Consider the following 112,629-nt stretch of genomic DNA (forward strand, 5'->3'; position numbering starts at 1 on the left):
GCCATCACCAACCTCACGAGCGAGACGCCAAGCTGGCACCGTTTGGCGCGACCGAGCCGGGCATCAGCAGCGTGGAGTTGTTGCTGCCATTGGCGATGACGCTGGTGGAAGACGGCTTGCTGGACTTGCCGACACTACTGTCGCGCCTGAGCGCCGGCCCGGCCGAGGCCCTGCGCTTGCCAGCGGGCCAGTTGGCGGTGGGTTCACCGGCGGACCTGGTGCTGTTCGACCTGGCAAGCTCGACGGTGGCTGGTGAGCGTTGGTTGTCCAAGGGCGAAAACTGCCCGTTCATCGGCCACAGCCTGCCGGCGACGGTGCGGTACACCTTGATGGATGGGCGGATCAGCTACCAGGCTTGACGCGCAAGCTCGTTCCCACGCTCTGCGTGGGAACGATCAGTGCTCAGCGCCCGCTGTTGCGCTCGGCATTGCGGATCGAGATCTGCGTGTTCAGCGTCCAGAAGTCATAGAGCACCCCGATCAGGAACAAACCGCCGGTCAGCAGGTAGATCAGGCCGGTGATCCATTTGCCCTGATACATACGGTGCACACCAAACACCCCCAGGAACGCCAACAGAATCCAGGCCACGTTGTATTCAATGGGCCCAGCGGTAAAACGCAGGTCGGCTTCACGGTCCATGGCCGGGATCAGGAACAAGTCGATCAGCCAGCCAATACCCAGCAAGCCGAAGGTGAAAAACCAGATCGTACCGGTCACCGGCTTGCCGTAATAGAAGCGATGAGCCCCGGTAAAACCGAAAATCCACAGTAGGTAACCAATCGCCTTACTGTGGGTGTCGTGCTGCTGACCAACCTGTTGATAGGTGTTCATGAAGGACCTCTTTTGCGTCGATAGATAAATTTTTTCATTTTCTTTGTGACTTTTTTACGGGCGCCCGACGTACGGTAAATGGTATCTTCCTGCCCTCAAAGCCTTGTACCGCCTGCCTTGTGTAGGACAATTGCGGCGAATCGTCGCGTTTTTCCTGAATTTGACCCCAAGGTTCAGTCGACAAACGGCCTGAGAACAGCACAAAAAGCTGTTATAAAGTTGCGCGCAAACCCATAAGAGCCACGCCTAATGCGACCATTTTTCAAGACATGGCTAACCATTTGCCTATTAATGCCACTGGCCGCCCACGCCACCAATCGTGAGCAACGACTTCCGAACGTTAACGGTTTCACCCCTAAAGTCCATAGCACGCCCAGCACTGCCAAAGCGGCAAAGCCGACCGTCAGCCGCCCGACTCAACTGAGCAAGGCCCACGGCAAAGTGCTTTCCACCCAGCTGGCCGTGAACACCAAGCAAAGCAGCAACGTCTTGAGCCGTGCCGTCAACGTGCTCGGTACACCTTATCGTTGGGGCGGCAGCAGCCCAAGTAAAGGGTTCGACTGCAGCGGGCTGGTGAAATATGCATTTAACGATGTAAAAGCGGTGGACCTGCCACGCACCTCCAACGCCATGGCGGCCGGCCATGGGTTGAAGGTTGACCGCAAAGACCTGAAGCCGGGCGATCTGTTGTTCTTCAAGTTGAAGAGCCGCCAGGTGAACCACGTTGCCATCTACCTAGGCAATGACCGCTTTATTCACGCACCGCGCCGTGGCAAGTCGGTGAGCATCGACACGCTGAAAAAGCCGTTCTGGGACAAGAACTACGTGATTGCCAAGCGGGTACTGCCTAAAGAGCAGAACAGCAACCTGCGGATCGTGCAGCGCTAAGCCAGGCACCACTGAAGCTCCCCCTTTGAAATGCAATCAAATGTGGGAGCTGGCTTGCCTGCGATGACGGTGTGTCAGTTGGCAGACAGAGTGCCTGACAGTCCGCTATCGCAGGCAAGCCAGCTCCCACATTGTGTATCTGTGCGTTTTAGATATCTGCCGGCACCCTCGCCTTCTCCCGCGCCTCTTCCCGACTGACCAGGCCCGCGCCCACCAACGCCTTCAAACTCATATCCAGGGTCTTCATCCCCAACGCCCCACCGGTCTGAATTGCCGAAACCATCTGCGCCACCTTGTCCTCACGGATCAAGTTACGAATCGCCGGCGTACCCAGCATGATTTCATGGGCGGCCACACGCCCACCGCCCACCTTCTTCACCAACACCTGAGAGACCACCGCCTGCAACGACTCCGACAGCATCGAGCGGACCATGGCCTTTTCCCCGGCCGGGAAGACGTCCACCAGCCGGTCTATCGTCTTTGCCGCCGACGAGGTGTGCAGAGTGCCGAACACCAGGTGCCCGGTCTCTGCCGCCGTCAGCGCAAGGCGGATGGTTTCCAGATCGCGCAATTCACCCACCAGGATCACATCCGGGTCTTCTCGCAGGGCTGAACGCAGGGCCACCGAGAAACTGTGGGTGTCACGATGCACCTGGCGCTGGTTGACCAGCGCCAGTTTCGGCCTGTGGATAAACTCGATGGGGTCTTCCAGCGTAAGGATATGCTGGCGTCGATGCCGGTTGAGGTCGTCGATCATCGCCGCCAGGGTCGTAGACTTGCCCGAGCCGGTGGGCCCGGTCACCAGCACCAGGCCGCGAGGAAGGCGGGCGATACGCTGGAACACCTCGCCCAATCCCAGCGCCTCCAGGCTCTGGACCTCAGTCGCAATAGCCCGGAACACTGCACCCACGCCGCGATCCTGGCGGAACACGTTCGCCCGGAACCGGGCGACGCCTGGCAATTCGAAGGCAAAATCCGTTTCAAGAGATGTTTCGAAATCCTTTTGTTGATGTTTATTCAGCAACGGGCTCAATAAGTCGACCACTTGGGTAGCGTTCAGCGCTGGCCCATCCAGCGGCCAAACCTCGCCATCAATGCGCAGCATCGGTGCCAGGCCAGCTGACAGATGCAGGTCTGAGGCGCCTCGGCTTACGCTGGCCGTCAGCAATTGCGTGATATCCATAGGGCTTTCCATTTCCAGTAGAATGCCGCGGACTCCATATCCACGGGCGCATCTTGAATGTCGACGATAGCAGACAACATCGGCCTGGTTAGCCAGCGCATCCGCGCCGCAGCCGACGCCGTGCAACGTGACGCAAGCAGCATCCACCTGCTGGCCGTGAGCAAGACCAAACCCGCGCAGGCAGTGCGCGAAGCCTATGCCGCCGGGCTGGGCGACTTTGGCGAAAACTACCTGCAGGAAGCCCTGGGCAAACAGGCGGATTTAACCGACCTGCCCTTGAGTTGGCACTTCATCGGCCCCATTCAATCGAACAAGACTCGCGCTATCGCCGAGCACTTCGCTTGGGTGCATTCCGTGGACCGCCTGAAAATCGCACAACGCCTGTCCGAACAACGCCCGGCCGACCTGCCGCCGCTCAATATCTGCATTCAGGTCAATGTCAGTGGCGAAGCCAGCAAGTCCGGCTGCACACCCGCCGACCTGCCGGCCCTGGCCACGGCGATCAGCGCCCTGCCGCGCTTGAAGCTGCGGGGCTTGATGGCGATTCCCGAGCCGACTGAAGATCGGGCAGAGCAGGATGCGGCGTTTGCCACGGTGCGCGACCTGCAAGCCAGCTTGAACCTGGCGCTGGACACACTTTCCATGGGCATGAGCCACGACCTTGAGTCGGCCATTGCCCAAGGCGCCACCTGGGTGCGGATCGGTACCGCGCTGTTTGGCGCCCGCGACTACGGCCAGCCGTGAAATGGCTGACATCCCTCGAAAATAAGGACCTGTCATGAGCAACACGCGTATTGCCTTTATCGGCGCCGGTAACATGGCGGCCAGCCTGATCGGTGGCCTGCGGGCCAAGGGCCTGGACGCCGAGCAGATCCGCGCCAGCGACCCGGGCGCCGAGACCCGCGAGCGCGTCAGCGCCGAACACGGCATCCAGACCTTCGCTGATAATGCCGAGGCCATCCACGGCGTCGATGTGATCGTGCTGGCGGTCAAGCCCCAGGCCATGAAGGCTGTGTGCGAGAGCCTGCGCCCGAGTCTGCAACCTCACCAATTGGTGGTGTCGATTGCCGCTGGCATCACCTGCGCCAGCATGACCAACTGGCTCGGCGCCCAGCCCATCGTGCGCTGCATGCCCAACACCCCGGCGCTGCTGCGCCAGGGCGTCAGCGGTTTGTATGCCACCGGCGAAGTCACCGCGCAGCAACGTGACCAGGCCCAGGAACTGCTGTCTGCGGTGGGCATCGCCGTGTGGCTGGAGCAGGAACAGCAACTGGATGCGGTTACCGCCGTTTCCGGTAGTGGCCCGGCCTACTTCTTCCTGCTGATCGAGGCCATGACCGCCGCCGGTGTCAAGCTGGGCCTGCCCCACGACGTGGCCGAGCAACTGGCGGAGCAAACCGCCCTGGGCGCCGCGAAAATGGCGGTCGGCAGCGAGGTGGATGCCGCCGAACTGCGCCGTCGCGTCACCTCGCCCGGTGGCACCACACAAGCGGCTATCGAGTCGTTCCAGGCCGGGGGCTTTGAAGCCCTGGTGGAAACAGCACTGGGTGCCGCCGCACATCGTTCAGCCGAGATGGCTGAGCAACTGGGCAAATAGTCGTCCCTTACCAAGGTAATCAAACATGCTCGGAATCAATGACGCTGCCATTTTCATCATCCAGACCCTGGGCAGCTTGTACATGCTGATCGTGCTGATGCGCTTTATCCTGCAACTGGTGCGTGCAAACTTCTACAACCCGCTGTGCCAGTTCGTGGTGAAGGCCACCCAACCACTGCTCAAGCCGCTGCGCCGAGTGATCCCGAGCCTGTTCGGCCTGGACATGTCGTCGCTGGTGCTGGCGTTGCTGCTGCAAATCCTGCTGTTCGTGGTGATCCTGATGCTCAATGGCTACCAGGCCTTCACCGTCCTGCTGTTGCCATGGGGCCTGATCGGGATTTTCTCGCTGTTCCTGAAGATCATTTTCTGGTCGATGATCATCAGCGTGATCCTCTCCTGGGTCGCACCGGGCAGCCGTAGCCCAGGTGCCGAATTGGTGGCTCAGATCACCGAGCCCGTGCTGGCACCCTTCCGTCGCCTGATTCCGAACCTGGGTGGCCTGGATATCTCGCCGATCTTCGCGTTTATCGTGATTCAGTTGCTGCAAAGCTGGGTGATTCCGCGCCTGGCCTACTTTGCTTACATGCCAAAAGAGTTGTTTGGCCTGATCTGAATGCCGTAGCCCCTATGGGAGTTGGCTTGTGTGGGAGCTGGCTTGTCTGCGATAGCATGGCTTGTGCTGATCATTCCCACGCTCTGCGTGGGAATGCAGCCCGTGACGCTCCGCGTCACCAGGGCAGGACGCAGAACGTCCCAAGAGGCATTCCCACGCGGAGCGTGGGAACGATCACGCTAACCCCCGACCATTGCTTGCCGCTAGGGTCCCCGCTCTTTAGACTTACGCCTCATTTAAACGAGAGCAGGGTCGATGCCAGCTGCCTTCCCCCCCGATTCTGTTGGACTGGTCGTGCCACAAGTGGCGCATTTCAGCGAACCCCTGGCCCTGGCCTGCGGCCGTTCGTTGCCAGCCTACGACCTGATCTACGAAACCTATGGCCAACTGAACGCCACGGCGAGCAACGCCGTGCTGATCTGCCATGCCTTATCCGGCCATCATCACGCCGCCGGCTTCCATAGCGTTGACGACCGCAAGCCCGGCTGGTGGGACAGTTGCATCGGCCCCGGCAAGCCCATCGACACCAATAAGTTCTTTGTGGTCAGCCTGAACAACCTCGGCGGCTGCAACGGCTCCACCGGCCCCAGCAGCCTCAACCCGGAAACCGGCAAACCGTTCGGCGCCGACTTCCCAGTGCTGACGGTAGAGGACTGGGTGCACAGCCAGGCACGCCTCGCCGACCTGCTGGGCATCAGCCAGTGGGCCGCCGTGATTGGTGGCAGCCTGGGCGGCATGCAGGCCCTGCAATGGACCATCACTTACCCAGACCGCGTGCGTCATTGCCTGGCCATCGCCTCGGCGCCCAAGTTGTCGGCGCAGAACATCGCCTTCAACGAAGTGGCGCGCCAGGCGATCCTCACCGACCCCGAGTTCCACGGCGGTTCGTTCCAGGAAGCGGGCGTGATCCCCAAGCGCGGCTTGATGCTGGCGCGGATGGTCGGCCACATCACCTACCTGTCCGACGATTCCATGGGCGAGAAATTCGGCCGTGGCCTCAAGAGCGAGAAGCTCAACTACGACTTCCACAGCGTCGAGTTCCAGGTGGAAAGCTACCTGCGTTATCAGGGCGAGGAATTCTCGGGGCGCTTTGACGCCAACACCTACCTACTGATGACCAAGGCTCTGGACTACTTCGACCCGGCCGCCAACCACGATGACGACCTGGCAAAAACCTTCGAGCACGCCACGGCCCAGTTCTGCGTGATGTCGTTCACCACCGACTGGCGCTTTTCGCCGGCACGCTCCCGTGAGCTGGTGGATGCCCTGATGGCCGCCAAGAAAGACGTCTGCTACCTGGAGATCGATGCACCGCAAGGCCACGACGCCTTCCTGATTCCGATCCCGCGTTACCTGCAGGCCTTTAGCAACTACATGAACCGAATCGCACTGTGAGAACGCCATGAGAGCCGACCTGGAAATCATCCAAGACTGGATCCCCGCCGGCAGCCGCGTGCTCGACCTGGGCTGCGGCGATGGCGAATTGCTGAGCTGGCTGCGTGACCACAAGCAAGTCACCGGCTACGGCCTGGAAAACGACCCGGATAACATCGCCCAGTGCGTGGCCAAGGGCATCAACGTGATCGAGCAGGACCTGGACAAGGGCCTGGGCAACTTTGCCAGCAACAGCTTCGATATCGTGGTGATGACCCAAGCCCTGCAAGCGGTGCACTACCCGGACCGCATCCTCGACGAAATGCTGCGCGTGGGCCGCCAATGCATCATCACCTTTCCCAACTTTGGCCACTGGCGCTGCCGCTGGTACCTGGCCACCAAGGGGCGCATGCCGGTCTCCGACTTCCTGCCGTACACCTGGTACAACACGCCGAACATCCACTTCTGCACCTTCGAAGACTTCGAAGCCCTGTGTGGCGAGCGTGAAGCCAAGGTGATCAACCGCCTTGCCGTCGATCAACAGCACCGCCACGGCTGGGCGAGTAAGCTATGGCCCAACCTGTTGGGCGAAATTGGTATCTACCGGGTCAGCAGCCCTGGCCTGACCGACCACAAAGTTGCCGTCTAATCATCTTCAAGAGGGACGTTCATGAGTCGTTTGGCTATTTTTCTATTGACCGCATGCCTGGGCGCCAGCGCCATGGCCGCCGACGCTATCGACGCTAATCGCAAAAAAGACTTCGGCGATATCACCGTTCATTACAACACCTTCACTTCAAGCTTCCTGCCCGCTGAGACCGCCCAAAAAGTCGGTGTGGTGCGCAGCAAGGAGAAGGGGTTGATCAACGTGACCGTGATCAAGGGCGTAAGCCCGGTGGCCGCGCAAGTCACTGGCACGGTCAAGGATTTGGGCGGCAAGAGCGAGATCCTGACGTTCAAGCAGATCGAAGAGAAAAGCGGCATCAGCTACCTCGCGCCCTACTCGGTGACCCAGCGGGAATACAAGACGTTTACCATCAACGTTGAAACCGGCGGCAAGGCCCACGGTTTCCAATTCAACCAAGAACTGTTCCCGGCCGAATGATGAACCTTACCCAACTCGTACTCGCCAGCCACAACGCCGGCAAACTCAAAGAACTGCAAGCCATGCTCGGTGAGTCTGTGCACCTGCGTTCGATTGGCGAGTTCAGCCAGGTCGAACCGGAAGAGACCGGCCTGTCGTTCGTCGAGAATGCCATCCTCAAGGCCCGCAATGCTGCGCGTATCTCTGGCCTGCCGGCCCTAGCGGATGATTCGGGCCTGGCCGTGGACTTCCTCGGCGGCGCCCCTGGCATCTACTCCGCCCGTTACGCCGACGGCAAGGGCGACGCAGCCAACAACGCCAAGCTGCTCGACGCCCTCAAGGACGTGCCGGAGGCCGAGCGTGGTGCGCAGTTCGTCTGCGTGCTGGCCCTGGTGCGGCATGCCGATGACCCGTTGCCGATTCTGTGTGAAGGCCTGTGGCAAGGGCGCATCCTGCAAGCCGCCAGCGGTGAGCATGGGTTTGGCTATGACCCGCTGTTCTGGGTGCCGGAGCGCAATGTCTCCAGCGCCGAACTGAGCCCGGCCGACAAGAACCAGATCAGCCACCGCGCCCGCGCCATGGCGTTGCTGCGCCAGCGCCTGGGCTTGAAATGACCCAGAACACCTCTGCGCAGCCGCTGATCCACGGTGGCGCGCAAACACCACGGGCGGCCCTGCCCCATCTGCCGCCCCTGGCGCTGTACATCCATATCCCGTGGTGCGTGCGCAAATGCCCGTATTGCGACTTCAACTCCCACACCGCCAGCAAAGTGCTGCCGGAAGAAGAGTACGTGGACGCCCTGCTGGCCGACCTGGACCAAGACCTGCACGCCGTGTATGGCCGTAAACTGAGTTCGATCTTCTTTGGCGGCGGCACGCCCAGCCTGTTCAGCGCTGCTGCACTGGGCCGCCTGCTCAAGGGCGTTCAAACGCGTATCCCGTTTACCGACGATATCGAGATCACCCTGGAAGCCAACCCCGGGACGTTCGAACAAGAGAAGTTCGTGGCGTACCGCAAGCTGGGGATCAATCGCCTGTCCATCGGCATCCAGAGCTTCCAGCAAGAGAAGCTTGAAGCTCTGGGCCGCATCCACAATGGCGATGAAGCCGTGCGCGCAGCCGGTATGGCGCGTCAGGCTGGGTTCGATAATTTCAACCTGGATTTGATGCACGGCTTGCCCAACCAGTCCCTGGAGGACGCCTTGGGCGACCTGCGCCAGGCCATTGCACTCAAGCCCACGCACCTGTCCTGGTACCAACTGACCCTGGAACCCAATACCGTGTTCTGGAACCAGCCACCCGCGCTGCCGGAAGACGACACGCTGTGGGATATCCAGGAAGCCGGCCAGGCACTGCTCGCCGAACACGGTTACGCACAATATGAAGTCTCGGCCTACGCCCAACCGGGGCGGCCGGCGCGGCATAACCTCAATTACTGGAGCTTTGGCGACTTTATCGGCATAGGCGCCGGCGCCCACGGCAAGCTCAGCCACCCGGACGGGCGCATCATCCGCACCTGGAAAACCCGTGCACCAAAGGACTACCTCAACCCGGCCAAAAGCTTCCAGGCCGGCGCGAAAGAACTGACCAACGATGAACTGCCGTTCGAGTTCCTGATGAACGCGCTGCGCCTCACCGAAGGGGTTGATGCCAAGCTCTACGCCGAGCGCACCGGCCTCGATCTGGCGAGCCTCGATGAAGGCCGCCGCGACGCAGAACAAAGTGGATTAATGCAGGTCGAACCGTCACGCCTGGCGGCCACCGACCGCGGGCAACTCTTTCTCAATGACCTGTTGCAGAAGTTTTTGAGCTGATAGCTCTTAAGGAAATCGAATGGATCTGGTACTCGACCTGCTCGCCACCGTATCCCGCTGGAGCCGTAGCAACCTGTCGGAAATCTCGTTGGCCCTTGTGGGCTGTTTGCTGGTGCTGTTCGGCGCCGACATCAAGGGCTGGGTCGAAGCACGCCTGGGCAGCATCGCCGGCGCCTTGCGCGTACCCTTGATGGCCCTGCTGTGCCTGATCGGCAGTGGTGCGGCGTTGATCTACGCTACGCCGTGGATTGTGCGGGGATTGAGCCAGTTCAATAACTACAGCCTGGCGCCGGTGTTGATCGTGGTGCTGGTGTTGATTGGCGTGGTAGCAGACCGCCGCTGACCCAGCAGGCACTACAAAACACATGTGGGAGCTGGCTTGCCTGCGATACAGACACCTCGGTGTATCAGTGATACCGAGGTGATGTTATCGCAGGCAAGCCAGCTCCCACATTTGATTGCGTTTCAAGCTGATGACTGTTTAAGCCAGCTTCTCGAACTTCAAATCCCACACCCCATGCCCCAACCGCTCGCCACGGCGTTCGAACTTGGTGATCGGCCGCTCGGCCGGGCGTGGCACGCATTTGCCGTCTTCGGCCAGGTTGCGGTAGCCGGGGGCGACGTTCATCACTTCCAGCATGTATTCCGCGTACGGTTCCCAGTCGGTGGCCATGTGCAGGATGCCGCCCACTTTCAGCTTGCTGCGCACCAGCTCTGCGAAAGACGCCTGGACGATACGGCGCTTGTGGTGACGAGCCTTGTGCCATGGGTCGGGGAAGAACAGCATCAGGCGGTCGAGGCTGTTGTCGGCGATGCAGCGGTTGAGCACTTCAATCGCGTCGCAGTCGTAGACCCGCAGGTTTTTCAGGCCTTGGGTCAGCACACCGTTGAGCAGTGCGCCGACGCCTGGGCGGTGCACTTCCACACCGATGAAATCCTGCTCCGGCGCGGCTGCGGCCATTTCCAGCAGGGAATGGCCCATGCCGAAACCGATTTCCAGGGAGCGCGGGGCCGAACGGCCGAACACTTGGTCATAGTCCACCGGCGCATCGGCCAGGGGCAGTACGAACAGCGGCGTGCCCTGTTCCAGGCCCTTTTGCTGGCCTTCGGTCATGCGGCCGGCGCGCATCACAAAACTCTTGATGCGGCGGTGCTTGGACTCGTCGCCCTCTTCCACGGTGTTCGGCGTTTCGTTTGATTCAGTCATCAATAGCTCTTACTTGATCAGACCATCCAGCGGCGAAGAGGCGCTGGCATAGAGTTTTTTCGGCATGCGCCCGGCGAGGTAGGCCAGGCGGCCCGCGACGATGGCGTGGTTCATGGCTTGGGCCATCATGATTGGTTGCTGGGCATGGGCAATGGCCGAGTTCATCAGCACCGCGTCGCAGCCCAGTTCCATGGCGATGGTCGCATCGGAGGCAGTGCCCACACCCGCATCCACCAATACCGGGATCTTGGCTTCTTCGAGGATGATCTGCAGGTTATACGGATTGCAGATGCCCAGGCCGGAACCGATCAGACCAGCCAGCGGCATCACCGCGATGCAGCCGATTTCTGCCAACTGACGGGCGATGATCGGGTCATCGCTGGTGTAGACCATCACGTCGAAGCCTTCCTTGACCAAGGTCTCGGCGGCCTTGAGGGTTTCGATCACATTGGGGAACAGGGTTTTCTGGTCGGCCAGCACTTCCAGCTTCACCAGGTTGTGGCCGTCGAGCAGCTCACGGGCCAGGCGGCAGGTGCGCACGGCTTCGATGGCGTCGTAGCAGCCAGCAGTGTTTGGCAAAAAGGTGTAGCGCTCCGGCGACAGCACTTCGAGCAAGTTCGGCTCGCCCTCGATCTGGCCGAGGTTGGTGCGGCGTACGGCGAAGGTGACGATCTCGGCACCCGAGGCTTCGATGGCCAGGCGGGTTTCTTCCATGTCGCGGTACTTGCCGGTGCCGACCAGCAGACGGGACTGGTAGGTACGACCGGCCAGGACGAAAGGCTTGTCGCTACGAACGATGCTCATGGGAAATCCTCTGGTTGGATGAGGTTCTGCAGAATGCGTTGCGGCCGTGGCGGGCTAGCCGCCGCCGATGGCGTGGACCACTTCGATCTGGTCACCTTCGGTGAGCACAGTCTCGGCGTGCTGGCTACGCGGGACGATATCCAGGTTGAGCTCCACTGCGACGCGACGCCCGGTCAGGTCCAGACGGGTCAGCAGGGCCGCAACGGTTTCGCCGTCGGGCAGTTCAAAGGGTTCGCCGTTCAACTGAATGCGCATGCCACGGGCCGCCATCGTTTTTAGGGGCCCGCATTCTAGCGCGATTGGAACCTGAAGGTCAGCTCCAAGCGTCAAGCGGTCAAAGCTGCAAACGCCACGCCGCCAGGCCCAGGAAGAACCAGCCGAGCAGGAACGCCAGCCCGCCAAACGGCGTGATGATCCCCAGTTTACTGATGCCGGTCATCGTCAGCACATACAGGCTGCCCGAGAACAGCAGGATACCGACGGTAAACGAAATACCCGCCCAGGTGACCAACCGGCCCGGAATATGCGCCGCCAGCAAGGCCACGCCGAACAGTGCCAGGGCATGCACCAACTGGTAGGTCACGCCGGTATGGAAGATCGCCAGGTAGTCGGCGCTCAGGCGGTTTTTCAGGCCGTGGGCGGCGAAAGCGCCCAGCGCAACGCCGGTAAAGCCGAAAAAGGCAGCCAGCATCAGAAAGCTACGCAGCATGGGGAACTCCAGTCAGACTCATCGGGCAGGGTCTGTATAATGGCCCGCTCAACGGGTTCGGCCAAGCCATCTCTATGCTGCGTGTCCTCTTCAAACGCTTTCTCAACGTCGTGAAATGGTTTGCCATCGGCAGTGTGTTGCTGGTGCTGCTGTTTCGTGTGGTGCCGCCACCGTTCACTGCGCTGATGGTGGAGCGCAAGGTCGAGTCCTGGGTTGACGGTGAGCCTATCGACCTGCAACGCAGCTGGGTGCCGTGGGATGAAATCTCCGACGACCTTAAAGTGGCGGTGATGGCCGGTGAAGACCAGCGCTTCCCGCAACATTGGGGTTTTGATTTCGGCGCGATCCAGGCGGCGATTCTGCACAACGAACGCGGCGGCTCGATTCGCGGTGCCAGCACCTTGAGCCAACAGGTGTCGAAAAACCTGTTCCTGTGGGCCGGGCGCAGCTATTTGCGCAAAGGCCTGGAGGCGTGGTTTACCGGTTTGATCGAAGTGTTATGGCCCAAGCAGCGGATTCTTGAGGTGTACCTCAACAGCGTGGAATGGGATGAAGGTGTGTTTGGCGCAGAGGCGGCGGCGCGGCACCATTTTGGCGTAAGTGCCAAGGGGCTTTCGCGGCAGCAGGCCAGTTACCTGGCGGCGGTGTTGCCCAATCCACGGGTGTGGAGTGCCAGTCATCCGACCGCCTATGTGGCACGGCGAGCGGCGTGGATTCGCCAGCAGATGAGCCAGTTGGGTGGGGAGGGTTACCTGGTGGAGCTGAACAACTCTCGAAAGGCACCCTGGTCCGACTGACACAATACGAGACCTGTGGGAGCTGGCTTGCCTGCGATAGCGGTGGGTCAGTAACCCATGCTTCATCTGACACGGCCTCATCGCAGGCAAGCCAGCTCCCACATTAAACCGAGTTGTACTTGAGACTTTTCGAACACATACAAAAATGCCCCGATCTTTCGACCGGGGCATTTTTTGTTCGCTGCGTTTTAAGCGGCGATCGACAACTTCAGCTTGTTCATCGCGCTTTTCTCAAGCTGACGAATCCGCTCTGCCGACACGTTGTACTTCTGCGCCAGGTCGTGCAGCGTGGCTTTTTCTTCTGCCAGCCAACGCTGGTAGAGAATGTCACGGCTGCGGTCGTCCAGCACTTCCAGCGCTTCGTGCAGGTTGTGGTTGGAGTTGTCGCTCCAGTCGGCGTCCTCCAGTTGACGCGCCGGATCGTACCGGTGGTCTTCCAGATAGTTGGCCGGCGATTGGAAGGCGCTGTCGTCATCCGCTTCGGCGGCTGGGTCGAAGGCCATGTCATGGCCGGTCAGGCGGCTTTCCATCTCGCGCACTTCACGGGGCTCCACACCGAGGCTTTCGGCCACGCGGTGGACTTCTTCGTTGTTCAGCCACGCCAGGCGTTTTTTCTGGCTGCGCAGGTTGAAGAACAGCTTGCGCTGGGCCTTGGTGGTGGCCACTTTCACGATGCGCCAGTTGCGCAGGATGAACTCGTGGATTTCCGCCTTGATCCAGTGCACGGCAAACGACACCAGGCGCACGCCCATTTCAGGGTTGAAGCGCTTCACAGCCTTCATCAGGCCTACGTTGCCTTCCTGAATCAGGTCGGCCTGGGCCAGACCGTAACCGCTATAGCTACGGGCGATATGTACGACAAAACGCAGGTGGGCGAGCACCATCTGCCGAGCCGCCCCCAAATCCTGCTCATAGTAGAGACTCTCGGCCAGTTCACGCTCCTGCTCGGGCGTCAGCAATGGAATGCTGTTGACCGTGTGCACATAGGCTTCCAGGTTCGCACCCGGGACCAAGGCATAAGCAGGTTGCAAAGAAGTGGTCATACGAAAAAACCTCCGACTCACATAACTCGTGCAGTTCAGCACTGCGAAAATTGACCTGGGAACCGTAGGACAAGTTCCCTAAACCGCTGATACGGTCAATACAAACGAAACCACATTAATCTGGCATTAACTACTTCGGCGCCAGCTCACGTAAATGCCGTGCCACCGCAATCCACGCACCGATATACCCCAACAACACCGCGCCAAGCAAGAGACTCAGACCATCGGCTACCGGCACACCGGCCAACGCGAAATCACTGCCGTAGAGCCCCGCCAGGCCGACAACCGCGTCGTTCAACCAATCCAGGCCAAACGCCAGTACGCCCCAGGACAAGACCCCCGCACCCAGGCCATACAGCGCGCCCATGTACAGGAAAGGCCGACGCACATAGCTGTCTGTGCCGCCCACCAGTTTAATCACTTCTATCTCGGTGCGACGGTTTTCAATATGAAGACGAATGGTATTACCTATCACCAAAAGTAATGCAGACACTAATAACACCGTCAGGCCGAACACAAAGCGGTCGCCCAGCTTGAGGATCGCGGCCAGGCGCTCTACCCAGACTAGATCAAGTTGGGCCTGTTGCACCTTCGGCATCCCTGCGAGTTTTTGTCGCAGGGCTTCCAGCGCCGGCTTGTCGACCTCGTTCGGCGTTACCAGCACCACGCCCGGCAGCGGGTTCTGCGGCAGCTCCTTGAGCGCCTCGCCCAGGCCCGATTGCTGCTGGAACTCTTCGAGAGCCTGGTCGCGGCTGATGTACTCGGCCTCGGCTACCCCCGGGATGTTCTTGATGTCGTCACGCAGCGCTTCGCCCTCCTTGCTGCTGGTGTCCAGGTTCAGGTACAGCGAAATCTGCGCCGCCCGCTGCCAGGAACCGCCCAGGCGCTCCACGTTATTAAGCAACAGCGACAAGCCCATCGGCAGGCTCAAGGCCACGGCCATGACCAGGCAGGTGAAAAAGCTGCCGATCGGCTGCTTGCCCAGGCGACGCAGGCTGTCCAGCAGGCTGGCGCGGTGGCTTTCGATCCAGGCGTGCACCAGGGTGCCGAAGTCCGGGCCGTCGTCTTCGTCGTGTTTTTTCTTTTTCGGTTGCGGGTCGGCCGGCTTCGGAGCCACCCGTTCGGATACTTTAGGGCTGCGTGTAGCACTCATACGCCAGCCTCCCCATCGCCGATCAGGCGGCCGCGTTGCAGGGTGAGCATGCGATGGCGCATGCGGGCAATCAGGGCCAGGTCGTGGCTGGCGATCAAGACGCTGGTGCCCAGGCGGTTGATGTCTTCGAACACCCCCATAATCTCGGCCGCCAGGCGCGGGTCGAGGTTACCGGTGGGCTCGTCCGCCAGCAGCAAAGCCGGGCGATGGACGATGGCGCGGGCGATACCGACACGCTGTTGCTGGCCGGTGGACAGGTCGCCGGGGAAGAGGTCGGTCTTGTCCGACAAGGCCACGCGTTCCAGGGCCGAGTCCACGCGTTTGACGATCTCGGCCTTGGACAGCCCGAGGATCTGCAACGGCAGGGCCACGTTGTTGAACACCGTACGGTCGAACAGCAACTGGTGGTTCTGGAACACCACGCCGATCTGGCGGCGCAGGAATGGAATTTGCGCATTGCTGATAGTGGCCAGGTCCTGGCCCGCCAGCAGCAACTTGCCGGTAGTCGGGCGTTCCATGGCCAGCAGCAGGCGCAACAGCGTACTTTTGCCTGCGCCCGAATGGCCGGTGACAAACAAGAATTCGCCGCGACGCACTCGAAAGCTCAGCTCATGCAAGCCCACATGCCCGTTGGCATAGCGTTTACCGACCTGTTCGAATCGAATCATGAACGCTCCCGCTCGGCAAACAGTGCCTGTACAAAGGGTTCGGCTTCAAAGGTGCGCAGGTCGTCGATGCCTTCACCGACGCCGATATAACGAATCGGCAACCCGAACTGTTTGGCCAGGGCGAAAATCACACCGCCCTTGGCCGTGCCGTCGAGCTTAGTCAATGCCAGGCCGGTCAGCTGCACCGTCTGGTTGAATTGCTTGGCCTGGCTGATGGCGTTCTGGCCAGTACCGGCGTCGAGCACCAGCAGGACTTCATGGGGTGCATCGGCGTCGAGCTTGCCGATCACGCGGCGCACTTTCTTCAGCTCTTCCATCAAGTTGTCTTTGGTGTGCAGGCGACCGGCGGTGTCGGCGATCAGCACGTCAATGTTACGGGCCTTGGCGGCCTGCACGGCATCGAAGATCACCGAAGCCGAGTCGGCGCCGGTGTGCTGGGCGATCACCGGGATCTTGTTGCGCTCGCCCCACACCTGCAACTGCTCGACGGCGGCGGCACGGAAGGTGTCACCGGCGGCGAGCATGACTTTCTTGCCTTCACCTTGCAGCTTCTTGGCCAGCTTGCCGATGGTGGTGGTCTTGCCAGCGCCATTAACCCCTACAACGAGGATGACGAACGGCTTTTTCGGCGTGATCACCAGCGGCGCTTCAACCGGTTTGAGCATGGCGGCCAGCTCAGCCTGCAGGGATTTGTACAGCGCATCGGCGTCGGTCAACTGCTTGCGCGCGACCTTCTGCGTCAGGCTCTGGATGATCACGGCGGTGGCTTCGACGCCCACGTCGGCGGTGAGCAGGCGGGTCTCGATGTCTTCGAGCAACTCGTCATCAATGACTTTCTTGCCCAGGAACAGGCTGGCCATGCCTTCGCCAATACTGGCGCTGGTCTTGCTCAGGCCCTGCTTGAGGCGTGCAAAGAATCCGGTTTTGCTGGTTTCGGTGGTGGCGACGACAGGCTCTGGCTCGATAGCGGCAGGTGCAGCGACAACCGGTGCGGACACTTCAACGACGGGCGGTATTTCAGCCACAACCTCTACCGGCGCCGGCTCAACCACTGCAGGAATCGGCGGCACGACGTGCTCGGCCTGAACATCCTCAACCAATGCCACGGGTTCTTCGGCCACGGGCAGCTCTAACCAGGGCTTGTGCTCAGGCTCAGGCTCAGGTTCCGGCTCGGCCTCGACGACCGGCTGCAACACCGGCTCAGCCATCGGTAACACCACCGGAACTGGCGTCTCGGCAACCGGTTCGGCTTCTATTACGGGTTCAGGGGTCGGTTCAGCGTGAACCTGCGGCTGTTCGACGACGGGTTCCTGCGGCTTTTTGCGCAGCCATCCGAACAGGCCTTTCTTCTCGCCAGCCGCAGCTGGGGTCTTCTTGTCGTCGTTGGAACCAAACATGGAGACGGCTATCTCAAGGTAGCGACGCGCCACAGGGTGCGCCGGTAAATAAAATTCGATGCGTAACAGACTGTTTTTTAGCCAGCTCGTTCATGCGCAACATTTTGTAAGGCCTAAATAGGGCCTTCACAAGACAGCCGCAGTGGCCGTCCTTAAGTCGGACCAGTATCCTAGCACCTCCTCGCCCGCCGACGCTAAGACCAAGCGGGCAGCCCAACAGGTTTAAAAACGAATGAATGCTCTAGCCCGCCGCGCCGCAGGCCTGCTGTTCAGCACAGTTTGTCTGCCTCTCTCAGCTTTGGCTGCCGATCCACAACCCACCCATGAATTCACCCTCGATAACGGCCTTAAAGTGGTCGTGCGCGAAGATCATCGCGCGCCGGTGGTGGTTTCCCAGGTCTGGTACAAGGTTGGCTCAAGCTACGAAACCCCGGGCCAGACCGGTTTGTCCCACGCCCTGGAACACATGATGTTCAAGGGCAGCGCCAAGGTCGGCCCCGGCGAAGCCTCGCTGATCCTGCGCGACCTGGGCGCCGAAGAAAATGCGTTCACCAGCGACGACTACACCGCGTATTACCAGGTATTGGCCCGTGACCGCCTGGGCGTAGCCTTTGAGCTGGAAGCCGACCGCATGGCCAGCCTGCGCCTGCCGGCCGACGAGTTCAGCCGTGAAATCGAGGTAATCAAAGAAGAACGCCGCCTGCGCACCGACGATAACCCCATGTCCAAGGCGTTCGAGCGCTTCAAGGCCATGGCGTTCCCGGCCAGTGGCTACCACACGCCGACCATTGGCTGGATGGCCGACCTGGACCGCATGAAGGTCGAGGAACTGCGCCACTGGTACCAATCCTGGTACGTGCCGAACAACGCCACTCTGGTGGTGGTCGGCGACGTGACCCCGGACGAGGTGAAAAACCTCGCCCAACGTTACTTCGGCCCGATCCCCAAGCGTGACGTGCCGCCGGCAAAAATCCCGATGGAACTGGCCGAGCCCGGCGAGCGCCTGCTGACCCTGCACGTGCAGACCCAACTTCCGAGTGTGATCCTGGGCTTCAACGTGCCCGGCCTGGCCACCGCTGAAGACAAACGTTCGGTGCAGGCCCTGCGCCTGATCTCGGCCCTGCTGGACGGCGGCTACAGTGCACGGATCTCCGAGCAACTGGAACGCGGTGAGGAACTGGTGTCCGCGGCTTCCACCAACTACGACGCCTACACCCGTGGCGACAGCCTGTTTACCCTCTCGGCCACGCCGAACCAGCAGAAGAAGAAAACCGTGGCCCAGGCCGAAGCCGGCCTGTGGCGCCTGCTCGATGAGTTGAAGGCCAAGCCGCCGACCGCCGAAGAACTGGAGCGCATCCGTGCCCAGGTGATTGCCGGCCTGGTGTACCAGCGTGATTCCATCACCAGCCAGGCCACGGCCATCGGCTCCCTGGAAACGGTCGGCCTGTCCTGGAAACTCATGGACACCGAGCTTGCCGACCTGCAAAGCGTGACCCCGGAAGACATCCAGAAGGCCGCACGCACTTATTTCACCCGCGAACGTCTGAGCGTCGCCCATGTTTTGCCTGAGGAGACCGCTCATGAGTGATCGCAAAAACAGCCGCCTGATCCTGCCCGGCCTGATCGCCGTCACCCTGATGGCGGCCAGCGCCGTTTACTTCTTGCGCCCCAGCGAGTCGGTCGCCAGCCAGGCCCTGGACAAGGCTCAAACGGCCAGCACCCTGCAATCCCTGGCGGAACTGGATGGCAAGGCACCGACCAACCGCAAGCTCGACGTACAAACCTGGACCACCACCGAAGGCGCCAAGGTGCTGTTCGTCGAAGCCCATGAACTGCCGATGTTCGACATGCGCCTGCTGTTCGCCGCCGGCAGCAGCCAGGATGGCGACGTGCCAGGCCTGGCACTGATGACCAACGCCATGCTCAACGAAGGCGTGCCGGGCAAGGATGTCAGCCAGATCGCCAGCGGGTTCGAAGGCCTGGGGGCCGACTTTGGCAACGGCGCCTACCGCGACATGGCGCTGGTGACCCTGCGCAGCCTGAGCGACAGCGCCAAGCGCGACGCCGCCCTGTCACTGTTCAACCAGGTGATCGGCCAGCCGACATTCCCGGCAGACTCGCTGGCACGCATCAAGAACCAGATCCTGGCCGGTTTCGAGTACCAGAAGCAGAACCCCGGCAAACTGGCGAGCATCGAGCTGTTCAAGCGCCTGTACGGCGACCACCCTTACGCGCACCCGAGCGAAGGCACCCCCGAGAGCGTGCCGAAGATTACCCTGGCGCAGTTGCAGGCGTTCCACGCCAAGGCCTATGCGGCGGGTAACGCGGTAATTGCAGTAGTGGGCGACCTGACCCGCGCCGAAGCCGAAGCCATGACGGCCAAGGTCTCCGCCTCGCTGCCCAAGGGGCCGGCGATGGCCAAGATCGCCCAGCCGACCGAGCCAAAAGCCGGCCTGAGCCGTATCGAGTTCCCGTCCAAGCAAACCCACCTGCTGTTTGCGCAGTTGGGCATCGACCGTGCCGACCCGGATTACGCAGCCTTGTCCCTGGGTAACCAGATCCTCGGCGGCGGTGGCTTCGGCACTCGCTTGATGAGCGAAGTGCGTGAAAAGCGCGGCCTGACCTACGGCGTGTATTCCGGTTTCTCACCGATGCAGGTGCGCGGCCCGTTCATGATCAACCTGCAGACCCGCGCCGAAATGAGCGGTGGCACCTTGCGCCTGGTGGAGGACGTATTGGCTGACTACCTCAAGACCGGCCCGACGCAAAAGGAACTGGATGACGCCAAGCGCGAGCTGGCCGGCAGCTTCCCGCTGTCCACCGCCAGCAACGCCGATATCGTCGGGCAGTTGGGTGCCATGGGTTTCTACAACCTGCCGCTGAGCTATCTGGAAGATTTCATGAAACAATCCCAGGCCCTGACCGTCGATCAGGTCAAGGCTGCAATGAACAAACACTTGAGCGCCGACAAGATGGTCATCGTGACCGCCGGCCCGACGATTGCGCAAAAGCCACTACCGCCCCCCACTGATAAACCTGCCGAGCAGCCGCTCGGGGTTCCGGAGCATTAATGGCCAGTTCATCTCGCCCGAAAAAACCTGTCCACAACGTGCATAACGGTGTGGGCCAACTGCGCATCATTGGCGGTGAATGGGGCAGCCGCAAGCTGAGCTTCCCCGACGTTGTGGGCCTGCGCCCGACGCCTGATCGCGTGCGTGAAACCCTGTTCAACTGGCTCGCGCCGTACATAGGCGGGGCCAAAGTGCTGGACCCGTTCGCCGGCAGCGGCGCGCTGTTCCTGGAGGCGCTGTCCCGTGGCGCGGCCCAGGGCCAGGCGCTGGACGCCAGCAATGTGGCGGTGTCCAGCCTCAAGGAGCACCTGGGCACGCTGCGTTGCACCACCGGCCAGGTGCAGACGGCCGACGCGCTGCGCTACCTGGAAACCCAGGCGGCGACTGAATACGATGTAGTGTTCCTCGACCCACCGTTCAACCAGAACCTGCTACCGGCCGTCTGCACTCTGCTGGAAGAACGCCAGTGGCTGGCACCGGATGCCTGGATCTACACTGAGAGCGAGACCGCGCCCTCCACGCTCGGCCTGCCAAGTGGCTGGCGCCTGCACCGGGAGCAGAAGTCCGGGCGGGTGTATTACGCGTTGTGGCATCGTTTGGTCGAAAACGCCGCCTGATCGTGTGGCTAGAGATTGCTCCCGCTGGGCTGCGAAGCGGCCCTGAAACCTGCCAAGGTGTTCCGACTGAATAAACGCAGTGTTCTTGATGGGGCCGCTACGCGGCCCAGCGCGAGCAAGCTCGCTCGCCACAGTGAGTTCACTTGCCACCGAGAGCGTCATGACCCCTTCTTGCGACCTGTTCAAACCCGCCTTCGGCCTCGGCAACCCCCACTTGCAGACACTGTGGGGGCCGCTGTGGCGGCCGACCACCCACATCGAGCGTCAGCGTGAGCGCCTGTGGCTGGAGGATGGCGACTTCCTCGATCTCGACTGGCATGGCCCCCATGACGTGCAAGCGCCCTTGGTGCTGGTGCTGCATGGGCTGACCGGTTCGTCCAATTCACCCTATGTGGCCGGCCTGCAAAAAGTCCTCGCGACCCAAGGCTGGGCCAGTGCCGCGTTGAACTGGCGCGGCTGCTCGGGCGAGCCCAACCTGCTGGCTCGCAGTTATCACTCCGGCGCCAGCGAAGACCTGGCGGCAGCGATTGCTCATCTGCGCGCCAAGCGGCCGTTGGCGCCCTTGTATGCGGTGGGTTATTCCCTGGGTGGCAATGTGTTGCTCAAGCATCTGGGGGAAACCGGCAAGGCCTCGGGTCTGCAGGGCGCGGCGGCGGTATCGGTGCCGTTTCGCCTGGATCAATGCGCCGATCGCATCGGCCTGGGGTTCTCGCGGGTATATCAGAAGCACTTCATGCGCGAGATGCTGACGTACATCCGCGTCAAGCAACGCCAGTTCCTGCAGGACGGTCGTGAGGATGGGCTCAAAACCCTGGAGGCCCTTGGTTCCCTGGAAAAGATGCGCACATTCTGGGACTTCGACGGGCGGGTAACCGCGCCGCTGCATGGTTTCATCAGTGCTGAAGACTATTATCGCCGCGCATCGAGCCGCTATTACCTGGGCAATATCCGTACGCCTACGTTGATTATCCAGGCGGCCGATGACCCTTTTGTGTTTGCGCACAGCTTGCCTGATGCGCGTGAACTGTCGGACTGTACTGAGTTCGAGTTGCTGGCCAAGGGCGGGCATGTGGGGTTTGTGGAGGGTTCGCTGAAGCGCCCTGGTTACTATTTGGAGCGCCGGATCCCGCAATGGCTCCAGACCCAATACGGTCAATAGTGTGGGAGCTGGCTTGCCTGCGATAGCGGTGGGCCAGCCAACGTTGAGGTGGCTGACACTCTGCTATCGCAGGCAAGCCAGCTCCCACACTTTGATGAAGTGCTCACACCTATCGTTTAATCGCCCTGCGCAATTTCCCGGGCTGGATCGGTAATCCACTCACTCCACGACCCCGCATACAACTTGCCCAACGGGTACCCCGCCAGGCTCAACGCAAACAGGTTATGGCACGCCGTCACCCCAGACCCGCAATACGCCACCAGCTCCTGAGCCGGGCGCCCTTGCAACTGCGCGGCAAAGCGTTGCTTGAGCTGATCAGCCGGCAAGAAACGACCATCACTGCCCAGGTTTTCACTGAACGCCGCACATTGCGCACCAGGGATATGCCCGGCAATCGGATCGATGGGCTCCACTTCGCCACGAAAGCGCGGCTGGGCGCGGGCGTCGATCAAGGTCAGGCCAGGTTGGCCCAGGCGTTTTTGCAGGTGTTCGGCATCCAGCAACAGACGATTATCCGGCGTACCGTCGAAGGTACCTGGCGCAACCACAGGCGCGTCCAGGCTCAAGGGGAAACCGGCGGCATGCCAGGCCTTGAGGCCACCATCCAGAATAAACACGCCATCACGCTTGCCCAGCCAGGCCAGCAGCCACCAGGCACGGGCGGCGTAGGCACCGGGGCCGTCGTCATACAGCACCACATCGGTGTCGGCACTGATGCCCCAGGCCCGCAGTTGCCTGGCGAACGTGTCCGCCGCCGGCAAAGGATGACGACCGGTCACGCCCTTGGTCACCGGGCCGCTCAGGTGGCGCTCAAGGTCGGCGTATTGCGCGCCCTCGATATGCCCTTCGGCGTAACTGCACAAGCCGTAGTCCGGGTCTTCCAGGGCAAAGCGGCAATCCAGGATCACCCACCCGCTCGACTGTTGGCGCTCGGCCAATTGCGGGGGGCTGATCAGTTGGGCAAGCGGCATGACTGACTCCTGTGCATACAAAGGGGAAAGGTCTTACTTCACTTCTTCCAGTGCCTGATTCAACGGCACGTAAAACTCTTTGAACAAGGCATCCACCGCCTCTTTAGCCTGTGGCGTAACGAACCCCGCCTCCAGCACCAGCACCTGGTACACCCCGCGCTTGATCGCCTCGGCGCTCAGGTGGGTGGATTTTTCATTGGTGGTACACAAAAAACGCACCCACGAGGTAAGGATGATCCACGCATTCAGGGTCAGGGCTTCGGTTTGCACCGGGTCCATATTGAGAATGCCGGCATCGACAAAGCCTTGGTAGATCGCGCCGCCCTGGATCAGGCAACGCTGGGAAAAACGCCGGTAGCCGGTCGCCAGTTCCGGGTCGCTCTCCAGCAGGTGTTCGAGGTCGCGATGCAGGAAGCGATAACGCCACATGCCGGCCAATACGGCTTGCAGGTAAAAGCGTTTATCCTCCACCACCATCGTGCGTCCCTGGGGTGGGCGCAGGAAACTGTCTACCAACGCTTCATATTCGCGGAACAGCACGGCGATGATCGCCTGCTTGTTAGGGAAGTGGTAGTACAGGTTGCCCGGGGAAATTTCCATGTGGGCGGCAATGTGGTTGGTACTGACACTGCGCTCGCCCTGCTGGTTAAAAAGCTCCAGGCTGGTTTGCACAATGCGCTCGCTGGTCTTTACTCGTGGTGCCATAGGGGATCAGCTTCTATACACGGGATGGGGCATCTTACGGCCTAACCCGGCCAGGATAAATCTGGATGTTACTGCAATGTTATTTGACAATTTAGAGCAATGACTCTAAAAATCCAGGCAGACCAATAACAATCGGTGCCGCGCCATGTCTGCCAACGTTGCCTACCTGCAAGATTCCCAGGCGCTGGATCAGCTCCAGAACCTGTTCAACGCCCAACGCCGCGCCTTCGTCGCCAACCCGATGCCGCCGGCCGGGCAGCGCCAGCAATGGCTCAAGGCTTTGCGGGATCTGCTGAGCGACGAACGCCAGGCGCTGATCTATGCGATCAGCCAGGACTTCAGCCATCGCAGCGCCGACGAAACCCTGTTTGCCGAATTGATGCCTAGCCTGCATGGCATTCACTACGCGAGCAAACACCTCAAGGGCTGGATGAAACCTTCCCGCCGCGCTGTAGGCATTGCCTTCCAGCCCGCCTCAGCCAAAGTCATTTACCAGCCATTGGGCGTCGTCGGCGTCATCGTGCCGTGGAACTACCCGCTATACCTGGCCATCGGCCCGTTGGTGGGGGCATTGGCGGCCGGTAACCGAGTGATGCTCAAGCTCAGCGAGTCCACGCCGGCCACCGGTGAGCTGCTCAAGGCGTTGCTGGCCAAGATCTTCCCCGAGGACCTGGTGTGCGTCGTGCTGGGCGAAGCTGACGTGGGCATGGCGTTTTCCAAGTTGCGCTTCGATCACCTGCTGTTCACCGGCGCTACCAGCATAGGCAAGCACGTGATGCGTGCGGCGGCCGAAAACCTCACGCCGGTGACTCTGGAGCTAGGCGGCAAATCGCCAGCCATTGTCTCGGCCGATGTGCCACTCAAGGACGCCGCCGAACGCATCGCCTTCGGCAAAACCTTGAACGCCGGGCAAACCTGCGTGGCGCCAGATTATGTGCTAGTACCGGAAGATCGCGTGGAAGGCTTTGTCGAGGCCTATTCCAAAGCCGTGCGCGGGTTTTATCCGACGCTGGTCGACAACCCGGACTACACCGCCATCATCAACGAACGCCAACTGGCCCGGCTCAATGCCTACGCCAAGGACGCCACCGACAAAGGCGCCACCTTGATCCCGCTGTACGAGCAGGGCCAGGCGCGGCGAATGGTCCACAGCCTGCTGTTGAATGTCAGCGACGACATGACCGTGATGCAGGACGAAATCTTCGGCCCGCTCCTGCCCATCGTGCCGTATCGCGGCCTTGACCAAGCCTTTGCCTACATCAACCAGCGACCTCGACCACTGGCCTTGTATTACTTCGGCTACAACAAAGGCGAACAAGCGCGGGTGCTCCACGAAACCCACTCCGGTGGCGTGTGCCTGAACGACACCTTGCTGCACGTCGCTCAGGACGATATGCCGTTCGGTGGCATCGGCCCGTCAGGCATGGGCCATTACCACGGTCACGAAGGTTTCCTGACGTTCAGCAAGGCCAAGGGTGTGCTGGTCAAACAGCGCCTGAACGCAGCGAAGTTGATCTACCCGCCTTATGGCAAGTCGATCCAGAAGCTGATCCAGAAGCTGTTTATCCGCTGATAACCGCCACCTTCGGGACTATAAAAACAATGAACCCCAGCCTGACTGATTCACCCGCGCTGTCACGGCGCGGCGTCTTGAAAATCGGCCTGTGTGCCAGCGCCTTCCTCGCCACCGCCGGGTTGGGCGCCAGCCTCAGCGGTTGCTCCAGCAGTACGCCGGCCAGCGGCTTTGCGATGTTGCGCGCCAGCGACTTGCCGTTCTTGCGGGCGGTAATCCCGGTGCTGCTAGAAGGCGCGGCCAGTGCTGAACAAGTGCTTGCCGGTATTGAGGGCACCCTGAAAAAGCTCGATTACAGCCTGCAGCACTTGTCCCCCGAGATGTTCAAGCTCACCCAGCAATTATTCGACGTACTGGGCATGGGCATCACCCGTGGCCCGCTGACCGGTATCTGGGGCAGTTGGGAAAATGCCAGCAGCGAACAGATCCGCAATTTCCTGCACCGCTGGGAAAACAGCTACCTGAACCTTTTGCGCATGGGCCAGGGCTCGCTGCTCAAGCTAGTGATCATGGCCTGGTACTTCCGGCCCGAGTCCTGGGCCCATTGCGGCTACCCCGGCCCGCCCAAGATCTAGCCTGGGCCATCCCCCAAGATTGCATCTTCCTACAAGAATAAGAGAGCACACCTATGCCCGTACCCGATCTGTTCCGCGACGGCCTGGCCCGTGGCTGGAAAACCCACAATGGCGCCGCCCTGGATAACGACCTGACCCTGGAAGCGGATGTCGCCATCATCGGCAGCGGCGCCGGGGGCGGTACCACGGCTGAAATCCTCAGCGCCGCCGGCTACAAAGTGTTGCTGATCGAAGAAGGCCCGCTCAAGACCAGTAGTGATTTCAAACTGCTGGAAGACGAAGCCTACGCCAGCCTTTACCAGGAAGGCATCGGGCGGATGAGTAAGGACGGCGCTATCACCATCCTGCAGGGCCGGGCCGTGGGCGGTACCACCTTGATCAACTGGACCTCCAGCTTTCGCACCCCTGACGCTACCCTCGCGCATTGGGCCAGCGAATATGCGGTCAAAGGCCACAGCAGCGCCGAAATGGCGCCCTGGTTCGAAAAAATGGAGCAGCGCCTGGGCATCGCGCCGTGGGCGCTGCCGCCGAATGCCAACAACGATGTGATCCGCAAAGGCTGCGAAAAGCTCGGCTACAGCTGGCATGTGATCCCGCGCAATGTGCGCGGTTGCTTCAACCTGGGGTATTGCGGCATGGGCTGCCCGGTCAACGCCAAGCAGTCAATGCTGGTGACCACCATCCCGTCCACTCTGGAAAAAGGTGGCGAACTGCTTTACCTGGCCCGCGCCGAACGGCTGAAATACAGCGGCGACACCATCAGCAGCCTCGAATGCGTGGCCATGGACGAACGCTGCGTAGCGCCCACCGGGCGCAAGATCAGCGTGAAAGCCAAGCACTATGTGCTGGCGGGCGGCGGCATCAACAGCCCGGCCCTGATGATGCGCTCCGACGCGCCCGACCCACACTCGCGGCTGGGCAAGCGCACCTTCCTGCACCTGGTCAACTTCTCCGCCGGGCTGTTCGACGAGGTGATCAACCCCTTCTACGGTGCGCCGCAATCCATCTACTCCGACCACTTCCAATGGCAGGACGGCACTACCGGCAAAATGTCCTACAAACTGGAAGCACCGCCCCTGCATCCAGGCCTGGCGAGCACCCTGTTTGGTGGCTATGGCAACCAGAACGCCCTGGACATGAACCAATTACCCCACACTCACGCCATGCTCGCCCTGCTGCGCGACGGCTTTCACCCCGACAGCCCAGGCGGCACGGTGGAGTTACGCGGTGACGGCACCCCAGTGCTCGACTATCAGGTCTCGCCCTACGCCTGGGACGGCCTGCGCCGGGCCTTCCACAGCATGGCCGAGATTCAGTTCGCGGCGGGGGCCAAATCGGTCAAGCCCCTGCATCACGACGCGCGCTTTGTGAACAACTTGGCCGAAGCCCGCAGCGTGATCGACGGTCTGAACCTGGAACTGCATCGCACCACCCTGGGCAGCGCCCACGTGATGGGCGGTTGCGCCATGGGTGAAGACCCAAAAAATGCCGTTGCCGACAGCCTGGGTCGCCATCATCAGTTGCGCAACCTGTCGATCCACGATGGCTCGCTGTTCCCCACCAGCATTGGCGCCAACCCGCAATTGTCGGTGTACGGACTGACCGCGCAACTGGCGAGCGCATTGGCCGAACGTCTGAAAACGGCATGAAAAGACAGGGTATTCACGGTATCTATCTACATAAGTCGACTTGGCCCACCGGTAATGCTGCGATACCATCCGGTTCCCCAACGGACTCCGCCAGGACGACGCGATGAACCGAGTGTTGTACCCAGGTACCTTCGACCCGATTACCAAAGGCCATGGCGATCTGGTCGAACGCGCCTCTCGCCTGTTCGACCATGTGATCATCGCGGTCGCGGCCAGCCCCAAGAAAAACCCGCTGTTTCCCCTGGAACAACGTGTGGAGCTGGCGCAAGAGGTCACCAAGCACCTGCCGAATGTGGAAGTAGTGGGCTTTTCGACATTGCTGGCGCATTTCGCCAAGGAGCAGAACGCCAATGTGTTCCTGCGTGGCCTGCGTGCGGTGTCGGACTTCGAATACGAATTCCAGCTGGCCAACATGAACCGCCAATTGGCGCCGGACGTGGAAAGCCTGTTCCTGACGCCGTCGGAGCGTTATTCGTTCATTTCCTCGACGTTGGTTCGTGAAATCGCCGCTTTGGGCGGAGATATCACCAAATTCGTGCATCCAGCCGTGGCCGATGCGCTGACGCTGCGCTTCAAGAAGTAAGGCTGCTCGGTCGGTGCCTGCTCGCACTGCGGGCGCCAATGCGGCACAATTGCGCGCATTAGTTTTCAGATGCCTTGGCAGAGTGCCCTGGCAGGAGTTTCCATGTCCCTGATCATCACCGACGATTGCATCAACTGCGACGTCTGCGAACCCGAGTGCCCGAACGCCGCCATTTCCCAGGGCGAAGAGATCTACGTGATCGACCCTAACCTGTGCACCCAGTGCGTCGGTCACTACGACGAACCGCAGTGCCAGCAGGTATGCCCGGTGGATTGCATTCCGCTGGACGAGGCACACCCTGAGACGGAAGAGCAGTTGATGGAGAAGTACCGCAAGATTACCGGTAAGGCCTAAACCTCTTCATTGCCCCTAAGGGCCTCATCGCAGGCAAGCCAGCTCCCACACTTGGATATATGAATACATTCAAATGTCGGAGCTGGCTTGCCTGCGATAGCAATATCAGCCTTCACCCAGCAATCAGCTCTGACACCTGGGGCAAAACACACTCGCCCGCTGCCCCAGCACCACATTGCGCAGCTCAGTGCCGCAGACCTTGCATGCCTCGCCGCCCCGGCCATACACGAACAGTTCCTGCTGGAAATACCCCGGCTGCCCATCGCCGCCGATAAAGTCCCGCAACGTGGTGCCGCCCCGCTCGATGGCAGCAGCCAGCACCCGCTTGATTTCAATCGCCAGCTTCAGATAACGCCCGCGTGAAATACCCCCGGCGGCGCGGCGTGGGTCAATCCCAGCTGCAAACAGCGCCTCGGTCGCATAGATATTGCCCACGCCCACCACCACCGCGTTGTCCATGATGAACGGCTTCACCGCCATGGACTTACCGCGAGACAGCTGGAACAAGCGCTCGCCATCAAACAGGTCGGTCAACGGCTCCGGCCCCAGCCGCATCAGCAGCTCATGGTTGTGCGGGTCGTGGCTCCAGAGCATCGCACCGAAGCGCCGCGGGTCGGTGTAGCGCAGGGCCATGCCCGATTCCAGCTCGATATCCACGTGCTCATGCTTGGCCGCGGGCATGCCGACTTCCACCAGGCGCAAGTTGCCCGACATGCCCAGGTGGCTGATCAAGGTGCCCACTTCGGCATTGATCAACAGGTATTTGGCCCGGCGCTCCACCAGCACGATGCGCTGCCCTGACAGGCGCACATCCAGGTCTTCCGGAATCGGCCAGCGCAGGCGCCGCTCACGCACCACCACGCGGCTGACGCGCTGGCCTTCCAGATGCGGGGCAATGCCGCGTCGGGTGGTTTCGACTTCTGGTAACTCGGGCATATGTACCTCTTGAATGACGGGTCAGTGCGCGCCCAGTTCGCGGATCGACAACTTCAGGCTCTCGAAGTCGTAGTCCGACAGGCCCACGTAATCCAGCACCAGATGGCCGATGGCGTTCCACTCATGATCCACTGGCTGATTGCCCAGTACGCGATAGGACGAACAGATATGCTCGGCCATCTTCAAAATGGCCAGCAGGTTCTTGAGCTGTGGGTTGCGCGACGTCTCATCGCTGAAAATCGCCAGGGCGTTATGGTGATTGGCGATGGCGTCGGTGACATGCTCCGGCAGGCGCCAGGACTTGGCGGTGTAGTAGCCGACTACCGCATGGTTGGTGTGGAACGCTTTGTTTTCGGTGTCGACCACGCGGCAATCCGGGGCGGCATTGGCGTATGCATCTTCCAGCACCGCCATGTAATTGGGGAAGCGCTTGAGCATCAGCGGCACGCCACAATCATGGAACAGGCCCAAGGCATAGGCTTCGTCCACGGCCTGGGAACCGGTGCGCTTGGCCAGGGTGAGGCAGGTCATGGCCACATCCTGGGCGGTGTCCCAGAAGCGGTTGAGGGTGACGATGGTGTCGTCGCACATCTCACCCTTGATCGACTGCGCGTTGATCAAATTGATGATCGAACGGCTGCCCAGCAGGTTCACCGCACGCTGGATCGAAGCGATTTTGTTGCTCAGGCCGTAATACGGCGAATTGACGATCTTGAGCAGTGCACCGGACAAGCCCGGGTCCTGGGAGATCAGCCGCGCAATCACTTCCAGGTCCGGATCGGGCATGTACTGCTCCATCTGCAAATCCACCATGATTTGCGGTTGAGGCGGCACGCTGATGCCTTGCAGGGCCTGTTGGATCTGCTCGGGGGAAAGCTCTTGGGACATAAGTACACACTCTGGGCTAGGCGCGAATTCTACCCCTTATGCCGATGTGGCCGACACCCAAAAACCCAAGTGAAACCCGATCGAATGTGGGAGCTGGCTTGCCTGCGATAGCATCACCACCGTACGTCTGATACACCGCGCCGCCCGCATCGCAGGCAAGCCAGCTCCCACATGAAAGAGTGCGCAAAGGGTATACTCCCGCTCTTTTTTCCGGAGCGACGTCATGTCCCTGCCAAGCCTGCGTCTCAAAGCCAACGCCGATCGTCGTTTGCGCAACGGCCACCTGTGGGTCTACAGCAACGAAATCGACGTGGCCGCCACCCCACTCCACGGCTTCCAGACAGGCGACCAGGCTATCCTGGAAGCGGCCGGCGGCAAGACCCTGGGCATCGTGGCCATGAGCCCGAACAACCTGATCTGCGCCCGCCTGCTGTCGCGCGACATCAAGTTGCCGCTGGACAAGTCGCTGCTGGTGCACCGCCTCAACGTCGCGCTGTCCCTGCGTGACCGCCTGTTCGACAAGCCGTTCTACCGCCTGGTCTACGGTGATTCCGACCTGCTGCCGGGCCTGGTGGTCGACCGTTTCGGCGACATCCTGGTGGTACAGATCGCCTCGGCGACCATGGAAGCGCATAAAGAAGATGTGATCGCCGCGCTGACCCAAGTGCTCAAGCCCAGCGGCATCCTGTTCAAGAACGACTCCGCCGCGCGCGACGCCGAAGGCCTCAACCGCTACGTCGAAACCGTATTCGGCCTGGTGCCGGAGTGGGTGGCGCTGGAAGAGAACGGCGTCAAGTTCGAAGCCCCGGTGATCCAGGGCCAGAAAACCGGCTGGTTCTACGACCACCGCATGAACCGCGCCCGCCTGGCCCCGTATGCCAAGGGCAAGCGTGTACTGGACCTGTACAGCTACATCGGCGGCTGGGGCGTGCAAGCTGCAGCCTTTGGCGCCAGTGAAGTGTTCTGCGTCGACGCTTCGGCCTTCGCCCTCGACGGCGTAGAGCGCAACGCCGCGCTGAACGGCTTTGCCGAGAAGATGACCTGCATCGAAGGCGACGTCTTTGAGGCGTTGAAAGAACTGAAAGCCAGCGAAGAGCGCTTCGACGTGATCGTCGCCGACCCACCGGCCTTCATCAAGCGCAAAAAAGACATGAAAAACGGCGAAGGCGCCTACCGCCGCCTCAACGAGCAAGCCATGCGCCTGCTCAGCAAAGACGGCATCCTCGTCAGCGCCTCGTGCTCCATGCACCTGCCGGAAGACGACCTGCAAAACATCCTGCTCACCAGCGCCCGCCATCTGGACCGCAACATCCAGATGCTCGAACGCGGCGGCCAAGGCCCGGACCACCCGGTGCACCCGGCGATTGTCGAGACGCGCTACATCAAGAGCACTACCTGCCGGTTGCTACCCAATAGCTGATGCTGTTCCCCTGTAGGGACTTGCGGGTTCCTACAGGCTTTTAGGAAATGTCGTACTGCCCCAGGCTTTGACTTTCCGTAGCGCAGACTCGATCCTCGCCCCTCTCATGGAACCGAGGCTCGCGCATGTCGAAGGCAATTACACAGGCTGAAAAACCGCTCTTGGTTTTCTGGCTGATGACCATGACTTTGCTGGGCGTCTTCCCCCTTGACGTCGTACTGCCCTCCTTTCCCGCCCTGGCTGAACACTTCCATACCTCGACCACCCATATCGCTCGATCCGTCAGCCTGTTCGCCATTGGATTTTCCTGCTCAATGCTGCTGATCGGCCCGCTGTCCGACAGAATCGGTCGCAAGAAGCTACTCCTGGCCAGTATGGTAGTAGCCATCCTGGGTGCAGTCGGGTGTCTGGCCGCCAGAAACACGCCCCAATTCCTGTTCTTTCGAGTCATTCAGGCCATAGGCTGCGGTGGTTTCATACTGTCCCAAGCGCTGGTGCAGGACCTTTTTTTCGGCAGGGAACAGGAGCGGTTGCGCATAGCAATGGCCACGGCCGGAGGCATTTTCATCTCGATTTCCCCAGTGCTGGGCGCATGGCTGCAATTGCACTGGGGATGGAAAGCCAGCTTCTACGCGTTTATCGCCCTCTGTGCTGCAACGTGGATTATGGCTCACCGATTACTGCATGGCGGCTTCCCTCCAACCGCGCCAAGCGAGCGGGGTATTTTCAGGGCCTACGCCAAGGTTTTCGCCAACAGACATTTCGCCAGCTACGCCACGATCTCCGCGATCACCTTCGCCTGTCATTTCTCATTCATCGTTGTGTCACCGCTCATTTTCATGGACCAGTTAAAGCTGTCACCCCATGAGTACTCATTGACCTTGCTTCTCTACGGCGCCGCCTACGTAGTGGGAGGCCTCTGTGCCGGCGTCCTGCACAAACGGCTGGCGGCGGCTACCCAGATGGCAGTCGGGTTGGTTCTGATCGCTATCTCTGGCGTGGTCATGCTGCTGTTGGCCTACCTGTTCGGCTTATCAACCCCGACAGTGTTGGTGCCCATGCTGCTCTGCACGGCGGGCACCACCATCACCCGGCCCATTTCCAACTCCAAGGCCATGAGCCTGTTTCCAGACAATGCGGGAGCCGCAGCTTCCGCCGTTGCGGCAGTGCTGTTCATTGCTGGCGGCTGTATCAGTGCGTTTATCAGCACCTTTACCCACCAGTTGAGTACTGCGCTTGGCTTGTGTTTTCTGATCCTGAGCCTTGCCGCCCTTGCGTTGAACTCATGGGCACGGCGGCACCCGCACGTCCTGTAGCGGCTAACTTCAAGGTTGCGCCCATTCCCTCCAGCCGCCAGCGGTGTAGAATCGGCCCTATTCATCGCCAGTCATCCCCGGCGGGTTTATGAGCTCGAGGCCCAAGCACGCGGCGATCCCGCGACGCGAGTGGCAACTTCCGGACACACGGCCATTTTCTGAGTGTTCCAGTCGTCAATTAGAAGCTCACTCCCCTTTAGTACTTGATTAGCCGCCCGGAGTGCTCCAATGCCTGATTACCGCTCGAAAACATCCACCCACGGCCGCAACATGGCCGGCGCGCGCGCGCTGTGGCGTGCCACGGGGATGAAAGATGACGACTTCAAGAAGCCGATCATCGCGATTGCCAACTCGTTCACCCAGTTCGTGCCGGGCCATGTCCATCTCAAGGACCTGGGCCAACTGGTCGCCCGCGAGATCGAACGCGCCGGTGGCGTGGCTAAAGAATTCAACACCATCGCCGTGGACGACGGCATCGCCATGGGCCATGACGGCATGCTGTATTCCCTGCCGAGCCGCGAGATCATCGCTGACTCCGTGGAGTACATGGTCAACGCCCACTGCGCCGACGCCATTGTGTGCATCTCCAACTGCGACAAGATCACCCCCGGCATGTTGATGGCTGCCTTGCGCCTGAACATCCCGGTGATCTTCGTCTCCGGCGGGCCGATGGAAGCCGGCAAGACCAAACTCGCCTCCCACGGCCTCGACCTCGTCGACGCCATGGTGATCGCCGCCGATTCCAGCGCTTCTGACGAGAAGGTCGCCGAATACGAGCGCAGCGCCTGCCCGACCTGCGGTTCGTGCTCCGGCATGTTCACCGCCAACTCGATGAACTGCCTGGTGGAAGCCCTGGGCCTCGCCTTGCCGGGCAACGGTTCCACACTGGCCACTCACAGCGACCGCGAGCAGTTGTTCCTGCAGGCCGGCCGCACCATCGTCGAGCTGTGCAAGCGTTACTACGGCGAGAACGATGAGTCGGTGTTGCCGCGCAATATCGCCAACTTCAAGGCGTTCGAAAACGCCATGACCCTGGACATCGCCATGGGCGGTTCCACCAACACCATTCTGCATTTGCTGGCTGCCGCCCAGGAAGCCGAGATCGACTTCGACCTGCGCGACATCGACCGCCTGTCCCGTCACGTGCCACAGCTGTGCAAGGTCGCGCCGAACATCCAGAAGTACCACATGGAAGACGTGCACCGCGCCGGCGGGATCTTCTCAATCCTCGGCTCCCTGGCCCGTGGCGGCCTGCTGCACACAGACCTGCCAACCGTGCACAGCAAGTCCATCGCCGAAGGCATCGCCAAATGGGACATCACCCAGACTGACGACGAAACCGTGCACACCTTCTTCAAGGCCGGCCCGGCCGGTATCCCCACCCAGACCGCGTTCAGCCAGTCGACCCGCTGGGACACCCTGGACGACGACCGTGAAAACGGCTGCATCCGCAGTGTCGAGCACGCCTACTCGCAAGAAGGCGGCCTGGCCGTGCTGTACGGCAACATCGCCCTCGACGGCTGTGTGGTGAAAACGGCAGGTGTGGATGAATCCATCCACGTTTTCGAAGGCCGCGCCAAGATCTACGAAAGCCAGGACAGCTCGGTACGCGGCATCCTCGCGGACGAAGTCAAGGAAGGCGATATCGTGATCATCCGCTACGAAGGCCCTAAAGGCGGCCCGGGTATGCAGGAGATGCTTTACCCCACGTCCTATCTGAAATCCAAAGGCCTGGGCAAAGCCTGCGCCCTGCTGACCGACGGCCGTTTCTCCGGCGGCACGTCGGGCCTGTCCATCGGCCACGCTTCCCCGGAAGCCGCTGCCGGCGGCGCGATTGGCCTGGTGCAGGATGGCGACAAGGTGCTGATCGACATTCCGAACCGCTCGATCAACCTGTTGATCAGCGATGAAGAACTGGCAGCACGCCGGGTTGAGCAGGACAAGAAAGGCTGGAAGCCGGTGGAGAAGCGCCCGCGCAAAGTCACCACCGCGTTGAAGGCCTACGCGTTGTTGGCCACCAGCGCCGACAAGGGTGCGGTGCGCAACAAAGCCATGCTCGACGGCCTGTAAGCCCCGCGCATAAAAAAGCCCCGCCAGGTGCGGGGCTTTTTTTGTCTGCAGAAAAACCCCAAGACATTGGAGATCAAATGCGGGAGCTGGCTTGCCTGCGATTGCATCACCTCGGAGTACATGAAGTACCGAGGTGTCTGCATCGCAGGCAAGCCAGCTCCCACAGTGACTGCACTTCGACTTAAGGCTCTTTACTGAATCTCCTCCGGTTTCACGATCACCCAGTTCTTGTCCGCCGTCACCGGCAGCCCTTCCTTGGCTTGCGCCGCCGCGTGCTTGGCGATCATGCCGTTGAGTTGGGTCATGTACTTGTCTTTGCGGTTGATCCACAGGTGGATGCCGCCCTTGGCCACGTCCACATCGTGGAACAGCATGTAGCCATCGCTGGTCGGTGTGTCACCGCCGACAATCACTGGTTTTTTCCATTCGTCGATGTAGGTGAGGATCGCCGCGTGCTTACCGGCCATCCAGGTCGCCGGGGTCCACAGGTAGGGAGTCAGTTCCAGGCCGAGGTTGCTATTCTCGTCATACTTGCCGGCAGTGATCTGTTTGCGTGCGGTGGTCAGCTCGCCGGTCTTGCGGTCCTTGAGCATCGTGGTCACGCCGATGACGTTCTCGGGTTTGACGTTGTAGCCGTACTTCGGATCAGCCGCGACCATGCGCACCAGCTCCTCGGACGCGGCGGTCATCACATAGACCTCGATGCCGTTTTCCATCAGTTTGTTGTACAGCTCGGCCTGGCCGGTGAAGACTTTCGGCGGCTGTATCTCGGATTTTTTCACCACGTCGCCTTCGAAATAGCTGACCGGCACGGGCTTGCCGGAGGCCATCAGCTCGTCGACCTGCACTTTGAGTTCCTTGAGGGTAAAGCCGGAAAAAATCTGCGCAACCCACGGGTAGCAGACCATGTCGTCGACTTCGCACAGGCGATAGTAGTAGCTGAACAGACTTTCCTTATGGTCGGCGGTGTCTTTGAAGGGGATAAGCTTGAGCGAAGGGTCCATGGTTTCGCGGGTGATCAGGCCCTTGTTTTCCATGAACGGCAGCAGCGACTCTTCAAGGTCATAGCGGTAGCTGGTGTTGTCCATGTCGAACACCGCGTAGTTACCCTTGTTGGCATTGGCGGCGATCATTTCGTTGAGTTGTTTGGCGGCAGGTGCCGGCCAGTGTTTCAACTCGGTGGCGGCAAACGCCTGGCTGGCGAGCCCGAGGCAAAAGGCGGCGGATAACAGTAGTTTCGGCGCGAGCTTCATAGGCGTTGTCTCCCTCAAGTGAAAGACATCGACGCTAACAAATCCGTATGACAGTTATCGCCCGAGCGCGACCGCTGACGTCGCGATTGCGCCAAGGGCATACGCCTGGGCGTCAAACGCTTATTCCAAAAACGACAGTCGCCATTCCATATTGGTATTAAATCAATATATTTCAAGCTGTTAGGCTTCCCGGTTCGCAATCGCAGGCTCACGCGATTGGCTGGCTTCTCAACGGAGCTTCAATGAATCTGCCCCTGATTCTCAATTTATTGGTGTTCGTGGCCCTGTTGCTGGGCCTGGCACAAACTCGCCGTACTAACTGGAGCCTGGCCAAGAAGGTGCTGTTCGCCCTGGTGCTGGGCGTGCTGTTCGGCGCGGCGTTGCACACGATCTATGGCGACGGCAACCCGGTGCTCAAAGCCTCCATCGGCTGGTTTGACCTGGTCGGCAACGGCTATGTGCAGCTGCTGCAAATGATCGTGATCCCGCTGGTGTTCGCCTCGATCCTCAGTGCCGTGGCGCGCCTGCACAACGCCTCGTCCCTGGGCAAGATCAGCTTCCTGACCATCGGCACGCTGCTGTTCACCACGGCCATCGCGGCGCTGATCGGCATCGGCCTGACCAACCTGTTCGGCCTCACCGCCGAAGGCCTGGTGGCCGGCACCCAGGAAATGGCGCGCCTGCAAGTGATCCAGAGTGATTACGCTGGCAAGGTTGCCGACCTGAATATCCCGCAGTTGCTGCTGTCGTTCGTGCCGGCCAACCCGTTCGCCGACCTGGCCCGGGCCAAGCCGACGTCGATCATCAGCGTGGTGATTTTCGCCGCGTTCCTTGGAGTTGCCGCGCTGCAACTGCTCAAGGACGACGTGGAAAAAGGCCAGAAAGTCCTTAACGCCATCGACACCCTGCAAGCCTGGGTGATGCGCCTGGTGCGCCTGGTGATGAAGCTGACCCCCTACGGCGTGCTGGCGCTGATGACCAAAGTGGTCGCTGGTTCCAACCTGCAAGACATCATCAAGCTGGGCAGTTTCGTGGTGGTGTCGTACCTGGCCCTGGGCCTGATGTTCGTGGTGCATGGCCTGCTGCTGTCCCTGGCCGGGATCAACCCGCTACGCTTCTTCCGCAAGGTGTGGCCGGTACTGACCTTTGCCTTTACCAGCCGCTCCAGCGCTGCAAGCATCCCGCTGAGCATTGAAGCGCAGACCCGTCGCCTGGGCATTCCGCAATCCATCGCCGGTTTCGCCGCCTCGTTTGGCGCGACCATCGGCCAGAACGGTTGCGCCGGTCTTTACCCTGCCATGTTGGCGGTGATGGTCGCGCCGACCGTGGGCATCAACCCGCTGGACCCGCTGTGGATCGCAACCCTGGTGACGATTGTGACCTTGAGTTCGGCGGGCGTTGCCGGCGTAGGCGGCGGTGCGACCTTTGCCGCGCTGATCGTGCTGCCCGCCATGGGCTTGCCGGTGTCACTGGTGGCGCTGTTGATTTCCGTGGAACCGCTGATCGACATGGGCCGCACGGCGTTGAACGTCAATGGTTCGATGACGGCGGGGGCGATTACCAGCCAGATCATGGGGCAGACGGATAAGGCCTTGCTGGATGCCGATGAGCATGCCGAGTTAGCGCAGGTCTGATAGACCGCTATAGCAGGCAAGCCAGCTCCCACATTTGAATGTATTCACACATCAAACTGTGGGCGCTGGCTTGCCTGCGATGCTTTTAGGCTTTTTCCCACACTTCGAAGTTGTAGGCCGGCTTATCACCTTCAGCCGGATTCTCGACATTCGACACCAGCTTCCACTGGTTCATATCAAACTCTGGAAACCACGCATCCCCTTCCGGGCTCAGCGCCACGCGGGTCAGGTACAAGCGATCGGCCTGTTCCAGCCCCTGTGCATACAACTGCGCGCCGCCGATCAGCATCAGCTCGTCCACGCCTTGCGCCTTGGCCCACTCCTCAGCCCGCTCTACCGCTGCGTCCAGTGACGGAAACACTTGCGCACCTTCCAACACAAGATCGGTCTGACGGCTGACCACCAGGTTCAAGCGCCCCGGCAGCGGTCGGCCCAGGGAGTCCCAGGTCTTGCGCCCCATGATGATCGGCTTGCCAAGGGTGGTGGCTTTGAAATATTTGAAATCCCCCGGCAAATGCCAGGGCATGCTGTTGTCGACGCCGATCACACGGTTTTCACCGAGGGCTGCGATCAGGCTTAAAGGGAGAGTTTTTTTCATGGCGACGAGAATACCAGAGCGGCGAGCCAGCGGTTATGCTCCAACCTCATCAACACGACAGGACGGCGCGTGACTGCACTGAACCCGCTGCACAGACTTTGGCTGACAGAAACCGTGCGCCTGCGCGAAGAACACGCCGGCCCCCTGGAAGACCTGGAAGCCAACCGCCTGGCCCGCACCGCCGGGGGCGACCTGCCCTCACGCATCCAGCAGCGTGCGCTGCACCTGGCCGAGCGCGATGGTCTGGCCGCCGCGCTCAGCCGCTGGCTGCAAGGCGCACGCCTGGCCCTGGTGTTACTGGCGGTGGTCGCCGTCATCAGTGGCGCCGGTTTGGCGTTCGCCGCGCTGGGCAATGGCCTGGCCCCGGTGAATGTGTTTTGGGCCTTGGGCAGCCTGCTCGGCCTGAACCTGATCTTGCTGATCAGTTGGGCCCTGGGCCTGCTGTTTGCCGGCGAACACAGCGCCAGCCTTGGCCGGCTGTGGTTGTGGCTCAGCGAGAAACTGGCGCGTGACGCCAAGGCCGCGCAACTGGCCCCAGCATTGTTGCTGTTGCTGCAACGGCAAAAACTCAATCGCTGGGCGGTGGGTGTGCTGGTCAACAGCTTGTGGTTGCTGGCCTTGCTCAGCGCCCTGGTGATCCTCCTGACCCTGCTCGCCACCCGCCGCTACGGGTTTGTGTGGGAAACCACCATTCTCGGCGCCGATACCTTTGTCGCCGTGACCCAGGCCCTTGGCACACTCCCGGCGCTGCTCGGTTTCAATGTGCCCACCGTGGAGATGATCCGCGCCAGCGGCGACTCCGCGCTGAATATCGAAAGCGCCCGCCAGGCCTGGGCGGCCTGGCTGGTGGGCGTGTTGCTGGTCTACGGCCTGCTGCCGCGGTTGATCCTTGCCTTGCTGTGCCTGTGGCGATGGAAACGCGGGCGCGCAGCGTTGCGCCTGGACCTCAACCTGCCCGGCTACGCCCAACTGCGCGAACGCCTGATGCCCAGCAGCGAGCGCCTGGGGGTCAACGATGTGGCGCCCGAACACCTGCACCTGATCAGCGGCGGCGCAAGTGAGCTGCAGAGTGATGGCGCCTTGCTGGTCGCCATCGAACTCGACGACCAACACCCTTGGCCCCCCAAACTGCCTGCCAACGTCAAGAACGCCGGCATCCTCGACAGCCGCGAATCACGCAACAAACTGCTGGAGCAACTCAGCCGTTTCCCACCCGCGCGCCTGGCCATCGCCTGTGACCCGCGCCGCTCGCCCGACCGTGGCAGCCTGGCGCTGATCGCCGAGCTGGCACGCAGCGCTACCGACACCCGCGTATGGCTGCTGCAGGCACCACCGGGCCAGGCGCTGGACGCCGAGCGCCTGGGCGACTGGCATGCCGCGTTGCAACAGCTTGAAGTGTCGTTTGCCGATTGTGCGCCGCTGAGCTGGCTGGAGACCGGTCATGACTAAACCGCTGAAACTCGCCGTGGTCGGCCATACCAACGTGGGCAAAACCTCACTGTTGCGCACCCTCACCCGCGATGTCGGCTTTGGCGAAGTGTCCCACCGCCCCAGTACCACGCGACATGTGGAAGGTGCGCGCCTATCGGTAGATGGCGAAGCCTTGCTGGAGCTGTACGACACCCCCGGTCTGGAAGACGCCATCGCCCTGCTCGATTACCTGGAGCGCCTCGACCGCCCCGGCGAACGCCTGGATGGCCCTGCACGGCTGGCGCGTTTCCTGGAAGGCAGCGAGGCGCGCCAGCGTTTCGAACAGGAAGCCAAGGTGTTGCGCCAGTTGCTGGCCTCCGATGCCGGCCTGTACGTGATCGACGCTCGCGAGCCGGTGCTGGCCAAGTACCGCGACGAACTGCAAGTGCTGGCCAGTTGCGGCAAGCCGTTGTTGCCGGTGCTCAACTTTGTCAGCAGCAGCGACCACCGTGAACCGGACTGGCGCGAAGCCCTGGCCCGCCTCGGCCTGCATGCGCTGGTGCGTTTCGACAGCGTGGCACCGCCCGAAGACGGCGAACGCCGGCTGTATGAAAGCCTGGCCCTGCTGCTGGAAAACTCACGGCCGCAGTTGGAACGCCTGATCCTCGATCAAGAAGCCCAGCGCCAGGCCCGCCAGCAAAGCGCCGCCCGCTTGATCGCCGAACTGTTGATCGACTGCGCGGCCTGCCGTCGCAATGTCGTCACCGAAGATGAACAGCAAGCCATCGGCGATTTGCGCAAAGCGGTGCGCCAACGGGAACAAAAGTGTGTTGATGCCCTGCTCAAGCTGTATGGCTTTCGCCCACAGGACGCGGCGGCCAGCGACCTGCCGCTACTGGATGGGCGCTGGGGCGACGACCTGTTCAACCCCGAAACCCTCAAGCAACTGGGCGTGCGGGTGGGTGGCGGGATCGCCGCCGGCGCAGCCGCCGGTGCGGGCGTGGACCTCCTGGTCGGCGGCCTGACGCTGGGCGCTGCTGCCCTGGCGGGCGCGATTGCCGGCGGTGCGCTGCAAACCGCGCGCAGCTACGGCAGCCGCCTGATGGGCAAGATCAAGGGCCAACGCGAACTCACCGTCGATGACAGCGTGCTGCGCCTGCTCGCCCTGCGCCAGCGCCAGTTGCTCAAGGCCCTGAACCTGCGCGGCCATGCGGCAATGCACAGCATCAAGGTCGACACGCCCCAGGACAAAACCTGGCGCGAGGGCAAACTGCCCGACGCCTTGAACAAGGCCCGCGCCTATCCGCAATGGTCGTCCCTCAATCCCCACGCCAAACTAAGCCAGGCCGAGCGTCAAGAACAGGTCGAAGCCCTTGCCATGCGCCTCGACGAGACCTAAGCAGTCATCAGCACCTGCCGGGCCTTGGCCTTAAGCACCTCAAGGTCCAGCACCGGCGCCTGCATTTGCTTGGCCTGCTCGTCCCAGTGGCGCATACGCAAGCTCACGGCATACAACGGGTCTTGCTCAAAGGTCCGGGCCTCTTCTGCGCTCATGACGCCGCCTTGGTAACCCAGAGTGCGACGGCTGGCTTCGCTCAAGCGGGCGAAATAGTCCGGTTGGCTGAAGGTCAGGTAACGCTTGGCCTGGACGTGGTATTCCACCAGCCTGGCCAGGCGTTCGCTGAAGCCTGCCCGGCGCAGGTAATCGGCGCCCAGCCGCTCGTGGCTGACCACGCCATAACCGCCCATGTTCGCGCCGCCCTGGCCGCAGAGATGGCCGATGTCGTGGAAAAACGCCGCCAGCACCACCTCGTCGTCAAAACCTTCGGCCATGGCCAATTGCGCGGCCTGGGACATGTGCTCGATTTGCGACACCGGCTCGCCGATGTAGTCAGCCGTGCCATGTTGCTCGTACAAGCCAAACACCTGGGCAATCGCCTGTTCCGGGCTCATCGCGTCGCGCCCCACAGTGTGCTGATATTACGCTCGGCCATCGCCGGCCCCACGCTCATCCCTACGCCGGTGTGCATCAAGGCAGCGCTGACGCCAGGTGCCGCCTGCACAAACGAAAACGGCCCAGGCCCGCGCGAACCGTAGACGCCCTGCCAGCGCTCCACCACTTGGACCTTGCAACCCAGGGTCTGTTGCGCCAGTTCGATCAGCCAGTCATCCACCTGCTCGGCGTTGAAGGGCGACGGATCGCTGTCGTAATGGTGGGAGTCACCGATGATCAACTCGCCATGGGGCGTAGGGCTGATCAACAGGTGAATGCCGTGCTCGTGCAGGTACGGCGTTTCGCGCAAGATCTGCGCCTGCACGGCGGCCGCTTCCGGCAGGTCGGCAAAGGCGCCGTAGTGCACGCAGCTCAAGCCGGTGAGCAAGGCATGTTGCAGGTTCAGGTTGAGCACTGCCCGGGCGCGCAGCATTTGCAGGCGACAGGTTTGCGGGTTGAGCGCGGCGATGGCGTCGGCCAGCAGGGTTTGATAGTCATGGCCGGAGCAAACAATGATCTGCTCGCCGCGAAAGCGGCCTGCCGTGCTGTGCAACTGGCCCGGTTCAACCTCGCGCACCAAGGTAGAGAAGTGAAACTCCACGTTAAGCGCCTGGCTCAGGTAATGGATCAGCGCCGGGATGGCCTCGCGGGAATACAGTTGCTGGTCGTCCTTGCCATGCAGTGCGGCGCGGTGATGGCGGAACTGGCCGGCGTACAGGTCGTTCATGGCAGCGCCCTGCAGCAGCTCGACGTTGTAGCCGTGCTCCCGCGCGCGCCCGGCGCAGAAGGCTTCGAGCAGATGCTCTTCGGCTTCGGTGCGGGCGAACAGGTACGAGCCATTGCGTTTGAGCGCCAGGCCCGCCGCTTGCGCCCACTGGCCCCATATTTCGCGGCTTTCCCGCGCCAGGTCGAGCATTGGCCCTGGTGGTTGACCGGTGACCAGCGCCTGGCCGAAGTTGCGCACTGAGGCGCCCAATGGCGTGGCGCTTCGCTCGAACACCTTGACCTTGAGGCCGCGCCTGGCGGCGGCATAGGCGTGGGAGAGACCGAGGATGCCGGCGCCGACGACTAACAGATCACTACTCATACTGTCCTCTGGTTCCCGCGCTCCGCGTGGGAATTCATCCGGTGACGCTCCGCGTCACGACCTTTAAAAGCGGACGCGGAGCGTCCAGAGCGGCGTTACCACGCGGAGCGTGGGAACGATCGGTTACTGTTTTTCCGACTTGCCGTCATAACGCTTACGCCATTCGGCCAAGATGCTGTCACGGTTCTTGGAAGCCCAGACAAAGTCGTTCTTGATCAACCGTTGCTCATAGTCGGCCGGCAATTCGGTCTGTGGCTTGGCGATTCCCGGTTGGGCGAGCACGGCGAAGTTGTCCTTGTACAGATCCATCGCCGCGGTGCTGGCGGAGAAGTCAGCGAGTTTTTTCGCCGCCTCGGCATGGGCCGTGCCTTTGATCACGGCGGTGGCTTCGATGTCCCAGCCCAGGCCTTCCTTGGGCAGGATGATGTCCAGCGGCGCGCCCTGGCGCTTGAGCTGAACCGCCGGGTATTCGAAGGAAATACCAATCGGAAACTCACCGGACGCCGCCAACTTGCACGGCTTGGAGCCGGAGTGAACGTACTGGCCGATGTTCTGGTGCAAGCCGTCCATGTACTGCCAGCCTTGCTTCTCGCCGAAGGTCTGGAGCCAGGCGCTGACATCCAGGAAGCCGGTGCCTGAAGACGCCGGGTTAGGCATCACGATCTTGCCCTTGTATTCGGGCTTGGTGAGGTCCTGCCAGCTCACCGGTTTGGTGAGGCCCTGCTTCTCGGCTTCGACGGTGTTGAAGCAGAGGGTGGCGGCCCACACGTCCATGCCCACCCAGGCCGGAGGGTTGGCGGCGTCGCGGTAATGCTTGCCGATCTTGTCCAGGTCCTTGGGCGCGTAGTTGTCGAGCATGCCTTGCTGATCAAGGATCGCCAGGCTGGAGGCGGCCAGGCCCCACACTACGTCAGCCTGGGGGCGGTCTTTCTCGGCCAGCAGTTTGGCGGTGATGATGCCGGTGGAGTCGCGCACCCACTTGATCTCGACGTCGGGGTTGGCCTGTTCGAAAGCTTTTTTGTAGGTCTTCAATTGTTCGGCTTCAAGGGCCGTGTACACGGTCAACTCGGTCTTGGCGAAGGCATTCAGACTGAATGCCGTGAGGACTGCAGCGACCAGCGCCAGGGGCTTGAACATGGAGCACCTCCTTCAGGGATGTTTTATTGGCCAGGTGCGCGCTGGCGCCAGGCTTGGGAGCGGCGCAGCGCGCCACGTGAGGCCCACGCCAGCAGCAGCGAGACGCTGGCCGAAGTGAACAAGATCAGGGTCGACATGGCCGCCGCACCGCCCACATTGCCGGCGTCGTCCATGTTCAGCACGGCGACGGCGGCGAGGATGGTGTCGGGGCTGTAGAGGAAAATCGCGGCGGACACGGTGGTCATCGCCGAGACAAACAGGTAGCGCAGGATGTCCAGCAGCGCCGGCAGACAGATCGGCACCGTGACGCGCAGATAATGGCGGTACAACGGTGCCTTGAGGGACAACGCGGCAGCTTCGAACTCGGCGTCCAACTGGCGCAAGGCGGTGGTCGCGGTCATCTGCGCGGTGGTCAGGTAGTGCGCAATGGTGCACACCACCAGCAACGCCATGCTGCCGTACAACACATGCAGCGGGTTGCCGTTGAGGTTGAAGAAGAACACGTAGCCCAGCCCCAGAACCAGGCCCGGCACGGCCATCGGCACGAAGCTGAGCATGCGCAGCGCCAGGTTGAGATTCTTCTGGCCCTTGGTCTTTTCCATCAGGTAGGCGCCGGTGAAAATCAGCACGCTGCCGATCAACGCGGTGCACAGCGCCATGGTCAGGCTGTTGCGATAGGCCAGCCAGCCGCCTCCGGCGGTGTCTTCAAACTGGTAGTGCTTGAGCGACAGCGACAGGTTGTACGGCCAGAATTTCACTAGCGAGGAATACACCGCCATGCCGAACACCAGCAGCAACGCCGCGCAGATCAGCAGCACGACGGCCAGGTAGCACCCGTCGCGCAGCCGCGATGGCGCCGGCTGGAACACCTGGGCGCGGCCGCTCATCGCGTCGCCATGCCGACGACGCAACCAGGCATCCACGCCAAAGCTGAACAGCGCCGGCAGCAGCAACACCATGCCGATCAACGCGCCGCGTCCGAACTGTTGCTGGCCCACCACCGCCTTGTAGGCCTCCAGCGCCAGCACCTGGTAATCACCGCCCACCACCACCGGTACCCCGAAGTCGGTGATAGTCAGGGTGAACACCAGGCAAAACGCGGCGAACACCGCCTGGCGCGTGGCCGGCCAGGTAATGCTGCGAAACGCCCGGGCCGGGCTGGCGCCCATGCTCGAAGCGGCGTCGAACAAACGCGCATCCGCCAGGGACAACGCCGACAGCAAAATCATCAAGGCATGGGGAAAGGTGTAGATCACCTCACCGAGCACAATGCCCCAGAACCCATAGATATTCTCCGAGAACAAGCCGCGCAGCAGGCCCTGGTTGCCGAACAGATAAACCAGGGCAATGCCCGGCAGCATCGACGGCGCCATCAATGGCAGCAATGACAGGCCGCGCCAGATGGACTTGCCGGGGATCAGCGTGCGTTGCAGGGCATAGGCAAACAAGTAGGCCAGCGGCACGACGATGGCCGCCACGCTGAGGGAAACTTTCAGGCTATTGCCCAGCAACCAGTGGAAGTTGGCGCTGCTCAGCAGTTCGCGAGCGGCTACCAGACCACCGCCCTGCCCGGCTTCGCTGCTGAAGCCGCGCCAGAAGATCGCCAACAGCGGCAACAGCACCGCCACCACTAACAGGCCCAGCCAGAGCCACTTGCCGCCGACCACGAAGAGGCGGTCGCCCCACTCGGCGCGGGACACCTGGCGCGGTACCGGCAATGTCATCACCGCCCCCATCTCAGGCAAACACCTGCAGGCTGCGCGGCGGCAACGCCACCCAGATATCCTGTGCACCCAGGCGCGGCATGGCTTCCGGCGCCAGTTCAGCCAGCAACGGATGGCCTGGCAACTGCTCCAGCTCAAAGCTCATGCGGCAGCGGTTGCCGAGGAAGGTGATCTCGCGAACCTTGGCCGGGAACAGGTTTTCTTCATGCACCGGTGGGTTGACGCAGATCGCTTCCGGGCGGCAGAACAAGCGGCCCGATTGGGCGACACCCGCGTCCTCAGCCAGGCGCATGTTCAACCCACCCACCTGGGCATGGCTGGCGCTGTTACGGCTGAACGGCAACCAGTTGCCCTGGCCGACAAACTCCGCCACGAACGGCGTGGCCGGGCGGTCGTAGATTTCCTGGGGCGTGGCGTACTGCTCGACCTTGCCGTTGTTCATCACGGCGATACGGTCGGCCATCAACATGGCTTCGTCCTGGTTGTGGGTCACCATCAAGGTGGTGATGCCCAGGCGCCGCTGCAGTTGGCGCAGTTCGGTGCACAGGTGCTCGCGCACGCGGGCATCGAGGGCCGACATCGGCTCATCCAACAGCAATAACGACGGCGCCGGCGCCAGTGCGCGGGCCAGGGCGACGCGCTGTTGCTGGCCGCCGGAGAGTTGGCCGGGGTACTTCTTTTCGCTGCCCACCAGACCCACCAGCTCAAGCATCTGCGCGACCCGCTTGCGCACTTCATCGCGGCCGCTGCCCGTAAGGCCGTAGCCGATGTTCGCTTCAACGCTGAGGTTGGGAAACAACGCATAGGACTGGAACAGGATGCCGTAGTCCCGCGCCTGGGGTGGCAGCAGGGACACGTCCCGCTCGCCCAGGTAAAGCTCACCGCTGTCCTGGCGCTCCAGGCCGGCGATGCAGCGCAGCAGCGTGGTCTTGCCACAGCCGGACGGGCCCAGCAGGCACACCAGCTCGCCGGCGGCGACGTCCAGGGAGACGTTGTCCAGCGCGGTGAAGGCGCCAAAGCGTTTCTGGATTGCGCGCACTTTCATCGGTGCGCCGGGTTGGGTCAGGGCTGTGTGCATGGTGGCACCTCATCGAACGGATGAAGGCCATGCTAGGGAGGGAATGCGTAGCTGGTGTGGCAGGAAGGCAAAACGGGGTGATAGTGGTATTGGTGGATTTGTGTAGGACTCATGATCGTTCCCACGCTCTGCGTGGGAATGTCTCTAGTGACGCTCCGCGTCACGGACGCGGAGCGTCCTGGGCGGCGTTCCCACGCGGAGCGTGGGAACGATCAGAGGGGTGACATTTCCTGGGCCAGGCCAAGGAAAGCCGCCGGCAGGCGCGCACCTTTGCGCTCCTTGAGGCAATACAGATACTCCGGAATCTGCGGTGCATTCTCGATGGTCAGCACGCGCAACTGCGGGTCATGGGGCACTTCCTGGCGGGCGATGATGCTGATGCCGATGTTGCGCAGCACCGCCTCGCGAATCGACTCACGGCTGCCAATCTCCAGCAACGGCCCGTACCCCACGCCGGCGTTCTTCAACATCTCTTCCGTCAGCCGGCGGGTGGTGGAGCCCGCTTCACGCATCAGCAACGTGTGCCCGATAAGCGCGCTCAACGGTACGTGATCGAGCTTGGCCAACGGGTGATTGCGGTGCACCGCCAGCACCAGCGGGTCCGTGCCCAGCACGCGGCGGATCAGACGGGCATCTTCCAGCAATTGCGATGAGGCCGCGACATCGACGCGGTAATCGTCCAACGCCTCAAGCACCTGTTGGGAATTGCCGATTTCCACCGACACGTCCACCTGGGGCAGGCGCTCGCGAAAGGCTTTGACCAGATCGAGGATGTAATACGGCGCCGTTGCTGCAATTCTCAGCGCACCCTGGACCTGGCCGTTGTTGCGCAGGAAAAACTCGATATCCGCTTCCTGCTGCAACAGCGCCTTGACCATCGGCAACAGCCGCGCGCCCTCGTCGCTGACGGTGAGGCGGCGGCCGCCACGGTAGAACAACTCGACGCCGTAGTGGCCTTCGAGGTTGCGAATCTGGGTGGTCACCGTGGGCTGGCTCAAGCCGAGTTTCTTCGCCGCCTGGGTAATGCTGCCCAGGCGGGCGACCATGAAAAACGCCTTTAACTCAGCACTCAGCACACCACCCTCTCATCCGCTATTTGCGCACCAGGCGCAGGCCATTGAACACCACCAGCAGGCTCACGCCCATGTCGGCGAAGACCGCCATCCACATGGTCGCCATGCCCATGAACGTGACGGCCAGGAAGATCGCCTTGATCACCAGCGCCAGGGCGATGTTCTGCTTGAGGATACTCGACGTTTGCCGCGACAACCGAATGAAAGCCGGAATCTTGCGCAAATCATCGTCCATCAGCGCCACGTCGGCGGTCTCGATAGCGGTGTCGGTGCCCGCCGCCGCCATGGCGAAGCCGATCTCGGCACGGGCCAGGGCCGGGGCGTCGTTGATACCGTCACCGACCATGCCCACCCGACGGCCCTGGCCGTAGAGGGTTTCGATGGCTTGCAGTTTGTCGGTGGGCAACAGGTCGCCCTGGGCCTGGTCGATACCCACCTGGGCCGCAATGGCCTTGGCAGTGTGGGTGTTGTCGCCGGTGAGCATCAGGGTCTTGATGCCCAAGTCGTGCAACTGCTGAATGGCTTCGCGGCTGCTCTCCTTGACCGTGTCGGCCACGGCAAACAGCGCCAGCGGGCCAGACTTGTCCAACAGCAACACCACGGACTTGCCTTGTTTTTCCAGGGCGAAGAGTTTTTCTTCCAACGCCTCTGAGCACAAGCCCAGGTCTTCCACCAGGCGGTGGTTACCCAGGTGATAGGTCTGGCCGTTGATATCACCCCGCACACCGCGCCCGGCCAGGGCCTCGAAGTTATCCACAGCGTGAGTCGACAGGTTTTTATCCACAGCTGCGTTGGCAATCGCCAGGGACACCGGGTGATCGGAGCGCGATGCCAAGCTGGCCGCCAGGGCCGGCGCGCTGTCTTCGATGTTCGGGAACAGCGGCAGGTAGTCGGTTTGCACCGGTTTGCCGTGGGTGATGGTGCCGGTCTTGTCGAGAGCCAGGTAGTCGAGCTTGTAGCCGCCCTCCAGGTACACGCCGCCCTTGATCAGGATGCCTTTGCGCGCCGCTGCCGCCAGGCCGCTGACAATGGTCACCGGGGTGGAGATCACCAAGGCACAAGGGCAGGCCACCACCAGCAGCACGAGGGCGCGGTAGATCCAGTCAAACCACACGCCCGCCATGAACAGCGGCGGAATCACCGCCACACCGAGGGCAAACAGGAAGACAGCCGGGGTGTAGACCTTGGAGAAACTGTCAACAAAGCGCTGGGTTGGCGCCCGTGCCCCTTGGGCCTGTTCCACGGCGTGAATGATCCGCGCCAGCGTGGAGTTGTTGGCCGCGGCGGTGACCTTGTACTCCAGGGCGCCGGCCTGGTTGATGGTGCCGGCAAACACTTTATCGCCCACGGTTTTTTCTATCGGCAGGCTTTCCCCGGTGATCGGTGCCTGGTCGATGGTGGACTGGCCGGCCGTGACTTCCCCGTCGAGCCCGATGCGCTCGCCAGGCTTTACCCGCACAATCGCCCCAAGATCAATGCTTTTGACCTCCTGTTCCAGCCAGGAACCGTCAGCCTGGCGCACCGTGGCCTGTTCCGGAGTCATCTGCATCAGGCCGCTGATGGCGTTGCGCGCACGGTCCAGGGACTTGGCCTCGATCAACTCGGCCACGGTGAACAGGAACATCACCATCGCCGCTTCGGGCCACTGGCCAATCAGGATCGCGCCCGTCACCGCGATGCTCATCAAGGCATTGATATTGAGGTTGAAGTTCTTCAGGGCAATCCAGCCCTTCTTGTAGGTGGTAAGGCCGCCGCTGAGAATCGACACCAACGCCACCAGCGCGATTACCCAGGTGGGCGCCACACCGGTGAAGTGCAGCACCTCGGCCCCCAGGGCACCCACGCCCGACACCGCCAGCGGCCACCAATGTTTCTTGGCGGGCGGCGCGGCAGCGGGGCTGCCTTCTTCGATAGGGTCGGCCTGCATGCCGATGGACTTGATTGCCTCAATGATCGGCGCGGTGTTCGGCAGGTCATGGGTGACGCCGAGGATGCGGTTGATCAGGTTGAATTCCAGTTGCTGCACGCCAGCGAGCTTGCCCAGCTTGTTCTGGATCAGCGTCTGCTCGGTAGGGCAGTCCATGGCCTCGATACGGAAGGTGCTCAGGCGCGAGCCGGCGGTGGGCGCCTCACTCAGGGTCACGATGGCAGGCCCGGCAGCGCCGGAGCAGCAGGAGCCGGAATGGCCGTGGTTATCCACAGGCGTGAGTTTGGCGGGCCCATGGTCATGTTTGTGATCATGACCGTGATCGTGATCGTGATCGTGATCGTGATCGTGATCATGCTTGTGGTCGTGCTTGTGCGGGGTATGAATGGAGTGGCTCATCAGGTCGCGTCCGTAAAGGTGCCTGTTGCCAAGTAAAGACCCTATAGCCACTATAGGGTCAAGCGCCCATTTGGAGATTGCTGCGATGAAGATCGGCGAACTGGCCAAACTCACCGATTGCCCGGTGGAAACCATCCGTTATTACGAGAAGGAAAACCTGCTGCCGCCCCCGGCACGCACCGACGGCAACTACCGCGTGTACACCCAGGCGCACACCGAGCGGCTGACCTTTATTCGCAACTGCCGCAGCCTGGACATGACCCTCGAAGAAATCCGCAGCCTGCTGGGTCTGCGCGACAGCCCCCAGGACCAATGCGAAAGCGTGAATGCCTTGATCGACGAGCATATCCACCATGTGAAAGCGCGGATCGACGGGTTGTTGGCCTTGCAGGAACAACTGCTGGACCTGCGCCAACGTTGCGGCGGTGGGAACCAGTGCGGGATCTTGCAGCAGTTGGAAGTCAGCGGCGGGATTGCGGCCAGCGAGGCCGAGCCTTCGCATGTGGGCAGAAGCCACGGCCATTAACTCAAGCGAACACCAAACCCATGTGGGAGCTGGCTTGCCTGCGATAGCGGCGGGCCCGCGACATTGATGTCGCCTGACACTCCACTATCGCAGGCAAGCCAGCTCCCACAGTTTCTGACCGCAACAGGCTCTAGATAGCCACGTCGGCCTTGATGCTTGGGTCGGCGTCGTAGCCCACAATCTCAAAATCTTCGAACTTGTAGTCGTAGATCGACGCAGGCTTACGCTTGATCACCAGTTCCGGCAGTTTTTTCGGCGTACGCGCCAACTGGGTCTGGATCTGTTCCATGTGGTTGCTGTAGGCGTGGGTGTCGCCCGTGGTGACGATGATCTCGTGGGGGATCAGGTCGCACTGCTGAGCCAGCATGTGGGTCAGCAACGCCAGCGCGGCAGTGTTGTACGGCAGCCCCAGGAATACGTCGGAGCTGCGGATATACAGTTGCATCGACAGATGGCCGTCATGCACGAACGCCTGGTACAGCAAATGGCACGGCGGCAGGGCTTGCTTGCCGTTACGCGCGTTTTCCTGCGGGCTCTGGGTTTCGTCCGGCAGGTATTCGACGTTCCAGCCGTGGAACAGGATGCGGCGGCTGTTGGGGTTGGTCTTGAGCGTGTGCACCATGTAGTCGATCTGGTTGATCGTGCCGCCGTCCTTGGTCGGCCAGGCGGTCCACTGCTCGCCGTACACGGGACCCAGGTCGCCGTCTTCGGTGGCCCACTCATCCCAGATCTTCACGCCATTTTCGTTGAGCCACTTGATGTTGGTGTTGCCGCTCAACATCCAGATCAGTTCGTTGGCGATGCTTTTGAAGTGCAGCTTCTTGGTGGTCAGCAGCGGGAAGCCGTCGGCCAGGTTATGCCGATACTGACGCGCAAACACAGCCTTGGTGCCGGTGCCCGTGCGGTCGCCCTTGGTCAGGCCATTGGTCACGACGTCCTGCAGCAGTTCGAGATATTGCTTCATGTTTTTACCCGTATCGTTGAAGCCAAGACCTCCTGGTCTTGGCATTCGAATTTAAAGCGCGGCGTTCTTCAGCGGCTGCGGGCGATTGTACGCCCACCACAGCATGCCCAGGCCCGCCAGGATCATTGGCAAGCTAAGCACCTGACCCATGGTCAGCCAGCCCCATGCCAGGTAGCCCAACTGCGCATCCGGTACCCGTACGAATTCGACGATAAAGCGGAAAATCCCGTAGAACAGCGCGAACATGCCCGACACGGCCATGGTTGGGCGTGGCTTGCGCGAGAAGATATAGAGAATAAGGAACAGCGCCACACCTTCCAATGCGAACTGGTACAGCTGCGACGGGTGGCGCGGCAGTTGCGCCGGGTCGCTGAACGGCGGGAACACCATCGCCCACGGCACGTCGGTCGGCTTGCCCCACAGCTCGGCGTTGATAAAGTTACCAATGCGCCCAGCACCCAGGCCGATCGGCACGAAGGGGGCGACGAAGTCCATCAGTTGGAAGAACGACTTGCCATTGCGCCGGCCAAACCACCAGGCGGCGATCATCACGCCGATAAACCCGCCGTGGAACGCCATGCCGCCCTTCCACACTTCGAAGATCAGGGTCGGGTTGGCGAGATACGCAGACAGGTCGTAGAACAGCACATACCCCAGGCGCCCGCCGACGATCACCCCCATCGACATCCAGAACACCATGTCGGAGAGCTTCTCCTTGGTCCAGGTCGGGTCGAAGCGGTTCAGGCGCCGGGAAGCCAGCAGCCAGGCACCGCCGATGCCGATCAGGTACATCAACCCGTACCAATGGATTTTCAGCGGACCGATGGCCAGGGCCACCGGGTCGATCTGCGGGTAAGGCAGCATTGCGACTCCTCGTTAAAACATTTAGTCATGACGCACCGGACCATGCCGATGTGCGATTAAGCCTGCGTTACAGCGGCGAGATCAAATTAAGAAGTTCACATACACGCCAAATAGCCCGGCATGTTAACGGATCAGAGGTGCACGGCCCAACTTCGAGACGATGGAACACCGGCGCGTCTGTGGGTAGAGTGGCAAAAACACAAAAGGGGTCACCCAATGTGCCTGATTGTTTTCGCCTGGCGACCGGGCCATGCCCAACCGCTGATCGTTGCGGCCAACCGCGATGAGTTCTACGCCCGCCCCAGCCTGCCGCTGGCCCAGTGGGCGGATGCGCCCCAGGTCTATGCCGGTCGCGATCAGGAGGCCGGGGGCACCTGGCTGGGGGTGAACGCGGATGGGCGCTTTGCCGCCTTGACCAACATCCGCGACCCGCACCAGCCACCGGCACGCAAGTCTCGCGGCGAACTGGTTGCGCGGTTTCTCAGCGGTTCGCTGCCGATCGACGATTATTTGGCCGATGTGAACGGCCGCTCGATTGAATATGCCGGGTTCAACCTGCTGGTGGGCACGCAGGATGAGCTGTGGCACTACAACGCCAATGACACCGAGCCGACGTTGCTGAAGGCTGGGGTGTATGGATTATCCAATGCCGGGCTGGATACGCCCTGGCCGAAGCTAGTGAAGGCCAAAGCAGCGTTCAGCGCCGTGCTGGAGAACCCCGAGCCTGAGGCACTGCTGGGGATTCTCAGCGACCCGCAGACCGCGCCGTTTGCTGAGCTGCCGGACACCGGCGTAGGCCTGGCGACCGAAAGCCTGCTGTCGAGCGTGTTTATCGCCAGCCCCAGTTATGGGACACGGGCGAGCACAGCGCTGATCGTGAATGCCGATGGGACGCGGCGGATGCTGGAGCGCAGCTTTGGCCCGCACGGGGGGCGGCTGGGTGAGGTGGACCTGATGTTTTAGCGCTGCTTGGACCACCGCTATCGCAGGCAAGCCAGCTCCCACAGGGGAATGCATTCCACAGGTGGGAGCTGGCTTGCCTGCGATGAAGGCGCCTCGGTCTTTGATCGTTCCCACGCTCTGCGTGGGAACGCCTCTTGTGACGCTCTGCGTCACGCTCTAAAAGCCGACGCGGAGCGTCCAGGGCTGCCTTCCCACGCAGAGCGCAGGAACGATCTGCTAGAAGCTCGCTCCTACAGGGTTTTGGCCGAGGCCGGGTTGATCATCCGGGTCAACCCCAGGTTTTTCAGCGCCAATTGCAGCGAGCTGTGGATAACTTGCGGGTTGTCGATGGTCATCAACTCGGCGAGCAAATCCTTGGCCCTGCTCAATTCCACCTGGCGCAGCATCCACTTCACTTTCGGCAAGTTGGTGGCGTTCATCGACAGGCTGTCAAAGCCCATCGCCATCAACAGCACCGCCGCCGCCGGGTCGCCGGCCATTTCGCCGCAGATACTCACCGGTTTACCTTCGGCATGGGCGTCGCGCACCACGTGTTGCAACGCTTGCAGCACCGCCGGGTGCAGGTAGTCGTAGAGGTCGGCCACCCGTGGGTTGTTACGGTCCACCGCCAGCAGGTACTGGGTCAGGTCGTTGGAGCCTACCGACAGGAAGTCCACCTGCCGCGCCAGTTCCTTGGCCTGGTACACCGCCGCCGGGATTTCGATCATCACGCCAATCGGCGGCATCGGCACATCGGCGCCTTCGTCGCGCACTTCGCCCCAGGCGCGGTGGATCAGGTGCAGGGCTTCTTCCAGCTCATGGGTGCCGGAGATCATCGGCAGCAGGATGCGCAGGTTGTTCAAGCCCTCGCTGGCCTTGAGCATGGCGCGGGTCTGGACGAGGAAGATTTCGGGATGGTCGAGGGTAACGCGAATACCGCGCCAGCCAAGGAAGGGGTTGTCTTCCTTGATGGGGAAATAGGACAGTGACTTGTCGCCGCCAATATCCAGGCTGCGCATCGTCACCGGTAACGGGTGGAAGGCTTGCAATTGCTCGCGATAAATCGCCAGCTGCTCCTTCTCGCTCGGGAAACGCTGGTTGATCATGAACGGCACTTCGGTGCGGTACAGCCCCACCCCTTCGGCGCCGCGCTGTTGCGCACGGGCTACATCCGCAAGCAGGCCAGTGTTGACCAGCAGCGGTACCCGGTGGCCATCGGGGGTCACACACGGCAGCTCGCGCAGCGAATCCAGGCCCTGGGCCAGTTGCTTCTCTTCTTCCACCACCTCGGCGTATTGCTTGCGCAGCACGTCGCTGGGGTTGGTGAACACTTCGCCGCGATGCCCATCGACGATCATGTCGATGCCGTCGACCTTGGAGTACGGCAGGTCCACCAGGCCCATCACCGTCGGGATACCCATGGCCCGGGCCAGGATCGCCACGTGGGAGTTACCCGAACCCAATACCGAAACCAAGCCCACCAGCTTGCCTTCAGGCACTTCGCCAAGCTGGGTGGCGGTCAACTCTTCACTGACCAGGATGGTGTTATCGGGGAAGACCATGTTGGTGCTGCGGTCTTCCTGCAGGTACGCCAACAGACGTCGCCCCAGGTCGCGTACATCCGACGCGCGCTCGCGCAGGTAGGCGTCGTCCATCATTTCGAAACGGTTGACGTGATCGGTGACCACCTGGCGTAACGCGCCCTGGGCCCACTGGCCGGTCTTGATCACAGTCTTGACTTCGTTACCCAGGGACGCGTCGTCGAGCATCATCTGGTACACGTCGAACAGCGCACGCTCTTCGGGGCGCAGCTGGGTGGCCAGCTTGGTCGACAGGTTGCGCATGTCGGCGCGCACGCCTTCCAGGGCGGTCTTGAACAGTTTGATTTCGGCGTCGATGTCACTGACGGTCTTGTCCGGCACCACATCGAGGTCGGCTGGCGGCAGCATGACCACCGCGGTACCCACCGCAGCGCCTGGCGAACCCGGTACGCCGACGAACTTGGCTTCCTGGATACCCTTGCCCTGGCGCCCCAGGCCGCGAATCGAGCCGGTCGCTTCGGCGTGGGCGATAACCCCGGCCAGTTGCGCGCTCATGGTCACCAGGAAGGCTTCTTCGCCTTCGTCGAACTGGCGACGCTCTTTTTGCTGGATAACCAATACGCCGACAACGCGGCGGTGGTGAATGATCGGCGCACCAAGGAACGAGGCGTAGCGCTCTTCGCCGGTTTCGGCAAAGTAGCGATAACGCGGGTGATCGGCCGCGTTCTCGAGGTTCAGGGGTTCTTCACGCGTCCCCACCAGGCCCACCAGACCTTCATTGGGCGCCATGCTGACCTTGCCGATGGAGCGCTTGTTCAAGCCCTCCGTGGCCATCAGCACAAAACGGTTGGTCTCGGGGTCCAGCAGGTAAACCGAGCAGACCTGGCTGCCCATGGCTTCCTTGACGCGCAACACAATAATCCCCAACGCCGCCTTGAGATCCTTGGCGGAGTTAACTTCCTGGACGATCTTGCGCAGCGTATTGAGCATGGCTCGGGGTCGAACTCCGTCGTCAGTCGCGCGCTAAAAGGCGCGGGGCAAGCTCTTTGAGAGCGCGACGATAAACCTCGCGCTTGAATGTCACCACCTGGCCCAACGGATACCAATAGCTGACCCAGCGCCAGCCATCGAACTCCGGTTTACCGGTCAAATCCATCCGCACCCGCTGCTCGTTGGAGATCAGGCGCAAAAGAAACCATTTCTGCTTCTGGCCGATGCACAGCGGTTGGCTGTGGGTACGCACCAGGCGTTGCGGCAAACGATAGCGCAACCAGCCACGGGTACAGGCCAGAATTTGTACATCTTCGCGCTCAAGGCCGACTTCTTCGTTCAACTCACGGTACAAGGCGTCTTCAGGGGTTTCGTCGGGGTTGATTCCACCTTGAGGAAACTGCCAGGCATCTTGGTTGATTCGGCGAGCCCATAGCACCTGTCCGGCATCATTCGTCAGAATAATGCCGACATTAGGACGGAAACCATCGGGGTCGATCACGGCAACAACCTCGCAAACGCATGTCGCCGCATTGTTCCACAAAGGTTGTTCCAGCGGCAACGAGGCTTCTTACCTTATGTGCACTCTTGTGAAAAGACCGTATTCTGGACGCCTTTTTACAGACTTTTCAGCGAGTAACTGCAATGCGCCTGGCTTTATTCGACTTGGACAATACCCTTCTGGGCGGTGACAGCGATCACGCCTGGGGCGATTACCTGTGTGAACGCGGAATTCTCGACGCGGTAGCCTACAAGGCCCGCAACGACGAGTTCTACCAGGACTACCTGGCCGGCCGGCTGGATAACGCCGCCTACTTGAACTTCTGCCTGGAAATCCTCGGCCGCACCGAGATGGCCCAGCTGGACGCGTGGCACAACGACTACATGCGCGACTGCATCGAGCCCATCATGCTCCCCAAGGCCGTTGAACTGCTGGCCAGGCACCGCGCCGCCGGTGACAAGCTGGTGATCATCACCGCCACCAACCGCTTCGTCACCGCGCCGATTGCCGCCCGCCTGGGCGTCGAGACCCTGATCGCCACCGAGTGCGAAATGGTGAATGGCCGCTATACCGGGCGCAGCACCGATGTGCCGTGCTTTCGTGAAGGCAAGGTGACGCGTTTGAACCGCTGGTTGGAAGAAACCGGGCATAGCCTGGAAGACAGCTACTTCTACAGCGATTCGATGAATGATTTGCCGTTGCTGGAGCAGGTAACGCACCCGGTGGCAGTGGATCCGGATCAGAATTTGCGCGCCGAGGCTGAAAAGCGTGGTTGGCCGGTGATTACACTGCGCAGCTGATGACGCTATCGCAGGCAAGCCAGCTCCCACATTTGGAATGCATTCCCCTGTGGGAGCTGGCTTGCCTGCGATGAACGCGACGCGGTCTAACGCTTTAAACCGGCTTGGCGCCCATAAGCCCGGCAATCGCCACAAACCCCACCAGGCTGACCACCGCCAGCACCAGGGTGAAATTCAGGCTCCCGCCCTCGCCCTTGCGCAGCCGATTGAGCCGCGCCACCAGCCAGAACCAGGCCAGCGCCGCCACGGTGTAGAGGATGCTGGAGCCCAAGATCCAGGTTTGCCCCAATGGCCAGCCGAGCAGGTGCACCAGCCACCAGCCGGTGAAGGGCATGCTCACCAGGCAAATCCCCATCAGCAGCCATACAAATGCCCAGGGGCGCTGCACGGTCGCGGCCGGGCCGGCGCTGCGTTTACGCCACGCCAATACCGCCAGGCCCAGGCCGCTGAGCAGCAGCAATACGGTGGCGGTGATGTGGATCACCTTGAGGGTGGTCAGCGTTTCCATGGTCTCTATTCCTTATAGGCCGCTCAGTCAGCGTAGTCGCTCAACCGAGGAACAGCTGGTAAGCCGGGTTTTCGCTTTCATCCCAGTACGGGTAACCGATTTGCGCCAGCGCGGCAGGCACCAGATGGCGCTCGTCCGCCGGCACTTGCAAGCCCGCCACCACTCGGCCGTCAGCCGCGCCGTGGTTGCGGTAGTGGAACATCGAGATATTCCAGCGCCCGCCGAGTTTGTTGAGGAAGTTGAACAACGCCCCCGGCCGCTCCGGGAATTCGAAGCGAAACACCAACTCGTCGCTGACTTTGGCCGCATGCCCACCGACCATATGGCGAATGTGCAACTTGGCCAGTTCGTTCTCGGTGAGGTCCAGCACCGGGAAACCCTGGCTGGTCAGGCTGGCCACCAACGCGCTGCGCGGGTCGTTCTCCGGGTGGGTCTGCACGCCGACGAAAATGTGCGCTTCGCTGCCGGAGTGGTAGCGGTAATTGAATTCGGTGATCTGGCGCTTGCCCACCGCTTCGCAGAAGGCCTTGAAGCTGCCCGGCCGCTCGGGGATGGTCACGGCGATGATAGCCTCACGGCCTTCACCCAGTTCGGCGCGCTCGGCCACATGGCGCAAACGGTCGAAGTTGACGTTGGCGCCCGAGTCGATGGCGACAAAGGTCTGGCCGCTGACACCGCGGGTCTCGACGTATTTTTTGATCCCGGCCACGCCCAGCGCGCCGGCCGGCTCGGTGATGGAGCGAGTGTCGTCGTAGATGTCCTTGATCGCCGCACAGATTTCATCGGTGCTGACGGTGATCACTTCATCCACATAGTCCTTGCAGATGTCGAAGGTGTGCTGGCCGATCTGCGCCACTGCCACGCCGTCGGCAAAGAGGCCGACGGTCGGCAATACCACGCGCTCGCCCGCCGCCATGGCGGCTTGCAGGCAGTTGGAATCGTCCGGCTCCACGCCGATGATCTTGATCTCCGGGCGCAGGTATTTCACGTACGCCGCAATCCCGGCGATCAGACCGCCGCCGCCCACCGGTACGAAAATCGCGTCCAGAGGCCCGGGGTGCTGGCGCAGGATTTCCATCGCCACGGTGCCCTGCCCGGCAATGGTGTGCGGATCATCGTAGGGGTGGATGTACACGTAGCCTTTTTCGTCGACCAGCTTGAGCGAGTAGGCCAGGGCTTCCGGGAAGGAATCACCGTGCAGCACCACTTTGCCGCCACGGGAGCGCACGCCTTCGACCTTGATCTCCGGGGTGGTCTTGGGCATCACGATGGTGGCCTTGACCCCCAGCACCTTGGCCGCCAGGGCCAGGCCCTGGGCATGGTTGCCGGCCGACGCGGTGACGACGCCGCGTGCACGTTCTTCGGCACTGAGCTGGGTCAGCTTGTTGTAGGCGCCGCGAATCTTGAACGAGAACACCGGCTGCAAGTCTTCGCGCTTGAGCCAAATCTTGTTACCCAGCCGCTCGGAGAGCTGGCGGGCAGTCTGCAAGGGGGTTTCCACGGCGATGTCGTAAACACGCGAGGTGAGGATTTTTTTGACGTAGTGTTCAAGCATCGGCAGGCATCTACTTCACGGGTTGGGCAGGGCCAAGGAGTCTAACCCAGCGTTTGGCCGGGCGACCACACGAATCCCGAGGTTTTGTTGGGTTATACTCGCCGCCCTCGTTAATTCCCCGCCCGTTCCGGAGCCCGCATGACCCAGGATCAACTCAAACAGGCAGTGGCCCAGGCCGCTGTCGATTTAATCCTTCCTAAGCTCGACGACAAGAGCATCGTCGGTGTCGGCACCGGTTCCACCGCCAACTGCTTCATCGACGCACTGGCCCAGCACAAGGGCGCGTTCGACGGCGCCGTGGCCAGTTCCGAAGCCACCGCCGCCCGTCTCAAGGGCCATGGCATTCCGGTGTACGAGCTCAACACCGTGAGCGACCTGGAGTTCTACGTCGACGGCGCCGATGAAAGCGACGAGCACCTGAACCTGATCAAAGGCGGCGGCGCGGCCCTGACCCGCGAGAAGATTGTCGCGGCCGTGGCCAAGACCTTCATTTGCATCGCCGACGCGAGCAAACTGGTACCCGTGCTGGGCACGTTCCCACTGCCGGTGGAAGTCATCCCCATGGCCCGCAGCCATGTGGCCCGCGAGCTGGTGAAACTGGGCGGCGACCCGGTGTACCGCGAAGGTGTGTTGACCGACAACGGCAACATCATCCTCGACGTGTTCAATATGCAGATCACCAACCCGGTGGAGCTTGAGACGCAGATCAACGCCATTGTGGGTGTGGTCACCAACGGCCTGTTCGCGGCGCGCCCGGCGGATGTATTGCTGCTGGGTACCCCGGAAGGCGTGAAAACCCTCAAGGCCTGACCCTGTGGGAGCCGGGCTTGCCCGCGATGCAGACGACTCGGTGTATCAATGAATACCGAGGCGATGCCATCGCAGGCAAGCCAGCTCCCACATGTGTTTGCGCTCGACTCTAGAGCGATGTAACAAAAACGCTACTTTTCGCAGCACTCCTCGCCAAAACCGTGCGCTCTGTCACGGCACCCCCTGCCCCGCCTGGTATCCAATCCGTTACAAATTACAGCCACGCGACCCACGCGTTTAACAATGCGCCAATTCGCAGCCGCCCATGGAATGAGGCGCGCATTGTGCAAAGGGTCTGGGCTTGCACATTCCCATCACCTCAAGGAAGACCTTGTGATAAAGCCTCTAGCCTTCGCCATCAGCGTTGCCGGTGCCCTGCTGTCCACGCCTACCCAGGCCTACGATTACGGCCAGCACGCCAACACCACCCTGGAAAAACTGATCAACGACTACCCTGGCCGATATCGCGGCACGGCAAATTTTGCCGGGGCAGCCGACTGGATGCAGAGCCAGATGGGCACGGCCTATAGCATCAGCCGTCAGGACTTCACCTGGAACAACGGCAGCCGGGCTTCGCAAAACGTGGTGGCCTCTGCCGCTGGTACCAAGGCCCAGTACGTGGTGATTGGCGCGCATTTCGACACTTACTTCGGCCGCCCGACCCTGCAAGGCCTGGATGACAACGGTTCCGGCGCCAGCGTGCTGACCGAGGTGGCGAAGAACCTCAGCGGCTTGTCACTGGAAAATGGCCTGCAGGTAGTGGGCTTCGGCGCCGAAGAAGAAGGCCTGCGCGGCTCCCGTGCCTTTGTCGACTCACTCAACACCAGCCAGCGCGCCAACATGCTCGCGATGATCAACCTCGACAGCCTGATCACCGGCGACATGATGTACGCCCACGCCGGCCAGAACAGCACCGCCAACCCGGCCTTGGCCTCCTTGCGCGAGCACACCTTCCAGATCGCCAGGGAATTGAACATCCCCTTATTCAGCAACCCCGGCCTGGACCCGCAGTACCCGAAGGGCACCGGCTGCTGCAGCGATGGTGAAGCGTTTGAACCGCTGAATATCCCGATCCTTTATATAGAGGCCACCAACTGGGAACTGGGCGACCTGGACGGCTACACCCAGACCGACAACCCGAAAATCCCCGGCGGCTCGACCTGGCACGACCCGAACGAAGACAACAAAGCCGTGCTGACCGATGCATTCGGCCAGGCGCGCATCGACCAGCGCCTGCGCGACTATTCACGCCTGCTCAGCCGCCTGGTGCTGGAACTGACCAACGCCGACCTGATGGCCTCGACCGCTTCTGGCGGTGCCGTTGCGCGCAATATGCAAGACAACCTGCAGCGCCAGCATCAGGCCCTGGTGCGCCTGCATGATCGCCGTTGGCTGACCCTGCAAGCGGGCAGCCGCGGGGTCGGCAGCTTCGATGGCGAGATCGGCGTGGACGGCGAATACAACCCGGACAGCGGCTTCGACACGGCCCCCAACCCCGAAGCCCGGCGCGTGGGCCTGCATGCCCTCGGCGACTATCAACTGACTTCAAGCCTGAATATCGGCGCCAGCCTCAGCTACCTCAATGGGCGCGACAAACTGGAGCATCGCGGCAAGCTCGACAGCGACACCTGGCAGGCAGCCGTCTATGCACTGCTCAACGATGGCGGGCCACGCTGGCTGGCCGGTGACCTGAGCGTGGGCCACACGCGCTTCGACTCCAAGCGCAACCTGGTCATCCAGGCCAATGGCGGGCCGATCCTGCTCAACCAGCAACTGACGGGCGATACCGATGCCCTGGCGTTGGGCGCACGGGTGCTGGGTGGCTATGACTTTGACTTTGGCGCGATCAAGAGCGGGCCGTTCGCCGGCCTGGACTACAGCCATTACCGCATCGACAAGTTCCACGAAAAGCAGAACCTGCGCACGGCCCTGGAGTACGAAGAGCAGTCTTTCGACTCCCTGGAAGCCAGCCTCGGCTGGCGCGTGCGCGGCGCTGTTGCCCTGCCCTATGGCCTGAACCTGATGCCCTACGGCGACATCGCCTGGGTCAAGGAATTGGCCGACGGCCGCCTGGACGACCTGCAACTCACCGCACGCGCCGATGGCCAGGCCCGCACCGCCAGGCTGGGCTCAGTGGATAAGAGCTTCGCTCGCGCACAACTGGGCAGCCAACTGGCGATCACCCCACAGTTGGGCGTGTTTGCCGAGGTCAATGGCCGCCTCGGGCATGCTGAAGGCAGCCAGACCGGTTATTCGCTGGGTGTGCAATGGATGTTCTGATCAGGGTTTCTTGAACACGTAAAACAGGTTGGGCTCGCTGACCATGTACAGCGTGCCGTCGTCATCCATGGCGATCCCTTCGGCCTGGGGCACGCGCTTGCTCAGGCCATGGCGCCCTTTAAGCAACGACAGACTGCTTAGAGGGCGACCATCAATATCCAGCTCCAAGACCAGGAACGACTCATCCGACAGCGCCAACAGATGGCCACTGCGCTCGTCGTATTGCAGGCTCGACAGATCGCGCACAAACAGGCCGGCATCGCGCTTGGGGTTGTTGATCACATGTACCGAATAGGTTTTTTCCGGCTTGAAATGGGGAAACCCGTGCACCTCGTAGATCAGCATGGGGTCGCGTTCCTTGGCCACGAACAAGCGCTTGCCCACCGAGTCGTAGGCCAACCCTTCAAAGCCCTTGTTGCCGCCGACGTGCACGCCCAGGGTCATTTGCTCCGCATCGGCGGCGTCGAGGAACTTGGTGTCTTCGTCCACATGCACTTTGATCAAGCGCTGCTGGCGCTCATCGCTGATGACGTAGATGTTGTCGCTGATAAATTCCACCGCTTCGGCATCGCCAAAGCCCACCAGGGGAATGCGCCGCAGGATCTTGCCCTCCAGCGACAACTCGACCAGTTCGGCGTTTTTATTGGTGACGGTAAACAGGCTTTTGCGCACGGGGTCGTAGGTCAGGGCCGAGACATCGTCGTCGAGCCCTTCGATCACTTGGCCTTCGAGGGTGACACGGTAGTCCGCCAGGCCAATGGCGCGCTCATCCGCAGGCTGGTACCACACCCGCCAGTTGAACCAGGCGCGTTCGAACAGACGGAACTGCTGTGCCACCAGCCCGGCAGCGACCAAGGCGAGCAATAGCAAGATAAAAACAGCAGGTTTAGGGCGGGCAAGTCGACGCATCGGGGCGGGCTCAGAGAAAAAACTGGCGAATAGATATCAAGGTCACCTGAATTTAAACTTAAACGCACCGGACTGTCTGGCGAATGCCGTTTATAAAGAAAAGTCTGACGTAATTCGTCAGTTATTTCTGCTTTTCAAAGCGATAGAACAGGTTTGGTTCACTGACCATGTACAGGTTGCCGCTCTCGTCCATGGTCACGCCTTCGGCACGGGGGATCGTGCCTTTCAGGCCATTGAAGCCGCCAAGCAAGGTCATGAAGCTGACTTGCTCGCCCGTTTCATCCAGTTCCAGCAGCAGGTGGGAATCGGCCGACAGCACCAGCAAATGCCCGGTACGTGGGTCGATGGATAAAGCCGAGAGGTTACGCACATCCAGTTCGGTGCTGGCCAGTTTCTGCTTGTCGCCGGTCAGCGTGTTGCCATCGCTTTTCCAGGTGAACAAGGCCGGCGGGCGCTCTTCGCCCAGCACCAGTTGCTGGTTACGCTTGTCCCAGGTGACGGCTTCAAAGGCTTTGTTCTGGTCTTTGGACGGGCCCAGGTCATAACTGGGGAAATCGGCCTTGTTCAGCGCCGTAGTGCCGGCGTCGACCTTGACCACGGTCAGGCTGTGATCGCGTTCATCGACCACCGCCATCAAGCCGTTTTCCATCACTGCCACGCCTTCCGGATTGTTCCAACCGTTGAGCGGCATTTTGCGCAACACATCGCCTTGCAGGCTCAGTTCGACCAGGAAGGGATTCTTGCCCATCACTGAAAACAGGGTTTTGGTCTGCGGGTTATACGACAGGTCTGATGCCTCGTCCTTCTCCATACCGGGCAGCAACTTGGCGTCGATCACCGCGTGATAGTCCGGCAGCCACACACTTTCCCGGCGTTCGGCCGAACTCTCGAAACGCTCCAGCACCCACAGCAGGCCGCGATCATCCCAGTGCATGGCCCAGGCGATGCCATACAAAATGGCACCAGCCAAAAATACCCAGGAATACCAGCGCATGGACAAGCGAGAGCGAAGCGAGGTTTTCGAAGTGGGCAGAGGCACGACCATTGAGCGCTTTTCCGGAAAGTCAGCTGTAGGGGATAGCACAGGATTCAAGGACCCGCGCGCAAGAGCAGGGAATTATCCGGATAGTGTGTGAAAAAAATGCAAAACGCTGGATCCTGCAGATGTACACAAACAACTGTGGAGCGGGCTTGCCCGCGATTAAGGGCGTTCAGTCAACTATTCAGTGACTGTCACACCGCCATCGCGGGCAAGCCCGCTCCCACAGTTTGATCGCAGTTTGGCAGTGATTTAGCGCACAACGCTTTCGAAGCGATTGACACCCGCCAGCTCCAACACCACTTCATCCCCCACATTCAACGGGCCAACGCCCGCCGGGGTGCCGGTCAGGATCACGTCGCCCGCTTGGAGGGAGAAGCAACCCGCCATGTACTGAATCATCGGCACAATCGGGTTAAGCATCTGCGCGCTGTTGCCGTCCTGGCGCAATTCGCCGTTGATGCTCAGGCGAATGCCGATATCGGTCACGTCCGCAAAGGTACTGCTGACCACGAAGGGGGCAATCACCGCCGCGCCATCGAAAGACTTGGCGATTTCCCACGGCAAGCCCTTGGCTTTGAGCTCGGCCTGTTTGTCGCGCAGGGTCAGGTCCAGGGCCGGAGCGAAGCCGGAGATGGCGTCCAGCACTTCTTCCCGGCTAGGCTTGGCGGACAAAGGCTTGCCGATCAATACGGCGATTTCCGCTTCGTAGTGCACCGAACCACGCTCGGTCGGAATGGCAAAGCCACCTTCCAACGGCACCACGCAGCTGCCCGGCTTGATGAACAGCAGCGGCTCGGTGGGTACCGGGTTGTCCAGTTCCTTGGCGTGTTCGGCGTAGTTACGCCCGATGCACACCACTTTACCCACCGGGAAGTGGATGTTGGTGCCGTCGACATACTTGTGCTGGTAGCTCATGGAACGACTCCTTCAGGTGCGATTAAACAGCGAAGATCTTGCCGGGGTTCATGATCCCGTTAGGGTCGAACACAGCTTTGACGGCCTTCATGTATTCGATTTCAACCGGTGAACGGCTGTAGGTCAGGTAATCGCGCTTGGTCATGCCCACGCCGTGCTCGGCGGAGATCGAGCCGTTGTACTTGGCGACGGTCTCGAATACCCACTTGTTAACGGTGGCGCACTTGGCGAAAAACTCATCCTTGCTCAGGTTTTCCGGCTTGAGGATGTTCAGGTGCAGGTTGCCGTCACCGATATGGCCGAACCAGACGATTTCGAAGTCCGGGTAGTGTTCACCGACGATCGCGTCAATTTCGCTCAGGAACGCTGGCACTTTCGACACGGTCACCGAGATGTCGTTCTTGTACGGCGTCCAGTGGGAAATGGTTTCGGAGATGTACTCGCGCAGTTTCCACAGGTTGTGCAGCTGGGTTTCGCTCTGGCTCATCACGCCATCCAGCACCCAGCCCTGCTCCACGCAATGTTCGAACGTTTCCAGGGCGTGGTTGGCGACTTCTTCGGTGGTGGCTTCGAATTCCAGCAGGGCGTAGAACGGGCACTCGGTTTCGAACGGCGCCGGCACGTCGCCACGACCAAGGACTTTGGCCAGGGCTTTGTCCGAGAAGAATTCGAAGGCGGTCAGGTCCAGTTTGCTCTGGAAGGCGTGCAGCACCGGCATGATCGAGTCGAAATCAGTCGTGCCGAGCACCATTGCCGTGAGGTTCTTTGGCGCGCGGTCCAGGCGCATGGTGGCTTCGACCACAAAGCCCAGGGTGCCTTCGGCGCCGATAAACAGCTGGCGCATGTCGTAGCCGGTGGCGTTTTTGATCAGGTCGCGGTTCAGCTCCAGCACATCGCCTTTGCCGGTGACGACCTTCATGCCGGCCACCCAGTTGCGGGTCATACCGTAGCGAATTACTTTGATCCCGCCGGCATTGGTGCCGATATTGCCGCCAATCTGGCTGGAACCGGACGAGGCGAAGTCCACCGGATAATACAGGCCGTTTTCTTCAGCGACGTTCTGCAGTTGCTTGGTCACCACACCCGGCTGGCACACGGCGGTGCGGTCGGTGAGGTTCACGTCGAGGATCTGGTTCATATAGTCGAACGACACCACCACTTCGCCATTGGCGGCAACGGCAGCAGCCGACAGACCGGTGCGCCCGCCCGAGGGCACCAGCGCCACCTTGTGCTCATTGGCCCACCGCACGATGGCCTGTACCTGCTCGGTGGTCTTGGGGAACACGATGGCGCTAGGTGCGGGAGCGAAGTGCTTGGTCCAATCCTTGCCGTAAGCCTCCAGGGAGTCGGCGTCGGTCAGCACTTTGCCGGGCTCAACCAGGGTCTTTAGCTCATCAATCAGGGCAGGATGGGTCATCGACAGAACTCTCGAACAATTCATGGTCATCCTGAGAACGCTTCACGTCGCAGGAATAGGTGTTTAGCGGGGTGCGTATGCTAGCATACCGCCCCCGCAGGACAGACCCAAAGGGCGTTTCTGCGGTGACGGCTTTCCTGCCGTCCGGGTCAGCTTGCGCTGCTCGACTCCCTGCCAATTTTCTCCGGGATACAGGTTTACGCAGATGAGCAAGACTTCTCTCGATAAGAGCAAGATCAAGTTCCTTCTTCTGGAAGGCGTCCACCCATCGGCTGTCGACGTTCTGAAAGCCGCCGGGTACACCAGCATTGAGTACATCACCAGTTCTCTGCCGGAAGCCCAGCTCAAGGAAAAGATCGCCGACGCGCACTTTATCGGCATTCGCTCCCGCACTCAGCTGACCGAAGAGATCTTCGACCACGCCAAGAAACTCGTGGCTGTCGGCTGTTTCTGCATCGGCACCAACCAGGTCGACCTCAATGCAGCGCGCGAGCGCGGCATCGCGGTGTTCAACGCACCGTACTCCAACACCCGTTCCGTGGCGGAGCTGGTGCTGGCCGAGGCCATCCTGCTGCTGCGCGGTATCCCTGAGAAGAACGCTTCCTGCCACCGTGGCGGCTGGATCAAGAGCGCGGCCAACTCCTTCGAAATCCGCGGCAAGAAGCTGGGTATCGTCGGCTACGGCTCGATCGGCACGCAACTGTCGGTGTTGGCTGAAGGCCTGGGCATGCAGGTGTTCTTCTACGACACCCTGACCAAGCTGCCATTGGGCAACGCCACCCAAGTGGCCAGCCTGACCGAGCTGCTGGGCATGTCCGACATCGTCACCCTGCACGTTCCGGAAACGGCCGAGACCCAGTGGATGATCGGTGAGAAGGAAATCCGCGCGATCAAGAAAGGCGGGATCCTGATCAACGCCGCTCGCGGCACCGTGGTCGAGCTGGATGCCCTGGCCGACGCGATCAAGGACAAGCACCTGATCGGCGCTGCCATCGACGTGTTCCCGGTGGAGCCGCGCTCCAACGATGACATCTTCGAAAGCCCGCTGCGTGGCCTGGACAACGTGATCCTGACCCCGCACATCGGCGGCTCCACCGCTGAAGCCCAAGCCAACATCGGCCTGGAAGTCTCGGAAAAACTGGTCAAGTACAGCGACAACGGTACCTCGGTATCGTCGGTCAACTTCCCGGAAGTGGCCCTGCCGGCTCACCCGGGCAAGCACCGTCTGCTGCACATCCACCAGAACATCCCTGGCGTGATGATGGAGATCAACAAGGTCTTCGCGGAAAACGGCATCAACATCTCCGGTCAGTTCCTGCAGACCAACGAGAAGGTCGGCTACGTGGTGATCGACGTTGACGCCGAGTACTCGGACCTGGCGCAAGAGAAGCTGCAGCACATCAACGGCACTATTCGTAGCCGCGTGTTGTTCTAAGGCTTCAAGCGCTGGATAAAAAATGGGAGACCCGCAGGGGTCTCCCATTTTTTTGCCCGAATAACGCTTATTTGACGTTAATGGTGATCACTTTCGAGGCGACTGTGGGTTCGAACTGGCGATGCACGTTGTCGCCGGCCACCAGTTGCAGGGTGTGCTTGCCTGGCGTCAGGGTCAGCTCGGTTTCGGTCTGCGCCTTGCCGAAGTGAATCGAAGTAGGCGTGGCCGGGATCGCCTCATTGGCGTTGAGCGACTCCACCTTCTGGTCTACCAACAGGTGGTGGTGCCCGGCGTTAGGCACTTGTTTGTCGATCGGTTCCAGGTCCAGCTTCTTGACGCCGAATTTGACGGTGAAGGTTTTATCAACGGTGGCGCCATCTTTCGGCGAGACGATGAACACTTCGGCACCTTCAGGCGCAGGTGTACGAGGAAGGTCTGCGGCACTGGCCAACATCGAGGTACCCAGCAAAAGGCTGGCAATCGTTGCACGGGACAAAAGGGCTTTCATTCGCTTCTCCAGTTTTTCGGTGAAATCTGTAGGGTTATGACAACTTCGCGATAAATTGCGGTCCAAGGCACCCGACACCATAACAAAACGTTGCTGAACGGCGCCTCGCCTGTACGAATTCTTTAGGAGTGACCATGCGCTTTTCGCCTGGCCTGTTGCTGTTGCTTCCTCTTCTGAGCCCCTTGGCTCATGCCGAACTGATTGACGACGTCAACGATCGCGGTGAACTGCGCATCGCCCTGGAAGCCAACACCCCGCCGTACAATTTCAAAGAGGGCGACAAACTCGCCGGCTTTGAAGTGGAGCTGGGTGAACTGCTGGCCAAGGAGATGGAGGTGCGCTCCTCGTTTATTACCACCGATAACGCGGACCTGCTGTCCGGTGTGGAAACCGGCAAGTACGACGTGGCCATTAACCATATGGCTATGACTGCCGAGCTTGAGGATCGTTTCGATTTCAGTGAGCCTTACCACCAGAAGCCGGCATTGGCGATCCCGTTCCAGAAGGGCAACCCGGCGTTCAAGACCAGTTTGAACGGGGCGTTGAAGCGGGTTAAGGACGATGGCCGGTTGAAGGCGCTGTCGCAGAAATGGCTCAAGGCGCAATAAAATGTGGGAGCTGGCTTGCCTGCGATAGCGGTCTGTCAGTTACACATAAGGTGCTGATACACCGCTATCGCAGGCAAGCCAGCTCCCACACTTGATCTGTTTAAACTTCTTAAAGCTGCGTGAGGGCAATCGCCGCCTGTGGCAACTCCAACTCACTGAACACCTGCACACCATGGCGTTTGAGCAGCGCCGCCGTGACGCCTTCGCCACTGACCTTCACCCCGCTGAAGGTGCCGTCATGGGTCAACAGATTGCCGCAGGATGGGCTGTTGGCCTTGAGAATGGCGATGCGGATGTGATGGCGTTGCACCAGCGCCAAGGCTTGGCGGGCACCGTCGAGAAAGGCGCTGGTGAAGTCTTCGCCCTCGGCCGTCAGCACCTGGGCGCGGCCTTCCCACACGTCGATCCCCTGCCCGCCTGGGATTTCGGCCGGCGGGCGCGGTGTGGGCAAGCCCCCCGCCACTTCCGGGCAGATGGCAACCACGCGGCCTTCAGCTTGCCACGCTGCCAGTGGGTCGAATGGGCCGCTGGCCCCGCCGTCGTAGCGCACCTTGTGCCCGAGCAGGCAGCGGCTGACCAGAATCTTTTCCATGTTTAAAACGGCTCGTTGCCCCGCCGGCGAAACCAGCCCGTCAAGGACAGGCGTTCGCGCGTAGCGGGCAGGACTTCGTGAGGCACCTCGCCCGACAGGAATACCACCAGGCAGCCCCCGGTGGGCACCACGTCGTATTCGACACCGCCCTTGAGGTACATGCGCAGTTGGCCGCCATGCTCGGGCAGCCAGGCGTCGTTCAAGTAGATCACCGCCGAGACCATGCGCCGGTCATCGTCGCGAAAACGGTCTACATGCTTAAGGTAAAACGCGCCCGGCGGGTACATCGCGAAGTGGCTTTCGAAATCTTCCAGGCCCAGGAACAGGCTGCGATTCATCGCCAGGCGCAGGCCGTCCATCACGCCCATGTAGGTGTCGCAGATAGGCGCGTCCCCCTCCTCCAACCACTGGATATGGTCGCCGCGAATGCCTTCGCGAATCTCCTGGGCCGGCCCACGCCCTACCGCTGCGGGCGCCAGTTCACCCTGCGCCGCACGTTTACGGCACTCAGCCGCCAGCTCCAGGGTCAGAGCCTGGGGCAGGAAGCCATTTTGCTGCGACCAGCCTTTTTCGGCCAAGTCGTCGACGATGCGTTGCAGCAGCGGGTGATCGAGGGGTATTTGCATGGCGCGCATAGTATCCATACGCCTGAAAATCCGACAGCGCCGTTGAGCGTCTGAATGCACTTTAGTCAGGTGACCGATAGGACTTCTCGACAAATCCTACGCCCGACACGGACAATAGTGGCCGACTGACAGGAGTCCTTATGCGTCGTTTGTTTTTTTCTGTGTTGATGTTCTGCGTTTTGCCCGCCTGGGCAGACGGCCATGACCAGTTGTACAAGGTCGCCGGCTGGGCCGAACAACGTGCGCACTTCAATGACGCCCTCAGTGCCGCCCAGCAGCGCTACCGCAATAGCCTGCCGCCGGTGGTGTACCAGGCGCTGGTGGACAACAGCAATAAACGCTTTGCCGCCCAGGCCATGGACCAGCGTGCCGAGGCGCAACTGCGCAAGCACTTGCCCGACCCGAAACCTGCCCTGGCGTTTTTCCAGTCGCCCCTGGGCCGCAAGATCGTCGCCGCTGAGTTGCTGGCCACGCGCCGCGATCAACTGGCGAAAAACGCACAGGGCCTGCCCAAACTCGAAGCCGATGCCACCCGCAGCCTGATCATCGGCCACCTGGCCCAGGCCCTGCCCGCCCGCGAGGCCGGTGCCGAGGTCAGCCTGGCGATTGCAGGCGTGGCGGCCGACAGCTTGAGCCAGATGATCCCCGGCCTGCTCGGCGGTGGCCAGGCGCAAGGAATGTTGAATGGCCAGCGCGAGCGGTTGATGCAGCAGATCGACAAGGATTTGAACAATACCTTGCTGTATGTCTATCGGGATTTGTCCGACCCTGAGCTGGAAGAGTTCGCCACCTTTGCCGAGTCGCCGGAGGGCAAGGCGTATTACCAAGCTGCACTGGCGGCCATTCGCGCAGGGCTGGCTGTCGGCCAAAGCACCTCAAGCCTGACGCAGTAAACCCTGTGGGAGCTGGCCTGCGATTGCGATCTGTCAGTGACACCGCTATCGCAGGCAAGCCAGCTCCCACATTTGAACCGCGTTATTTCAGGTGATCCGTGAGGAAGTTAAAATATGCTTCGCGAATCTGCGGAATTTCATTGGCCAAGTGATGCCGACCCCGCTTGAGCATCAACACCTCAGGCCGGTCGAACTTACCTCGCAACACCTGCAAATTGTGCTGCCAGTCCACCGTCATATCTTCCTCACCCTGCACGATCACCGGGCGCCGGGGGCTGCGTGGTGCGGCTTCGATGCGTTTGATCCAGCGCGCCAGCGACCCCACCCAGGCGGTAGGCAGCTGGCGAGGCTGTAGCGGGTCGGCTTCCAGGAACGGCTTGAACGCAGGGTCGTTGGAGTTATCGCTGAAACGCCGGGCGATGCCTTTGACGAACGGGCGCAGCAGGTAATAGCTGACCTGGGACCAACCCCAGGCACGCGGCCGCACCAACGGCGACAAGAGAAAGGTCTTGCCCTGGGCCGGGCTTTGGGCGCCGTGGTTGAGCAGGTGGTCCACCACGATAGCGCCGCCGGTGCTTTGCCCGAACAGGTGCCAGGGTTGCGGCAATTGCAGCGCCTTGGCCTCGACGAACAAGGCCTGCACCACGCTCTGGTACACCGCAAAGTCATCGATGCTGGCGCGCACGCCGCTGGACAAGCCATGGCCCGGCAGGTCGCAGGCGATCACCACGAAGCCCTGGTCCAAGGCCCAATCCACCACATGGCGATACAGCCCCATGTGATCGTAGAAACCGTGGAACAGGAACATGGTCGCGACCGGTGCTGGCGGCCACCAGACCTGGGCCACCACCTCGAACCCATCCACCTGCAAGCGCCCCAGGCGACTCACCGCCGGCACCTGGCGTGCGGCCAGGTCGAGCCCGTAGAAACGCTGGTAAACCCTCGCCTCGGCTGACAGCGGCTGCGCATCCACCAGGGGGCGCAAGCTTTCGCGCAGATGATCAGGGTCAAAGGTGACGGGCATAAAGGCTTCCAGACTTGCGGTGAAGATGAATATCGAGCTGCGATATTCATCTGTCAGGACAAGCATGGCAAGCTACGCGACCTGCGAGGATACATCCAATGCGACCGCCCTACCGTAACGCCCTGTTCGCCAGCCTGATCCTGGTTATCTGCGCCGGGGTGCTGTGGGCGGCCTATGACTGGTTCCAAGGCCGCTACCTGCGTGCCTTCAGCGAACACACTGCGGTATTTTCCGGCGATGCGCTGCAACTGCCCGCCGCCCTCAGTGGCCCGGGCCCGATTCGCCTGGTGCACTTCTGGGACCCGGCCTGCCCGTGCAATGTCGGTAACCAGCAGCACCTGGGCGAGTTGATCGAGCAGTATGCGCCCCAAGGGGTGGAGTTCTATGCCCTGCAAAAACCCGGCAGCCACGGCCAGTTGCCCGAGAACCTGCGCCACATGAAAGTCCTCGATGCCCTGCCCGGCGCGGACCAGATCCCCGCCAGCCCGGCCGTGGGCATTTGGGATCGCACCGGCAAGCTGGCGTATTTCGGCCCCTACAGCGAAGGCCTCACGTGCAACGCCAGCAACAGCTTTATCGAGCCGATCCTCAAGGCGCTTGGAACCGGACGCGAAGTGAATGCCACTCACACCCTCGCGGTAGGCTGCTATTGTTCGTGGCCTAAGGATCTGTAGCCCGTCCACTTTGGTAAGGAATGTTCATGAAGCGCGTCCTGCAGGTTTTTGCGGTGCTGATTGTGCTGGTCGCCCTGGGCGCCGGTTGGTACGTCTTCAGCAAACAACCCACGCGCCAGGGCACGGTGACGCTGGCGCACCTGCAAGGTTCGGTCACGGTGCGCTACGACGACCGTGGCGTACCGCATATCCGCGCCGAGAATGAGGCCGATCTGTACCGCGCCCTGGGCTATGTGCATGCCCAGGACCGGTTGTTCCAGATGGAGATCATGCGGCGCCTGGCCCGTGGCGAACTGGCCGAGGTACTGGGGCCCAAGCTGCTGGAGACCGACAAACTGTTTCGCAGCCTGCGCATTCGCGAGCGTGCCTTGAGCTATGTGGAGCACATGGACCCTGACTCGGCCTCGTCCAAGGCCCTGCAAGCCTACCTGGACGGGATCAACCAGTATCAGGACAGCCACGCCAGCCCCATGGAGTTCGATGTGCTGGGCATCGCCAAGCGCCCGTTTACCGCCGAAGACAGCATCAGCGTCGCCGGGTACATGGCCTACAGCTTTGCCGCAGCCTTTCGCACCGAGCCGGTACTGACCTATGTGCGCGACCGACTGGGCAGCGCCTACTTGAACGTCTTCGATCTCGACTGGCAACCCAAGGGCGCCCTCAACCTGGCGGCCAGCGATTGGCAGACCCTTGGCGCCATCGCCGCCCTGAGCGAACAGGCCCTGGCCGACAACGGCCTGCCGCAGTTCGAAGGCAGCAATGCCTGGGCCGTCAGCGGCAGCCATACCCAAAGCGGCAAACCGTTGCTGGCGGGTGACCCTCATATCCGTTTCTCGGTGCCTTCGGTCTGGTACGAGGCGCAGCTGTCGGCGCCAGGCTTCGAGTTGTACGGCTACCACAACGCGCTGGTACCGGTGGCGTTCCTGGGGCACAACCTGGACTTCGGCTGGAGCCTGACCATGTTCCAGAACGACGACCTCGACCTGGTCGCCGAGAAGGTCAACCCGGACAACCCCAACCAGGTCTGGTATCACGGCCAATGGGTGGACATGAGCAGCAGCGAGCAGCAGATCCAGGTCAAGGGCCAGGCGCCGGTGACCCTCACCCTGCGCCGCTCGCCCCACGGCCCGATCATCAACGACGTGCTCGGTGAGAACGCCGGCAGCACACCGATTGCCATGTGGTGGGCGTTCCTCGACAGTGAAAACCCGATCCTGGATGGTTTCTACCAGCTCAACCGTGCCGACACCCTGGCCAAGGCACGTGCCGCAGCCGCCAAGGTCTCGGCACCGGGCCTGAACATCGTGTGGGCCAATGCCAAGGGCGATATCGGTTGGTGGGCAGCGGCGCAGTTGCCGATCCGCCCGGCCGGCGTTAACCCTGCGTTCATCCTCGACGGCAGTACTACCCAGGCCGACAAGCTGGGTTTCTACCCCTTCAGTGCCAACCCCCAGGAAGAAAATCCGCCGCGCGGCTATGTGGTGTCCGCCAATGCCCAGCCGGCATCGCCCACCGGCATGCCGATTCCCGGCTATTACAACCTGGCTGACCGCGGCCAGCAGTTGAACGCGCAGTTGAGCGACACAAGCGTGAAGTGGGATGTGACCAACAGCCAGGCCCTGCAACTGGGCACCACCACCGCCTACGGCCCACGCCTGCTGGCGCCGCTGTTGCCGGTGCTGCGCGAGGTGGTCAAGGACCCGGCGCAACTCAAACTGGTGGAACAGCTTGCCAACTGGAAGGGTGACTACCCACTGGACTCCACCAATGCCACGCTGTTCAACCAGTTGCTCTTCAACCTCAGCGACGCAACCTTTCACCCCAAACTCGGCGATGCCTTGTTCAAGACCCTGCTCGGCACCCGCGTGATCGACGCCGCCTTGCCACGCCTGGCCGCGTCGGCAGACTCACCCTGGTGGAACGGCAATCGGGCCGATACCGTCAAGCTCGCCTGGGACAACAGCCTGGCCCATCTCAAGGCTGCGTTCGGCGATGACCCGGCACAGTGGCAGTGGGGCAAGGCGCACACCCTGACCCACGGCCACCCGCTGGGCCTGCAAAAACCGCTGGATAAAATCTTCAACGTCGGCCCGTTCCCGGCACCGGGCAGCCATGAGGTTCCGAACAACCAGACCTCTCCGATTGGCCCAGCACCGTGGCCGGTAACCTACGGCCCGTCGACACGACGCCTGATCGACTTCGCCGACCCGGCCCACGCCCTCACCATCAACCCGGTGGGGCAAAGCGGTGTGCCCTTTGATACGCACTATGGCGACCAGGCGCAGAGCTATATCGAGGGCAGGTATGAGCAGGCGCATTTCAGTGAGGAGGAAGTGACGGCCAATACCCGCGGCACCTTGAAACTGCTGCCCGCCCGATGATCGTTCCCACGCTCCGCGTGGGAATGCAGCCATGGACGCTCCGCGTCCGCCCTTAGAATCGGGACGCAGAGCGTCCCAAGAGGCGTTACCAGGCAGAGCGTGGGAACGATCACGCACGCTCAAACCGGCGCTGCAAAGTTAAGCCTGAACTGTTGCGGCGTGACGCCCAGCCGGCGGTTGAACACACTGCGCATGTGCTGGGCGTCGCGAAAGCCGCATTGATAGGCCACGGTCTTAAGCGGTGCGTGGCTGCTTTCAAGCATCACCCGCGCTGCATCCACGCGCGCCCTCTCGACAAATTCCGCTGGCGTAATCCGCGCTTCACGGGCAAACACCCGGGAGAAATTGCGCGCACTCATATTGGCCGCCTTGGCCAGGTCGGCAATGGTCAAGTCTCCCGTCAGGTTGGCCAGCACGTACAGCTGCACCAGCGCCACCGCCGAGGTGGTTTCGGCATGGGGCGTGAGGAACGGGCTGAACTGCGATTGCCCGCCCGAGCGCTGGGTGAACACCACCAGGCGCTTGGCCACGCTCAGGGCCACTTCCGGGCCGTGATCCTGGGCCAGCAAGTACAACGACAGGTCGATACCTGCCGTGACCCCGGCGGAGGTGTAGAGCTTGCCGTCCTGCACATAGAGACGGTCGGCTTCGACCTGGGCCGAGGGGCACAGGCGCGCCAGGCTGGCGGCATCGTTCCAATGGGTCGTGACGGTCTTGCCGTCCAGCAGACCTGCGCGGGCCAGCATGAAGGCGCCATTGCAGATCGAGCCGAAGCGCTGCGCCTTCGCGGCGGCCGCGCGCAGCCAAGCGTCAAACTCGAAGCCGAAATCCTCGAAGGGTAACTGCGGGCCGCCGGCGACCAGCAACAGGTCATAGGGTTGCCGGGCTTCGCTGTAGTGCTTGTGCGCCTGCAGTGACAAACCGTTGGAGGCCGCCATGGCGCCGTGGCCAAAGCCGAGTACTTCCAGCCGATAGTGATCCTCGGGCGCCAGGAAGCGGTTGGCCTCGCAGAACACATCCATCGGCCCGGTCACGTCCAGCGACTGGACACCCGGGAAGATCAGGATGGCGACGGTTTTGCCCATGGTCACAAACACCTTTTTCCAACTGGATAAACGCGACCCCCTTGTGGGAGCTGGCTTGCCTGCGATGCAGACGACTCGGTACCTCAGGTACACCGAGGTGATGCTATCGCAGGCAAGCCAGCTCCCACAGGGGATCGCCTACATGCTTGGCACGATGTGGCGGCACATTGGCCGGGATCGCCTCCCTGTGGCGATAGCCGCTTCAGGGTCATGGGACCAGACTGGAATCTTTCCAGAGGAGATCCACCATGAGCACCACCATAGCCGGTATCCAGATCCCTGACAGCACCTTGGCCAGGGCCACCACCGAATACATCCGCGACGTCGAATCGGACCTGCTCTACCACCATTCGCGCCGAGTCTTCCTGTTCGGCGCCTTGAGCGGTGAGCGCAAGCAATTGGCCTACGACCCAGAATTGCTCTACGTCGGCGCGATGTTCCATGACCTGGGGCTGGTGGAAGGCCACCGCAGTGACGACGAGCGCTTCGAAGTGGACGGCGCCAACGCCGCCGCCGCATTTCTCAAGCCCTATGGGTTGAGCGATGACGATATCGAACAAGTGTGGTTGTCCATCGCACTGCACACCACGCCGGGCGTGCCGAAACACTTGCGTCCCACCGTAGCGCTGGTGACCGCTGGTGTGGAGATGGATGTGCTGGGCATGGACTACGCCGCGTTCAGCAGCGCGCAGCGCGAAGCGGTGGTGCATGCACATCCACGGGGTGAAGGGTTCAAGGAGTGCATCATCTGCGCGTTCGCCGACGGCTTGCGCCATCGCCCGCAGACCACGTTTGGCAATGTTAAGACCGACGTGCTGATGGACCAGGAGCCGGGGTTCAAGCCGATGAATTTTGTGCAGGTGATCCGCACGTCGCCGTGGGCGATGTAATCAACCTGAAATGCAATCAAATGCGGGAGCTGGCTTGCCTGCGATGACGGTGAGTCAGCACCTTATAAGTGACTGATACACCGCCATCGCAGGCAAGCCAGCTCCCACATTTTTACCCTGCTCCGGCAGTCAGACCGGCGCTGGCGCCCGGCGCTTGTCCGGCTGCTGCCAGCCATCCGCTGCGGCTTCTTCAATCGCTTGCTGAATAGCCTTCTTGCGATGCTCTTCGGCCCGACGGCTGAAGAACCACACCAGGAAGGTCACCAGCGACACCGCCAACAGAATCAGGCTCGCCACGGCGTTGATCTCGGTTTTAACCCCCAGACGCACCGCCGAGAACACTTCCATCGGCAAGGTGGTGGAACCAGGGCCCGACACGAAGCTGGCCAGTACCAGGTCGTCCAGCGATAGCGCGAACGACATCATGCCGCCCGCCGCCAGCGACGGCGCGATCATTGGGATGGTGATCAGGAAGAACACCTTCCATGGCCGTGCGCCCAAGTCCATCGCCGCCTCTTCGATCGACAGGTCCAGCTCACGCAAGCGCGCCGACACCACCACCGCCACATACGCCGCACAGAAGGTGGTGTGGGCGATCCAGATGGTGACGATGCCACGTTCCTGGGGCCAGCCGATCATCTGCGCCATGGCCACGAATAGCAGCAACAGCGACAGACCGGTGATCACTTCGGGCATCACCAACGGTGCCGTCACCAGGCCACCGAACAGCGTGCGGCCCTTGAACTGGCTGATGCGCGTCAGCACGAAGGCCGCCAGGGTACCCAACGCCACCGCCGCCACCGCCGTGTAGCAGGCAATTTCCAGGGAGCGGGCCACCGAGCCCATCAACTGGGTGTTGTCCAACAGGCCCACGTACCACTTGATCGACCAACCGCCCCACACTGTCACCAGCTTGGATTCGTTGAACGAGTAGATCACCAGGATCAACATTGGCAGGTAGATGAACAACAGGCCTGCGACCAGCATGAAGCTGGAGAAACGAAAGCGCTTCATATCTTGCCCTCCAGCTCTTTGGCTTGGCTGCGGTTGAACAGGATGATCGGCACGATCAGGATCGCCAGCATCACCACCGCCAGGGCAGACGCCACCGGCCAGTCACGGTTGTTGAAGAACTCTTGCCACAACACCTTACCGATCATCAGGGTTTCCGGGCCGCCGAGCAGTTCAGGAATCACGAACTCGCCCACCACCGGGATAAACACCAGCATGCAACCGGCGATGATGCCGTTCTTGGACAGCGGCACGGTGATTTTCCAGAAGCTGTTGAAGGTGCTCGAACCGAGGTCCGAAGCGGCTTCCAGCAGGCTCTGGTCGTGCTTCACCAGGTTGGCGTACAGGGGCAGGATCATGAACGGCAGGTACGAATAGACCACGCCGATGTACACCGCGATGTTGGTGTTGAGGATCTGCAGCGGCTCGTTGATCAAGCCCATGGACATCAGGAAGCCATTGAGCAGGCCGTTGTTGCTGAGGATGCCCATCCACGCATACACCCGGATCAGGATCGCGGTCCAGGTGGGCATCATGATCAGCAGCACCAGCACGGTCTGCATCTCTTTGCGCGCGGTGGCAATGGCGTAGGCCATCGGGTAGCCGATCAGCAGGCACAGCAGCGTGCTGAAAAACGCCATCTTCAGCGAGCCCAGGTAGGCGGCGATGTACAACTCGTCGCCCGCCAGCAAGCTGTAGTTGGCCAGGTTCAGCACCACCTCCAGCTTTTGCTCAACGTAGGTATAGATCTCGGTATAGGGCGGGATCGCCACATCGGCTTCGGCAAAGCTGATTTTCAGCACGATGAAAAACGGCAGTGCGAAAAACAGGAACAGCCAGAGGAAAGGAATCCCGATGACCACCTGCTTGCCATTGGGCACGATGCGATCCAAGCGCCGCTTGAATTTCTTCATGTTCATGAGCGAAGTACCACGCCGCTGTCGTCTTCCCACCACACGTACACCTGGTCACCCCAGGTTGGGCGCTGGCCACGGCGTTCGGCGTTGGCAACGAAAGACTGCACCAGCTTGCCGCTCGGCAGCTCCACGTAGAACACCGAGTGGCCGCCCAGGTAGGCGATGTCGTGCACCTTGCCGCTGGACCAGTTGTGCTCGCAGGTCGGCATTTCAGTGGTCACCAGCAGCTTTTCCGGGCGAATCGCGTAGGTCACCGACTTGTCTTCCACCGAGGTGGCGATGCCGTAGCCCACGTAGATGTCGCGGTCCAGGTCCGGGCACTTGAGCACCGCGTGGCCTTCAGCGTCGTCCACCACTTGGGTGTCGAAAATGTTGACGTTGCCAATGAACTCGCACACCAGGCGGCTGGTGGGCGTTTCGTAGATATCGATGGGGCTGCCGATCTGGGCGATCCAGCCCAGGTGCATGATCGCGATGCGTTCGGCCATGGTCATGGCTTCTTCCTGGTCGTGGGTCACCATCACGCAGGTCACGCCGACGCGCTCGATGATTTCCACCAACTCCAGTTGCATCTGCGAGCGCAGCTTCTTGTCCAGGGCGCCCATCGGCTCATCGAGCAGCAGCAGTTTCGGGCGCTTGGCCAGGGAGCGGGCCAAGGCCACACGCTGGCGCTGGCCGCCGGACAATTGGTGCGGCTTGCGCTTGGCGTACTGGCTCATCTGCACCAGCTTGAGCATCTCGGCCACGCGTGCGTCGACTTCAGCCTTGGGGATCTTGTCCTGTTGCAAGCCGAAGGCGATGTTCTGCGCCACGGTCATGTGCGGGAACAAGGCGTAGGACTGGAACATCATGTTGATCGGCCGCTCGTAGGGCGGCATGTCGGTGATGTCCACACCGTCGAGGTAGATGCGACCTTCGGTTGGGCGCTCGAAACCTGCAAGCATGCGCAGCAAGGTGGATTTGCCCGAACCCGAACCGCCGAGCAAGGCGAAGATCTCGCCTTTCTTGATTTCCAGGGACACATCGTCCACGGCAATCGTCTCGTCGAACTTCTTCGTGACCCGGTCGATTTTGACCAACACCTTTTTCGGTGTCTGGTCGCCCTCGAGGGCTTTCTTATAGGCGCCGGAGGCAACTGCCATTTACGAAACTCCCAAAAAAAACTGTGCAGCCGGCCCAATGCGGGCCAGCCTTGGATAGTTTGAGCCTTACTTGCCCGTCTTGACCTTGGTCCAGCTACGGGTCATTAAACGCTGCACTTTCGGGGGTAGCTCAAAGTTGACGAATGTCCGCTCGAGAACCGCCTGCGGTGGGTAAACCGCTGCGTCGGTGCGTATCGATTGCTCCATCAGTTTGTCCGCCCCTGGGTTAGGGTTGGCGTAACCGACTTGATCGCTGACCTGAGCGATCACCTCAGGCTGCAGCAAATAGTTGATGAAGGCATGGGCTTCCTTGACGTTGCTGGCATCCTTGGGAATCGCCAGCACGTCGAACCACAGGTTGCCGCCTTCTTTGGGAATCGTGTAGGCGATGTTCACGCCTTTGCCCGCCTCCGCCGCACGGGCCTTGGCCTGGAACACATCGCCGGAGAAACCGGCCGCCACGCAGATGTTGCCGTTGGCCAGGTCCGAAATGTATTTGGAGGAATGGAAGTAGGTCACGTAGGGCCGCACTTTCAGCAGTTTTTCCTCGGCCTTCTTGTAGTCGGCCGGGTTGGTGCTGTTGGGGTCCAGGCCCATGTAGTTGAGTACTGCGGGCAGCATTTCATCGGCCGAGTCCATGAACGACACACCGCAAGTGGCCAACTTCTTCATGTTTTCCGGTTCGAACAACACGGCCCAGGAGTCGATCTTGTCGACCCCCAGCACTTCCTTGACCTTGTCGACGTTGTAGCCAATGCCATTGGTGCCCCACAGGTACGGCACCGCGTACTGATTGCCCGGGTCGTTCTTTTCCAGGCGCTTGAGCAGCACCGGGTCGAGGTTGGCGTAGTTTGTCAGCAATGACTTGTCGAGCTTCTGGAATGCCCCGGCCTTGATCTGCTTGCCCAGGAAATGGTTGGACGGCACCACCACGTCGTAGCCGGTGCGCCCGGCGAGCAACTTGCCTTCCAGGGTTTCGTTGGAGTCAAACACGTCATACACAGGCTTGATACCACTGGCCTTTTCGAAGTTGGCGAGGGTGTCGGGGCCGATGTAGTCCGACCAGTTATAAATATGCACCGTCGGTGCGGCCTGTACGCTGGCAGCCAGCGTGATACCTGCACCCACCAGCATGGCTTTGCGAAATAAAGAAATTGGCAAGTGGAGGTCCTCTTGAATAGTTGGGGCCTTGAAGTTGTTGCCCGGCAACAAAACCGGCGCGCAACTTACCGTCGATAAACCGATCCGGCAAAACTTTCTTTGATCTAATTTGTGGGAGGGGGCTTGCCCCCGATGGCGATGCACCATCCGAGAGAATCGCCGACTGACACTCCGTCATCGGGGGCAAGCCCCCTCCCACAGGTTTTGAGGCTTACTTGCCCGATTTGATCTTGGTCCAGCTACGGGTCATTTCACGCTGAGTTGCCGCTGGCATGTCGGCAATGGCGTAGAGCTTGGATTGCACTTCGGCCGACGGATAAATACCCGGGTCGCTGGTGATGTCTTTATCGACCAGGGCAGTGGCTTTCTCGTTACCGTTCGGGAAACGCACACTGTTGGTGATCGCGGCCATGACGTCTGGCTTGAGCAGGTAGTTCATGAATGCGTAGGCAGCCTCGACGTTTTCGGCATCCTTGGGAATGGCGACCATGTCGAAGAAGCTGCCAGCACCTTCCTTGGGAATGTCGTAGGCGATCTTGACCTTGCCACCGGCTTCAGCCGCGCGGGTTTTGGCCTGTTCGATGTCACCCGAGTAGCCCACAGCCACGCAGATGTTGCCGTTGGCCAGGTCGGAGATGTACTTGGAGGAGTGGAAGTAGCCGATCGAAGGACGGATTTTCATGAACAGGTCTTCGGCCTGTTTCAGATCAGCCTTCTTCGTAGTGTCGGTCGGCAGGCCCAGGTAATGCAGCGCTACCGGCAGCATTTCGGTCGGCGAATCGAGGAAGCTCACGCCGCAGCTTTTCAGCTTGGCGATGTTTTCCGGCTTCATCAGTACGTCCCACGAGTCGATCTTGTCCACGCCCAGTGCGGCCTTGACCTTCTCCGGGTTGTAGCCGATGCCCATCGAGCCCCACATGTACGGGAAGGCGTGCTTGTTGTCCGGGTCGCTGACCGATACGGCCTTGAGCAGGGATTTGTTCAGGTTGCCGTAGTTGGACAGCTTGGACTTGTCCAGCTCCTGGTAGACACCGGCCTTGATCTGCTTGGCGAGGAAGCTGTTCGACGGCACGACGATGTCGTAGCCGGACTTGCCTGCCAGCAACTTGGCTTCCAGGGTTTCGTTGCTGTCAAAAACGTCGTACACCACTTTGATGCCCGACTCTTTTTCAAAGTTGGCGATGGTGTCCGGTGCAATGTAGTCGGACCAGTTGTAAACGTGCAGCACTTTATTGTCTGCCTGGGCCGCGCCCGCCATTGCACCCATCAGGGACAAGGCGAGGAGGGTCTTGCCAGCGTTCTTCAAACCTAATGCCTTCATTTGGTGATGCTCCAATTTTTTCTTTTTTGGGCCACAAGCGTTGTATGTTTTACGGCCCAACCGAAGGGCAACAAAACAGGGCGACAGTCTGGCAAGTTCAGGGGCCGGCTTTCAACCAAAGCCCCTGCATTTTTAACTGCCCAGTGCACCGCGCACTGAGCCTAGCACTTAGCTCTGCAAGGCAGCCAAAGTCAGGTCCAGGCAATGGCGGGCCTTGGTGACCAGCTCGTCGATTTCAGCCTTGCTGATGACCAGTGGCGGCGAAATGATCATGGTGTCGCCCACGGCGCGCATGATCAGGCCATTTTCAAAGCAGAAGGTTCGGCAGATCATGCCGGCGCCTTTGCCTTCGTGACGCTTGCGCGTCGCCTTGTCCTGCACCAGCTCGATCGCACCGAGCATACCGACGCCGCGTACTTCACCCACCAGCGGGTGATCACCCAGTTCCCTCAGACGTTTCTGCAAATACGGTGCCGTTTCGTCGTGCACACGGTTAACGATTTTTTCATCGCGCAGGATGCGGATGTTTTCCAGCGCAACAGCCGCGGCCACCGGGTGACCGGAGTAGGTAAAGCCGTGGTTGAAATCGCCCCCTTCGTTGAGCACCGCCACCACTTCGTCACGCACGATCAGGCCGCCCATGGGCACGTAGCCCGAGGTCAGGCCCTTGGCGATGGTCATCATGTGCGGCTTGAGGTCGTAGAAATCGCTACCGAACCACTCACCGGTACGGCCGAAGCCGCAGATTACTTCGTCGGCGACAAACAGGATGTCGTACTTGGCGAGGATTTCCTTGATGCGCGGCCAGTACGTGGCAGGCGGCACGATCACGCCACCGGCGCCCTGGATCGGCTCGGCAATAAAGGCGCCGACGTTGTCCACGCCCAGCTCCAGGATTTTCTCTTCCAACTGGTTGGCGGCCCACACACCGAATTCCTCGGGGCTCATGTCGCCGCCTTCGCCAAACCAGTACGGCTGCGCGATGTGGGTAATGCCCGGGATCGGCAAATCGCCCTGCTCGTGCATATAGGTCATGCCGCCCAGGCTGGCGCCGGCCACGGTAGAGCCGTGGTAGCCATTCTTGCGGGCAATGATGGTTTTCTTGTTGGGCTGGCCCTTGATCGCCCAGTAGTGGCGGACCATGCGCAACATGGTGTCGTTGCCTTCGGAGCCAGAGCCGGTGAAGAACACATGGTTCATGCCGGCCGGCGCGACATCGGAAATGACCTTGGCCAACTCCAATACCGGTGGGTGTGCGGTCTGGAAGAACAGGTTGTAGTACGGCAGTTCTTTCATCTGCTTGGCGGCGGCATCGGCCAGTTCATCGCGACCGTAACCGATCGCCACGCACCACAGGCCGGCCATGCCGTCGAGGATCTTGTTGCCTTCGCTGTCCCACAGGTAAACACCGTGGGCTTTGGTGATGATCCTTGGGCCTTTCTCTTTCAATTGCTTGAAGTCGCTGAACGGCGCCAGGTGGTGATCATTGCTCAAGGCTTGCCATTCACGGGTTTGCGGGTTGTTGCTGGACATACCAATCTCCTAGACTTTTCAGTGAAGGCGCGCCATTTAAAAGGCGCGCCCGGCGCATCAGACGGCGAAGAGCAGGAATTCCCGCTCCCACGAACTGATCACGCGCTTGAAGTTTTCATGCTCGGCCCGCTTGACCGCGACGTAGCCCGTGATGAATTTTTGCCCCAGGTATTTCTCGATGGTCTTGCTGTTTTCCATGCGTTCCAGAGCGTCTTCGATGGTCAACGGCAGGCGCAGGTTGCGCCGCTCATAACCACGGCCCACCACCGGCGCGCTCGGGTTATGGCCTTCGACCATGCCGATGTAGCCGCACAACAGGCTGGCGGCAATCGCCAGGTACGGGTTGGCGTCGGCGCCCGGCAGGCGGTTTTCCACGCGGCGGTTCTGCGGGCCAGCATCCGGTACGCGCAGGCCGACGGTGCGGTTTTCTTCGCCCCATTCCACGTTCACCGGCGCCGAGGTATCGGGCAGGAAGCGGCGGAACGAGTTCACGTTGGGGGCGAATAAAGGCAGCAATTCAGGGATGAACTTCTGCAGGCCGCCGATGTGGTTGAGGAACAGCTGGCTCATGGTCCCGTCTTCATTGGAGAAGACGTTCTTGCCGGTGGCAATGTCGATGATGCTCTGGTGCAGGTGCATCGCGCTGCCGGGCTCGCCGGTCATGGGCTTGGCCATGAAGGTGGCGGCCACGTCGTGCTTGAGCGCGGCTTCACGCATGGTGCGCTTGAACACCAGGATCTGGTCGGCCAGGGACAGGGCATCGCCGTGACGGAAGTTGATTTCCATCTGCGCGGTGCCGTCCTCGTGGATCAGGGTGTCGAGGTCCAGCTCCTGCAGTTCGCACCAGTCGTAGACGTCTTCAAACAGCGGGTCGAATTCGTTGGCTGCTTCTATAGAAAAGGACTGGCGACCGGTTTCCGGGCGGCCGGAGCGGCCAATCGGCGGTTGCAGCGGGAAGTCCGGGTCTTCGCAGCGCTTGGTCAGGTAGAACTCCATCTCCGGCGCCACGATGGGCTGCCAGCCGCGGTCGGAGTAGAGCTTGAGGACTTTCTTGAGCACGTTGCGCGGCGACAGCTCGATCGGGTTGCCTTGCTTGTCGTAGGTGTCGTGGATCACCTGGGCGGTCGGTTCGATGGCCCAGGGCACCAGGAATACCGCGTTCTGGTCGGGGCGGCAGATCATGTCGATGTCGGCCGGGTCGAGCAATTCGTAATAGATGTCGTCTTCGACATAATCGCCGGTCACGGTCTGCAACAGAACGCTCTCGGGCAGGCGCATGCCTTTTTCGGCAATGAACTTGTTGGTCGGCGAAATCTTGCCCCGGGTAATGCCGGTGAGGTCGCCAATCATGCATTCGACTTCTGTGATCTTGTGGTCTTTCAACCAATCGGTGAGCTGGTCGAGGTTGTTACTCATAAATGCCTCTGGGCTGGGTTTCCTGGCATCCATTAAAGGCCAGGCGTTGGTTGACGCAGCATCCGCGTCGTTTTTTCATTCAGGGTAGGAGCTTACCTGCCATTTGCCCGCAGGTTGCATTCCTCAGGCCAAAGTTGTGCGCAATTATGATCGGCACGGCGGATGAGGGTCGCTCAGTGGCGTCGGAGATGGCAAAAAGGAGATCGGCCGGGCCGTCAAGAATATTGGCCGGTGCCTGGGCATTCACACGGGGCGAACGAGCTGCGGACAAAGCCTGGCTGGAGCAGGCGCAGACGCCGATTGGCGGCAGGTGAAACATGAAGCACCCCGGTATTATTGCTGTTATGGGTTTGAATCGAGCTTAGCCTTGTTCATTTTTTTACACAACACCCCCGTAAAAAATCCTACACGGCCCGCTCAAGCCTGCAGGTCCCAAGCCCCTAAAACCCAAAAAACCGCCCCAAAACCCCGCAAAAAAGGCTCCATGGCGCTTTTTTAGGGCAAAAAATGCCTCGCTTGACTTCGGCAGGCCGTTCGGGTTGACTGAAACCAGAAAAGATCAATGATTGATATTTTTAACAACAAAGGTGTTGCATCATGTCGGTACCCCCGCGTGCCGTTCAGCTTAACGAAGCGAACGCGTTCCTTAAGGATCATCCTGAGGTTCTGTACGTAGACCTTCTAATTGCGGATATGAATGGTGTGGTGCGCGGTAAGCGCATCGAACGCACCAGCCTCCACAAGGTTTACGAGAAGGGCATTAACCTGCCTGCCTCTTTATTTGCCCTGGATATCAACGGCTCTACGGTGGAAAGCACCGGCCTGGGCCTGGACATCGGTGATGCTGACCGAATCTGTTATCCAATCCCCGACACCCTGTGCAATGAACCCTGGCAAAAGCGCCCTACCGCGCAACTGCTGATGACCATGCACGAACTTGAAGGTGAACCTTTCTTCGCCGATCCGCGCGAAGTGCTCCGCCAAGTTGTTACCAAGTTTGACGACCTCGGTCTGACCATCTGCGCCGCCTTCGAGCTTGAGTTCTACCTGATCGACCAGGAGAACGTGAACGGCCGGCCACAACCGCCCCGCTCACCGATCTCCGGCAAACGCCCGCACTCGACACAGGTCTACCTGATCGACGACCTCGACGAATACGTCGACTGCCTCCAGGACATTCTGGAAGGTGCCAAGGAGCAAGGCATCCCAGCGGACGCCATCGTCAAGGAAAGTGCCCCGGCGCAGTTCGAAGTGAACCTGCACCACGTTGCCGACCCGATCAAGGCCTGCGATTACGCGGTACTGCTCAAGCGCCTGATCAAGAACATCGCCTATGACCATGAGATGGACACCACCTTCATGGCCAAGCCTTACCCAGGCCAGGCAGGCAACGGTTTGCACGTGCACATCTCCATTCTGGACAAGGACGGCAAGAACATCTTTGCCAGCGAGGATCCCGAGCAGAACGCCGCATTGCGTCACGCGATCGGCGGTGTGCTGGAGACCCTGCCCGCCCAGATGGCGTTCCTGTGCCCCAACGTCAACTCCTACCGTCGTTTCGGCGCACAGTTCTACGTGCCGAACTCGCCGTGCTGGGGCCTGGATAACCGCACCGTGGCGATTCGCGTACCCACCGGCTCGTCCGATGCCGTGCGTATCGAACACCGTGTGGCTGGCGCCGATGCCAACCCTTACCTGCTGATGGCCTCGGTATTGGCGGGCGTGCACCACGGCCTGACCAACAAGATCGAGCCGAACGCTCCGGTGGAAGGCAACAGCTACGAGCAGAACGAGCAGAGCCTGCCGAACAACCTGCGCGATGCCCTGCGTGAGTTGGACGACAGCGAGGTAATGGCCAAGTACATCGATCCTAAATACATCGATATCTTCGTCGCCTGTAAGGAAAGTGAGCTGGAGGAGTTTGAACACTCCATCTCCGACCTTGAGTACAACTGGTACCTGCATACCGTGTAAGCGGTTGCTGCAATAAAAGAACGCCGCTGATTTTGGTCAGTGGCGTTTTTTTATGGGTTTATTTTGGAAACCGGGTTCGCCTCATCGCAGGCAAGCCAGCTCCCACATTTGATCGCGTTCCAACCTTCAAATGCGTTCCATTGTGGGAGCTGGCTTGTCGGGTCGCCGCATCGCTGCGATAGCGGCCTGGCAGACAACACACCTTCCTGCTCATACAATGCCCGCTGCCTTGTAGGAGACATCCATGACCACCCGCCCCGCCACTGTTCGCAAACCCCGCGCCCGCAGCCAGGCCCGGATCGATGCGATCCTTGAAGCCGCCCGCACCTTGCTGGCCGCCGAAGGTGTGGCCAGTTTGTCGATCTACAGCGTGGCCGAACGAGCACAGATACCACCGTCATCGGTGTACCACTTTTTCGCCAGTGTGCCGGCGTTGCTGGAGGCGTTGACCGCTGACGTTCACGCAGCCTTTCGCGCCGCCATCCAGGCCCCCATCGAGCATGAATCGCTCAAGCATTGGCGCGACCTGTCCTACATCGTTGAACAACGCATGCTCAGCATCTACAGCAACGATGCCGCGGCGCGCCAGTTGATCCTCGCTCAGCACGGGTTGACCGAAGTGACCCAGGCCGATCGCCAGCATGATCTGGAATTGGGCGACTTGATGCTGGCGGTGTTCAATCGCCACTTTGAAGTGCCCACGCTACCGAGCGATGTGGACGTGTTTGCCCTGGCATTGGAGTTGAGCGACCGCGTGTACGCGCGCTCGGTGCATCAGCATGGGCTGATTACGCCGCGCATGGCGGAGGAAGGGATGCGGGTGTTTGACGCGTATGTGGGGCTTTATTTGCCGGCCTATCTGCCTAAGCGCTGATCGTTCCCACGCTCTGCGTGGGAATACATCCCGTGGCGCTCTGCGTCACCTTTGGCACAGCGGGACGCGGAGCGCCCCAGGCGGCATTCCCACGCAGAGCGTGGGAACGATCAGTGGCGTTATCACAACTTGGCAATCGACACCTCAGTGGATTTCACAAAGGCAATCACTTCACTGCCGATCACCAGCTCCAACTCCTTGACCGAACGGGTGGTGATCACCGAGGTGACAATGCCGGACGCGGTCTGCACGTCAATTTCCGACAGCACGTCGCCAACCACGATTTCCTTGATGGTGCCTTTGAACTGGTTACGCACGTTGATGGCTTTAATAGTCATGGTGTTTTTCCTGTGTGAGTTATTGAGCCCAACGCAATTGCGTCGGCAGCGGTGAAACAGGTTCGGGTTCCGGTGGGGAACCGGGTAGCGATAGCACGCGGTTGAGCACTTCGGCTTCCAGCGCGGCCAAGCGATGTGAGCCACGGGCCCGTGGGCGTGGCAGGTCGATGTTCAGGTCGAGGCCGATTTCGCCGTTTTCAATCAGAATCACGCGGTCGGCAATCGCCACGGCTTCGCTGACGTCGTGGGTCACCAGCAACACCGTGAAACCGTGCTTGCGCCACAGGTTTTCGATCAGTTGCTGCATCTCGATGCGGGTCAGGGCATCCAGTGCGCCCAGCGGCTCATCGAGCAGCAACAGGCGCGGCTGGTGGATCAACGCCCGGGCGAGTGCCACGCGCTGTTTCTGGCCACCGGACAACGCCGCCGGCCATTCATTGGCGCGCTCGGCCAGGCCAACCGCTTCCAGCGCATCCAGCGCTTTGGGCCGCCAGTCGCCCTTGAGGCCCAGGCCGACGTTATCGATGATCTTTTTCCAGGGCAGCAAACGCGCTTCCTGGAACATCAACCGTGTATCTTCAATCGCTTCGTGCAGTGGCGCGGAGCCGGCCAGCAGCTCGCCGCCACTGGCTTTGTCCAGCCCTGCCAACAGGCGCAGCAAGGTACTTTTGCCGCAACCGCTGCGGCCGACCACAGCCACGAACTGCCCCGCAGGAATATGCAGGTCGATCTCTTTGAGCACTTGGCGGGTACCAAAGGCCTTGCGCAATTTGCGCACCGCCAGTGGGATACCCTTCAACAGACGCGGAGGTTGTTGGGCCGTCATGCTGCACCTCCTTTGACTTGATACGCCGGGTGCCAGCGCAGCCACACACGTTCCAGCCCACGGGCTGCCAGGTCGGCCAGTTTGCCGAGGATGGCGTACATGACGATGGCCAGCACCACCACGTCGGTTTGCAGGAATTCACGGGCATTCATCGCCAGATAACCGATGCCGGAACTTGCCGAAATGGTTTCCGCCACGATCAGCGTCAGCCACATGAAGCCCAGGGCGAAGCGCACCCCCACCAGGATCGACGGCAGCGCGCCCGGCAGAATCACTTGCCAGAACAGGCTGAAACCGGACAAGCCATAGCTGCGCGACATCTCCACCAATGCCGGGTCGACATTGCGAATGCCGTGGTAAGTGTTCAGGTAGATCGGGAACAAGGTCCCCAGGGCCACCAGGAAAATTTTCGCGGTCTCATCAATGCCGAACCACAGGATCACCAGCGGAATCAGCGCCAGGTGCGGCACGTTGCGGATCATCTGCACGGAGCTGTCGAGCAAGCGCTCGCCCCACTTCGACAAGCCGGTGATAAAGCCCAGGGCCAGACCGATGCTGCCTCCGATCACAAAGCCCAGGCCGGCGCGCCAGCCGCTGATGGCCAGGTGCGTCCAGATTTCGCCGCTGACCACCAGGTTCACCCCGGCTTCGATCACTGCACTCGGCGCTGGCAGAATACGCGTCGACAACCAACCCGCCGACACCGACAACTGCCACACCGCCAGCAATAAGATCGGCAGCACCCAGGGCGCCACGCGATGGCTGATTTTTTCTAAGTCCATAACGGCGCCTCAGCTCTGTGACGCAGCTTTGGGAAGGATGTCGTTGGCCACCATCTCGCCAAACGGACTGACGTAGCCGGCGCTTTTTGGCAGCTCGGGACGTTCGATATCCAGGTGCGGGAACAACAGCTCGGCGACCCGATACGACTCTTCCAGGTGTGGATAACCGGAGAAGATAAAGGTATCGATACCCAGGTCCGCGTACTCCTTGACCCGCGCCGCAACCGTGGGGCCATCGCCCACCAGCGCCGTCCCTGCGCCGCCACGTACCAGGCCGACGCCGGCCCACAGGTTGGGGCTGACTTCCAGGTTGTCACGGCTACCGCCGTGCAAGGCTGCCATGCGTTGCTGGCCCACCGAATCGAAGCGCGCCAAGGACGCCTGGGCGCGGGCGATGGTCTCGTCGTCCAGGTGGGAGATCAGTTTGTCGGCGGCTTTCCAGGCTTCGTCGTTGGTTTCGCGCACGATCACATGCAAGCGAATGCCAAAGCGCACCGTGCGTCCCAGTTTTGCAGCCTTGGCGCGTACCTGCGCGATCTTTTCCGCAACGGCTGCCGGCGGCTCGCCCCAGGTCAGCACCATCTCCACCTGTTCGGCCGCCAAGTCCTGGGCGGCCTCGGAGGAACCGCCGAAATACAGCGGCGGGCGTGGCTGCTGGATCGGTGGGTAGAGCAATTTGGCGCCTTTGACGCTGATGTGCTCGCCGTCGTAGTCCACGGTCTCGCCTTCCAGCACACGGCGCCAGATGCGGGTGAATTCCACCGACGCCTGGTAGCGCTCTTCATGGCTCAAGAACAATCCGTCGCCAGCCAGTTCTTCCGGATCGCCACCGGTGACCAGGTTGAACAGCGCACGGCCACCAGACAGGCGATCCAGGGTCGCGGCCTGACGCGCGGCCACGGTCGGGGAGATGATCCCAGGGCGCAGGGCAACCAGGAATTTCAAGCGCTGGGTCACGGGGATCAGCGAGGCGGCCACCAACCACGAGTCTTCGCAAGAGCGGCCCGTAGGGATCAACACCCCGCCGAAACCCAGGCGGTCGGCAGCCTGGGCCACTTGTTGCAGGTAACCGTGGTCGACAGCGCGGGCGCCTTCGGCGGTGCCAAGGTAATGACCGTCGCCGTGGGTGGGCAGGAACCAGAAAATATTGAGGCTCATGGAGTTGTCTCCTGAATGAAGTCGGATTACGGCGCTTTGGCAACCGCGGCGGGTGGCGTCCAGATCACGTCCTTGATGCTCAAGGGCTTGGGGATCAATTTGAGTTGGTAGAAGGTGTCTGCGATTTTCTGCTGGGCGGCGACCACTTCCGGGGTCAGGAACAGCGCGCCGTAGCCCTGGCGTTTCACCGATGTGAGGGTGATATCTGCCGGCAGGCCGAGCAGTGGGGCGACCTGCTCAGTCACTTCCTGCGGGTTGGCCTTGGACCATTCGCCTACCGCACGCACCTCTTCCACCAACGCCTTGATCACTTGCGGGTGCTGTTCGGCGTAGGGTTTGGTGGCTAGGTAAAACTGATGGTTGTCGGCAATTGCGGTGCCGTCTCGCAGGGTGCGCGCTTGCAGTTGCTTCTCGGCGGCGGCCTGGTACGGGTCCCAGATTACCCAGGCGTCCACGCTGCCACGCTCGAATGCGGCACGGGCATCGGCGGGGGGCAGGAACACGGTCTTTACGTCGGTGTAGTTGAGGCCGGCATCTTCCAGGGCACGCACCAGCAGGTAGTGCACGTTGGAGCCTTTGTTGAGCACGACCTTTTTACCCTTGAGCTCGGCCACCGATTTGATCGGCGAGTCCTTGGGCACCAGGATCGCTTCGCTGGTAGGCGCGGGTGGTTCGTAGGCGACGTAGAGCAGATCAGCGCCAGCCGCCTGGGCAAACACCGGTGGGGTTTCGCCGGTAACGCCGAAGTCGATGGAGCCGACGTTCAGGCCCTCGAGCAATTGCGGGCCACCGGGGAACTCGGTCCACTGCACCTGCACGCCTTGGTCGGCCAGGCGTTTTTCCAGGGTGCCCTTGGCCTTGAGCAGCACCAGGGTGCCGTACTTCTGATAACCGATCCGCAAGGTCTCGGCGGCTTGGGCTTGAACGATGGCGCCGAAGGACACAGCCGCAGCAAAGAGTGCGACCAGACCACGACGCAAGATGACAGTGCGCATGGCGCTCTCTCCAACTGTGCGATTAGGGTTTTGGCTGCACCTGCTTGGCCGTTGTCGGCTGAGTAAGGTGAGGGTTTCCAGCTTTTCGGGGTGAGGCTCAGATGCTCCAGCGAGCACTCAACAAACGTTCATTCAATACGTCAGGGTCCAAAGGTTTTGGCCGTCGCGCCATGGCGCTGTAGAGCTGCTCCAGGGCTTCGTGCAGACGCTGTTCAAGTACCGGCACCAGTTGCGCCTGAACACTGCCTTCGCCATAGGCGATCTGGCTGTCTTCGGCAAAAATACCGTGGAGCAATTCCTGCGCCTTGAGGGCCGACAGCACCGGCTTCAGGGCGTAGTCCACCGCCAGCATGTGGGCGATGCTGCCGCCGGTCGCCATCGGCAGCACCACCTTATGGGCCAGCGCACGCTCCGGCAGCAGGTCCAATACGGTTTTCAACGCCCCGGAAAACGACGCCTTGTACACCGGCGTGGCGATCACCAGCCCGTCAGCGTTGGCGACTTGTTGCAGCAGGTCGATGACCTTGGGGCTGTCGAAGCGTGCGTGCAGCAAGTCTTCAGCCGGGAAGTCCCGTACCTGGTAACTCACCACTTCCACGCCCTGCTGTTGCAGCCACTGACGGGTTTTATCCAGCAAGACCCCAGAGCGGGAACGCTGGCTGGGACTGCCTCCAAGTGTTACGACCAGCATGCAGGAGATTCCTTGAGCAAGTGTCGGCGGTTCGCTGTGCGGCGATGGCGCCAAGATGGGATAGACCTTATCAGCAGATTTATATATCTATAAATCTTATTTATTCATTTGTTTATTCCATAAATACATAAGCGTTTAACCAATCGCCAGGCGAAAAAAAAGGCCGTCGAAACGGCCTGAAAACCCCTGCTGTGTGAGACGGTTTGCAACTTGAAGCCTGTGCTGTTCATGAGGCCGCCATCGCGGGCAAGCCCGGCTCCCACAGGGGAATGCGGTCAACTGTGGGAGCCGGGTTTGCCCGCGATGGCGATATCAGCCTTAACGATTGGGTTGTGGGGTAAGACGCAGGTACGGCTTCACCGCGCGATAGCCCTTGGGAAAGCGTTTCTTGATCTCTTCCTCGTCCTTGAGTGACGGCACGATCACCACTTCATCCCCATCCTGCCAGTTGGCCGGCGTCGCCACCTTGTGGTTGTCGGTCAGTTGCAGCGAGTCGATCACCCGCAGGATTTCATGGAAGTTACGCCCGGTACTGGCCGGGTAGGTGATGGTCAGGCGGATCTTCTTGTTCGGGTCGATCACGAACAAGGAGCGCACGGTGAGGGTATCGCTGGCATTCGGGTGGATCAGGTCGTAGAGGTCCGAGACCTTGCGGTCGGCGTCGGCCAGGATCGGGAAGTTGACCACGGTGTTCTGGGTCTCGTTGATGTCTTCGATCCACTTGTGGTGCGAGTCCACTGGGTCTACCGACAGGGCGATGGCCTTGACCCCACGCTTGGCGAATTCGTCCTTGAGCTTGGCGGTGAAACCCAGTTCGGTGGTGCACACCGGCGTGAAGTCCGCCGGGTGGGAAAACAACACTCCCCAGCTGTCGCCCAGCCATTCATGGAAACGAATCTTGCCGGCGCTGGAATCCTGTTCGAAGTCGGGGGCGATGTCGCCCAGTCTTAGGCTCATGGTGTGGCTCCTGATGAGTGCTTATGGAGCCCACTGTGCATGGATTTTTTGTGATTTAAAAAGAATAAATATCGATTTATCTAGACGATAAAAGAATATTAAAAATCAGTTCATTGGACTTGGGAACGGCCTGAGGCCAACATCGCCTTCAAGGTTCGAGAAGGCCTTGAGACGCTGCAAAAAAGAGGGATTCAGGAAGGGCTTGCGGGGGTTGAGCCCGACTTGAACAGCAAGACACCTTGCCCGGCATTGCGCCGGGCAAGGTTTTACAGTCTTACAACAGCGGGATCGAGTAGCTGACGATCAAGCGGTTTTCGTCCTGGTTACGCGCGTTGGCGATGTCGCTGCGCCACATAGCGTTTTTCCACGCCACGCCGACGTTTTTCAGCGGACCTTCCGGTACGACGTAGGCAACAGTGATGTCACGTTCCCACTCGGACTGGCCGGTGAACTCGGTACGGTTGCTGGCGACGGTGTCGATATGATCACCTTTCAGGTAAACCACACCGGCGGTCAGGCCAGGCACGCCGACTTTGGCGAAGTCGTAGGAGTAGCGAGCTTGCCAGGTACGCTCGCCGGCACGGGCGAACTTCTGGATCTGCATGTCGGTGGTGATGTAAGCCGACGAGCCGTCACCCTGGTTCAGCCAAGGGAAGTCGCTGCTGCCGTTGCTGACCTGGTAACCGCCACCGAAGGTGTGGCCGGCAACCGAGTACAGGAACAGGCCGCTGTACAGGTTGTTGTCGACTTTGCCACGGCCGGAGTTCACGCCGCTGTAGTTGCCCGTCGAGAAGTAAGCGGACTGGTTGCCGTTGTTACCATCGTCGGAGCTGTTGAAGTAGCGCAGGTCAGACTTCAGCACGCCAGGACCAATGGCCCAGTTGTGGGTCAGGCCCAGGAAGTGTTGCTTGTAGAAATCTTCCAGGTTGCCGTAGTAGTACTGGGCGGTCAGATCCTTGGTGATCTTGTAGTCGCCACCGGCGTAGTAGAACTTGTTGCTCGAACGCCAGTTCACACCACGGCTGTTGGCGCCGGAGATGGACAGGCTTTCGTTGTTGCTGGAGTTACGGCCCTTGGCTTTTTCGATCTGGCCGGCGACCAGGGTCAGGTCCTTGATGTCGCTGGAGGTGATCTGGCCACCCTGGAAGGTCTGCGGCAGCATACGACCATCGTTGGTGACGATGACCGGCAGCTTGGGCTGCAAGGTACCCAGCTTCAGTTCGGTCTGGGAGATCTTGGCCTTGGCGGTCAGGCCCAGGCTCGAGTAGTTATCAACGGCTTCGCCATTGGACTTGCTCGGGAAGATAGTGCCGCCGTAAGAGCTGGCAGTCGCACCGTTGGTGCCGCCGCCGGAATCCAGGCGAACACCCAACAGGCCGATAGCGTCGAGACCGAAGCCAACAGTGCCTTGGGTGTAACCGGAGATGAAACGCAGATCGAAGCCTTGGCCCCATTCTTCGTTCTTGCTCGGGTTGGCCGTGCCTTCGCGGTTATCGGTGTTGATGTAGAAGTTACGCAGGCCCAGTGTGGCCTTGCTGTCTTCGATGAAACCGGCAGCGCCTGCTTGCTGGGCGATTGCGCCCAACGTTACAGCCACAGCCAAGGTGGACTTCTTCATGTACCGCTCCTCTCATTTCTAATTTTTGTATTTCTTTGGTCTCGGGTCTGACGCCCTCGATCCACAGATGCGCGATTAGCGCCAGATAGTGACCACCAAGTCAATCGTAACCTTGTGTGTCTACTACCTTCGTCTAATCGCAGTTGATTTGGTCCCTGCAGGGTAATGAGTTTTTCATACACCCAAAAAGAATTATTTCATTCTTTTTCATACGATCCAGGAATAAGACTTTCCGTGAAGCTGGTCGGTCAGGATAGACGCGCCGCTCCATAAGCTAATTCCTAAAGGGTATTTACTGGTGCTTTTTTAGATCGATTAGTGTTGCCGTACGGTTGCATACGTCACTCACGATCAAAAAGGCGACGCCATCATGGCCAAACGCACATCCTCCCGTCAATTTGTTACAGTTTTTGTATCGCTATTACTTTCTTTTGGTGTCAACGCCGCCGACCTGACGGTGGGCTACCAGACCGGCATCGATCCCAGCAAGGTTCCCCAGGCCGACGGCCTGTACGAAAAAGCCATCGGCGAAAAAATCGCCTGGCGCCGCTTCAACAGCGGGCCAGAGGTAGTCACGGCCATCGCTTCCGGTGATGTACAAATCGGCAATCTCGGCTCCAGCCCGCTCGCGGCGGCGGCCTCGCGCAACCTGCCGATTGTGGCGTTTATCGTATCGGCACAGATCAACGCTTCTGAAGCCCTGGTGGTGCGCAACGGCAGTGGCATCGACAACCCCCAGGACTTGATTGGTAAAACCATCGCCACGCCCTTCGTCTCCACCTCCCATTACAGCCTGCTCGGCGCGCTGAAACACTGGGGGCTGGACACCAAACAAGTCAAAGTGGTGAACCTGCAACCGGCCGAAATCGCCGCCGCCTGGAAGCGTGGCGATATTGATGGGGCTTTTGTGTGGTCACCGGCCCTGGGCGAAATCCGCAAGACCGGAAAAACCCTGACAGACGCGGCGCAGGTGGGCCAATGGGGCGCACCGACGTTTGAGGTGTGGGTGGCGCGCAAGGATTTTGCGCAAAAACATCCTGAGGTAGTGGCCAAGTTCGCCAAAGTTACCCTGGATGCCTTTGCCGACTATGCCGCCCACAAAGACAGCTGGACGGTGGATTCCGAGCCAGTGCAGAAAATCGCCAAATTGACAGGTTCAAATGCCGACGACATTCCGGAACTGTTGGCCGGTACGACGTTTCCGGATGCGCAGGCACAGCAAACCGCTGCGCTGCTCAAGGGCGGCACGGCGAAGGCGATTGAGGAAACGGCGAAGTTCCTGAAGGAACAGGGGAAGGTAGAGACGGTGCTGCCGGATTATTCGGCCTATGTGACCGACAAATTCATCCCACAATAAATACAGTCTTTGGTGGGAGCTGGCTTGCCCGCGATACCAGCAACTCGGTCCTGCAGTTAAACCGAGGCGCCGCTATCGCAGGCAAGCCAGCTCCCACACAGAGCAGTATTCTTTTACAGGGCCTTCTCGAAAATCTTCGAGTTGCGCTGATAGTTGTACAGCGACGCCCGCGCCGACGGCAGGCGGTCCACGCTGCTCGGCACAAAACCGCGTTCGCGGAACCAGTGGGCCGTACGGGTGGTGAGTACAAAGAGGGTTTTCAAGCCCTGGGCGCGTGCCCGGGTCTGGATGCGTTCGAGCAACACATCGCCTCGCGCGCCGTGGCGGTACTCCGGGTTCACTGCCAGGCACGCCAACTCCCCCGCATCCGAATCCGCGATCTGATACAGCGCCGCGCAGGCGATGATCATGCCTTCGCGCTCGACCACGCTGAACTGTTCGATCTCACGCTCCAGCACTTCCCGCGAACGGCGCACCAGAATGCCCTGCTCTTCCAGCGGGCTGATCAGGTCCAGCAAACCGCCGACGTCTTCGATCGCCGCTTCGCGCACCAGTTCGAATTGCTCCTGGGCCACCAGCGTACCGCCGCCGTCGCGGGTAAACAGCTCGGTGAGCAAGGCGCCATCTTCGGCGTAGCTGACGATATGGCTGCGCCCTACTCCACCCCGGCAGGCTTCGGCAGCGGCATCGAGCAGTTCGGCTTGATAGTTGCTGCCCAGGCGTTGCAGGTGCGCGGGTACTTGTTGTGGGCGCAATTCACGCACCAGGCGGCCGTTCTCATCGATCAGACCGGGATCGGCGCCGAACAGCAGCAACTTGTCGGCACCCAGGTCGATGGCGGCGCGGGTGGCGACGTCTTCGCAGGCCAGGTTGAAGATCTCGCCGGTGGGCGAATACCCCAACGGCGACAGCAGCACGATAGAGCGCTCATCCAACAGGCGGTTGATGCCCTTGCGGTCGACCCGGCGCACTTCGCCGGTGTGGTGGTAGTCCACGCCTTCAAGCACGCCGATTGGCCGTGCGGTGACCAGGTTGCCGCTGGCCACGCGCAGGCGCGAGCCCTGCATCGGCGAGGACGCCATGTCCATGGACAAGCGCGCCTCGATGGCAATACGCAGATGACCCACCGCGTCGATCACACACTCCAGCGTCGCAGCATCGGTGATGCGCAAGCCTTCGTGGTAAGCCGGGGTAAGGCCGCGTGCTTGAAGGCGGGTTTCGATTTGCGGGCGCGAGCCATGCACCAGCACCAGGCGCACACCCAGGCTGTGAAGCAGCACCAGGTCGTGGACGATATTGCCGAAGTTGGGGTGGTCCACACCATCGCCGGGCAGCATGACTACAAAGGTGCAGTCGCGGTGGGCGTTGATGTAGGGCGAAGCGTGACGAAGCCAATTGACGTATTCGGGCATAACACCTGGGCCTGTAATAAAAAGCAGCCAAATAAAGGATCAATCGTGAAAGCGCACAGCGGCTGATGGTTATCGTCGGAACAGGCTTGGCGACACGCTCACTCTCCTTATGTACGAATGGGCAAGGGCAAATTTATGCAGGTTTCAGGCAGTAGTGTTCGATCAGTTCCCGCAATAGACGCACTGTAGGCGTCAAGCGTGACATTTCAAGGTATTCGCCCGGCTGGTGAGCGCAGGCGATGTCGCCAGGCCCGAGCACCAGGGTTTCGCAACCGAGGCGCTGAAGATAAGGCGCTTCGGTGCCGAACGCTACTGCTTCGGCACGATGACCGGTCAAACGTTCCGCCACCCGCACCAGCTCGGCGTCTTCGGGCTGCTCAAAGGGGGGGACTTCGGGGAACAACGGCGCGTAGTCGATCTTGACCTTATGCCGCTCGGCCACGGGTTCGAGCTTCTGGCGAATCGCGGCGCGCAGCACCTCGGGGTCCATGCCCGGCAGGGGGCGCAGGTCGAACTCCAGGGAGCATTGGCCGCAGATGCGGTTGGGGTTGTCGCCGCCGTGAATGCAGCCGAAGTTCATCGTCGGCTGCGGCACGCTGAATTGCGCGTTACGGTACTCGCGCTGCCACGCCAGGCGCAGGCCGCGCAGTTCGCCGATGGCGTCATGCATGGCTTCCAGGGCGCTGTGGCCCAGGCTGGGGTCCGACGAGTGGCCGCTGCGCCCGAGGATGTCGATGCGCTCCATCATCACGCCTTTGTGCAAGCGGATAGGCTTGAGCCCGGTCGGCTCGCCGATCACAGCTGCACGACCTAATGGGCGCCCCGCCTCGGCCAGCGCACGGGCACCGGACATAGAGCTTTCCTCATCACAGGTGGCCAGGATCAACAGCGGTTGCTTGAAGGGTTGGTCCAGCAGCGGCAACACCGCGTCGATAACCAGTGCGAAGAACCCCTTCATGTCACAACTGCCCAGCCCTACCCAGCGACCATCGACTTCCGTCAGCTTGAGCGGGTCGGTCTTCCACAGCGCCGCGTCATACGGCACGGTATCGCTATGCCCCGCCAACACCAAGCCACCGGGGCCGCTGCCGAAACTGGCCAACAGGTTGAACTTGCCGGGGCTGACTGGTTGGATATCGATGGCAAAGCCCAGGTCGCCCAGCCAAGCGGCGAGCAGGTCGATCACCGGGCGATTGCTCTGGTCGAGAGACGCCTGGGTGCAGCTCACCGACGGCGCGGCGATCAAGGCGGCGAACTGCTCTTTCATGGACGGTAACGGCATGCGCGGTCTCCCAACTTCCCGGATGAACCTCACTATAGAGGCATCTGCGCAACACAATAAACCGTTGCGGCACGTTGCCGGGCTCAGTCCTGTACACTGCACGACCTTGGCAGCCACACTTTTCCCCGGCTGCGCTCCCGATCCTGGATTTTCCGGCCATGCAGAAAGAAACCGAAATCAAGCTACGCGTCAGCCGCGAAACACTCGCCGCGCTGCGTGAGCACCCGTTACTGAAAAAACGCAACAAAAGTGGCTGGGAACGCCGTGAGTTGATGAACCAGTACTTCGACACCCCCGAGCGTGACCTGGCCCAGGCCAAGGTTGCCCTGCGCCTGCGCAAGGACGGTGACGACATCATCCAGACCCTCAAGACCCGCGGCCAAAGCGTCGCCGGCCTGTCGGAACGCAACGAATACAACTGGGACCTGCCCAAAGCCAAGCTCGACGTGAAGAAACTCGATGGCGAGTGCTGGCCCGAGCAACTGGCCGAGCTGGACAAAAAGACCCTCAAGCCGATCTTCACCACCGACTTCGTGCGTGAACGCGCCGAGATCGCCTGGGGCCGTGGCAAGGCCAAGGTGGTGATCGAAGCCGCCCTGGACCTGGGCCATGTGGTGGTCGGCAAGCAGAAAGAAGAAATCTGCGAGCTGGAACTGGAACTGCGCGAAGGCGAACCGGCGGCCCTGCTGGAACTGGCCGCCGAGCTGGCCGCAACCCTGGCCCTGATGCCGTGCGACATCAGCAAGGCCGAACGCGGCTATCGCCTGTATGACGCCAGCAGCTACTCCCTGAGCCTGCCGGCGCCACAGATCCACGCCGAAATGCCATTGGACGACGCCTTCGCCGCGATCCTGTGGCACCTGCTGGGCAGCAGCCAGCGCCTGGCTGAGCAATACCGCTTCAATGGCCACTGGCGCCTGCTGCAGGACTGGGTCGAGAACCTCGGCGAGTTGCGCGCCCTGATCGGCAGCCTCGGTCAGGCCGCGCCGCGCCAATCCACCAGCGAACTGCGCAGCGCCCTGGATGCGTTGCTGGAAGACTGGCGCCCGCTGGTCCAGGCCGGTGACGACGATGAAGACATTCGCAAAGCCGCGCCCGAGCAGTTCATCGAAGAGCTGCAAGACGTGCGCTGGGGCCTGTTCTCACTCAACCTCTCGCGCTGGCTGCTGGCCCGCACCTGGACGGCCGAGCGTAATGTGCGTGGCAACCGCCAGGGCGCTGCGCAAATCACCAACTGGCTGCCACGCCTGTTGGCTGACGACGCCGTCGCCCTGCAACTGCAGCGCTACCAGCAACAGCCGGAAGATCTGGCTGAGCAACTGCCGCGTATCGAACGCATTCAGGCCTGGCTGCACCATGCGCGCCATGTGGTGGACATTCCTGAGCTGGACCGTTTGTACGGCGAACTGAACAAGCTGGCGCACCTGGCCAACCAGCCGATTACCGATGAATCCCTGGATGCGCGTATGCATCAGGCGATTGCGGTGTATCAGAATCGTGCCTGGAAGACCCTTCTGCGCCTGTAATCGCTATCGCGGGCAAGCCCGCTCCCACATTTGCTGTGGGAGCGGGCTTGCCCGCGATGAGGCCCTCCCTGTCAGCGCAAGACTGGCAGGCTAGTGGTGGACTTGATCTCCGACAGCGCCACAATCGAGTTGACCTCCTGGATCCCCGGCACCATCGACAACTTCTCGAAGAAAAACCGCTCGTACGCCTCGATATCCGAGGTGACGATACGCAGCAGAAAATCCACCGCCCCCATCAGCACGTAGCACTCCAACACTTCCGGAAAACCGCGAATCGCCTCGGTGAACTCAGTGAAATTGGAGCGACCGTGGGCGTTGAGTTTGACCTCGGCGAAAATCTGCGTGTTGAGCCCGATTTTCTTGCGGTCCAGCAGGGTGACCTGGCCGCGGATCACCCCCTCCTCCTTGAGCCGCTGAATACGCCGCCAGCATGGCGACTGCGACAGGCCGACCTGCTCGGCAATCTGTGCACTGGAGAGCGAGGCATCCTCTTGCAGCAAGGCCAGGATGCGGCGGTCGTAGGCGTCCAACTCATTTTGCATAAAAGAACCCATGAATAGGCTTATCTTGAATTGTTTTGGTCTATTTATCGCCAAATAGGTTTATTTTAGATAAGAAATCTCCCGAAGCGAATGTAAAAATTTCTCCAGTCGAAACTGGAGAGTCAGCATGCATGCCGTCGAAACCGCCTACCCCGCCACCCGCGTCGATGCGTGGGCCGTCAATAGTAGCCACTGCCAGGCGCACTATCGCATCGTCGCCGAGGCTGAACCGGACGTGCTGTGCCGGGTGCTGAACTACTTCGCGCTGCAATTGCTCACGCCCACCCAGGTCAGCATGAACCGGGAAGCCGACCTGCTGAGCATCGATATCGTGATGACCGGCCTGAGCTGGCACCGCGCCCAGGTGATCGGTGAAAAGATTCGAAACCTGATCAGCGTCTGCACCCTGGAGCTGTGGTCGGCTGATTCCGAGCGGCCTCAAGCGCTGGCGGCGATGGCGCAGTAAAAACCGGCAACACACGCGCCAGCAGGACCTTCAGCGGCTGGCTAGCCTGGGATTACCCCCACGCCCCAGGAAAACCTGCATGCCCGTCGCCGCTCACGATCACCTCTTGGAACTGCAGCAATTGTTGCCGGCGCTGGTCGAGCAAGGGTTGATCACGGCGCAGGCGGCGCAAAAGGTAGCGCCAGCGTCCGGCAGCCAGCATCCCTTGGAATGCATCGCAGCCCAGGGCCCTTGTCTGGAGACCTTGATTCAATGGCTGGCCCGGCAGGTCGGCCAGCCTTACCTGCGCATCGACCCATTGAAGATTGATGTGGCGGCCGTGGTGCCCTTGATGTCCCACGCCTTTGCTCAGCGCCACGGCATTCTTGCAGTCGCGGTGGATGCCCACAGCGTGACGGTCGCCAGTGCCCAACCCCATATCACCACTTGGGAAGCCGGGCTGTCCCAGGTACTCAAACGCACGATCAAGCGCGTGGTTGCCAACCCTCAGGATATTCAGCGCTGTATCAACGAGTTTTACCGCTTGGCCAAGTCCGTCAGCGGTGCGGATCAAAAAATGACGGCGCCTGGCAATGTCGACTTGCTCAGCCTCGGCGCCAGCGACAAGGAGCCGGACGCCAACGACGCGCATATCGTCAACATCGTCGACTGGCTGCTGCAATACGCCTTTGGCCAACGAGCCAGCGACATCCATATCGAGCCCTGCCGCGACCAGGGTCGGGTGCGCTTTCGCATTGATGGGCTGCTGCATGACGTCTATCAATTTCCCCCGCAGGTCACCATGGCCGTGGTCAGCCGCCTGAAAAGCCTGGGGCGAATGAACGTGGCCGAAAAACGCAAGCCCCAGGATGGCCGCGTCAAGACCCGGAACCGTGCGGGTGTCGAAGTGGAATTGCGGCTTTCCACCCTGCCCACGGCATTCGGCGAAAAACTGGTGATGCGAATTTTCGACCCACAGGTGCTGCTCAAGGATTTCGACCAGTTGGGTTTGTCCAGCGCCGACCAGCAACGCTGGCACGCCATGACGCGACGCACCCACGGCATCATCCTCGTCACAGGCCCGACCGGCTCAGGCAAGACCAGCACCCTCTACACCACCCTCAGGCAACTGGCGACCCGCGAGGTCAACCTGTGCACGGTGGAAGACCCGATTGAAATGGTCGAGCCGGCCTTCAACCAGATGCAGGTCCAGCACAACATCGACCTCACCTTCGCCAGCGGCATCCGCGCCCTGCTGCGCCAAGACCCGGACATCATCATGATCGGCGAAATCCGCGACCAGGAAACCGCAGAGATGGCTATCCAGGCCGCGCTGACCGGGCACCTGGTGCTCTCGACCCTGCACACCAACGATGCACCCAGTGCCATCAGCCGCCTGCAGGAACTGGGCGTTGCTCACTATTTGATCAAAGCCACGCTCATAGGTGTGATGGCGCAGCGCCTGGTGCGGCTTCTGTGCAGCCACTGCAAGCACCCCGCGGGCCTGGAGGACGATGGCGGCTACGAAGCTGTCGGCTGTGCACACTGCCGTGACAGCGGTTATCGAGGCCGGGCCGGACTGTATGAAATCATGCTCATGGGCCCGGCACTCCAGGCGCTGGTCACTCCAGGCGCGGACGTACAAGCCCTGCGCCGTGGGGCACTGGCGCAGGGCATGAGCAGCCTGCGCATGGCCGGCATCGAGAAAGTGAAGGCCGGGCTGACCACGATGACGGAGGTGTTGCGGGTCACGCCAGGGGATTCAGAAACAAATCCTTTGTTTGTTGGGCCATGAAACCGTCCTTATCCGTGACCAGACCGTTACAATCGGCCTAATGTCATTCACTGACACCTTCAGATAGGGAATCGCTATGCAGATCGGAACCGTACTGCTTCTTTTCGTGGGCTTGGCCATCGCCATTCTGTTCATGGGGTTCAAAGTGGTGCCCCAGGGCTACCAATGGACTGTCGAGCGTTTCGGCCGCTACACCAACACCCTCAAGCCCGGCCTGAATATCATCATCCCGGTCATGGACCGCATCGGTCGCAAGATCAACGTGATGGAAAGCGTGCTGGATATCCCGCCTCAAGAAGTCATCACCGCCGACAATGCCACCGTGCAGATCGATGCCGTGTGCTTCTTCCAGGTGGTCAACACCGCCCAGGCCGCCTATGAGGTCAATAACCTCGAACATGCTATCCGCAACCTGCTGCAGACCAATATCCGTACCGTACTCGGCTCCATGGAACTGGACGCCATGCTGAGCCAGCGTGACGGCATCAACGAAAAACTCCTGCGCACCGTGGATGAAGCCACTGCGCCATGGGGCATCAAGATCACTCGTATCGAGATCAAGGATATCAGCCCGCCTGCCGACCTGATGGCCGCCATGTCCGGCCAAATGAAAGCCGAACGGATCAAGCGTGCACAGATCCTCGAAGCCGAAGGCCTGCGGGCGTCGGCGATCCTGACAGCGGAAGGCAAAAAGCAGGCGCAAATCCTTGAAGCCGAAGGCAGCCGCCAGGCAGCGTTCCTGGAATCCGAGGCCCGCGAGCGCCAGGCCGAAGCCGAAGCGCGGGCGACACAAGTGGTGTCCGAAGCCATTGCGTCGGGCAACGTGCAAGCGGTGAACTACTTCGTCGCGCAAAAATACATCGACGCCCTGGGCAAACTCGCCTCGGCCAACAACAGCAAGGTCATCCTGATGCCGCTGGAAGCCAGCCAGGTGATTGGCGCCGTGGGCGGTATCGGCGAAATCGTCAAGGCAACCTTCGGCAACCAGAAAGGCTGAGGCCAACACCATGTGGGACTTTTTGCTGCATTTGTCGTTTTGGGACTGGTTAGCCCTGGGCACCGTGCTGTTGATTCTCGAGGTGTTCGGTGCCGGAGGCTACCTGCTCTGGATGGGCATCGCCGCCGCAGCCGTGGGCGTGATCAAGTTCCTGTTCCCGCCGCTGGGGCTGGAATGGCAACTGCTGCTGTTTGCGGTGTTGTCGATACTGACCGCCGTGTACTGGTGGAAACGCCAACGCAGCAGTGCCAAGGCCAGCGATCAACCGGGGTTGAACGAGCGCGGTTCAGAGTTGGTCGGGCGCACTTTCGTGGTGCATCAAGCCATTGTGGATGGCCGCGGCAAGGTCAAAGTCGGCGATGGCGTGTGGATGGTCACCGGTGCAGACGCCCCCATGGGCGCTCAAGTCCGCGTGGTTGGGCAGGATGGGGTGATTTTAAAGGTTGAAACTGTTTAGTCAGTGATGGAACTGGATCGGGTTAACTACAATCAAAACGTACAGATAACCCACCGGAGTCACCCATCATGCGTCTCAAATATGCTGTCGCAACCCTCGCTGTGCTTTCCCTACCTGTCGGCTCAGCCATGGCCGATAGCTTCTGGCGTAATGTCATCTCGTCGGGCGCCACCACTGGCTCGACTTACCTGACGTTCAAGGACCACAAGCTGGTGGTCGCCGCCCAGGACGACGCAGGCAGCTTCGTCGCCAGCGACGGCGGCATTCGCGGCCCGTACCTGGAAGCGGCCATGCAGAAGGTCCGCGCCGACAACCCTGGCCTCCAAGCCACCGACATGGAACTGGCTAACGCCATCCTGGCGAAGAATGCTGTAACCGAGTAACAACTGCCCTCATAAAAAATGCCGCTTTTTCAAGCGGCATTTTTTTGCCTGCTGCATGACGAATCGTTCATGGATGACAGGCTATATTCAGTCTCAGCATGCAACCATGCCCTACTGACACGTCTATTTTTCATTGCCTACCTGAAACGGATGCCTTCTTCGTCATGAGCCAACAGCCCTTCCTGCCGTTTTCCAAACCGACCATTGATGAAGCCACCATCGCGGCGGTCGGCGATGTTCTGCGTTCCGGCTGGATCACCAGCGGGCCAAAGGTGCAGGCGTTCGAAGCACAGTTGTCTGACTATTTTGGCGGACGTCCGGTGCGCACCTTCAACTCGGGCACCTGCACCATGGAGATCGCCTTGCGCATCGCCGGGATCGGGCCTGGGGATGAAGTCATCACCACGCCAATCTCCTGGGTTGCCACGGCCAACGTGATTCTCGAAGTGGGCGCCACTCCCGTCTTCGCCGACATCGACCCGGTGACGCGCAATATCGACCTGGCCCAGGTGGAAGCCGCCATTACTCCGCGCACCAAGGCGATCATCCCGGTCTACCTGGCCGGCTTGCCCCTGGATATGCCGATGCTCTACGCGCTGGCCAACAAGTACAACCTGCGCATTGTCGAAGATGCTGCCCAGGCCCTGGGGTCCAGCTGGGATGGAGAACGCATCGGCGCAACTGGCGACTTCGTGTCCTTCAGCTTCCAGGCGAACAAGAACATCACGTCGTCCGAAGGCGGCTGCCTGGTGTTGAACAATGCCGAGGAGGCCCGTCTGGCAGAGAAGTACCGCCTGCAAGGCGTCACCCGCAGCGGCTTCGATGGCCTGGATGTGGATGTGCTGGGTGGCAAGTTCAACATGACCGACATTGCCGCCGCCATCGGCCTGGGGCAATTTGCGCACATCGAGAAAATCACCGCCCATCGTCAGAACCTGGCACGGCACTACTTCAAATGCTTCGGCAGCAATTTCGAAGCCCAATACGGCGCGCAACTGCCGCCGGCCGACTTCGAAAACAGCAACTGGCACCTGTTCCAACTGGTATTGCCGGAGCGCCAGGATGGCCTGCCAGCCCGTGCGACGTTCATGGAGCAGATGCAGGCCCACGGCGTGGGTATCGGCTATCACTACCCGCCGATCCACCTGCTGAGCCTCTATCGGGCACAGGGTTTCAAGGAAGGCATGTTCCCGGTGGCCGAACGTGTTGGGCGTTTGATCGTGTCGTTGCCGATGTTCACGGCGATGACAGAGGCGGATGTGGAGCGGGCTGTAGCGGCGGTTAAAGCCGTACTGAAAAAAGACTGATCACAACAAATCAACTGTGGGAGCTGGCTTGCCTGCGATGCTGGCACCTCGGTGTATCGGTGATACCCGGGTGATCCAATCGCAGGCAAGCCAGCTCCCACATTGAGGTGTGCTGTTGCAGCTGTTGCGTTTATTCGCCGATCGCGGCTTTGTAGCCGGCGGCATCCAGCAGTTTGTCCAGCTCGGCCTTGTCGCTTGGCTTGAGCTTGAAGATCCAGGCGCCGTACGGGTCAGAGTTCAACAGCTCAGGACTGCCACCCAATTCTTCGTTGACGGCAAGTACTTCGCCCGCAATCGGCGAGTAGATATCCGAAGCGGCCTTGACCGACTCCACCACGCCCGCCTGGTCTTGAGCGGCAAACACCTTGCCCACTTCGGTCAGTTCAACAAACACCACATCACCCAAAGCTTCCTGTGCATGGTCGGAGATCCCGACGGTCACGGTGCCGTCAGCTTCCAGACGGGCCCATTCGTGACTTTCGGCAAAACGCAGGTCGGCAGGGATATTGCTCATAGTCTGTGTCCTCAAGATGAAATGTCAGCGGCCATTGGCCTGCCGGAATTGGTTAGATCAGGGTTTTGCCATGACGCACGAAGGTCGGCTTGACCACTCGAACCGGATACCACTTGCCGCGGATTTCCACTTCGGCCCGGTCGGCAGTCGCCGTCGGCACACGCGCCAGCGCAATGGATTTGCTTAGCGTAGGCGAGAAACTACCACTGGTGATCTCTCCTTCGCCAACATTGGCGATACGAACCACTTGGTGAGCACGCAGCACACCACGCTCTTCAAGGACGAGCCCGACCAGTTTGAACTGCACGCCGGCTGCTTTTTCTGCTTCCAGCGCAGCGCGGCCAATGAAGTTACGCTCGACAGGTTCCCAGGCGATGCTCCAGGCCATGTTGGCCGCCAGCGGCGAGACGGCCTGGTGAATATCCTGGCCATACAGGTTCATGCCGGCCTCCAGGCGCAAGGTATCGCGCGCACCGAGGCCGATGGGGGAAATGCCAGCGCCCACCAGGTCGTTGAAAAAGCCCGGTGCCTGATCGGCCGGCAGCACGATTTCGAGGCCGTCTTCGCCGGTATAGCCGGTGCGGGCGATATACCAGTCGCCATCGGCCCGGCCTTCGAACGGTTTGAGCTGATGGATCAGGATGCCACGGGACTGGGTCACCAGTTCGGCGATTTTCTGCCGGGCGTGGGGGCCTTGGATGGCGAGCATGGCCAACTCGGAGCGCTCATGCAGTTGCACTGAGTAGCTGCCCAGTTGCGCCTGCATCCAGGCCATGTCCTGATCGCGCGTGGCGGCGTTGACCACCAGGCGGTAACCGGTTTCGGTGCGGTAGACGATCATGTCGTCCACCACCCCGCCCTGCTCGTTGAGCATGGCGCTGTATAACGCACGGCCACAGCCGTGCAGTCGGTCGACATCATTAGCCAGCAGGTACTGGAGCCATTCCTTGGCCTGGGGGCCGGTGACATCGATCACGGTCATATGAGATACATCGAAGACCCCGCAGTCGCGTCGCACCTGGTGGTGTTCTTCAACTTGCGAGCCGTAATGCAAAGGCATATCCCAACCGCCAAAATCGACCATTTTCGCGCCGAGGGCGAGATGCAGGTCATACAGAGGCGTACGCTGTCCCATGGGTTTCTCCTTCCGGGCTTGGCGAAGGCGCGCAGAGCTGCCACGCGCGCCGAACACCTTGTACTACAAGGCCCGCAGCCACATACAGCAGGTCGATCCGAAAGACGGAGCGCACCGAATGCCGCGCATTGTAGCCTCAAGCCGTAGGACTGGCACCTAACCGATTTGCCGAGCCGAGCGACGAATCAGCCCGATGACCGGCAACAAGCCGACCAGCACAAGGGTCAGCGCCGGCAAAGACGCCCGTGCCCATTCGCCTTCACTGGTCATTTCAAAGATGCGGACCGCCAGGGTGTCCCAGCCAAACGGGCGCATCAGCAAGGTGGCCGGCATTTCCTTGAGCACATCCACGAACACCAGCAGCGCTGCGCTCAACGTGCCCGGCAGCAATAACGGCAGATACACTTTGCAAAACAGTCGTGGGCCGCTCACCCCAAGGCTGCGTGCCGCTTCGGGCAAAGACGGTCGGATTCGCGCCAGGCTGTTTTCCAGCGGCCCGTAGGCCACCGCCAGGAACCGCACCAGGTACGCCAGCACCAGTGCCGACAGGCTGCCCAGCAGCAAAGGCTTGCCCGCCCCGCCCAGCCAGCCGGAGAGCGGCACCACCAGCTCGCGGTCCAGATAGCTGAACGCCAGCATGATCGACACCGCCAGCACCGAGCCTGGCAAGGCATAGCCGACATTGGCCAGGCTGATACCAGAGCGAATCGCCCGGGTGGGCGCCAGACGGTTGGCAAAGGCCAGTATCAGCGCGACGCTGACGGTGATCAGGGCTGCGATACCGCCCAGGTAGAGGGTATGCACGATCAGCCCGGTGTAACGTTCATCCAGGTCGAAGCGGCCACGCTGCCAGAACCACGCCACCAGTTGCAGCATCGGAATCACGAACGCACAGGCGAAGACCAGGCTGCACCACACGCTGGCCGCCACGGCTTTGAACCCGCGCAAGTGGTACAACGCCTTGCCCCGCGGGCGCTCATTGCTCGGTCGACTGGCCCCGCGCGCACGTCGCTCGCCATACAGCACCAACATCACTACCAGCAGCAGCAGACTCGCCAGTTGCGCGGCACTGGACAGGCTGAAAAAGCCGTACCAGGTTTTATAGATAGCGGTGGTGAAGGTGTCGAAATTGAACACCGAGACCGCGCCAAAATCCGCGAGTGTCTCCATCAACGCCAAGGCCACACCAGCACCAATCGCTGGCCGCGCCATTGGCAATGCCACACGCCAGAACGCTTGCCATGGCGATTGCCCCAGCACCCGCGCCGCTTCCATCAAGCCTTTGCCCTGAGCCAGGAACGCGCTGCGCGCCAGCAGGTAGACATAGGGATAGAACACCAGCACCAACACGATGACCACGCCGCTGGTAGAGCGTACCCGCGGCAAGCGCAACCCGGTGCCGAACCACTCGCGCAGCAGGGTTTGCACCGGGCCGGCGAAATCCAGCAGGCCCACAAACACGAAGGCCAGCACATAGGCAGGGATTGCAAAGGGCAACATCAGTGCCCAGTCGAGCCAGCGCCGCCCGGGGAACTCGCACAGGCTGGTCAGCCAGGCCAGGCTGACGCCCAGCAGCGTCACGCCCAGGCCGACACCGAGCACCAGGGTCAAGGTGTTGCCCAGCAAGCGGGGCATCTGAGTGTCCCAGAGGTGCGACCAGATCTGCGGGTCGATGCTTTGCCAGGACAGCAGCAGCACGCTCAGCGGCAACAGCACCAAGGCGGCGACGCTGAAAACCGGCAGGTACCAGCGACGTTGGGCGGGGTGGGCCAAGGAAAAGCTCTCAGAAAAATAAAGATGTTGAAGCGGCCACTAACCAATGTGGGAGCTGGCTTGCCTGCGATACAAGCACCCCGGTGTATCAGTGATACCGACGTGATGCAATCGCGGGCAAGCCAGCTCCCACAGTCGAGCGGCGCAGCTTCAGTTCCAGCCAGCGCGATCCATCAGGCGAATCGCTTCGGCCTGGCGCTTGCCTGCCACTTCCACTGGCAAGGTATCGGCCACGAACTTGCCCCAGGTCGCCACTTCCGCCGATGGCGGTACCGCCGGGTTGGCCGGGAACTCCTGGTTGACGTCGGCGAAGATCTTCTGCGCCTCAGGCGTGGTCATCCACTCCACCAGCGCCTTGGCCGCTTCCGAGTGTGGTGCGTGCTGGGTCAGGCCGATGCCGGAGAGGTTCACATGCACGCCGCGGTCGCCCTGGTTCGGCCAGAACAACTTCACTGCCAGGTCTGGCTTCTGCTTGTGCAGGCGACCGTAGTAATAGGTGTTGACGATACCCACGTCGCATTGCCCGGCGTTGATGGCCTCCAGCACAGCGATGTCATCGGAGAACACGTCGGTGGAGAGGTTATTCACCCAACCCTTGATGATTTCTTCGGTCCTGGCCGCGCCATGGGTTTCGATCAACGTGGCGGTCAGCGACTGGTTGTAAACTTTTTTCGCCGTGCGCAGGCACAGGCGGCCTTCCCACTGCTTGTCGGCCAGGGCTTCGTAGGTGGTCAGGTCGCCCGGTTTTACTCGGTCGGTGGAATAGGCGATCGTTCGCGCCCGCAGGCTCAAACCGGTCCAGGCGTGGGCCGATGAGCGGTATTGCAGAGGAATATTCTTGTCGATCACAGGAGAGGTGAACGATTGCAGGATGCCCATCTGCTCGGCCTGCCAGAGGTTGCCGGCGTCAACGGTGAGCAGCAGGTCGGCGGTGGCGTTCTCGCCCTCGGCCTTGATGCGCTGCATCAACGGGGCTTCCTTGTCGGTGATGAACTTGACCTGTACGCCGGTCTTTTTGGTGTAGGCGTCGAACACAGGCTTGATCAGTTCGTCGATACGCGAGGAGTAGACCACGACTTCGTCGGCCGCCTGCACGGTGGTGCTGCCGATCAGGGTGAGTGCCAGGGCAGTCAGGAGGCGCTTGGGTGCCAACATGGGTGCGGTCTCTCATTTGCAAATGGAGGGCAAATGATAAGGACTCACATTTGGTAACGCTTGGTGGAGGCGTTACCAGATGTTGCACAGCCAGAATATGCGCCGGAGCTGACGGCCTCATCGCGGGCAAGCCCGGCTCCCACAGAGGGTTGTATTGTCAGTTCAGGGTTTGGCGAGTTCGGGGAGATCGCCA

General features: G+C 61.0%; 109 protein-coding genes (2 of these 109 running past the window's edge). 48 read left to right on the forward strand and 61 right to left on the reverse strand.

The window, feature by feature from the left end; translation table 11 throughout:
- Positions 1-359: the 3' end of a dihydroorotase gene (locus AC4PS6_RS08930; RefSeq protein WP_014720326.1), read on the forward strand. Its footprint begins 913 nt before the window's first position; 359 of the gene's 1,272 nt are visible here — the last part of the coding sequence; its start codon lies off the left edge, out of view; it ends in the stop codon at positions 357-359.
- A gap of 43 nt (positions 360-402) precedes the next feature.
- On the opposite strand, the gene AC4PS6_RS08935 is transcribed toward AC4PS6_RS08930, so the two are convergent.
- Positions 403-831 (reverse strand): NINE protein, encoded by a 429-nt coding sequence (locus AC4PS6_RS08935; RefSeq protein ID WP_020301920.1) that lies wholly within the window; start codon positions 829-831, stop codon positions 403-405.
- Positions 832-1,080: 249 nt separating this feature from the next.
- Between AC4PS6_RS08935 and AC4PS6_RS08940 the strand changes: the two genes are divergently transcribed.
- Entirely contained in the window at positions 1,081-1,719 is a 639-nt protein-coding gene (locus AC4PS6_RS08940) for a C40 family peptidase (RefSeq protein ID WP_003195078.1), read from the forward strand.
- Positions 1,720-1,867: 148 nt separating this feature from the next.
- Here AC4PS6_RS08940 and AC4PS6_RS08945 read toward each other — a convergent pair whose 3' ends face one another.
- Positions 1,868-2,902: a type IV pilus twitching motility protein PilT gene (locus AC4PS6_RS08945; RefSeq protein WP_032902279.1), complete on the reverse strand. Its 1,035-nt coding sequence runs from the start codon at positions 2,900-2,902 to the stop codon at positions 1,868-1,870.
- A 57-nt stretch (positions 2,903-2,959) separates the two neighbouring features.
- Between AC4PS6_RS08945 and AC4PS6_RS08950 the strand changes: the two genes are divergently transcribed.
- From AC4PS6_RS08950 to AC4PS6_RS08990, 9 genes are all read left to right on the forward strand, one after another.
- Positions 2,960-3,646 (forward strand): YggS family pyridoxal phosphate-dependent enzyme, encoded by a 687-nt coding sequence (locus AC4PS6_RS08950; RefSeq protein ID WP_336826820.1) that lies wholly within the window; start codon positions 2,960-2,962, stop codon positions 3,644-3,646.
- Between the two features lie 34 nt (positions 3,647-3,680).
- The gene (gene proC, locus AC4PS6_RS08955) at positions 3,681-4,499 is read left to right on the forward strand and encodes a pyrroline-5-carboxylate reductase (protein ID WP_032902278.1); all 819 of its coding nucleotides are present in this window, start codon (positions 3,681-3,683) and stop codon (positions 4,497-4,499) included.
- Positions 4,500-4,524: 25 nt separating this feature from the next.
- The gene (locus AC4PS6_RS08960; RefSeq protein WP_492180774.1) at positions 4,525-5,112 is read left to right on the forward strand and encodes a YggT family protein; all 588 of its coding nucleotides are present in this window, start codon (positions 4,525-4,527) and stop codon (positions 5,110-5,112) included.
- A 255-nt stretch (positions 5,113-5,367) separates the two neighbouring features.
- Complete coding sequence (gene metX, locus AC4PS6_RS08965; RefSeq protein WP_020301923.1) at positions 5,368-6,507, forward strand: homoserine O-succinyltransferase MetX; 1,140 nt, start codon at positions 5,368-5,370, stop codon at positions 6,505-6,507.
- A gap of 7 nt (positions 6,508-6,514) precedes the next feature.
- Complete coding sequence (metW, locus tag AC4PS6_RS08970) at positions 6,515-7,135, forward strand: methionine biosynthesis protein MetW (protein ID WP_003195091.1); 621 nt, start codon at positions 6,515-6,517, stop codon at positions 7,133-7,135.
- Positions 7,136-7,156: 21 nt separating this feature from the next.
- On the forward strand, positions 7,157-7,591 hold the full coding sequence (locus AC4PS6_RS08975) for a DUF4426 domain-containing protein (protein WP_014720331.1): 435 nt from the start codon (positions 7,157-7,159) through the stop codon (positions 7,589-7,591).
- Positions 7,588-8,184: an RdgB/HAM1 family non-canonical purine NTP pyrophosphatase gene (rdgB, locus tag AC4PS6_RS08980; protein ID WP_032902276.1), complete on the forward strand. Its 597-nt coding sequence runs from the start codon at positions 7,588-7,590 to the stop codon at positions 8,182-8,184. The genes AC4PS6_RS08975 and rdgB overlap by 4 nt, the downstream gene beginning before the upstream one ends.
- On the forward strand, positions 8,181-9,383 hold the full coding sequence (hemW, locus tag AC4PS6_RS08985; RefSeq protein ID WP_032902275.1) for a radical SAM family heme chaperone HemW: 1,203 nt from the start codon (positions 8,181-8,183) through the stop codon (positions 9,381-9,383). The genes rdgB and hemW overlap by 4 nt, the downstream gene beginning before the upstream one ends.
- A 19-nt stretch (positions 9,384-9,402) precedes the next feature.
- Positions 9,403-9,726: a DUF3392 domain-containing protein gene (locus AC4PS6_RS08990; RefSeq protein ID WP_003195099.1), complete on the forward strand. Its 324-nt coding sequence runs from the start codon at positions 9,403-9,405 to the stop codon at positions 9,724-9,726.
- A 138-nt stretch (positions 9,727-9,864) separates the two neighbouring features.
- On the opposite strand, the gene trmB is transcribed toward AC4PS6_RS08990, so the two are convergent.
- The 4 genes from trmB to AC4PS6_RS09010 all read right to left on the reverse strand — a co-directional run bounded on the left by trmB (position 9,865) and on the right by AC4PS6_RS09010 (position 12,103).
- Positions 9,865-10,590, reverse strand: coding sequence for a tRNA (guanosine(46)-N7)-methyltransferase TrmB (gene trmB, locus AC4PS6_RS08995; protein WP_003195101.1), 726 nt, complete (start codon positions 10,588-10,590; stop codon positions 9,865-9,867).
- A 9-nt stretch (positions 10,591-10,599) separates the two neighbouring features.
- Entirely contained in the window at positions 10,600-11,394 is a 795-nt protein-coding gene (locus AC4PS6_RS09000; protein WP_014720334.1) for a thiazole synthase, read from the reverse strand.
- Between the two features lie 54 nt (positions 11,395-11,448).
- Positions 11,449-11,649 carry a sulfur carrier protein ThiS gene (gene thiS, locus AC4PS6_RS09005; protein ID WP_019817757.1) on the reverse strand — a complete coding sequence of 67 codons (201 nt, stop codon included), beginning with the start codon at positions 11,647-11,649 and terminating at the stop codon, positions 11,449-11,451.
- Between the two features lie 79 nt (positions 11,650-11,728).
- A complete protein-coding gene (locus AC4PS6_RS09010; RefSeq protein WP_014720336.1) occupies positions 11,729-12,103 on the reverse strand; it encodes a DUF423 domain-containing protein in 375 nt (124 codons plus the stop codon).
- 74 nt (positions 12,104-12,177) lie between these two features.
- Between AC4PS6_RS09010 and mtgA the strand changes: the two genes are divergently transcribed.
- Entirely contained in the window at positions 12,178-12,900 is a 723-nt protein-coding gene (mtgA, locus tag AC4PS6_RS09015) for a monofunctional biosynthetic peptidoglycan transglycosylase (protein WP_014720337.1), read from the forward strand.
- 188 nt (positions 12,901-13,088) lie between these two features.
- Here mtgA and rpoH read toward each other — a convergent pair whose 3' ends face one another.
- The 4 genes from rpoH to ftsY all read right to left on the reverse strand — a co-directional run bounded on the left by rpoH (position 13,089) and on the right by ftsY (position 17,161).
- A complete protein-coding gene (gene rpoH / locus AC4PS6_RS09020; protein WP_003176698.1) occupies positions 13,089-13,943 on the reverse strand; it encodes an RNA polymerase sigma factor RpoH in 855 nt (284 codons plus the stop codon).
- A 130-nt stretch (positions 13,944-14,073) separates the two neighbouring features.
- Complete coding sequence (gene ftsX / locus AC4PS6_RS09025; protein ID WP_014720338.1) at positions 14,074-15,096, reverse strand: permease-like cell division protein FtsX; 1,023 nt, start codon at positions 15,094-15,096, stop codon at positions 14,074-14,076.
- Complete coding sequence (ftsE, locus tag AC4PS6_RS09030; RefSeq protein WP_003195112.1) at positions 15,093-15,764, reverse strand: cell division ATP-binding protein FtsE; 672 nt, start codon at positions 15,762-15,764, stop codon at positions 15,093-15,095. The genes ftsX and ftsE overlap by 4 nt, the downstream gene beginning before the upstream one ends.
- A complete protein-coding gene (gene ftsY, locus AC4PS6_RS09035; RefSeq protein ID WP_032902274.1) occupies positions 15,761-17,161 on the reverse strand; it encodes a signal recognition particle-docking protein FtsY in 1,401 nt (466 codons plus the stop codon). Before ftsY ends, ftsE begins: the two co-directional genes overlap by 4 nt.
- A gap of 232 nt (positions 17,162-17,393) precedes the next feature.
- Here ftsY and AC4PS6_RS09040 point away from each other — a divergent pair, with 232 nt between their 5' ends.
- The 4 genes from AC4PS6_RS09040 to AC4PS6_RS09055 all read left to right on the forward strand — a co-directional run bounded on the left by AC4PS6_RS09040 (position 17,394) and on the right by AC4PS6_RS09055 (position 22,008).
- Entirely contained in the window at positions 17,394-18,749 is a 1,356-nt protein-coding gene (locus AC4PS6_RS09040) for a M16 family metallopeptidase (protein ID WP_014720340.1), read from the forward strand.
- Entirely contained in the window at positions 18,742-20,232 is a 1,491-nt protein-coding gene (locus AC4PS6_RS09045) for a M16 family metallopeptidase (RefSeq protein WP_019817760.1), read from the forward strand. Before AC4PS6_RS09040 ends, AC4PS6_RS09045 begins: the two co-directional genes overlap by 8 nt.
- Positions 20,232-20,849, forward strand: coding sequence for a 16S rRNA (guanine(966)-N(2))-methyltransferase RsmD (rsmD, locus tag AC4PS6_RS09050; protein ID WP_014720342.1), 618 nt, complete (start codon positions 20,232-20,234; stop codon positions 20,847-20,849). The genes AC4PS6_RS09045 and rsmD overlap by 1 nt, the downstream gene beginning before the upstream one ends.
- A gap of 160 nt (positions 20,850-21,009) precedes the next feature.
- Positions 21,010-22,008, forward strand: coding sequence for a hydrolase (locus AC4PS6_RS09055; RefSeq protein ID WP_336826821.1), 999 nt, complete (start codon positions 21,010-21,012; stop codon positions 22,006-22,008).
- Positions 22,009-22,124: 116 nt separating this feature from the next.
- Here AC4PS6_RS09055 and AC4PS6_RS09060 read toward each other — a convergent pair whose 3' ends face one another.
- Entirely contained in the window at positions 22,125-22,979 is an 855-nt protein-coding gene (locus AC4PS6_RS09060) for a sulfurtransferase (protein ID WP_014720344.1), read from the reverse strand.
- 33 nt (positions 22,980-23,012) lie between these two features.
- Entirely contained in the window at positions 23,013-23,684 is a 672-nt protein-coding gene (locus AC4PS6_RS09065) for a TetR/AcrR family transcriptional regulator (protein WP_005792294.1), read from the reverse strand.
- Positions 23,685-23,829: 145 nt separating this feature from the next.
- Here AC4PS6_RS09065 and AC4PS6_RS09070 point away from each other — a divergent pair, with 145 nt between their 5' ends.
- From AC4PS6_RS09070 to AC4PS6_RS09090, 5 genes are all read left to right on the forward strand, one after another.
- Positions 23,830-25,257 carry a coniferyl aldehyde dehydrogenase gene (locus AC4PS6_RS09070; RefSeq protein ID WP_019817763.1) on the forward strand — a complete coding sequence of 476 codons (1,428 nt, stop codon included), beginning with the start codon at positions 23,830-23,832 and terminating at the stop codon, positions 25,255-25,257.
- Positions 25,258-25,286: 29 nt separating this feature from the next.
- Positions 25,287-25,832 (forward strand): hypothetical protein, encoded by a 546-nt coding sequence (locus AC4PS6_RS09075; RefSeq protein WP_014720346.1) that lies wholly within the window; start codon positions 25,287-25,289, stop codon positions 25,830-25,832.
- Positions 25,833-25,885: 53 nt separating this feature from the next.
- A complete protein-coding gene (locus AC4PS6_RS09080; RefSeq protein WP_198832950.1) occupies positions 25,886-27,481 on the forward strand; it encodes a GMC family oxidoreductase in 1,596 nt (531 codons plus the stop codon).
- 103 nt (positions 27,482-27,584) lie between these two features.
- The gene (gene coaD, locus AC4PS6_RS09085) at positions 27,585-28,064 is read left to right on the forward strand and encodes a pantetheine-phosphate adenylyltransferase (protein ID WP_003195136.1); all 480 of its coding nucleotides are present in this window, start codon (positions 27,585-27,587) and stop codon (positions 28,062-28,064) included.
- 102 nt (positions 28,065-28,166) lie between these two features.
- Complete coding sequence (locus AC4PS6_RS09090) at positions 28,167-28,418, forward strand: YfhL family 4Fe-4S dicluster ferredoxin (RefSeq protein ID WP_003195146.1); 252 nt, start codon at positions 28,167-28,169, stop codon at positions 28,416-28,418.
- A gap of 123 nt (positions 28,419-28,541) precedes the next feature.
- On the opposite strand, the gene mutM is transcribed toward AC4PS6_RS09090, so the two are convergent.
- Entirely contained in the window at positions 28,542-29,354 is an 813-nt protein-coding gene (gene mutM, locus AC4PS6_RS09095; RefSeq protein ID WP_014720348.1) for a bifunctional DNA-formamidopyrimidine glycosylase/DNA-(apurinic or apyrimidinic site) lyase, read from the reverse strand.
- A gap of 21 nt (positions 29,355-29,375) precedes the next feature.
- On the reverse strand, positions 29,376-30,188 hold the full coding sequence (locus tag AC4PS6_RS09100) for an HDOD domain-containing protein (RefSeq protein WP_177324614.1): 813 nt from the start codon (positions 30,186-30,188) through the stop codon (positions 29,376-29,378).
- A gap of 277 nt (positions 30,189-30,465) precedes the next feature.
- On the opposite strand from AC4PS6_RS09100, the gene AC4PS6_RS09105 reads away from it, so the two are divergent.
- From AC4PS6_RS09105 to ilvD, 3 genes are all read left to right on the forward strand, one after another.
- On the forward strand, positions 30,466-31,662 hold the full coding sequence (locus tag AC4PS6_RS09105; RefSeq protein ID WP_492180775.1) for a class I SAM-dependent rRNA methyltransferase: 1,197 nt from the start codon (positions 30,466-30,468) through the stop codon (positions 31,660-31,662).
- A 125-nt stretch (positions 31,663-31,787) separates the two neighbouring features.
- The gene (locus tag AC4PS6_RS09110) at positions 31,788-32,978 is read left to right on the forward strand and encodes an MFS transporter (protein ID WP_198832949.1); all 1,191 of its coding nucleotides are present in this window, start codon (positions 31,788-31,790) and stop codon (positions 32,976-32,978) included.
- Between the two features lie 228 nt (positions 32,979-33,206).
- A complete protein-coding gene (ilvD, locus tag AC4PS6_RS09115; protein WP_320399949.1) occupies positions 33,207-35,048 on the forward strand; it encodes a dihydroxy-acid dehydratase in 1,842 nt (613 codons plus the stop codon).
- A gap of 191 nt (positions 35,049-35,239) precedes the next feature.
- Here ilvD and AC4PS6_RS09120 read toward each other — a convergent pair whose 3' ends face one another.
- Positions 35,240-36,301: an HAD family hydrolase gene (locus tag AC4PS6_RS09120; protein WP_336826823.1), complete on the reverse strand. Its 1,062-nt coding sequence runs from the start codon at positions 36,299-36,301 to the stop codon at positions 35,240-35,242.
- 242 nt (positions 36,302-36,543) lie between these two features.
- On the opposite strand from AC4PS6_RS09120, the gene AC4PS6_RS09125 reads away from it, so the two are divergent.
- A complete protein-coding gene (locus tag AC4PS6_RS09125; RefSeq protein ID WP_336826824.1) occupies positions 36,544-37,935 on the forward strand; it encodes an L-cystine transporter in 1,392 nt (463 codons plus the stop codon).
- 85 nt (positions 37,936-38,020) lie between these two features.
- Here the strand turns inward: AC4PS6_RS09125 and AC4PS6_RS09130 are convergent, their stop codons facing one another.
- The gene (locus AC4PS6_RS09130; RefSeq protein WP_019817767.1) at positions 38,021-38,533 is read right to left on the reverse strand and encodes a dihydrofolate reductase; all 513 of its coding nucleotides are present in this window, start codon (positions 38,531-38,533) and stop codon (positions 38,021-38,023) included.
- Positions 38,534-38,602: 69 nt separating this feature from the next.
- On the opposite strand from AC4PS6_RS09130, the gene AC4PS6_RS09135 reads away from it, so the two are divergent.
- Together AC4PS6_RS09135 and AC4PS6_RS09140 are read left to right on the forward strand one after the other, a co-directional pair.
- Entirely contained in the window at positions 38,603-39,982 is a 1,380-nt protein-coding gene (locus AC4PS6_RS09135; RefSeq protein ID WP_336826825.1) for a DUF2868 domain-containing protein, read from the forward strand.
- Positions 39,975-41,342 (forward strand): DUF3482 domain-containing protein, encoded by a 1,368-nt coding sequence (locus tag AC4PS6_RS09140; RefSeq protein WP_073451818.1) that lies wholly within the window; start codon positions 39,975-39,977, stop codon positions 41,340-41,342. The genes AC4PS6_RS09135 and AC4PS6_RS09140 overlap by 8 nt, the downstream gene beginning before the upstream one ends.
- Here the strand turns inward: AC4PS6_RS09140 and AC4PS6_RS09145 are convergent.
- The 7 genes from AC4PS6_RS09145 to AC4PS6_RS09175 all read right to left on the reverse strand — a co-directional run bounded on the left by AC4PS6_RS09145 (position 41,339) and on the right by AC4PS6_RS09175 (position 50,361).
- Positions 41,339-41,896 carry a phosphonate degradation HD-domain oxygenase gene (locus AC4PS6_RS09145; protein WP_020301844.1) on the reverse strand — a complete coding sequence of 186 codons (558 nt, stop codon included), beginning with the start codon at positions 41,894-41,896 and terminating at the stop codon, positions 41,339-41,341. The two genes, AC4PS6_RS09140 and AC4PS6_RS09145, sit on opposite strands and share 4 nt — an antisense overlap.
- Positions 41,893-43,023: a TIGR03364 family FAD-dependent oxidoreductase gene (locus tag AC4PS6_RS09150; RefSeq protein WP_020301843.1), complete on the reverse strand. Its 1,131-nt coding sequence runs from the start codon at positions 43,021-43,023 to the stop codon at positions 41,893-41,895. Before AC4PS6_RS09150 ends, AC4PS6_RS09145 begins: the two co-directional genes overlap by 4 nt.
- A gap of 123 nt (positions 43,024-43,146) precedes the next feature.
- Entirely contained in the window at positions 43,147-44,160 is a 1,014-nt protein-coding gene (locus tag AC4PS6_RS09155; RefSeq protein ID WP_336826826.1) for a putative 2-aminoethylphosphonate ABC transporter substrate-binding protein, read from the reverse strand.
- Positions 44,161-44,183: 23 nt separating this feature from the next.
- Complete coding sequence (locus AC4PS6_RS09160) at positions 44,184-45,896, reverse strand: putative 2-aminoethylphosphonate ABC transporter permease subunit (protein WP_020301841.1); 1,713 nt, start codon at positions 45,894-45,896, stop codon at positions 44,184-44,186.
- A gap of 1 nt (position 45,897) precedes the next feature.
- Positions 45,898-46,962: a putative 2-aminoethylphosphonate ABC transporter ATP-binding protein gene (locus tag AC4PS6_RS09165; RefSeq protein ID WP_003195180.1), complete on the reverse strand. Its 1,065-nt coding sequence runs from the start codon at positions 46,960-46,962 to the stop codon at positions 45,898-45,900.
- 212 nt (positions 46,963-47,174) lie between these two features.
- The gene (locus AC4PS6_RS09170; RefSeq protein WP_014720360.1) at positions 47,175-48,038 is read right to left on the reverse strand and encodes a LysR family transcriptional regulator; all 864 of its coding nucleotides are present in this window, start codon (positions 48,036-48,038) and stop codon (positions 47,175-47,177) included.
- A gap of 16 nt (positions 48,039-48,054) precedes the next feature.
- On the reverse strand, positions 48,055-50,361 hold the full coding sequence (locus AC4PS6_RS09175; protein WP_069868819.1) for a heavy metal translocating P-type ATPase: 2,307 nt from the start codon (positions 50,359-50,361) through the stop codon (positions 48,055-48,057).
- A gap of 85 nt (positions 50,362-50,446) precedes the next feature.
- Between AC4PS6_RS09175 and cadR the strand changes: the two genes are divergently transcribed.
- Positions 50,447-50,887 carry a Cd(II)/Pb(II)-responsive transcriptional regulator gene (gene cadR / locus AC4PS6_RS09180; protein WP_003195185.1) on the forward strand — a complete coding sequence of 147 codons (441 nt, stop codon included), beginning with the start codon at positions 50,447-50,449 and terminating at the stop codon, positions 50,885-50,887.
- A 130-nt stretch (positions 50,888-51,017) separates the two neighbouring features.
- Here the strand turns inward: cadR and AC4PS6_RS09185 are convergent, their stop codons facing one another.
- On the reverse strand, positions 51,018-51,851 hold the full coding sequence (locus AC4PS6_RS09185; protein ID WP_014720362.1) for a thymidylate synthase: 834 nt from the start codon (positions 51,849-51,851) through the stop codon (positions 51,018-51,020).
- Positions 51,852-51,902: 51 nt separating this feature from the next.
- Entirely contained in the window at positions 51,903-52,715 is an 813-nt protein-coding gene (lgt, locus tag AC4PS6_RS09190) for a prolipoprotein diacylglyceryl transferase (RefSeq protein WP_003195189.1), read from the reverse strand.
- A 216-nt stretch (positions 52,716-52,931) separates the two neighbouring features.
- Between lgt and AC4PS6_RS09195 the strand changes: the two genes are divergently transcribed.
- Positions 52,932-53,678: an NRDE family protein gene (locus AC4PS6_RS09195; RefSeq protein WP_020301837.1), complete on the forward strand. Its 747-nt coding sequence runs from the start codon at positions 52,932-52,934 to the stop codon at positions 53,676-53,678.
- Between the two features lie 230 nt (positions 53,679-53,908).
- On the opposite strand, the gene ptsP is transcribed toward AC4PS6_RS09195, so the two are convergent.
- Positions 53,909-56,188 (reverse strand): phosphoenolpyruvate--protein phosphotransferase, encoded by a 2,280-nt coding sequence (gene ptsP / locus AC4PS6_RS09200; RefSeq protein WP_014720364.1) that lies wholly within the window; start codon positions 56,186-56,188, stop codon positions 53,909-53,911.
- A 22-nt stretch (positions 56,189-56,210) separates the two neighbouring features.
- The gene (locus AC4PS6_RS09205) at positions 56,211-56,690 is read right to left on the reverse strand and encodes an RNA pyrophosphohydrolase (RefSeq protein ID WP_003176750.1); all 480 of its coding nucleotides are present in this window, start codon (positions 56,688-56,690) and stop codon (positions 56,211-56,213) included.
- A gap of 143 nt (positions 56,691-56,833) precedes the next feature.
- On the opposite strand from AC4PS6_RS09205, the gene AC4PS6_RS09210 reads away from it, so the two are divergent.
- Entirely contained in the window at positions 56,834-57,490 is a 657-nt protein-coding gene (locus AC4PS6_RS09210; RefSeq protein WP_103452184.1) for a histidinol-phosphatase, read from the forward strand.
- 94 nt (positions 57,491-57,584) lie between these two features.
- Here AC4PS6_RS09210 and AC4PS6_RS09215 read toward each other — a convergent pair whose 3' ends face one another.
- Positions 57,585-57,998, reverse strand: a complete 414-nt coding sequence (locus tag AC4PS6_RS09215) for a DUF2269 family protein (protein WP_014720366.1) — start codon at positions 57,996-57,998, stop codon at positions 57,585-57,587.
- 40 nt (positions 57,999-58,038) lie between these two features.
- Positions 58,039-59,553 (reverse strand): threonine ammonia-lyase, biosynthetic, encoded by a 1,515-nt coding sequence (gene ilvA, locus AC4PS6_RS09220; protein ID WP_020301835.1) that lies wholly within the window; start codon positions 59,551-59,553, stop codon positions 58,039-58,041.
- A 138-nt stretch (positions 59,554-59,691) separates the two neighbouring features.
- Here ilvA and rpiA point away from each other — a divergent pair, with 138 nt between their 5' ends.
- Both rpiA and AC4PS6_RS09230 read left to right on the forward strand, forming a co-directional pair.
- Positions 59,692-60,363, forward strand: coding sequence for a ribose-5-phosphate isomerase RpiA (gene rpiA, locus AC4PS6_RS09225; RefSeq protein WP_003195201.1), 672 nt, complete (start codon positions 59,692-59,694; stop codon positions 60,361-60,363).
- Positions 60,364-60,696: 333 nt separating this feature from the next.
- On the forward strand, positions 60,697-62,643 hold the full coding sequence (locus AC4PS6_RS09230) for an autotransporter domain-containing protein (protein WP_014720368.1): 1,947 nt from the start codon (positions 60,697-60,699) through the stop codon (positions 62,641-62,643).
- Here AC4PS6_RS09230 and AC4PS6_RS09235 read toward each other — a convergent pair whose 3' ends face one another.
- The 4 genes from AC4PS6_RS09235 to AC4PS6_RS09250 all read right to left on the reverse strand — a co-directional run bounded on the left by AC4PS6_RS09235 (position 62,644) and on the right by AC4PS6_RS09250 (position 66,926).
- The gene (locus tag AC4PS6_RS09235) at positions 62,644-63,552 is read right to left on the reverse strand and encodes an SdiA-regulated domain-containing protein (RefSeq protein ID WP_034134008.1); all 909 of its coding nucleotides are present in this window, start codon (positions 63,550-63,552) and stop codon (positions 62,644-62,646) included.
- A 121-nt stretch (positions 63,553-63,673) separates the two neighbouring features.
- Positions 63,674-64,597: an SdiA-regulated domain-containing protein gene (locus tag AC4PS6_RS09240; protein WP_336826828.1), complete on the reverse strand. Its 924-nt coding sequence runs from the start codon at positions 64,595-64,597 to the stop codon at positions 63,674-63,676.
- A gap of 246 nt (positions 64,598-64,843) precedes the next feature.
- Positions 64,844-65,509 carry a fumarylacetoacetate hydrolase family protein gene (locus AC4PS6_RS09245; RefSeq protein ID WP_014720371.1) on the reverse strand — a complete coding sequence of 222 codons (666 nt, stop codon included), beginning with the start codon at positions 65,507-65,509 and terminating at the stop codon, positions 64,844-64,846.
- Between the two features lie 22 nt (positions 65,510-65,531).
- Entirely contained in the window at positions 65,532-66,926 is a 1,395-nt protein-coding gene (locus AC4PS6_RS09250) for an FAD-binding oxidoreductase (RefSeq protein WP_005792341.1), read from the reverse strand.
- A gap of 205 nt (positions 66,927-67,131) precedes the next feature.
- Between AC4PS6_RS09250 and serA the strand changes: the two genes are divergently transcribed.
- Positions 67,132-68,361: a phosphoglycerate dehydrogenase gene (serA, locus tag AC4PS6_RS09255; RefSeq protein ID WP_003195214.1), complete on the forward strand. Its 1,230-nt coding sequence runs from the start codon at positions 67,132-67,134 to the stop codon at positions 68,359-68,361.
- Between the two features lie 67 nt (positions 68,362-68,428).
- Here serA and AC4PS6_RS09260 read toward each other — a convergent pair whose 3' ends face one another.
- On the reverse strand, positions 68,429-68,869 hold the full coding sequence (locus AC4PS6_RS09260; protein WP_014720373.1) for a DUF4399 domain-containing protein: 441 nt from the start codon (positions 68,867-68,869) through the stop codon (positions 68,429-68,431).
- A 134-nt stretch (positions 68,870-69,003) separates the two neighbouring features.
- On the opposite strand from AC4PS6_RS09260, the gene AC4PS6_RS09265 reads away from it, so the two are divergent.
- Entirely contained in the window at positions 69,004-69,477 is a 474-nt protein-coding gene (locus AC4PS6_RS09265) for a transporter substrate-binding domain-containing protein (RefSeq protein WP_020301833.1), read from the forward strand.
- A gap of 109 nt (positions 69,478-69,586) precedes the next feature.
- Here the strand turns inward: AC4PS6_RS09265 and AC4PS6_RS09270 are convergent, their stop codons facing one another.
- Positions 69,587-70,069 carry a 2-thiouracil desulfurase family protein gene (locus tag AC4PS6_RS09270; protein WP_019817777.1) on the reverse strand — a complete coding sequence of 161 codons (483 nt, stop codon included), beginning with the start codon at positions 70,067-70,069 and terminating at the stop codon, positions 69,587-69,589.
- Between the two features lie 2 nt (positions 70,070-70,071).
- A complete protein-coding gene (locus AC4PS6_RS09275; RefSeq protein WP_003195222.1) occupies positions 70,072-70,704 on the reverse strand; it encodes a 2OG-Fe(II) oxygenase in 633 nt (210 codons plus the stop codon).
- A gap of 131 nt (positions 70,705-70,835) precedes the next feature.
- Here AC4PS6_RS09275 and AC4PS6_RS09280 point away from each other — a divergent pair, with 131 nt between their 5' ends.
- On the forward strand, positions 70,836-71,588 hold the full coding sequence (locus AC4PS6_RS09280) for a DUF2059 domain-containing protein (RefSeq protein WP_003195224.1): 753 nt from the start codon (positions 70,836-70,838) through the stop codon (positions 71,586-71,588).
- Positions 71,589-71,670: 82 nt separating this feature from the next.
- On the opposite strand, the gene bipL is transcribed toward AC4PS6_RS09280, so the two are convergent.
- On the reverse strand, positions 71,671-72,612 hold the full coding sequence (gene bipL, locus AC4PS6_RS09285) for a phospholipase BipL (RefSeq protein ID WP_020301832.1): 942 nt from the start codon (positions 72,610-72,612) through the stop codon (positions 71,671-71,673).
- Between the two features lie 98 nt (positions 72,613-72,710).
- Between bipL and AC4PS6_RS09290 the strand changes: the two genes are divergently transcribed.
- Together AC4PS6_RS09290 and AC4PS6_RS09295 are read left to right on the forward strand one after the other, a co-directional pair.
- Positions 72,711-73,286 (forward strand): DUF6436 domain-containing protein, encoded by a 576-nt coding sequence (locus tag AC4PS6_RS09290; RefSeq protein ID WP_020301831.1) that lies wholly within the window; start codon positions 72,711-72,713, stop codon positions 73,284-73,286.
- A gap of 26 nt (positions 73,287-73,312) precedes the next feature.
- Positions 73,313-75,667: a penicillin acylase family protein gene (locus AC4PS6_RS09295; protein ID WP_336826829.1), complete on the forward strand. Its 2,355-nt coding sequence runs from the start codon at positions 73,313-73,315 to the stop codon at positions 75,665-75,667.
- A 119-nt stretch (positions 75,668-75,786) separates the two neighbouring features.
- Here the strand turns inward: AC4PS6_RS09295 and AC4PS6_RS09300 are convergent, their stop codons facing one another.
- Positions 75,787-76,752 (reverse strand): GlxA family transcriptional regulator, encoded by a 966-nt coding sequence (locus AC4PS6_RS09300; protein ID WP_014720381.1) that lies wholly within the window; start codon positions 76,750-76,752, stop codon positions 75,787-75,789.
- Between the two features lie 248 nt (positions 76,753-77,000).
- Here AC4PS6_RS09300 and AC4PS6_RS09305 point away from each other — a divergent pair, with 248 nt between their 5' ends.
- On the forward strand, positions 77,001-77,642 hold the full coding sequence (locus AC4PS6_RS09305) for an HD domain-containing protein (protein ID WP_020301829.1): 642 nt from the start codon (positions 77,001-77,003) through the stop codon (positions 77,640-77,642).
- A gap of 129 nt (positions 77,643-77,771) precedes the next feature.
- On the opposite strand, the gene AC4PS6_RS09310 is transcribed toward AC4PS6_RS09305, so the two are convergent.
- The 7 genes from AC4PS6_RS09310 to AC4PS6_RS09340 form a co-directional block, all read right to left on the reverse strand.
- Positions 77,772-78,656 carry an ABC transporter permease subunit gene (locus AC4PS6_RS09310; RefSeq protein WP_492180776.1) on the reverse strand — a complete coding sequence of 295 codons (885 nt, stop codon included), beginning with the start codon at positions 78,654-78,656 and terminating at the stop codon, positions 77,772-77,774.
- Entirely contained in the window at positions 78,653-79,573 is a 921-nt protein-coding gene (locus tag AC4PS6_RS09315) for an ABC transporter permease subunit (RefSeq protein WP_003195238.1), read from the reverse strand. Before AC4PS6_RS09315 ends, AC4PS6_RS09310 begins: the two co-directional genes overlap by 4 nt.
- Positions 79,570-80,712: an ABC transporter ATP-binding protein gene (locus AC4PS6_RS09320; protein ID WP_003195240.1), complete on the reverse strand. Its 1,143-nt coding sequence runs from the start codon at positions 80,710-80,712 to the stop codon at positions 79,570-79,572. Before AC4PS6_RS09320 ends, AC4PS6_RS09315 begins: the two co-directional genes overlap by 4 nt.
- A 66-nt stretch (positions 80,713-80,778) precedes the next feature.
- Entirely contained in the window at positions 80,779-81,873 is a 1,095-nt protein-coding gene (locus AC4PS6_RS09325) for a polyamine ABC transporter substrate-binding protein (protein ID WP_014720384.1), read from the reverse strand.
- A gap of 211 nt (positions 81,874-82,084) precedes the next feature.
- Positions 82,085-83,179: a polyamine ABC transporter substrate-binding protein gene (locus tag AC4PS6_RS09330; RefSeq protein WP_019817783.1), complete on the reverse strand. Its 1,095-nt coding sequence runs from the start codon at positions 83,177-83,179 to the stop codon at positions 82,085-82,087.
- Positions 83,180-83,362: 183 nt separating this feature from the next.
- The gene (locus AC4PS6_RS09335) at positions 83,363-84,727 is read right to left on the reverse strand and encodes an aspartate aminotransferase family protein (RefSeq protein ID WP_020301828.1); all 1,365 of its coding nucleotides are present in this window, start codon (positions 84,725-84,727) and stop codon (positions 83,363-83,365) included.
- Positions 84,728-84,784: 57 nt separating this feature from the next.
- Positions 84,785-86,143, reverse strand: a complete 1,359-nt coding sequence (locus AC4PS6_RS09340) for a glutamine synthetase family protein (RefSeq protein WP_003195249.1) — start codon at positions 86,141-86,143, stop codon at positions 84,785-84,787.
- A 597-nt stretch (positions 86,144-86,740) separates the two neighbouring features.
- On the opposite strand from AC4PS6_RS09340, the gene AC4PS6_RS09345 reads away from it, so the two are divergent.
- Together AC4PS6_RS09345 and AC4PS6_RS09350 are read left to right on the forward strand one after the other, a co-directional pair.
- On the forward strand, positions 86,741-88,117 hold the full coding sequence (locus AC4PS6_RS09345; RefSeq protein WP_003195252.1) for a glutamine synthetase family protein: 1,377 nt from the start codon (positions 86,741-86,743) through the stop codon (positions 88,115-88,117).
- Positions 88,118-88,361: 244 nt separating this feature from the next.
- Entirely contained in the window at positions 88,362-88,991 is a 630-nt protein-coding gene (locus tag AC4PS6_RS09350; RefSeq protein ID WP_336826830.1) for a TetR/AcrR family transcriptional regulator, read from the forward strand.
- Between the two features lie 122 nt (positions 88,992-89,113).
- Here the strand turns inward: AC4PS6_RS09350 and AC4PS6_RS09355 are convergent, their stop codons facing one another.
- From AC4PS6_RS09355 to AC4PS6_RS09390, 8 genes are all read right to left on the reverse strand, one after another.
- Positions 89,114-89,329, reverse strand: a complete 216-nt coding sequence (locus tag AC4PS6_RS09355) for a TOBE domain-containing protein (protein ID WP_003176783.1) — start codon at positions 89,327-89,329, stop codon at positions 89,114-89,116.
- Between the two features lie 19 nt (positions 89,330-89,348).
- Positions 89,349-90,155 carry an aliphatic sulfonates ABC transporter ATP-binding protein gene (gene ssuB / locus AC4PS6_RS09360; protein WP_014720389.1) on the reverse strand — a complete coding sequence of 269 codons (807 nt, stop codon included), beginning with the start codon at positions 90,153-90,155 and terminating at the stop codon, positions 89,349-89,351.
- Complete coding sequence (gene ssuC, locus AC4PS6_RS09365; RefSeq protein WP_003195258.1) at positions 90,152-90,937, reverse strand: aliphatic sulfonate ABC transporter permease SsuC; 786 nt, start codon at positions 90,935-90,937, stop codon at positions 90,152-90,154. Before ssuC ends, ssuB begins: the two co-directional genes overlap by 4 nt.
- A gap of 9 nt (positions 90,938-90,946) precedes the next feature.
- Positions 90,947-92,095, reverse strand: coding sequence for an FMNH2-dependent alkanesulfonate monooxygenase (ssuD, locus tag AC4PS6_RS09370; protein WP_003195260.1), 1,149 nt, complete (start codon positions 92,093-92,095; stop codon positions 90,947-90,949).
- Between the two features lie 26 nt (positions 92,096-92,121).
- On the reverse strand, positions 92,122-93,090 hold the full coding sequence (locus AC4PS6_RS09375; RefSeq protein WP_014720391.1) for a sulfonate ABC transporter substrate-binding protein: 969 nt from the start codon (positions 93,088-93,090) through the stop codon (positions 92,122-92,124).
- A 97-nt stretch (positions 93,091-93,187) separates the two neighbouring features.
- The gene (gene ssuE, locus AC4PS6_RS09380; protein ID WP_014720392.1) at positions 93,188-93,781 is read right to left on the reverse strand and encodes an NADPH-dependent FMN reductase; all 594 of its coding nucleotides are present in this window, start codon (positions 93,779-93,781) and stop codon (positions 93,188-93,190) included.
- A 318-nt stretch (positions 93,782-94,099) separates the two neighbouring features.
- Positions 94,100-94,738: a peroxiredoxin gene (locus AC4PS6_RS09385; protein ID WP_003195267.1), complete on the reverse strand. Its 639-nt coding sequence runs from the start codon at positions 94,736-94,738 to the stop codon at positions 94,100-94,102.
- 274 nt (positions 94,739-95,012) lie between these two features.
- Entirely contained in the window at positions 95,013-96,356 is a 1,344-nt protein-coding gene (locus AC4PS6_RS09390; RefSeq protein WP_014720393.1) for an OprD family porin, read from the reverse strand.
- Positions 96,357-96,726: 370 nt separating this feature from the next.
- Here AC4PS6_RS09390 and tauA point away from each other — a divergent pair, with 370 nt between their 5' ends.
- Complete coding sequence (gene tauA, locus AC4PS6_RS09395; protein ID WP_019817785.1) at positions 96,727-97,713, forward strand: taurine ABC transporter substrate-binding protein; 987 nt, start codon at positions 96,727-96,729, stop codon at positions 97,711-97,713.
- A gap of 113 nt (positions 97,714-97,826) precedes the next feature.
- On the opposite strand, the gene argA is transcribed toward tauA, so the two are convergent.
- Together argA and argE are read right to left on the reverse strand one after the other, a co-directional pair.
- Positions 97,827-99,125: an amino-acid N-acetyltransferase gene (argA, locus tag AC4PS6_RS09400; protein ID WP_014720395.1), complete on the reverse strand. Its 1,299-nt coding sequence runs from the start codon at positions 99,123-99,125 to the stop codon at positions 97,827-97,829.
- Between the two features lie 133 nt (positions 99,126-99,258).
- Positions 99,259-100,407: an acetylornithine deacetylase gene (gene argE / locus AC4PS6_RS09405; RefSeq protein ID WP_014720396.1), complete on the reverse strand. Its 1,149-nt coding sequence runs from the start codon at positions 100,405-100,407 to the stop codon at positions 99,259-99,261.
- 158 nt (positions 100,408-100,565) lie between these two features.
- Between argE and AC4PS6_RS09410 the strand changes: the two genes are divergently transcribed.
- Positions 100,566-101,933 carry a CYTH domain-containing protein gene (locus AC4PS6_RS09410; protein ID WP_020301821.1) on the forward strand — a complete coding sequence of 456 codons (1,368 nt, stop codon included), beginning with the start codon at positions 100,566-100,568 and terminating at the stop codon, positions 101,931-101,933.
- A gap of 71 nt (positions 101,934-102,004) precedes the next feature.
- Here the strand turns inward: AC4PS6_RS09410 and AC4PS6_RS09415 are convergent, their stop codons facing one another.
- Entirely contained in the window at positions 102,005-102,475 is a 471-nt protein-coding gene (locus tag AC4PS6_RS09415) for an Lrp/AsnC family transcriptional regulator (protein ID WP_103451968.1), read from the reverse strand.
- 127 nt (positions 102,476-102,602) lie between these two features.
- On the opposite strand from AC4PS6_RS09415, the gene AC4PS6_RS09420 reads away from it, so the two are divergent.
- The 6 genes from AC4PS6_RS09420 (at position 102,603) to AC4PS6_RS09445 (ending at position 107,859) form a co-directional block, all read left to right on the forward strand.
- Positions 102,603-102,941 carry an ACT-like domain-containing protein gene (locus AC4PS6_RS09420; RefSeq protein WP_038451930.1) on the forward strand — a complete coding sequence of 113 codons (339 nt, stop codon included), beginning with the start codon at positions 102,603-102,605 and terminating at the stop codon, positions 102,939-102,941.
- Positions 102,942-103,020: 79 nt separating this feature from the next.
- Positions 103,021-104,715, forward strand: a complete 1,695-nt coding sequence (locus tag AC4PS6_RS09425) for a GspE/PulE family protein (protein WP_103451963.1) — start codon at positions 103,021-103,023, stop codon at positions 104,713-104,715.
- 76 nt (positions 104,716-104,791) lie between these two features.
- Positions 104,792-105,712 carry an SPFH domain-containing protein gene (locus AC4PS6_RS09430; protein WP_003195285.1) on the forward strand — a complete coding sequence of 307 codons (921 nt, stop codon included), beginning with the start codon at positions 104,792-104,794 and terminating at the stop codon, positions 105,710-105,712.
- A 10-nt stretch (positions 105,713-105,722) separates the two neighbouring features.
- The gene (locus tag AC4PS6_RS09435) at positions 105,723-106,169 is read left to right on the forward strand and encodes an NfeD family protein (RefSeq protein WP_336826831.1); all 447 of its coding nucleotides are present in this window, start codon (positions 105,723-105,725) and stop codon (positions 106,167-106,169) included.
- 68 nt (positions 106,170-106,237) lie between these two features.
- Positions 106,238-106,552, forward strand: coding sequence for a DUF2388 domain-containing protein (locus AC4PS6_RS09440; RefSeq protein ID WP_003176799.1), 315 nt, complete (start codon positions 106,238-106,240; stop codon positions 106,550-106,552).
- Between the two features lie 164 nt (positions 106,553-106,716).
- A complete protein-coding gene (locus AC4PS6_RS09445; RefSeq protein WP_014720401.1) occupies positions 106,717-107,859 on the forward strand; it encodes a DegT/DnrJ/EryC1/StrS family aminotransferase in 1,143 nt (380 codons plus the stop codon).
- Between the two features lie 130 nt (positions 107,860-107,989).
- On the opposite strand, the gene gcvH is transcribed toward AC4PS6_RS09445, so the two are convergent.
- The 5 genes from gcvH to AC4PS6_RS09470 all read right to left on the reverse strand — a co-directional run.
- The gene (gene gcvH / locus AC4PS6_RS09450; protein WP_020301818.1) at positions 107,990-108,373 is read right to left on the reverse strand and encodes a glycine cleavage system protein GcvH; all 384 of its coding nucleotides are present in this window, start codon (positions 108,371-108,373) and stop codon (positions 107,990-107,992) included.
- A 52-nt stretch (positions 108,374-108,425) separates the two neighbouring features.
- Positions 108,426-109,508 (reverse strand): glycine cleavage system aminomethyltransferase GcvT, encoded by a 1,083-nt coding sequence (gcvT, locus tag AC4PS6_RS09455; RefSeq protein WP_003195295.1) that lies wholly within the window; start codon positions 109,506-109,508, stop codon positions 108,426-108,428.
- A 156-nt stretch (positions 109,509-109,664) separates the two neighbouring features.
- Complete coding sequence (locus AC4PS6_RS09460) at positions 109,665-111,281, reverse strand: ABC transporter permease subunit (RefSeq protein WP_168223910.1); 1,617 nt, start codon at positions 111,279-111,281, stop codon at positions 109,665-109,667.
- Between the two features lie 150 nt (positions 111,282-111,431).
- Entirely contained in the window at positions 111,432-112,436 is a 1,005-nt protein-coding gene (locus AC4PS6_RS09465) for an extracellular solute-binding protein (RefSeq protein ID WP_336826832.1), read from the reverse strand.
- Between the two features lie 162 nt (positions 112,437-112,598).
- Positions 112,599-112,629, reverse strand: the 3' end of a protein-coding gene (locus AC4PS6_RS09470; protein WP_181004904.1) for a 2-octaprenyl-3-methyl-6-methoxy-1,4-benzoquinol hydroxylase. It continues 1,187 nt past the right edge of the window; only the last 31 of its 1,218 coding nucleotides appear in the window; the start codon falls outside the window, past its right edge; it ends in the stop codon at positions 112,599-112,601.

This window comes from Pseudomonas sp. DW-iso17, from assembly GCF_058725345.1.

Coding starts and splice junctions, on each gene's coding strand:
- AC4PS6_RS09120 (WP_336826823.1), bottom strand. CDS start 36,301: ATGAAGCTCGCGCCGAAACTACTGTTATCCGCCGCCTTTTGCCTCGGG.
- AC4PS6_RS09110 (WP_198832949.1), top strand. CDS start 31,788: ATGTCGAAGGCAATTACACAGGCTGAAAAACCGCTCTTGGTTTTCTGG.
- AC4PS6_RS08975 (WP_014720331.1), top strand. CDS start 7,157: ATGAGTCGTTTGGCTATTTTTCTATTGACCGCATGCCTGGGCGCCAGC.
- AC4PS6_RS09305 (WP_020301829.1), top strand. CDS start 77,001: ATGAGCACCACCATAGCCGGTATCCAGATCCCTGACAGCACCTTGGCC.
- AC4PS6_RS09080 (WP_198832950.1), top strand. CDS start 25,886: ATGCCCGTACCCGATCTGTTCCGCGACGGCCTGGCCCGTGGCTGGAAA.
- AC4PS6_RS09090 (WP_003195146.1), top strand. CDS start 28,167: ATGTCCCTGATCATCACCGACGATTGCATCAACTGCGACGTCTGCGAA.
- AC4PS6_RS09265 (WP_020301833.1), top strand. CDS start 69,004: ATGCGCTTTTCGCCTGGCCTGTTGCTGTTGCTTCCTCTTCTGAGCCCC.
- AC4PS6_RS09385 (WP_003195267.1), bottom strand. CDS start 94,738: ATGAGCCTAAGACTGGGCGACATCGCCCCCGACTTCGAACAGGATTCC.
- AC4PS6_RS09125 (WP_336826824.1), top strand. CDS start 36,544: ATGAATCTGCCCCTGATTCTCAATTTATTGGTGTTCGTGGCCCTGTTG.
- AC4PS6_RS09210 (WP_103452184.1), top strand. CDS start 56,834: ATGCGCCTGGCTTTATTCGACTTGGACAATACCCTTCTGGGCGGTGAC.
- AC4PS6_RS09295 (WP_336826829.1), top strand. CDS start 73,313: ATGAAGCGCGTCCTGCAGGTTTTTGCGGTGCTGATTGTGCTGGTCGCC.
- AC4PS6_RS09105 (WP_492180775.1), top strand. CDS start 30,466: ATGTCCCTGCCAAGCCTGCGTCTCAAAGCCAACGCCGATCGTCGTTTG.
- metW (WP_003195091.1), top strand. CDS start 6,515: ATGAGAGCCGACCTGGAAATCATCCAAGACTGGATCCCCGCCGGCAGC.
- ptsP (WP_014720364.1), bottom strand. CDS start 56,188: ATGCTCAATACGCTGCGCAAGATCGTCCAGGAAGTTAACTCCGCCAAG.
- AC4PS6_RS09165 (WP_003195180.1), bottom strand. CDS start 46,962: ATGCACACAGCCCTGACCCAACCCGGCGCACCGATGAAAGTGCGCGCA.
- ssuE (WP_014720392.1), bottom strand. CDS start 93,781: ATGCTGGTCGTAACACTTGGAGGCAGTCCCAGCCAGCGTTCCCGCTCT.
- coaD (WP_003195136.1), top strand. CDS start 27,585: ATGAACCGAGTGTTGTACCCAGGTACCTTCGACCCGATTACCAAAGGC.
- mutM (WP_014720348.1), bottom strand. CDS start 29,354: ATGCCCGAGTTACCAGAAGTCGAAACCACCCGACGCGGCATTGCCCCG.
- cadR (WP_003195185.1), top strand. CDS start 50,447: ATGAAGATCGGCGAACTGGCCAAACTCACCGATTGCCCGGTGGAAACC.
- argE (WP_014720396.1), bottom strand. CDS start 100,407: ATGCCGTTACCGTCCATGAAAGAGCAGTTCGCCGCCTTGATCGCCGCG.
- AC4PS6_RS09245 (WP_014720371.1), bottom strand. CDS start 65,509: ATGAGCTACCAGCACAAGTATGTCGACGGCACCAACATCCACTTCCCG.
- rpoH (WP_003176698.1), bottom strand. CDS start 13,943: ATGACCACTTCTTTGCAACCTGCTTATGCCTTGGTCCCGGGTGCGAAC.
- AC4PS6_RS09045 (WP_019817760.1), top strand. CDS start 18,742: ATGAGTGATCGCAAAAACAGCCGCCTGATCCTGCCCGGCCTGATCGCC.
- AC4PS6_RS09435 (WP_336826831.1), top strand. CDS start 105,723: ATGTGGGACTTTTTGCTGCATTTGTCGTTTTGGGACTGGTTAGCCCTG.
- AC4PS6_RS09055 (WP_336826821.1), top strand. CDS start 21,010: ATGACCCCTTCTTGCGACCTGTTCAAACCCGCCTTCGGCCTCGGCAAC.
- AC4PS6_RS09250 (WP_005792341.1), bottom strand. CDS start 66,926: ATGACCCATCCTGCCCTGATTGATGAGCTAAAGACCCTGGTTGAGCCC.
- AC4PS6_RS09140 (WP_073451818.1), top strand. CDS start 39,975: ATGACTAAACCGCTGAAACTCGCCGTGGTCGGCCATACCAACGTGGGC.
- AC4PS6_RS09375 (WP_014720391.1), bottom strand. CDS start 93,090: ATGCGCACTGTCATCTTGCGTCGTGGTCTGGTCGCACTCTTTGCTGCG.
- ssuB (WP_014720389.1), bottom strand. CDS start 90,155: ATGACGGCCCAACAACCTCCGCGTCTGTTGAAGGGTATCCCACTGGCG.
- AC4PS6_RS09315 (WP_003195238.1), bottom strand. CDS start 79,573: ATGAACATGAAGAAATTCAAGCGGCGCTTGGATCGCATCGTGCCCAAT.
- AC4PS6_RS09420 (WP_038451930.1), top strand. CDS start 102,603: ATGCATGCCGTCGAAACCGCCTACCCCGCCACCCGCGTCGATGCGTGG.
- AC4PS6_RS09150 (WP_020301843.1), bottom strand. CDS start 43,023: ATGAGTAGTGATCTGTTAGTCGTCGGCGCCGGCATCCTCGGTCTCTCC.
- AC4PS6_RS09065 (WP_005792294.1), bottom strand. CDS start 23,684: ATGGCACCACGAGTAAAGACCAGCGAGCGCATTGTGCAAACCAGCCTG.
- AC4PS6_RS09310 (WP_492180776.1), bottom strand. CDS start 78,656: ATGAAGCGCTTTCGTTTCTCCAGCTTCATGCTGGTCGCAGGCCTGTTG.
- AC4PS6_RS09155 (WP_336826826.1), bottom strand. CDS start 44,160: ATGTTCAAGCCCCTGGCGCTGGTCGCTGCAGTCCTCACGGCATTCAGT.
- AC4PS6_RS09280 (WP_003195224.1), top strand. CDS start 70,836: ATGCGTCGTTTGTTTTTTTCTGTGTTGATGTTCTGCGTTTTGCCCGCC.
- ftsY (WP_032902274.1), bottom strand. CDS start 17,161: ATGTTTGGTTCCAACGACGACAAGAAGACCCCAGCTGCGGCTGGCGAG.
- AC4PS6_RS09350 (WP_336826830.1), top strand. CDS start 88,362: ATGACCACCCGCCCCGCCACTGTTCGCAAACCCCGCGCCCGCAGCCAG.
- AC4PS6_RS08960 (WP_492180774.1), top strand. CDS start 4,525: ATGCTCGGAATCAATGACGCTGCCATTTTCATCATCCAGACCCTGGGC.
- AC4PS6_RS09430 (WP_003195285.1), top strand. CDS start 104,792: ATGCAGATCGGAACCGTACTGCTTCTTTTCGTGGGCTTGGCCATCGCC.
- AC4PS6_RS09160 (WP_020301841.1), bottom strand. CDS start 45,896: ATGGGGGCGGTGATGACATTGCCGGTACCGCGCCAGGTGTCCCGCGCC.
- AC4PS6_RS09000 (WP_014720334.1), bottom strand. CDS start 11,394: ATGAGCATCGTTCGTAGCGACAAGCCTTTCGTCCTGGCCGGTCGTACC.
- AC4PS6_RS09275 (WP_003195222.1), bottom strand. CDS start 70,704: ATGCGCGCCATGCAAATACCCCTCGATCACCCGCTGCTGCAACGCATC.
- AC4PS6_RS09355 (WP_003176783.1), bottom strand. CDS start 89,329: ATGACTATTAAAGCCATCAACGTGCGTAACCAGTTCAAAGGCACCATC.
- rsmD (WP_014720342.1), top strand. CDS start 20,232: ATGGCCAGTTCATCTCGCCCGAAAAAACCTGTCCACAACGTGCATAAC.
- AC4PS6_RS09130 (WP_019817767.1), bottom strand. CDS start 38,533: ATGAAAAAAACTCTCCCTTTAAGCCTGATCGCAGCCCTCGGTGAAAAC.
- AC4PS6_RS09215 (WP_014720366.1), bottom strand. CDS start 57,998: ATGGAAACGCTGACCACCCTCAAGGTGATCCACATCACCGCCACCGTA.
- AC4PS6_RS09440 (WP_003176799.1), top strand. CDS start 106,238: ATGCGTCTCAAATATGCTGTCGCAACCCTCGCTGTGCTTTCCCTACCT.
- proC (WP_032902278.1), top strand. CDS start 3,681: ATGAGCAACACGCGTATTGCCTTTATCGGCGCCGGTAACATGGCGGCC.
- ssuC (WP_003195258.1), bottom strand. CDS start 90,937: ATGGACTTAGAAAAAATCAGCCATCGCGTGGCGCCCTGGGTGCTGCCG.
- hemW (WP_032902275.1), top strand. CDS start 8,181: ATGACCCAGAACACCTCTGCGCAGCCGCTGATCCACGGTGGCGCGCAA.
- ilvD (WP_320399949.1), top strand. CDS start 33,207: ATGCCTGATTACCGCTCGAAAACATCCACCCACGGCCGCAACATGGCC.
- AC4PS6_RS08950 (WP_336826820.1), top strand. CDS start 2,960: ATGTCGACGATAGCAGACAACATCGGCCTGGTTAGCCAGCGCATCCGC.
- AC4PS6_RS09270 (WP_019817777.1), bottom strand. CDS start 70,069: ATGGAAAAGATTCTGGTCAGCCGCTGCCTGCTCGGGCACAAGGTGCGC.
- AC4PS6_RS09465 (WP_336826832.1), bottom strand. CDS start 112,436: ATGTTGGCACCCAAGCGCCTCCTGACTGCCCTGGCACTCACCCTGATC.
- ftsE (WP_003195112.1), bottom strand. CDS start 15,764: ATGATTCGATTCGAACAGGTCGGTAAACGCTATGCCAACGGGCATGTG.
- AC4PS6_RS08990 (WP_003195099.1), top strand. CDS start 9,403: ATGGATCTGGTACTCGACCTGCTCGCCACCGTATCCCGCTGGAGCCGT.
- AC4PS6_RS09445 (WP_014720401.1), top strand. CDS start 106,717: ATGAGCCAACAGCCCTTCCTGCCGTTTTCCAAACCGACCATTGATGAA.
- AC4PS6_RS09320 (WP_003195240.1), bottom strand. CDS start 80,712: ATGGCAGTTGCCTCCGGCGCCTATAAGAAAGCCCTCGAGGGCGACCAG.
- AC4PS6_RS09345 (WP_003195252.1), top strand. CDS start 86,741: ATGTCGGTACCCCCGCGTGCCGTTCAGCTTAACGAAGCGAACGCGTTC.
- AC4PS6_RS09425 (WP_103451963.1), top strand. CDS start 103,021: ATGCCCGTCGCCGCTCACGATCACCTCTTGGAACTGCAGCAATTGTTG.
- AC4PS6_RS09070 (WP_019817763.1), top strand. CDS start 23,830: ATGTCTGCCAACGTTGCCTACCTGCAAGATTCCCAGGCGCTGGATCAG.
- gcvT (WP_003195295.1), bottom strand. CDS start 109,508: ATGGGACAGCGTACGCCTCTGTATGACCTGCATCTCGCCCTCGGCGCG.
- AC4PS6_RS09410 (WP_020301821.1), top strand. CDS start 100,566: ATGCAGAAAGAAACCGAAATCAAGCTACGCGTCAGCCGCGAAACACTC.
- gcvH (WP_020301818.1), bottom strand. CDS start 108,373: ATGAGCAATATCCCTGCCGACCTGCGTTTTGCCGAAAGTCACGAATGG.
- AC4PS6_RS09185 (WP_014720362.1), bottom strand. CDS start 51,851: ATGAAGCAATATCTCGAACTGCTGCAGGACGTCGTGACCAATGGCCTG.
- AC4PS6_RS09075 (WP_014720346.1), top strand. CDS start 25,287: ATGAACCCCAGCCTGACTGATTCACCCGCGCTGTCACGGCGCGGCGTC.
- AC4PS6_RS09260 (WP_014720373.1), bottom strand. CDS start 68,869: ATGAAAGCCCTTTTGTCCCGTGCAACGATTGCCAGCCTTTTGCTGGGT.
- bipL (WP_020301832.1), bottom strand. CDS start 72,612: ATGCCCGTCACCTTTGACCCTGATCATCTGCGCGAAAGCTTGCGCCCC.
- metX (WP_020301923.1), top strand. CDS start 5,368: ATGCCAGCTGCCTTCCCCCCCGATTCTGTTGGACTGGTCGTGCCACAA.
- lgt (WP_003195189.1), bottom strand. CDS start 52,715: ATGCTGCCTTACCCGCAGATCGACCCGGTGGCCCTGGCCATCGGTCCG.
- AC4PS6_RS08940 (WP_003195078.1), top strand. CDS start 1,081: ATGCGACCATTTTTCAAGACATGGCTAACCATTTGCCTATTAATGCCA.
- AC4PS6_RS09175 (WP_069868819.1), bottom strand. CDS start 50,361: ATGAGCCACTCCATTCATACCCCGCACAAGCACGACCACAAGCATGAT.
- AC4PS6_RS09145 (WP_020301844.1), bottom strand. CDS start 41,896: ATGAGCCCGGAACAGGCGATTGCCCAGGTGTTTGGCTTGTACGAGCAA.
- ilvA (WP_020301835.1), bottom strand. CDS start 59,553: ATGCTTGAACACTACGTCAAAAAAATCCTCACCTCGCGTGTTTACGAC.
- thiS (WP_019817757.1), bottom strand. CDS start 11,649: ATGCGCATTCAGTTGAACGGCGAACCCTTTGAACTGCCCGACGGCGAA.
- AC4PS6_RS09060 (WP_014720344.1), bottom strand. CDS start 22,979: ATGCCGCTTGCCCAACTGATCAGCCCCCCGCAATTGGCCGAGCGCCAA.
- ftsX (WP_014720338.1), bottom strand. CDS start 15,096: ATGAGTGCTACACGCAGCCCTAAAGTATCCGAACGGGTGGCTCCGAAG.
- AC4PS6_RS09195 (WP_020301837.1), top strand. CDS start 52,932: ATGTGCCTGATTGTTTTCGCCTGGCGACCGGGCCATGCCCAACCGCTG.
- AC4PS6_RS08935 (WP_020301920.1), bottom strand. CDS start 831: ATGAACACCTATCAACAGGTTGGTCAGCAGCACGACACCCACAGTAAG.
- AC4PS6_RS09415 (WP_103451968.1), bottom strand. CDS start 102,475: ATGCAAAATGAGTTGGACGCCTACGACCGCCGCATCCTGGCCTTGCTG.
- AC4PS6_RS09300 (WP_014720381.1), bottom strand. CDS start 76,752: ATGGGCAAAACCGTCGCCATCCTGATCTTCCCGGGTGTCCAGTCGCTG.
- trmB (WP_003195101.1), bottom strand. CDS start 10,590: ATGACTGAATCAAACGAAACGCCGAACACCGTGGAAGAGGGCGACGAG.
- AC4PS6_RS09240 (WP_336826828.1), bottom strand. CDS start 64,597: ATGGTCGTGCCTCTGCCCACTTCGAAAACCTCGCTTCGCTCTCGCTTG.
- AC4PS6_RS09390 (WP_014720393.1), bottom strand. CDS start 96,356: ATGAAGAAGTCCACCTTGGCTGTGGCTGTAACGTTGGGCGCAATCGCC.
- AC4PS6_RS09290 (WP_020301831.1), top strand. CDS start 72,711: ATGCGACCGCCCTACCGTAACGCCCTGTTCGCCAGCCTGATCCTGGTT.
- rpiA (WP_003195201.1), top strand. CDS start 59,692: ATGACCCAGGATCAACTCAAACAGGCAGTGGCCCAGGCCGCTGTCGAT.
- AC4PS6_RS09340 (WP_003195249.1), bottom strand. CDS start 86,143: ATGAGTAACAACCTCGACCAGCTCACCGATTGGTTGAAAGACCACAAG.
- AC4PS6_RS09010 (WP_014720336.1), bottom strand. CDS start 12,103: ATGCTGCGTAGCTTTCTGATGCTGGCTGCCTTTTTCGGCTTTACCGGC.
- mtgA (WP_014720337.1), top strand. CDS start 12,178: ATGCTGCGTGTCCTCTTCAAACGCTTTCTCAACGTCGTGAAATGGTTT.
- AC4PS6_RS09040 (WP_014720340.1), top strand. CDS start 17,394: ATGAATGCTCTAGCCCGCCGCGCCGCAGGCCTGCTGTTCAGCACAGTT.
- AC4PS6_RS08945 (WP_032902279.1), bottom strand. CDS start 2,902: ATGGATATCACGCAATTGCTGACGGCCAGCGTAAGCCGAGGCGCCTCA.
- serA (WP_003195214.1), top strand. CDS start 67,132: ATGAGCAAGACTTCTCTCGATAAGAGCAAGATCAAGTTCCTTCTTCTG.
- AC4PS6_RS09235 (WP_034134008.1), bottom strand. CDS start 63,552: ATGCGTCGACTTGCCCGCCCTAAACCTGCTGTTTTTATCTTGCTATTG.
- argA (WP_014720395.1), bottom strand. CDS start 99,125: ATGCCCGAATACGTCAATTGGCTTCGTCACGCTTCGCCCTACATCAAC.
- ssuD (WP_003195260.1), bottom strand. CDS start 92,095: ATGAGCCTCAATATTTTCTGGTTCCTGCCCACCCACGGCGACGGTCAT.
- rdgB (WP_032902276.1), top strand. CDS start 7,588: ATGATGAACCTTACCCAACTCGTACTCGCCAGCCACAACGCCGGCAAA.
- AC4PS6_RS09335 (WP_020301828.1), bottom strand. CDS start 84,727: ATGTCCAGCAACAACCCGCAAACCCGTGAATGGCAAGCCTTGAGCAAT.
- tauA (WP_019817785.1), top strand. CDS start 96,727: ATGGCCAAACGCACATCCTCCCGTCAATTTGTTACAGTTTTTGTATCG.